Below are 115,343 nucleotides of genomic sequence, written 5' to 3' on the forward strand. Positions count from 1 at the left end.
CGCCAGAAAAACAATTAATTTTAGTTGTCCCTTTTCATGATGGGTTGACTGTTCAAAAAGCGATAGACGCCTCTGGGATTTTGAAACATTTTCCGGATATTAATTTGGACAACAATGCGGTGGGAGTTTTCAGTAAGCCTTGTAAACTAGATACGCTATTGAGAGTGGGAGACCGCGTTGAAATTTATCGTCCATTAATTGCGGACCCTAAAGAAGTTAGACGCCAACGTGCTGAAGCCGGAAAAGTTACCAAAAAAGGTGCGCGTTCAGCGAATGAATGATTTGCCTTGAAATACCAAGGAAATGGATTATATTAGTCACTATGATAGTCACAGATAATAATAAAACATTAAATGCCGCTTTTGGTGAAGTGTCTGTGCGCCTTTTTGTCATTGCAAAGTCTTTTCTTCTCAGCCTAGCTCGACTGCCGCAACGCGGCTAATGAATATACCTGGCGAGGTGAAACGCAATTAGCTAATTGTATAAGTAAAAATTTGTCATCAAGATGACATTTGGAGTTTAGAAATGAGTAAAGAGAAGTTAATAATTTTTGATACAACCTTACGTGATGGTGAGCAAAGCCCCGGTGCAGCAATGACTGCAGAAGAGAAGCTTCGTATCGCTAAAGCATTAGAGAAAATGAAGGTTGACATTATTGAGGCAGGTTTTCCTATCTCAAGTGAAGGCGATTTTGCCGCTGTTCAAGGAATTGCAAGAACCGTTAAAGACAGTGTGGTTTGTGGTTTGGCGCGGGCAAACAAAGCAGATATAGAACGTGCTGGTGAAGCACTTAAAGATGCAAATGCATCGCGGATCCATACCTTTATTGCGACCTCGCCACTTCATATGAGAGAGAAGTTGCTATTAACCCCCGATCAGGTTTTTGAACAGGCTGTTGATGCGGTGAAATTGGCAAGAAACTTCACAGATAACGTTGAGTTTTCGCCTGAAGACGCGGGGCGTTCAGACCTTGATTTCTTGTGTCGGATTATTGAGGCGGTTATTGACGCGGGTGCGACAACCATTAACATTCCAGATACTGTGGGTTATAACTTGCCAGACCAATACGGCAACACGATTCGACAGTTAATTGAAAATGTACCCAATTCAGATAAGGCCATCTTTTCAACACATTGCCATAATGACTTAGGCTTGGCAGTGGCGAACTCGTTAGCCGGTGTTATGAATGGTGCGCGCCAAGTTGAGTGTTCAATCAATGGTTTAGGTGAACGTGCAGGAAACGCAGCACTTGAAGAGGTTGTGATGGCGGTTCGAACACGGCAGGATTTATTTCCCTGTGATGTTGGCTTGGATACAACTCAGATTATGACCTGCTCTCGGTTGGTGTCGGGTATAACCGGTTTTCCTGTGCAGCCGAATAAAGCGATTGTGGGTGCTAATGCGTTTGCCCATGAGTCGGGTATTCATCAAGATGGGGTGTTGAAATCGCGCGAAACATACGAAATTATGTTGGCTGAAGATGTTGGTCTTAATTCTAATAAATTAGTATTAGGGAAATTATCTGGGCGGAGTGCATTTAAGGATCGTTTAGAAAAGCTAAACATAATGGTGGATAGCCAAGAAGAGTTAAATAATGCTTTTCGTCGCTTTAAAGATTTAGCCGATAAAAAATCTGAAATTTTTGATGAAGATATTCAAGCCCTAGTGTCGGACTTCAAAATGGAAGAAGCTTTTAGTGAAGCGATTAAGTTAGTGTCCGTTAAAGCGTGTTCGGAAACGGGGGAAATGCCTGAGTCTTGTATTACGTTAATGGTAGATGAGGTTGAGCAAACAGAAACCTCTCAAGGTGGTGGGCTTGTTGATGCTACATTTAAGGCCATTGAGAAAATCGTGGAAAGTGGTGCTACGCTTCAGCTTTATTCTGTCAGTAATGTTACTGAAGGGACGGACTCTCAAGGCGAAGTTGCCGTTAGGCTAGAAAAAGCAGGGCGTATTGTGAATGGCCACGGTTCGGATACAGATATTGTGATTGCCTCAGCAAAAGCCTATATCAATGCGCTCAATCGATTGTTTGGTGATAGTGTGCGGATTCACCCTCAAGCCTATGAAGGGGTTTGAATCGACTGCCCAATAAACTAGAGGCTTTGCTTGCAGAGTAGTACTAATATTTTAATGTGCTGGCAACGCTGCAACACACGCGAAAGGCGTTCTGTTATTTAAACAGAGCGCCTTTTTTTATTTTAAGATATTAAAGGTAATACGTCCTTTCTGATCTCGATCATTTTTTCATTTAAGGCTCAATGCGATACTCATCCGCGCCGGTGTTTTTAGCGCACCCAATAGATTGAGGAGAAGGTATGAGAAGTACTAGTATTGAGCCAGAATTAAAACATGAAGTCAGTCAATTGCTTGATGCTTACGTTCAATGTATCGATGATGATGATTTAGAACGTTGGCCAGATTTTTTTACTGAAAATTGCTTGTATAAGGTTATTCCAAGAGAAAACCATGAAATAGGTATGCCGACAGCTATTATGTGGTGTGATAGCCAAGGTATGTTGCAAGATAGAATTACGGCGTTAAGGCACGCTAATATTTATCAAGTTCAATGGTATCGCCATATCACAAGTAACCCTGTTATCAGTACAGAAGATGGTGACACTATTAAGGTGCAGTCTAATTACGCAGTTTTTAAAACCTGTAATGATGGTGAAAGTACCGTTTATAACGTAGGTCGCTATGTTGATCTCCTTGTTCGCGAAAATGGCGTTCTTAAATTTAAAGAACGTGTGGTCATTTATGACACGCATAGAATTACCACCTTGATGGTTATCCCTATTTAAGTCAGGAGAAAGATGATGAATGCAATAACTCCCCCACATTTAAAATGGCCAGCTGGCACAGACCATACGGCGGTTCCTTACTCAATATTTAATAGTCGTGAAGTTTACGATCTTGAGCAAAAAAAGATACATAACGGCCCGACATGGAATTATTTATCGACAGAAGCAGAGTTGCCTGAAAAAGGCAGTTTTAAGTCTACTTATATTGGTGACACTCCGGTGGTTGTTACCCGTGGTCAAGATAATGAAATTTACGCTTGGGTGAACCGCTGTGCTCACCGAGGTGCGGAAATTTGCCGAGAGCGCCATGGCAAATCAGAAGATGGTGCTTACACATGTGTCTACCATCAGTGGGCATTTGATGCTAAAGGTGATTTGCGTGGAGTCCCTTTTCAACGTGGCCTTGGCGGCAAGGGAGGGATGCCAAAAGACTTTGCTAAGGATCAACACAGCTTACGTAAAGTTCGTGTTGTTAATCACCTGGGCGTTATTTTTGGCACCTTTAGTGATGAAACGCCTGATATTGAAACTTATATGGGCGAAGATGTAGCGTATCATTTCAAGCGCATCTTAAAAGGGCCCATTGAAGTGATCGGCCATACTCGTCAATACATAGCTGGTAATTGGAAGTTTTATTCAGAAAATACTAAAGACCCTTATCATGCGAGTCTGTTACATTTATTTCACCCAACGTTTGGTATTTATCGTGCTTCATTAGGTGGTGGTACTATCGTAAATAATGATGTGCACTCCGTGTTGTGGGTGGAAAATAGTAAAGAAGATGAAAGTAAGTTATCTGATGTTAAGAGTGATAACACAAGAACCTATCAAGAAGGTACTTACCAGTTAGCTGACCCGTCTTTGTTAGCCGGGTCGAAAGAATTTGATGATGACACCACGACCGTCATTTTTTCGCTTTTTCCATCGTTGGTGGTACACCAAATTCAAAACACACTAGCTTTCCGGCAGATTCTGCCAAAGAATGAAAATGAGTTTGAGCTAGTTTGGACGTTTTTTGGTTATGCCGATGATACCGAAGAAATGCGTAACTTCCGCTTAAAACAATTGAATCTTGTCGGGCCTGCTGGGCTTATATCAATGGAAGATGGGGAATCAACAGAGTTGTGTCAAAAAGCTATTGTGCGAGATGGAAACTATACTAATGTACTTGAAATGGGTGGCGTTGGAACGGGTACAGATGATCACTTTGTGACAGAGGGAGCGATACGATCTTTGTGGAAAGGGTATAGGAAAATGATGGATGTATAGGCGTTAAACAGTAAATCGATACCTGTAAAGCCTTGCTATAGATAGCAAGGCTTTTTTATAGCATTAAAGAGGTCTATTTTCTGACAGTAAAAAGTGTCCGCGCGCTTGCGCAATAGGCTTATTGATATCTTCTTGCCAAGCAATAATATTACATAAAGCAACACGACTTCCTAAGCGAACAATATCGCACTTTGAGTAGGTGGTAGTGGTTTGCCCAGGGCGTAAATAATCTATAGAGACATCAATAATTTTAGGGATGTTAACGAGTTCTATTTCCCAGATTAAATGTAACAGGGCGGAATTTTCCATAAACCCAGCAATAACGCCGCCATGCAAAGCAGGGACCGCAGGGTTGCCAATATTGCTTTCCATAAAGCGCAAGCTGGATACGATGCTTTCGCCAACCATGCTGGTTTCTACACCGATTGTTTTGGCATACGGAATAAGTTCTACAATGGCCTCATAATCATGACGCAGTTTGATGTCATTTATTTTTTCTACTAAGGACATTTTATTGTACTGGGAATTGTTTGTTAGAACGCATAAAGCTACCGACGGCGGTTGCAATAGGGCTATTTATATCATCGGTATAGGCGCTGGCGCGAACAAAAGCAATGGTGTGAGTTAAATGGTAGCAATCGGCATATACGTTTATATCGGCACCGGAGGCAGCGGGGCGAATATGGTCTATTCTTAGATCCAGTGTTGCCATAGCACGTAAATTGTTTTGTGCCTGTAAAATAGCAGCGCCACAGGCTGTATCAATAGCAGTGGAAACAGCGCCACTATGAATGTAGTTGTTAACACAATCGCCAATAATCTGTTTGCTAAAAGGAAGCTTTAATGTGGTGGATGTTTCACCATGGCTCACCAAGGTAATGTTTAATTTTTTAGCGTGAGGGGTTTGGTTAATTGTTTTTAAATAAGATTGGATGCTCATGCTAGGGTTTTGCTTCTGGTTCGATGCCGATGAATTTAAGTATTTTTTCCATAATACCGACTTCCTTTTTTTCTCGTTTGGGGACATCAATCACCTTGGTATCGATGGTCATCGGCTTAAACTCATTGCTAGGTTTGAAATTACCTTTTAGGCTAGCAAGACTGCCTTCATTAAAAATAACGGTAATCCGTTCTCTTTTATGTGGTTTGCCTGCCTTTCTTATATCGTAGAAATAGTCCCAACGCTCCTGATGGAATGGATCCACCAATAAAGGGGTGCCCAAGATGAATTTTACCTGCCGCTTATCCATGCCCGGACGGAGTTGGTCAATCATTTTTTGAGTCACCACATTTCCTTGATGGACATCAATTTTATAAACACCGGGTAGGGTGTCAGCAACGTCAAGCATCTTGTCGTTTAGGGTTTCTGTCGTTGAACAAGCCACCAAGGTTGAGCTTGAAATGAATATCATTATTAGAATGAGACGCTTTCGCATTTAAGATCTTCTGTGTATGATTGCAATGGTGAGATGATACATCATCTCACTTTTATATCCACCCCAAATTAGAGGTCGAAATGGAGTCAAAAGATATAAGGGCTGCTGGTTTAAAGGTTACTTTACCTCGGTTAAAAATTCTTGATATGTTGGAAAGTACTGAGAATAAACATCTGTCAGCTGAGGACATGTATAGGGCTCTTTTAGACGATGGTGAAGAAATTGGGTTGGCTACGGTGTATCGTGTGTTAACGCAATTTGAAACGGCGGGTTTAGTCAATCGTCATCATTTTGAGGGTGGTAACTCAGTTTTTGAATTATGCCAAGATGAGCACCATGACCATATTTTATGTGTGAAATGTGGCCGGGTTGATGAGTTCTACGACGAGATGATTGAGCAGCGTCAAAAAGTGATCGCTAAAGAAAAAGGCTACAAAATAACAGACCATAGTTTATATATCTATGGGGTCTGCCCATCATGCGCTAAATAGCCTTTTCCACCATTTCTTTTGCGTGGGCGATGGTTTTATCTGATAAATCAATACCACCTAACATACGGGCTACTTCATTAATTCTCTGTGTTTGATTTAAGCTATCAATTTTCGTTGTGGTTTGTTGTTGGTTTTTTTGCTTGCTGACTAATAAATGCTGATGCCCTTGAGAGGCGACTTGTGGCAGGTGGGTGACACATAGGACCTGACGGTCGCAAGCTAACTCGCGTAGGCGTATTCCAACTGTTTCAGCAACACCACCACCAATACCTGCATCAACTTCATCAAACACCAAGGTAGGTGTCGTATTGCGGCGGCTAGTGACCACTTGTATGGCTAGGCTAATACGAGAAAGCTCGCCCCCTGATGCCACTTTTCCAATCGGCGAATCTGGCATGCCTGGGTTTGTTGATATAAGGAAGACGACATCATCTAGACCATTTTTTTGTGGCGGCTGCTTCGCCAAATGGTTAACGCTTATGTTTAGTTTTCCATCCGGAAGTCCAAGTGTTTTTAAAGTGTTGGTAATGTTACGGCTTAACTTTAAAGCATGTTGCTTGCGCTCATTATGGAGAAGCTCGGCCTGCTTGCGGTAAAGTGTTTCTGCCTCAGCGATGTCTAGTTGAAGCGCGCTTAATTTCTCGTTACGGTTTTCAAGCAAGTCAAGTCGTGCAGTGAGCTGATTATATTTGTCGGAAAGTTGCGAGGGCTCAACATGCAGTTTTCGAGCTAATTCATGAATGCTGCTTAATTGCTGGTCGAGCAAGCTGAGTTTTTCTGGGTCATCTTCTTGTTGATCAATTTGATGCCTCAAATCACGACTGGCTTCTTGAATTTGAATGCTGGCTTCTTTGATTTGTTCGCCCACGCTTGTAAATTCAGGCGCTAAGTCAGCCAGTAACTCTAATTCATGCGAGACATTATTAATTTGACTATATATAGAAGCGTTTTCGTTTTCATACAATATGTCTATTTGGTGTGCTGAGGTCTCAATGATTTTACGCATATTGGATGCTAACGCGTGTTCTTGCACCAACTCATCGTAGTCAATATGGATAATATTTGCTTGCTCTAATTCATTGATTTGATATTTAAGTAGTTGTTTTTCACTCTCATTGTCTTCATTGCCATCGGTTAGGTGGTGAAGCTCTTCGGTTAATCGTTTCCAATGTGAGTATTGTTTGCGACATTCAAGAAGCAAGGCCTGAGAGGGTAAGGATGAATCGACTAATTCACATTGCTTGCCGGGGTGTAATAAATCTAGGTGTGCATGCTGGCCGTGGATGTTAATAAGGTGTTTAGAAAGTTGTTGTAGGGCTTTTAAATTAACGACTTGACCGTTGATATAAGCTTTTGAACGGCCGTCAGCATTGATGGTTCTTCGAATGAAGCAATCTCCTTGATCATCAAGGTCGTTGTCTATAAGCCATTGCTGGGAGGCCGGTAGATCGGTAATGTCAAACTCTAAGCTAAGATCCGCCTTATTAGCCCCAGGTCTCAATAACGAAGCATCTGCTCGTTCGCCTAGGCACAGTTTCATTGCTGTCAGTAAAATGGATTTACCCGCACCTGTTTCACCGGTTAGCACGGTCATCCCTTGCTCAAGCTCGAGGTTTAATTGATCAACAACAGCTAAGCCTTTTATGTCGATGGATTTAAGCATACCTAAATTTTATGTTTGAGGAGCTTTGCTCCAGTCAAGTTTTACGCGCAGAATATTGAAAAAGTCATGATTCGTTGGGTGTAACAAATGAATTTTATTTTCATGGCGACTGATGTTTATAAGGTCATCTTCAAGGATACTTGGAAGAATGACGTTATCGCATGTTAGTTGCGCCTCGTGCTTATCTCGTTGGCTAAAGCGAATACCAATTTCGCTTTTTCCATCTACCACCAGTGGGCGGTTGCTCAAGGTGTGTGGGTTAATAGGAACCAGCACAATGGCATCCAGCGAGGGGTGCATTAGCGGCCCACCACCGGATAGTGCATAAGCTGTTGAGCCAGTTGGGGTGGCTATGATTAATCCATCAGAGCGCTGAGCATTCACAAAACGTTGATTAACATAGGTTTCAATGTCGATTAAACCAGGGGATTTTAATCGGTGAATGGCGACTTCATTGAACGCTGACTGTTCGTGAATAAGCGTATTGTTACGGATGATTTGAGTGTTGAGGATAATACGTTCTTCCTCATGGTAATGGCCTTCGAGGATTTGCCTTATTTGAACATTCATCTCTTCTGGTGATATATCAACCAAAAAACCAATGCGACCTAAGTTTATACCGACGAGAGGAACCTTTTTGTCAACCAAGGCGCGAGCAGCTGATAATAGTGTCCCGTCACCGCCAATAGACATGATGAGATCACATTGGTCGGCTAATTCACTGATGCTCATGATGTGCTCAGAGGGCAATGAGATATGGTGAGCCGTTTCTTCATCAACAACGATGTTAATATTGGCGTCAATTAACAGCGTATATAATGCTTGAACTGTTGCAGATATATCCGTGGCATTAGGCTTGGAAATCAGCCCAATTCGTTTAAATTTTGTATTCATTTTACTCCTCAGTTGAAGGTAAAAGTTTACACGAAATGTAGCGATTTACACCAGAATCTAAATCTAAATGACGGCTTATTTACTGAGTGTCGGCATTTTAAGGATCAATTTGAATTTTACGCGTGCTAAGCGTGTGTTAGATATCTAATTTTAATTGCTGGAGATCATTTCTATAGCTTTATTGATAAGGTATGCGTTGCTGAATGCCACTCGACTGTTTGGCCTCTATACAAAGTGCCGAAGGGTGGAGTAATCGGTGAACTTTATGGCAAATTGAGCTTATTGTTTGGTTTTGCTGTAAAAGTTTTGGCTGGAACCTTGAAATTTAGAAAACTATCACCATTTAACTAAAACAGTTTATGCGCTTGCCTTAATGGTAAGTCGCTATCAATCAAATTTAAGTGTAAAAAAGAGGAAAGGCTATGGGGTCTGAAGAACAGACAGATCAAGAGAATATTGAACAACCAGCGGTTGAAACGGAAGAAAGTATTGTTGGTGAAATAGTAGAGGATGCATTGAAAGATGAGGCGGAAGGGGAAACTGCTGCCTCAGAAGAGGTTGATTTGCAGGCGGCGCTAGATGCGGCGACCACTCGTGCTGATGAAAACTGGGAAAAATTGTTGCTGGCAAAGGCAGAGGTGGAAAATATTCGCCGTCGAACACAAAAAGATATTGAAAAGGCGCACCGTTTTTCTGTTGAGAAGTTTGCTAAAGAGATGTTGCCAGTAGTCGATAGTTTAGAGATGGGGCTGGCATCAGTGGATGCAGCAGAAGGTGATGTTGTAGCCATAAAAGAAGGGATGGAGTTGACACATAAGCAGTTGCTAGCTTCGCTTGAAAAGTCCGGCGTTAAACAAATTAACCCAGAAGGTGAAAGTTTTAACCCGGACTTACATCAGGCTATCTCTATGGTTCCAAGCCCTGATCATGAGCCTAATACGGTGATACAAGTCTTTCAAAAAGGTTATACGCTCAATGAGCGTTTATTACGTCCTGCAATGGTTATTGTGTCGCAACCTCAAGCACCTACAGAGACAAAGAAAATTGATGAGCAGGCTTGAAAATTAAATTTCACGCCCTTATATCGTAACTAACAGAATAGAATAAATTAAATTTCGGAGATATTTAAATGGCTAAAATTATTGGTATTGATTTAGGAACAACGAACTCGTGTGTTGCCGTATTAGATGGCGACAGCGCGAAAGTACTTGAAAATAGTGAAGGTGCAAGAACAACGCCTTCAATTGTAGCGTTTACAGCAGAAAGTGATGTGCTTGTAGGGCAGTCTGCAAAACGTCAAGCGGTAACAAACCCATCAAACACGGTATTTGCTACCAAGCGCTTAATTGGTCGTAAATTTACAGATGATGTTGTGCAAAAAGACGTCAGCATGGTGCCTTATAAAATTCTAGCTGCCGATAATGGCGATGCTTGGATTGAAGCGCAGGGTAAAAAAATGGCGCCGCCTGAAATAGCTGCGCGTATTTTAATGAAGCTTAAAAAAGATGCTGAAGCATATTTGGGTGAAGAGGTAACAGAAGCCGTTATTACTGTGCCTGCTTACTTTAACGATTCGCAACGTCAAGCAACGAAAGATGCAGGCAAGATTGCCGGTTTAGACGTTAAACGTATTATTAACGAGCCAACAGCGGCTGCGTTAGCTTATGGCATGGATAAGAAAAGTGGTGATCGTACGGTTGCTGTTTATGACTTGGGTGGAGGTACCTTCGACGTTTCAATTATTGAAATTGCTGAAATTGATGGCGAGCACCAATTTGAAGTGTTATCAACCAATGGTGATACATTCTTAGGTGGTGAAGATTTCGATTTACGTATTATCGACTTCCTTGCAGATGAGTTTAAAAAAGAAAACAGCGTAGATTTACACAACGACCCATTAGCACTTCAACGTTTAAAAGAAGCCGCTGAAAAAGCAAAAATCGAGCTATCATCTAATCAACAAACAGATGTTAACTTGCCTTACATTACGGCAGATGCGTCAGGGCCTAAACATTTGAATGTTAAATTGACACGTGCAAAACTTGAGTCTCTTGTTAATGATCTAGTTCAACGTACGGTCGCGCCTTGTGCAACAGCTGTTAAAGATGCTGGTTTATCAGCCTCTGAGATTGATGACGTGATCTTGGTTGGTGGTCAAACACGTATGCCAAAAGTTCAAGAAGTTGTTGCTGAATTCTTTGGTAAAGAGCCACGTAAAGATGTTAATCCAGATGAAGCCGTTGCCGTGGGCGCTGCAATTCAAGCAGGTGTTTTAGCTGGCGATGTTAAAGATGTGCTTTTATTAGATGTAACACCACTTTCATTGGGTATTGAGACAATGGGTGGCGTAATGACAAAGCTAATTGAGAAAAACACGACTATTCCTAGTAAGGCGAGTCAAACATTCTCAACAGCAGAAGATAACCAAACAGCGGTTACTATTCATGTTCTACAGGGTGAACGTGAAATGTCATCAGGCAATAAATCTTTAGGCCGTTTCGACCTTCAAGATATACCGCCTGCACGTCGTGGTACGCCGCAAATTGAAGTGTCTTTTGATATTGATGCAAACGGTATTCTAAATGTATCTGCTAAAGATAAGGCCACAGGTAAAGAACAATCTGTTGTTATTAAAGCATCAAGTGGTTTATCTGATGAGGAAGTCGAAGCAATGATTAACGATGCTGAAGCGCATGCTGAAGAAGATAGAAAATTGCATGAGCTTGTGACTGTTAGAAACCAAGCGGATGGCATGATTCACGCAACTGAACAATCCATTGAAGAAATGGGTGATAAGGTTGATGCCTCTGAAAAAGCAGATATTGAAGCGGCTATTGCGGATCTTCAAGAAGCTATTAAAGGTGACGACAAAGAAGCGATTGAGCAAAAAACTGAAGCCTTAACAACATTGTCTGCTAAGTTAGCTGAAAAAATGTACGCTGATGCAGGCGCTGAAGGGGCGGCTGAAGGCGCTTCTGCTGAAGCAAAGTCTGACTCTGATGCAAATGCTGATGATGTCGTTGATGCTGAATTTGAAGAAGTAAAAGAAGACGATAAAAAATAAGCCTTAAAACATTAGTTTTAAGTTACTTAACTATAGCCCGTGTTGGGCTACGACATGGCCGCCGATTTATCGGTGGCTTTGACGTATTAAAGGTTTGAGAGTCATGGAAAAAGCAGATTTTTACAAAACACTAGACGTTGCTCGAAATGCCAGTGAGCGCGAAATAAAAAAAGCATATCGACGTTTGGCGATGAAGTATCATCCGGATAGAAATACTGATAACCCAGATGCCGAGGCTAAATTTAAAGATATTCAAGAAGCATACGCTATTTTAAGTGATGAGCAAAAACGCGCCGCTTATGACCAATTCGGTCATGCGGGCGTGGATCCTTCTATGGGTGGCGGCAGAGGACACTCTGGTGGCGATTCATTTAGTGATGTATTTGGCGACGTTTTCGGCGATATATTTGGCGGTGGTGGAGGCGGTCATCGTAGCCAAGTGACTCGTGGTGCGGATTTACGCTATAACTTGGATTTGTCTTTAGAAGAGGCTGTTTTTGGTATGGAAACCAAAATAAAAATCCCTACTTCTGTTAGTTGTACGACTTGTAAGGGTACCGGTTCTAAAAGTGGTAAGTCAGGTGTTTGTTCATCATGTGCTGGTCATGGTCAAGTGCGTATGCAACAAGGGATGTTTTCTGTTCAACAAACTTGTCCAACGTGTCATGGGTCAGGATCGCAAATTACAGACCCTTGTGGTAAATGTCGGGGTACAGGGAAAACTAAAGAGCAAAAAACATTATCGGTAAAAATTCCTGCCGGTGTTGATACTGGCGATCGTATCCGCTTGGGTGGTGAAGGAGAAGCAGGAGATCATGGTGGGCCTGCTGGTGATTTATATGTTCAAGTTAATGTTCGTGAACATGCCATATTTACACGTGATGGTGCAAATTTGTATTGCGATATGCCCATTAGCTTTGCAACAGCAACACTTGGTGGCGAACTTGAGGTGCCTACCTTGTCTGGAAAAGTTAAATTAAAAGTTCCGCCCGAAACGCAAACAGGTAAGTTATTTAGGTTGCGCGGTAAAGGTGTTAAGCCTGTAAGAGGAGGGCCTGTCGGCGACTTAATGTGTCGCGTTAATGTTGAAACGCCAGTTAGTTTAACAGCTGAACAAAAGGCGTTGGTTGAACAGTTAGAAGCATCATTTAAAACGGGTGGCACTAAGCACAATCCACAAGAGCATTCGTGGTTAGGTGGTGTTAAAAGTTTTTTTGACAAAATGAAGTCTTAACAGGTTTAGAGTTTCTATAAAGTAAAATAAAGGCTTTAGTGATGTGTATAGCCTAGGTGATGTTGATAAGGGGAAAAGATGACAAAAATAGCGGTATCTGGCGCAAGTGGCCGAATGGGACTTAACTTAATTAAAGCGTGCCAACAAAATAAGTTGGCAACACTTGGTGTCGCTATTGAGCGTGATGGCTCTCCTGCAATCGGTAAAGATGCAGGTGAAATGGCAGGGTTAAGCCAGCAGCAAGTTCACGTTGTTTCAGATTTCTCAAACCAAGCGCCTAACTTTGATGTTTTAGTTGACTTTACTCGGCCTGAGGCTTGTTTGGATAAGGTGTCTTTTTGCCAGTCACAGAAAAAAGCAATCGTAATTGGCACGACCGGATTTAGCGAGGCGGATAAAGCGCAGATAGTGTCAGCGTCAAAAAATATCCCAATTGTGTTTGCGCCTAATATGGGTATTGGTGTCAATGTAACGTTAAAACTTTTAGAGTTGGCGGCAAAAGCAATCGGCCAATCTGTTGATGTTGAGGTGATTGAAGCACACCATAAGCATAAAGTGGATGCGCCATCCGGGACTGCTTTAAAAATGGGCGAAGTGGTTGCAAATGCAATGGGTAAGGCATTAGATGAGTGTGCAGTTTATGCGCGCGAAGGTATTACTGGTGAGCGTGAAGAGGGAACCATTGGTTTTTCTACCATCAGAGGTGGGGATATTGTAGGTGAGCACACTGTTATGTTTGCCGATGAAGGTGAGCGCATTGAAATCAGTCATAAAGCAACAAGTCGAATGACTTTTGCTACTGGTGCAATCAGGGCGGCTTGTTGGCTTGCCGATCAACCTCCTGGCTTATATGACATGCAAGACGTACTAGGTCTGAAAGATTAAATGCCGTCTTTTGTATTGATAGTTTTCTGTTAATATTTAAAGATAACGTAAGGGTTTATGTAAATACTGTTATAAGAATCAGTAATAAAGCAGGACATCAATACTGTTGGGAGCTGGTAATTAAAAGTATAAAGCCGGATGCCGACACATAGGAGAGAAAAGTAATGTCACAAGTTAAAACAGTTGAGCCGGCGCAGGCTTCATCGAATATTAAAAAGTACGTTCTGATTGGTGCTGGGCCAGCCTCTGTGAGGGCAGCAGAGACGCTGAGAAAAGCCGATGCAAATTGTTCAATCACGATGATTGGTCAAGAAAAAGAGTCACCATATTCCCGTATGGCGTTGCCATATTACTTAAGTGGCATGATACAAGATACGGGCACGCACCTTAGAAAAACAGCGGGCCATTTCGATGATTTGAATATTAACCATGTTATTGCAAGGGTTGAAAAGGTAGAGACTAAAAGCCATCAGGTTGTTATTGATAGTGGTGATGTCTTTGAGTATGACAAGTTGATGATTGCGACTGGTTCACGTCCTGCAAATTGCCCTTTCCCGGGATCGGAAACAGAAGGTGTGGTGAATTGTTGGACATTAGCGGATGGTCGACGAATACTTGATTCAATTAAACCAGGCTCTAAAGTAGCTTTATTAGGGGCTGGCTTTGTTGCCTCTATTATTATTGAGGCAATGCTAAAAAAAGGCGTTAATCTGACTGTTATGCTGGGGCGTACTGGCTTTATGGTTAGCCGGATGATGGATGAAACCGCAGGCAAAATGATTCAGTCTTGGTGTGAAGCAAAAGGGGTGGAGATGATCCTGCCCAGTAGTATTAAATCAATTGAGCCTGGCCCAGCTTTGAAGCGTGATGACGACAGCTTAACTGAATACGATTTGATTATTGTTGCAACAGGGGTTTATTCAAATATTGAGTTTTTAGAAGGCAGTGGTATTGAAACGGATAACGGTATTCTTGTCGATGCGGGGCTGCATACCAGTGTTGAAGATGTTTTTGCTGCTGGTGATGTTGCTCAGGGGCCAGACTTTTCAACAGGTGGAAATTCAGTGCACGCTATTCAGCCAACAGCCGTTGATCATGGGCGGATAGCTGCGGTTAATATGATGGGTGGTAACTCTACCTATAAAGGTAGTTTAAGCATGAATGTTCTTGATACATCTGGTTTAGTATCAACTTCATTTGGCAGTTGGGGCGGAGTAGAAGGTGGTGACAGTGCAGTTTTGCTAGATAAAGATAACTATAAATATATTCGTTTAAACTTTAAAGATGATTTGCTGGTGGGTGCTATCACAGTTGGTCGTACGGATTTTATTGGTGTTATGCGAGGATTGATTCAATCGGAAATACCTTTAGGGGAATGGAAAGAAAGGTTAAAAGAAGACCCCACGCTAATAATGAATGCGTATTTGTCGAAATCGCTGGATGTCGCAAAATAATTTGCTAAAAAATATGCTCGTGTTGGAATGGACAATGGGGCACTTAATCCAGTAAAATTCGCGGTCATACATATTAACAATCAAAACGGGTGGTGCCAGTAAAGGTTCTTCCCGTTTTGTATATCTAAAGGTGGTGTAATTTGTCTGACAAAGCGATACTGGTTCTCGAAGACGGTAGTGTGTTTCACGGCCAATCAATTGGCGTTCAAGGCCTGACAACAGGCGAAGTTGTTTTTAATACGTCGATGACGGGTTACCAAGAAATTCTCACTGACCCATCCTATTCACATCAAATTGTAACGCTAACGTACCCGCATATTGGTAATGTCGGCGCAAATGCTGAAGATGAAGAGTCTGCCGCAGTTCATGTGCAGGGTTTGGTTATTAGGGATTTACCGTTACTGCATAGTAATTGGCGTTCAGAAGAGTCCTTATCTGCATATTTAGCTAGAAATAATATCGTTGCAATTGCTGATATTGATACGCGTAGGTTGACAAGAATTCTACGTGAAAAAGGCGCGCAACGAGGCTGTATCATAGCCGGTGAGGAAGTTGATGAGGCGCATGCCTTAGCATCAGCAAAAGAGGTGACGCCACTTAAAGGGCTTGATCTTGCGCAGCTGGTGTCCTGCAAAAAACCTTATGACTGGACAAGCCCAGTTTGGCAGTTAGGGCAAACAAGCAAGCCTGCAACGAAGAAAGCAAACTACAAGGTTGTCGCGTATGACTTTGGCGTTAAGCGAAATATTCTTAGGTTGTTGGTGGAGTCGGGCTGCGAAGTCTGTGTTGTACCAGCGAAAACGCCAGCTTCAGAGGTGTTAGCAATGTCACCAGATGGTGTGTTTTTATCAAATGGCCCCGGCGATCCAGAGCCATGTGATTATGCCATTGAGGCCATCAAAACTATTTTAAAAGAGAAAGTCCCCGTATTTGGTATCTGTTTAGGCTATCAATTGTTGGCGTTAGCCAGTGGTGCCTCAACAGTAAAAATGAAATTTGGTCACCATGGCGCTAACCATCCGGTACAGGACTTAGTAACGCAACGGGTTATGATCACTAGTCAAAACCATGGCTTTGCTGTGAATGCGGATTCTTTGCCAGCTAATTTAAAGGCAACGCATACTTCATTATTTGATAAGAGCCTACAAGGGATAGAGCGAACGGATTGCCCCGCATTTGGATTCCAAGGGCACCCAGAAGCGAGCCCTGGTCCGCAAGATATTGTGTATCTGTTTGACCGGTTTACGACAATGATGGACTCATATAAAGCTTAATTAAGCGAGCGGTCAATGAAAACGTTGACACCCTTTTGTGTACACCTGGCAATTAGCCATAAAAATTTATAAAGAGAATTATGCCAAAAAGAACCGACATAAAATCCGTTTTACTATTAGGTGCAGGCCCTATTGTTATTGGTCAGGCTTGTGAGTTTGATTATTCAGGAACGCAGGCTTGTAAGGCGCTAAGAGAAGAAGGTTATCGCGTGATTTTGGTTAATTCAAATCCAGCGACAATCATGACGGACCCCGAAACAGCCGATGCAATTTATATCGAGCCGGTTGATTGGCAGACGGTTGAAAAAATTATTGAAAAAGAAAAGCCAGATGTGCTGTTACCAACGATGGGTGGGCAGACGGCACTTAATTGTGCGCTAGATTTGGATAGGCATGGCGTGCTTGCAAAACATAATGTTGAAATGATTGGCGCGTCAAAAGAAGCAATAGATAAAGCAGAAGATAGGGATCTGTTTAAAAAAGCGATGACTAAAATCGGTTTGTCGACGCCACGTTCATTTGTTGCACATAATATGGAGCAAGCATTTGAAGCCTTGGATGATATCGGTTTTCCAACAATTATTCGTCCATCTTTTACGATGGGTGGTAGTGGTGGCGGTATTTCATATAACCGAGAAGAGTTCGTAGAGATATGTGAGCGAGGTTTGGACTTATCACCCACTAATGAGTTGTTGATTGAAGAGTCCGTCTTAGGTTGGAAAGAATACGAGATGGAAGTGGTACGTGATCGTAAAGATAACTGTATTATTATTTGTTCCATTGAAAATTTTGACCCAATGGGAGTGCATACAGGGGATTCTATTACGGTTGCCCCCGCCCAGACATTAACCGATAAAGAATATCAAATTATGCGTAATGCATCGATCGATGTATTGCGTGAAATTGGTGTGGATACAGGCGGGTCTAATGTTCAATTTGCCATCAATCCAGAAAATGGTGCGATGATTGTGATTGAAATGAACCCACGAGTTTCCCGTTCATCAGCGTTAGCCTCAAAAGCAACGGGTTTTCCTATTGCTAAAGTGGCTGCAAAATTGGCGATCGGTTACACCTTGGATGAACTAAGTAATGAAATAACAGGGGGCGCAACACCCGCATCATTTGAGCCGTCTATTGATTATGTTGTTACGAAAATTCCTCGCTTTACCTTTGAAAAATTTCCAATGGCAGATGACCGTCTTACTACGCAGATGAAATCTGTCGGTGAGGTAATGTCTGTAGGGCGAACGTTTCAAGAGTCACTACAAAAAGCCTTACGCGGGCTTGAAACAGGTAAGAATGGATTAGACCCAATCGTTGATTTAAACGAAGAAGGGGTTGATGCTATTTTAAGGCGTGAAATACAACAACCAGGTGCTGATCGTATTTGGTATTTGGCAGATGCGTTTAGGAAAGGCTTTGGTTTAGAAAGTATTTTTGAGCAAACAAAAATTGATCGCTGGTTTTTGATTCAAATAGAAGATTTGTTAAATGAAGAAGCTGTTTTATCAAACAGTGAGCTTGCTTCAATTGATAATTTAACAATGTATCGATTGAAACGAAAAGGTTTCTCAGATGCGCGATTAGCTGCTTTACTGGGCGCTAAAGAAAGTGCCGTAAGGGCAGCCCGACACGAGATGAATATTCGCCCTGTTTATAAACGGATTGATTCTTGTGCAGGTGAGTTTTCGTCTTCTACAGCTTATATGTATTCTACTTATGAACAAGAGTGTGAATCACAGCCAAGTGACCGTGAGAAGATTATGGTATTGGGTGGCGGCCCAAACCGCATAGGACAGGGAATCGAGTTTGATTATTGTTGTGTCCATGCAGCGTTGGCAATGCGTGAAGACGGGTATGAAACCATTATGGTTAACTGTAACCCTGAAACGGTATCAACTGATTTTGATACCTCAGACCGTTTGTACTTTGAATCGTTAACACTGGAAGATGTGCTTGAAGTCGTGCACCTTGAAAAGCCAAAGGGCGTGATTGTTCAATACGGAGGTCAAACACCGCTAAAACTAGCGGAAGATTTAGAAGCTGCAGGCGTCCCAATTATTGGAACATCACCGGAAGCTATTGATCTGGCAGAAGATCGTGAGCGTTTCCAACAATTAGTTGAAAAGCTAGGGCTTTTACAGCCACCTAATAGAACCGCGCGAAATCCAGAACAAGCCGTACTTCATGCAGAAGAAATTGGTTATCCGCTAGTTGTAAGGCCATCATATGTATTGGGTGGTCGTGCGATGGAAATCGTTTATAACGAAGCAGAACTTCGTACATATATGCGAGAAGCAGTTAGTGTTTCAAATGATTCACCGGTGTTATTGGACCGTTTCTTAGATGATGCTGTTGAAGTCGATGTAGATGCTATTTTCGATGGTAAGGAGTTGTTAATCGGCGGCATTATGGAACATATCGAGCAGGCGGGTGTTCACTCGGGCGATTCGGCCTGCTCATTACCTCCATTTGATTTGAGTCAGCAGGTGCAAGATAGAATGCGTGTACAGGCTAAAGACCTTGCTCGTGAATTAGGCGTTGTCGGTTTGATGAATATTCAATTCGCTATTAAAGGGGATGATATTTATATCTTAGAAGTAAACCCCCGTGCATCACGCTCAGTTCCTTTTGTATCGAAAGTGACGGGGTACCCGTTAGCGAAAATTGCAGCTCGTTGTATGGCAGGGCAGTCATTAGCGGATCAGGGCACCACTCAAGAAATTATTCCTAAGTATTTCTCGGTTAAAGAGTCGGTTTTCCCATTTGTTAAATTTCCTAATGTAGATCCGTTATTAGGCCCTGAGATGAAATCAACAGGTGAAGTGATGGGTGTAGGGGATACATTTGGAGAGGCATTCGGTAAATCACAGCGTGCTGCTGGTATTGAATTATCAAATAAAGATAAAGTATTGTTTAGCGTTAGAGATGCTGACAAAGATAAAATGATTAATTTAGCCAAAGTATTGGTTTCACGCGGGAAGCAAATATTGGCTACAAAAGGGACGGCAGATGCCTTAAAGGCAGCTGGGGTTGAATGTGAGCTAGTCAACAAGGTTAACGAAGGCCGTCCTCATATTGTAGATGTGGTTAAAAATGAACCTATTCAGCTAATCGTTAATACCACAGAAGGTAAACAAGCGATTCTTGATTCATTTTCAATCCGTCGTGAATCGTTACAAAATAAGGTGACATATTGCACTACTATGGCGGGTGCTAAAGCGACAATTGATGCATTGGCAGATATTACTGTGAAAGAAGTCAGAGAGCTTCACGCATTGCAAGCACGTCATTAAGTTGTAAAAATTAAGGATTATTTATGAGTAAGGTACCATTAACTAAAAAAGGCGCAGAAAGCCTTAAAAAAGAATTGGACGAGCTAAAAAATGTAAAGCGTCCTAAAGTGACCGAAGCGATTGCTGATGCTCGCGCGCACGGTGATTTAAAAGAAAATGCTGAATATCATGCGGCCAGAGAAGAGCAGGGCTTAATAGAAGCACGGGTTCGTGATATTGAAAGCAAATTAGGAAATGCACAAATTATAGACGTTTCTACCATGGACGCTAACGGCAAAGTTATTTTTGGTTGTACCGTTGAGCTAGAAAATATCGAGACAGAAGAGTTAGTTGTCTATACGATTGTTGGCGAAGATGAAGCAGATATAAAGAAAAACTTAATTTCCTATGCATCCCCTTTTGCAAAAGCATTGATAGGAAAGGAAGAAGGGGATGTTGCTGAGGTAAGAGCGCCTGGTGGAGTCACAGAGTTTGAAATTTTGGATGTTCGTTACGAATAAGCTTTTTTATCTTGGTTTTCTCTGTAAAAAACAGCCATAAAACCAATGCTTTGAATGAGTTCTGAGGCGGTTTTATCAGCAATCTCTTGAATGATCGCTTTTTTGTCGTCTCGATCATCAGCAGACACTTTTACCTTAATCAGCTCGTGGTGCGTGATCGCAGACTCAATCTCGTCTAATACATTACTGGTTAGGCCAGACTGACCTAGACGAACAACAGGCTTTAAAGAGTGTGCGTGTGCCTTTAGTTTCTTTTTTTGCTGATTTGATAATGCCATAGTGTTTCATTAAATTCTGTTAAGTTAGGTCGCGCATTCTACACTTAAAAGATACAAGAAGGTGCGTCTGTTTTGTAGATGTACCTATGTTAACAGTGGGTAAACAAATAATAATGCAAAGGTATGACCAAGCATAAAAACAAACAAAAGTGGCTGGATGAGCATTTTAACGATGAGTATGTAAAAAAAGCTCAACAAATGGGGCTTCGTTCGCGCGCCGTATTTAAATTAGAAGAAATTGACAAAAAAGACCGGTTATTGAGGCCTGGACAAATTGTGGTGGACTTAGGTGCCGCGCCGGGTGGCTGGTCAGAATATGCCATAAAAAAAATCACAGGCGATGGGCGAGTCATCGCGTTAGATTTATTAGATATCGATCCTATTGATGGTGTTGACTTTATTAAAGGTGACTTTAGTGACGACGAGGTTTTTGAGCGCTTACAAAACTTAATCGGTCATCAAACAGTCGATATAGTGATGTCTGATATCGCGCCTAATATGAGTGGTAGTAAGGCGATTGATCAACCAAAATCCATGTATTTAGCAGAATTGGCATTAGATTTTGCAAAAAACAGTTTAAATAGCCGGGGCTCGTTTTTGATAAAGCTGTTTCAAGGTGAAGGGTTTGACCAGTATCTTCAAGAGGCTAAAAAAGTTTTCTCGACAGTACTGATTCGAAAACCCAAAGCTTCACGCGCACGTAGTCGAGAGGTTTACCTTTTGGCAAAGGGCTTGAAATTGTAGTAATCTAACCCCATAAATTACTGAATGAATTTTAAAAATAACAGTTTAATTGAGCACTGTCATAAACATCACGAGGGAGTAACACTTTGAACGAAATGGTTAAGAACATTATTATGTGGGTGGTAATCGCCGTCGTGCTGATGTCCGTATTCAATAATTTTGGTGGATCAAAACAATCATCAACTAGTAATTTAAGTTATTCGCAGTTTATCAGTGCTGTTAATGCAGGCCAGGTTAGTAAAGTGTCCATAGATGGGCCTAATATTAGTGGTCAAACTACGTTAGGTGAGCGTTTTACAACACGTAGTCCTGGTGATATCCACCTTGTTGATGACTTACTAAAAAATGGTGTTGAAATTATTGCCAAACCACCTGAAGAGCAATCGGTGCTTATGTCAATTTTAATATCATGGTTCCCGATGCTCTTGTTGATTGGTGTGTGGATATTCTTTATGCGCCAAATGCAAGGTGGCGGAGGCGGTGCTGGTGGTCGTGGAGCAATGTCCTTTGGTAAAAGCAAAGCGAAACTATTAAGTGAAGATGAAATAAAAGTAACGTTTGCTGATGTGGCGGGTGTTCAAGAAGCAAAAGAAGAGGTTGGAGAGGTTGTTGATTTTTTAACAGACCCTAGTAAGTTTCGAAAATTAGGTGGTTTAATCCCACGCGGAATTTTAATGTCGGGTTCGCCTGGTACAGGTAAAACCTTGTTAGCGAAGGCGATTGCTGGTGAAGCTAAAGTGCCTTTTTTCAGCATATCGGGTTCTGATTTTGTTGAAATGTTTGTTGGTGTAGGGGCTTCACGTGTTCGAGACATGTTTGAACAAGCCAAGAAAAACGCACCGTGTATTATTTTTATCGATGAGATTGATGCGGTTGGCCGTGCCCGTGGTATTGGTATTGGTGGTGGTAATGATGAGCGTGAGCAAACCTTGAATCAATTATTGGTTGAGATGGACGGGTTTTCTGGTAATGAAGGGGTGATTGTTATTGCCGCGACTAACCGTCCTGATGTTTTAGACCCGGCTTTATTACGCCCAGGTCGTTTTGATCGACAAGTGGTTGTTCCTTTACCAGATATTAGAGGGCGCGAGCAAATCTTAAAAGTGCACCTTAAAAAGGTGCCTCTCGGTGACAGTGTTAACCCTAATGTGATTGCACGAGGCACACCGGGCTTTTCAGGTGCAGATTTGGCTAACTTGGTAAACGAAGCGGCATTATTTGCGGCTAGAGCTGATAAGAAGTTAGTTGATATGAACGACATGGAGAACGCTAAAGATAAGGTGTTAATGGGCGCAGAACGTCGTTCTATGGTGATGAGTGAAGACGAAAAAAGGTGCACGGCATATCACGAATCAGGTCATGCAATTGTTGGTCGCTTAGTGCCTGAGCACGATCCTGTCTATAAGGTGACCATCATTCCACGTGGGCGAGCGTTAGGTGTCACAATGTTCTTACCTGAGCAAGATCAAATTAGTATCAGTAAACAGAAGTTAGAAAGTCAATTATCAAGCTTATATGGTGGTCGCTTAGCAGAGGAAATTATCTTTGGTGAAGAAGCGGTAACAACTGGTGCATCAAACGATATTGAAAGAGCGTCCGCTATTGCTAGAAATATGGTAACTCAATGGGGTTTTTCAGAAAAACTTGGCGCATTAAATTACGGAGAAGATGAAAATGCAATGGGGCATTCTGGTGGTCAAACTAAGATGATTTCGGATGAAACAGCCGAGCTTATTAATAAAGAAGTTCGAGTGTTTATTGATAGAAACTACGAGCGTGCTAAGAACTTATTGACTGAAAATATTGATATTTTACACTCTATGTCAGAAGCGTTAATGAAGTATGAAACACTTGATAGCGATCAATTAGACCAATTAATGGCTCGTCAGCCAGTGAGTGAACCTAAAGATTGGGAAAATGATGATCAATCTGGTTCAGGGAAAGCGACGATAGAAGATAAAGACGCTACAGATAAGGAGTCAAAGCCGACTATTGGAGGCCCTGCTGAACAACCTTAATGCTGTGAAGAGTCGTCTTGACCAAATATTTGATCTAAAGAGCCCCCAAATTATGGGGGTTCTTAATATTACGCCGGATTCTTTTTCTGACGGAGGTTCTTTTACACAGATAGAATCAGCGGTGCAACATGCCTTGAAGATGGCTGAGCAAGGCGCCACAATTATTGATATTGGCGGTGAATCTACACGGCCTAATGCATTACCTGTTTCTACACACGAGGAAATCCTAAGGGTGGTTCCTGTTATTGAAGGAATTCGACTTAAATCGGATATTGCCATTTCAATTGATACCAGCAAAGCTGATGTTATGAAGGCTGCCATAGAGGCCGGAGCGGACTTTATCAATGATGTGTATGCCTTACAGAGACCGGGTTCACTGGATATGGCGGCTTCTTTAGGAGTGCCTGTCTGTTTAATGCATATGCAAGCAGACCCTACCACGATGCAAGATCAACCATATTACCTTAATGTGGTTGAAGAGCTGAATGATTTTTTTGCTCAGCGTATAGCGGCCTGTGAGCAAGTCGGTATTGCTAAAGGGAAGATTATATTAGACCCAGGGTTTGGCTTTGGTAAAACCTTACAACATAACCTGACATTATTGGCGAAACTAAAAGAGTTTGAGAGCCATGGCTGCCCAATATTGGCTGGCCTATCAAGAAAATCAATGTTTGGTCAGTTATTAGATAAAAAAGTCGATGAGAGATTAATTGGCAGTGTTAGTGCCGCGTTGTTAGCAGTGGCTAATGGTGCGTCTATTGTTCGTGTGCATGATGTTGCTGAAACAGCTGATGCGTTAAAAGTCTATATGGCTGTTCAGGCTGCCAAATGAGGAAACTATGACAAGAAAATATTTTGGTACCGATGGTATTAGAGGCTTAGTTGGGGAAGGGGTCATTACTCCCGAATTTATTTTAAAGCTGGGTTGGGCGACCGGGAGAGTGTTCGAGCAACAAGGGCATTGTAAAATTGTAATTGGCAAAGATACTCGTATTTCCGGTTATATGTTTGAATCGGCATTAGAGGCTGGTTTAGTTGCAGCAGGCGCAAATGTTCAGTTATTAGGCCCTATGCCAACCCCAGGAATTGCATATTTAACGAGAACGCTCCGTGCCAATGCAGGAATAGTCATTAGTGCTTCACATAACCCTCATTATGATAATGGTATAAAGTTTTTTTCTAGTGAAGGTGAAAAGCTTGCCGATGAGATAGAGCAAGCGATAGAACAAAAAATGGACGAGCCACTCATCGTTGTGGAATCGTCTCGGTTAGGTAAAGCTAACCGTATTAATGATGCGGCGGGTCGATACATAGAGTTTTGTAAAAGCACGATTTCTTCAATGATCGACTTATCTTCTTTAAAAATGGTTGTCGATTGCGCACACGGCTCTACCTATCATATTGCTCCTTATGTGTTTAGTGAATTAGGTGCGGAGGTGATTAAAATAGGTGCTGAGCCAAACGGCATTAATATTAATGATGGTTGTGGAGCAACTAACCCTCAGGCGTTAACCGAGGCGGTTTTATCCAATAATGCTGACTTTGGTGTGGCATTAGATGGCGATGGCGATCGATTAATCATGGTTGACCACTTAGGCGAAGTGTTGGATGGTGATGATATTTTGTATATTTTAGCCAAAGGTCGTCAATCAAATGGTTATTCAGGTTCATCTGTTGTAGGAACATTGATGACTAATCTAGGCGTTGAACACGCACTCAACAGATTAGGTATTGACTTATTACGCTCAGCAGTTGGAGACCGGCATGTTATTCAGTTGATGAATGAATCAGAGTCAATCTTGGGTGGTGAAGGGTCTGGGCATATAATTTGTGCTGATAGAACGACAACAGGTGATGGAATTATTTCAGCTCTACAAGTGATTGAGATTATGATGCGCGAGAGCACCTCTTTGAATGAACTAAAAAGTGATATTCAAAAGTATCCTCAATGTATGATTAATGTGAAGCTAAGTGGTGCTAAAAAGTTTGCGATGACGGATGATATTAATAAAGCCGTTGCTTCTATCGAGAAGGTTTTAAAAGGCGCAGGAAGAGTATTGTTAAGGCCTTCTGGCACAGAACCATTAGTTAGGGTAATGGTTGAAGGCGAAGATGTGAAGTTAGTGGAAAAACTGGCGATGGACCTTAGTAAAACAGTTGAAAGCCTACTTGACGCTTAAGGGGTGAATTGGGCGTGAGTGCTCGCTTAATTAAGATTGATTTATTGCTGAATAGCCGCTAACCTTGCTCGTTTTTTAAGGTAAGAAGTTTGATGCGTCGATCACTGGTTATTGGAAACTGGAAGATGAATGGTTCACTTGACTCAACAAGTGAAATTTTACGTGCAATTGAAACGACAATTGATGATAAAATAACGTGTGATATAGGAGTCTGCGTGCCTTTCGTCTATATAACGGCTGCACAAGAAATAACTAAACCGACAGTGATAACCATAGGTGCTCAAACTGTTTCAGAGTATCAGTCTGGGGCATATACCGGTGAAGTGTCGGCGCATATGTTGGAAGATGTTGGCTGTAGCTGGGTACTAATAGGTCACTCAGAAAGGCGAACACTATTTAATGAAGCAAATGCGCAGCTGGTTAAGAAAGTGCTGGCAGCCCAAATGACTGGCGTTACTCCTGTTTATTGTGTTGGTGAAACACAGGAAGAATACAAGTCTGGTGCTACATTTGATGTAATTAAAGATCAGGTTGAGGCGTTATTAAATAATAGCGCTGTAGATTTGACGCAATTGGTTCTGGCTTATGAACCCGTTTGGGCCATTGGAACGGGGTTAACGGCCTCCCCTGACGAGGCTCAAAAGGTGCATGCTTTTATAAGAGCATTGGTTAGCGAGAGAGATATAAATGCAGCTAACATGCTTCGCATTTTATATGGCGGAAGTGTAAAACCAGATAATGCATTGTCATTGTTTGGACAAAAAGATATTGATGGTGGTTTGATAGGTGGCGCATCCTTGGATGCAAAAGCGTTTGTTTCAATTTGCCAAAAAGCGTAAAAATAAACTTGGTGGGTAAGTTCTGCCGTAATAAAACTCATACCGTTTAGGTATAGAAGGATAAGAGAATGAGTGTGTTTGGAATAGTTTTATCAGTGCATGTGGTTATTGCAGCATTGATGATAGGGTTGATTTTGATTCAGCATGGTAAAGGCGCTGATGCTGGCGCAGCATTTGGCAGTGGTGCATCCGGTACGGTATTTGGTGCTAAAGGTTCCGGCTCTTTTTTAAGTCGTTCGACAGCTATTTTGGCCGCATTGTTTTTTTCAACAAGTCTAGCGCTTGCTTATCTAGGAGGCAATAGAGCAGCACCTGAAGATATTATTGATGGCTTGACGGTTTCACAACCAGCAAAATCAACAGAAGCTACGCCTGCGGACTTAATCAACAACCTTGTGGAACCAACAGATGAGCTGGCTAAGCAAAACGGTATGAAGCCTGCTGATGACCTGCCCATTCCTGATTAACTGAATGGATTTGCCGAGGTGGTGGAATTGGTAGACACGCTATCTTGAGGGGGTAGTGTCCTATGGACGTGCGGGTTCAAATCCCGCTCTCGGCACCAATAATTATAAGCATTAAAATTCATTGATGAGTAATCAATTTACAATTGTTATCTTTCTGATTTTTTCGATTCTTATGGCTAATTTGCCATGGTTAAGCGATAAACTTTTTTGTATTAGACAAATCGCGCATAAATCAGGCTGGTTTCGCTGGTTTGAATGGCTATGTTGGTATGTGCTGACGTTCAGTGTTGGCTTTGCTTTGGAATACAAAATAATGGGAACGAATACTACGCAGAATTGGGAGTTCTACGTGGTTACAATATGTTTATTTGTTGTCTTTGCTTTGCCGAGCTTTATCTATCATTATGATTTAAAAAAAATTCTTAAATCTCGAGAAAAAGAATAGCTTAATATCGCCTAGCTAATAAGGAATGATGGTTTTTAAGTAAAAAAAGTCGAATATCAGCTATAATTCATCTTTTTTATTAAGGAGATTGTTAGAAATGAAAGCACCTGTTCATGTAGCCGTTACCGGCGCCGCTGGTCAAATTTCGTACTCATTATTATTTCGTATAGCATCTGGCGACTTTTTAGGCCCAGATCAGCCAATTTGTTTACACCTATTAGAAATCACACCTGCTTTAGGTGCGCTTGAGGGTGCGGTTATGGAATTGAACGATTGTGCATTTCCTTTATTACAAAGTGTTTCAATGTCTGATGATGCTGAAGTTGCCTTTAAAGATATCGATTTTGCATTCTTAGTAGGTGCTCGTCCACGTGGTCCTGGTATGGAACGTAAAGACTTGTTGGAAGCAAATGCGGCCATCTTTTCGGTACAAGGTAAAGCCTTAAATAAAGTTGCTAAACGTGATGTTCGTGTATTAGTGGTGGGTAACCCTGCAAATACAAATGCATTGATTGCGATGAATAATGCACCAGACCTTGACCCACGTAACTTCACAGCAATGACACGTTTAGACCATAATCGTGCGATGAGCTTATTGGCCGAAAAAACGGGTAATCATAATACGGACGTTACTAAGATGACAATCTGGGGCAACCACTCAGCAACACAATACCCAGACCTTCACAATTGCTTAATCAACGGTGAAGATGCGTTATCTAAGGTCGATGCAAGCTGGTATGCCGATGACTTTATTCCTGCTGTTCAACAACGTGGCGCTGCCATTATTAAAGCACGTGGCTTGTCAAGCGCAGCGTCTGCTGCCAGTTCTGCATTAGACCATATGCGTACTTGGGTGCAAGGAACAGCAGACGGCGATTGGGTGAGTATGGGAATTCCAAGTGATGGAAGCTATGGTATTGAAGAAGGTTTAATTTACTCATTCCCTGTGACTGTTAAAGACGGTGACTATTCAATCGTTCAAGGTCTTGAAATTAATGATTTTAGTCGTGAAAGAATGATCGCAACGGAAAATGAGCTTAAAGAAGAACGTGATGGTGTAAAGCACCTGCTTTAATTGTTCTATGCGTTTAAAAAGGCCATGCATTTGCATGGCTTTTTTTTTGCGTGTTATAAGGGGGTAATTCTAAAAGAGAAAACATAATGATCGAGATGACAGCGTCAAAAATTAAGGGTTCATCTTGTGTTTTTGCCGTCAACGAGAAGGGGCAGTCGATTGAAATTGAATTGGTTGAAGAACGTGCGCTAACCATCTATATCGATAAAAAAGAAATAGTAACCTTAATGACGATGGGGTCTTTTCCTGAATTGTTGGTGTTGGGTTACCTTAAAAATCAAACCTTCTTTGAGACTATCGGAGATATAAAGGTACTTCAAGTTGATTGGCAAACCAATGCTGCAGTGATTGTATCGAGTAAAAAGAACCCTAATATTGAGAAATTAAAAGCACGTCGAACAATTACTTCAGGGTGTGGACAAGGCACGATGTTTGGTAATGTTGTTGAGAGTTTAAAGGGGCAGGTGTTAGCCAAACGTAGTATTGAACAATCTGTATTGTATTATTTGCTTAATCATTTTGGGCAACGTAACCAAGTCTATAAAAAGGCGGGTGCTGTTCATGGTTGTGCGCTTTGTAAAGGTAAGGAGGTATTGTTCTTTGTTGAAGACGTAGGGCGTCATAATGCCGTTGATACTATTGCTGGACATATGTGGTTGAAGGGTATTAAAGGTGATGACTGTGTTTTCTACACAACAGGGCGTTTAACCTCTGAAATGGTTATCAAGGTCGCGCAAATGGGGGTGCCTATATTATTGTCTCGTTCTGGGGCCACTAAGATGGGGTTTGAGCTTGCCTGCGAGTTTGGTGTAACTTTAATTTCGCGAGCAAAAGGGCAACATTTTCAAGTTTTGAATGGGGCCGAGCGGATAGTGTTTGATGTAACAGCTTAAGTTTAGGCTGTATTTTCATTCGGCTTACGTAGCAACGCTTCGGCGTGCACTAAATCCTCATGACAATTAATGTTATAGAAAGGGTCAAGCAAGCTATCACTGAAGTCTGGGAGGGAGACTTTGTAGCGAGATGTCCATAAATCAATTTTGCGTATATTCTCCTTGCTTAGTGCAGCTTCCAGATCATCAAGTAGCCTTATTGGCCATAAGGCAATAACGGGGTGTGTGCGACCATTTGAAGTGGCGCAGGCAATATCGGCGGTGTTTTCAAGCATTGATTGATAAAGCGTGGAAACTAAATTTTGGGGTATAAAAGGCGTATCAACGGGCACAGAGGCAATCCATTGTACACCGGGTTGATGCTTTCTTACCCACTGCATGCAGGCTAAAAGCCCGGCTAAAGGTCCTAAGAACCCTTCTAATGAATCTTTAATAATAGGTAAATCATAAGAAGACAGTTGCTGGCTCTCCTTGTTGCTACTAATAATAATTGAGTCGCATTGAGGAGACAATCGCTCTAATACGTGTTCAAAAAGAGGCTTATGAGCGAGTTGAATGAAGCCCTTGTCTTGGTTGTTCATCCTTCTCGAGAGACCACCTGACAGGATGACGCCGATAATTTTATTTGAGTTGTTGGGCATTAAATTGGCTCTACATTGACAGCTGAGAACTTGTATTCAGGTATTTTTCCAAAAGGGTCCAGATCATGACTGGTCAATAAATTAGCCGCTGCTTCGACGTAAGCAAACGGGATGAATATGAGGCCAGTTTGTACTTTATGGTCAACACGAACCTTGATGTTAATAGATCCTCGGCGGCTTGAAACGCAAACCATGTCACCTGCTTGTACCTTAAGCGCTGAACAATCGGTGGGGCTCATTTGAACAAAAGCTTCTGGTTCGAGTGTGTTGAGTACTTCACTGCGTCGAGTTATTGCGCCAGTGTGCCAATGTTCTAGTAGTCTGCCTGTTGTCAGAATAAAGTCGTATTCGGTGTCTAATTTGTCATTAGCCGGCAAAAAGCTTGCAGGGATAAATTTTCCGCGTCCGTCTTCAGTGGGGAAACCATCGGCAAAAACGATATCGTGACCAGCTTCCTTAGGGGACGGGCAAGGGTAGGTGACAGAATGCTCTTGCTCAAGACGTTCCCAGCTGATGTTAGCTAATGAGGGCATGGCTAACAGCATTTCATGATAGATATCTTTTGGTGTTGAATAGGGCCACTCTAAACCTAAACGCTGAGCGATCTGATGTGTAATCCACCAGTCAGCTTTTGCATTGCCTGGTGGTTCAACAGCTTGTCGCCCCATTTGTACCTGTCTGTTTGAGTTTGTTACAGTACCATTTTTTTCCGGCCACGCGGTAGCAGGTAAAACAACGTCTGCAAACATAGCTGTTTCGGTTAGAAAAATATCTTGTACAACAAGGTGCTCTAATTTAGCCAGTGCTGCACGGGCATGGTTTAAATTAGGGTCTGACATGGCGGGATTTTCCCCCATGATGTACATGGACTTAATGCTGTTGCGATGTATCGCATGCATAATTTCAACGACTGTTAAGCCTTCTTTGGGGTTCAAGGGTGTGTCCCATAGGGATTCAAAAAAGGTTTGTGTTTCACAGTCACTTATTGGCTTGTAGTCGGGGTAAAACATTGGGATTAAAGCAGCATCCGAGGCGCCTTGAACATTATTCTGGCCGCGTAGAGGGTGGAGGCCTGTGCCGGGGCGTCCTATATGACCACACATTAAGGCTAATGAAATAAGGCAACGCGCATTGTCTGTTCCGTGTGTATGCTGTGAGATGCCCATACCCCAAAAAATAATGGCAGATTTGGCGGTTGCATATTTCCTTGCAACTGTTTTGATGGTGTCGGCAGTTACACCGCAAATACTCTGCATTTTTTCAGGCGCATAGTCTTTAAGGTGTGTAGCAAACAGCTTAAAACCAGAGGTGTGTTGATCAATATAATGTTGATTATAAAGTTTTTCATCAACAATCACGTGCATGATGGCGTTCAGTAAGGCAACATCTGTGCTCGGTGTAAACTGTAGCATATGCGTTGCTTGTTGTTTTAACGCTTGAGCCCTAGGATCCATCACAACCAATTCGGTACCGCGCTCGACAGCTTGTTTAAAAAAGGTTGCTGCAACGGGGTGGTTTTCACTTGGATTCGCGCCAATAATGATGATCAAATCGCTGTCTTCAGCTGCCATAAACGGTGCGGTAACGGCCCCTGAACCAATTGTTTCCATGAGTGCGGCAACGGAGGAAGCATGACATAAACGTGTGCAGTGATCGACGTTATTAGTGCCAAAGCCGGCTCGAATTAGTTTTTGGAAAATATAAGCTTCTTCATTAGAGCACTTTGCAGAGCCAAAGCCAGCCAGGGAATCAGCACCATGCTGTTGTTTAATGTCTGAAAAACCTTTCGCAGCAAGATTAAGTGCTTCTTCCCAAGAGGCTTTTCTAAAATGCGAGTAGGGGTTAGCTGGGTCGATATTAACGCCTTTTTCGATACCCTCTTTTCTGATTAGCGGCTCGGTAAGTCGCTGTTCAGATGTAATGTAATCAAAACCAAAGCGGCCTTTTACGCATAAACGGCCTTGGTTAGAGGGGCCATTAGCACCTTCGACAGAGCAGATTTTGTTATCGTTAACCTTTAAGTTAACTTGGCAACCTACACCGCAATAGGGGCAAACGGATTGTACTTGTTTGTCTGTCTTAGTGACTTTGGCTGAAGCAGGTGAGAGTGCATTAGTTGGGCAGGCTTGAACGCACTCACCACAAGCAACGCAGGTGGATTGCCCCATTGGGTCGTCAAAATCAAAAATTATTTTTTCATCATGACCTCGCTCAGCTAGACCAATCACACCATTAACTTGAATTTCTCGGCAGGCACGAACGCACAACGTACAATGAATACAGGCATCAAGCTTTACAGAGATGGCTGGGTGAGATAAGTCGGGGGTGTTAGTTACTTTTTTTGGAAATCGTGAAGGCCCAATCTCCATGGATTGCACCAAATTATCGAAAGTTGATCCCGCAATCGTCTGCTCATCTACATCGGTACTTAATAATTCGATGACAAGCCGACGAGCTGCTGTGGCACGTTTACTCTGTGTGTGAACGACCATATCATCGCTAGGGTGTCTGCAACACGAAGCGGCGAGTGTGCGTTCGCCGTCAATTTCAACCATGCAGGCCCGGCAGTTGCCATCGGAGCGATAACCGGGCTTATTGTTAAAACATAAATGCGGAATAGTGGTGCCGAGTCGTTTAGCGACTTGCCAAATTGATTCTTCAGGTTCAGCAGAAACCTTTTTGCCATCTATTACAAATGAAACTAAATTGCTCATTTAGACCTCATCGCCGAAATATTTAATGCTCGATAAAATTGGGTTTGGAGCGGCTTGGCCTAGTCCGCAGATTGATGCGTCAGCCATTGTTGTACATAACTCTTTTAATAGTGGTTTATTCCACTGCTGTTCGGATAACAAGGAGCTGGCCTTTTCACAGCCAACTCTACAGGGGCTGCATTGACCGCAACTTTCATCATTAAAAAATGCAAGTAGGTTTTGACTCGTTGCCTTGATGCTATCCTTGTCTGATAAAACAATAATGGCATGCGAACCTATAAAGCAGCCGTACTCTGTTAAGCTGCCAAAATCTAACGGAATATTGTCTAAGGATGAAGGCAAGATACCACCAGAGGCACCGCCCGGTAGGTAAGCTTTAAATGAATGCCCCTTAAGCATACCGCCTGCTAAATGAATTAATTCGCGAATATTGCTGCCAGCGGGGGCAACAATGACACCGGGTTTATTGATACGACCTGATACTGAAAATGTGCGCAAGCCACTGGCCCCATTTTTACCTTGTTGTGCAAAGTGCTCACCGCCATCAGTTAAAATTGTGGGAATCCAGTACAAGGTTTCAACGTTTTGTACTAAGGTCGGCCGACCAAATAAGCCTTGATGGGCAACATAAGGCGGGCGTTGGCGGGGAATGCCACGTTTACCTTCAATTGATTCAATCATTGCAGATTCTTCGCCGCAAATGTAGGCGCCAGCGCCGCGCCTAACCTCGATATAATCTTCTTTAATGATCTTATGGTTAATGAGGAGTTGAATTTCGTTGTGCAATAATTGATGGATGGCGGGGTATTCGTCGCGCAAATAAATAAAGATTTTATTAGCATCAATAATATATGCTGCGATGAGCAGGCCTTCTAAAAATTGATGTGGCGCGGTGGACAAGTAATGTCTGTCTTTAAATGTGCCGGGTTCGCCTTCATCGGCATTTACACAAAAATACTTAGGAGCGGGCTCGGCTTTTACAAGACGTAATTTACTGGCAGTAGGAAACCCCGCCCCACCTAAACCTTTTAAATTGCTTTTTTCAATTTCGTTAATAGCGTCAGTGACGCTGAGAGTTTGTTTGCTCAGCGATGCGAGTAATTGATACCCGTTTGCGTTTATGTATTGTTCATAACGTTGGTATGTAGGCACATTGGCCTGTGTCAGGTTGTTCTGTGCAGCGTACAGGAGCGAGCTGGAGGTTACCTGACCGAGATAATTTTTGCCAACAGCAGCAGCGGGTGCTTGGTTGCATAAACCCATGCATGGGGCGGATGTTATTCGAATGTTTTCTGGGTTTTGCTTGTTTAATTCTAGTATTAAATTATCAGCACCGGCCAGACAGCAGCTTAAGGACTGACAAACACGAATTGTGATAGGTGGTGGTGCGGCCTCATTTTCTTTGATGACATCAAAATGATGATAAAAAGTGGCAACTTCATAGACCGCCGCTTGAGGTAATTTTAGTATATCTGCCAAGGCCATTAAGTGCTGTTCGCTGATATAGGACCAAGTATCTTGTATAAGGTGTAAGTACTCAATAAGAAGGTCTTTTCGATGTGGTTTGTTAGCAAGTAATTGCTTTATCGCTTGTTGAGCGTTGGCATCGAGTTGACGTCCTTTCTCAGTAAACTTCCCTTTACGTTTTTTTTTATTACCAGGTCTGACGATATGGCTTGGATCATTGGGCATAAATAATGATGAGATCGGTGGTGACGTAGCTATCAAAGATACCACAAAAAAGGCCATGCATGAGCATGGCCTTTGAGGTTAACGTTTATGATTGACGTTATTATTTTAGTTGCGGCCCAGCAGCTACGAGAGATTTTCCTTCTTCGTTATCTGTGTACTTTTCGAAATTAAGTTCAAATAAGTGAGCAAGCTCATGGGCGCGTTTTTCCCAATCAGCTTCATTTTCATAGGTGTTTCGTGGGTCAAGAATGTCCGTGTTAACGCCTGGTAACGCGGTTGGTATTTCTAAATTGAAGTAGGGAATATGTGTTGTTTCTGCTTCTTCAATTGAACCATCAAGGATTGCATTAATGATAGCGCGGGTATCTTTAATCGAAATTCGTTTTCCCGTGCCGTTCCATCCAGTATTAACCAAGTAGGCTTCGGCATTAACAGCCTCCATACGTTTCACTAATTCCTGTGCGTATTTGGTGGGGTGTAATGATAAAAATGCTGCACCGAAGGCCGCTGAGAATGTTGGCGTTGGCGCTGTAATGCCTCGTTCAGTACCGGCTAACTTTGCAGTAAAGCCAGATAGGAAATAATATTTAGTTTGCGCGGCTGTTAATTTTGAGACCGGCGGTGTTACGCCAAACGCATCGGCGGTTAAAAAAATAACCTTTTTAGCATGGCCACCTTTTGAAACTGGCTTAACAATATTGTCAATATGATCAATTGGGTAAGAAACACGCGTGTTTTCGGTTTTAGAATTATCAGCAAATTGAATGACGTTATCTTCAGATAAAGTAACGTTTTCTAAAAGAGCATCGCGACGAATAGCACCATAAATTTCAGGTTCGTCTTCTTCGCTTAAATTGATAACTTTAGCATAGCAGCCACCTTCAAAATTAAACACGCCATCATCATCCCAGCCATGTTCATCATCACCAATCAATTGACGGTCTTTATCGGTGGATAGTGTTGTTTTGCCTGTTCCAGACAAACCGAAGAACACTGCAACATCGCCATCTTTACCAACATTGGCAGAGCAATGCATTGAGGCTATACCGCGCAGTGGAAGCAGGTAGTTCATCATGCTGAACATGCCCTTTTTCATTTCACCACCATACCAAGTGCCACCGATAAGCTGCATTTTTTCGGTTAGGTTGAAAGCAATGAAGTTTTCTGAGTTAAGGCCGTGCTCCTGCCAATCGGGGTTATTTGTTTTGGCACCATTTAAAACAACGAAGTCTGGTTCAAAATCAACCAATTCTTCTTCTGTTGGGCGAATAAACATATTTTTTACAAAATGTGCCTGCCAAGCGACTTCAACAATAAAGCGTACCGCCAAACGGGTATCTTTATTGGCACCACAGTAGGTGTCTACAACAAATAATCGTTGACCAGATAATTGTTTAGTGACAATGTTTTTAAGGTGTCCCCAGTTTTCTTCTGATAAGGGTTTATTATCATTTTTGCCTTGGGTAGACCACCAAACGGTATCACGTGATACGTCATCCATCACGATGTATTTATCTTTTGGTGAGCGTCCAGTGAAAATACCGGTATCGACTGCAACAGCACCTAAGTTAGTTACAGTTCCCTTTTCATAGCCTGTTAGATCGTCTCGAGTTTCTTCTTCAAATAAAAGGTCGAAAGAAGGGTTGTAGATAACTTCGCTAGGGTTGGTTATCCCGTATTGGGTGAGGTCTATGGTGTTAGACATTGTTGGAGCTCCGGTATTATTAAGTTAATTTGTTGTTTTCGATTACTGCGTAGGCAGAATGATTGTGTATGGATTCAAAGTTTTCAGCTTCTAGGGTATAAGCTAAAATTCGCTGGTCATCGTTAAGTGCACTAGCAATATCCCTTACGACATCTTCTACGAATTTAGGGTTGTCGTAGGCGAGCTCAGTAACGTATTTTTCATCAGGCCTTTTTAATAGGCTGAAAAGTTCACTCGATGCCTGCTTTTCAACCAGCTGGATAATGTCTTCAGCGCAAATATTGTCACCAATTTCTGCGGTAACGGTGATATGAGAACGCTGGTTATGCGCGCCATATTCAGAGATTTTCTTTGAACAAGGGCATAAGCTGGTAACGGGGATGACTACTGTAATTTTGATTTTGTGATCACTTTTTGACCAGTACCCGTCAAGCTTTATTTGATAGTCTAATAAGCTTTTAACGCCAGTAATAGGGGCAGACTTGTTAACAAAATATAGGAACTCTGTGGTTAGGTAACCTGTTTCCGCTTCAAGGGTGTGGGTCATTTTTTCTAATAATGCACTGAACCCCTTAATAGATAATTGCTGGCAATCTTCATTCAAAAGGGCCACAAAACGTGACATATGAGTGCCCTTTTGATGATGAGGTAAGTTGACAGACATGTTAAAGGTGCCAACAGTTGCTCGTTGGTGACCGTCCCTATCGACAAAAACAAATGGGTGGCGGATATCCTTTATGCCGACTTTATTAATGGGCATATTTCTAGAATCTGGGTGGTTTTGTACGTCTTCGATGGTCATATTTAGTAAGTAGGCTGTGTTGTATCAGGTGTTTGTTTTATTTAAGCTGCTGCTTATATAGTTTTTTATGCTTTGAGTGTCGAGACCTGCTTCTTGCAATAGTTCTTCTCTTGAACCGTGTTCAAGATTAAGGTCTGGCAAGCCAATGTTTAAGACCTTGGTATCGATTGAAGCTTGGTTAATAAACTCGTTAACACCGCTGCCTGCACCACCTTTGATAACATTTTCCTCCAGTGTCACCAACGTGTTGTGAGTGCTAGCAATATGTTTGATCATGTCTTCATCCAAGGGTTTTATAAAGCGCATGTTGATCACCGTTGCATTAAATTCCTCGGCTACTTCAAGTGCTTGTGTTACCGATGAGCCAAATGCTAATAAGGCGATATCTTTGCCTTCCCTTAGAGTAACGGCTTTGCCAATTGGAATGTTATCAAGTGTATTACTAATAGTGACCCCAGGACCTTTACCGCGTGGATAACGTACTGCAACTGGTCCTTTATGTTGAATCCCTGTTGTTAACATAAGTCGACATTCGTTTTCGTCAGCGGGCGCCATAATAACCATATTTGGGATGCAGCGCAGGTAGCTAAAGTCGTACGAACCAGCATGAGTGGGGCCATCAGGGCCAACTAAGCCTGCACGGTCAATAGCAAAAAGAACAGGGAGTTTTTGCAAGGCAACGTCGTGAATAAGTTGATCATATCCACGTTGTAAAAACGTTGAATAAATAGCAACAACAGGCTGTAAGCCTTCGCAAGCCATTCCCGCCGCTAAGGTAACAGCGTGTTGTTCAGCTATACCAACATCAAAAAAACGCTCTGGGTATTGCTGTTCAAATGTCACCATGCCAGAGCCTTCACGCATGGCAGGGGTAATGCCAACGAGTTTGTCATTTTCTTTAGCCATATCACAAAGCCATTGGCCAAAAACTTCACTATAAGTGGCTGAACTAGGTGCCTTTTCTGGTAACTTTTCTTTACTTGGGTCAAAGGTTGAAACGCCGTGGTATCCAATTGGGTCCGCTTCAGCAGGGGAGTAGCCCTTACCTTTTTGGGTCACAATGTGTAAGAATTGTGGGCCTTGTAAGTCTTTTAGGTTGGATAATGTTTTAACTAAAGTGGGGAGGTCGTGACCATCAATAGGTCCAATATAGTTGAAGCCCATCTCTTCAAATAATGTCCCCGGTATAACCATGCCTTTTACGTGTTCTTCAGTTCGTCTTGCCAATTCCCAAACACTGGGCATGTTAGCCATCACCTTTTTGCTACCTTCTTTTACGGTTGTGTAGAATTTTCCGGATAAGATTTTAGCTAAATAGTTTTTCATCGCCCCGACATTTGGCGAAATAGACATGTCGTTGTCGTTTAAAATAACCAGTAAATTTGCATCTAAGGCACCGGCGTGATTTAGTGCTTCAAAAGCCATACCACCGGTTATTCCACCATCACCAATAATAGCAACTGTACGTTTTTCATCGTTATTTATAGCGGCGGCAATGGCCATACCTAAAGCGGCACTGATTGATGTACTCGAGTGGCCAACGCCAAATGCGTCGTATTCACTTTCTGCACGTGTTACAAAAGGGGTAACGCCGTGTTTTTTACGAATTGTTGAAATCTTATCTTTACGCCCAGTTAAAATTTTGTGTGGGTAAGCCTGGTGGCCAACATCCCAAATTAATTTATCAGTAGGGGTATCGAAAACATAATGTAAGGCAATGGTTAGTTCAACGGTACCAAGCCCTGCTGACAAATGTCCCCCTGATTTACTGACGGAGGAAATTAGAAACTCACGTAGCTCATGTGACAAACCAATAAGCTCCTCTTCCGTAAGGTTACGAAGGTCGTTTGGTATATCAACTTTATCGAGAATAGGGTATTTTGCCAGTGGCGTCACGTAATGCTCATAATACGTTAGGTTAAGGTTGCGTATTATCGTTTGCAAGCAAAGACTATGCAAGTGAATACTGGTCTAAGGACCATGTACTTAAGATATCCGTGAGATAGTGAACTGTGCGATATCCCTAAGGTAATTAGCGCGGTGATCAAAATTTGAAAGACTTTGTATAGCCTCGTCATGCAAATCTTTGGTTAAGTGTTTCGAAGCCTTTAAGCCTAAAATAGAAGGGTAGGTGGACTTCTCAGCTTGCCGATCCTTACCTTGTGTTTTGCCGAGTGTTGAAGTGGATGAGGTTTCATCAAGAATATCATCTTGTACTTGAAACGCCAGTCCGATACATTCTGCATAATGTTTTAGGTGGCGATACTGGCTATCTGTTGTTTGAAACTTTAAACTTGCGACTAAAGTGATACAGCTACAGATCAAGGCCCCTGTTTTATGTAGGTGCATATTTTCAATTTCAGCAATGGAAATGGACTTTCCTTCATTAGTCAGATCAATGGCTTGGCCGCCGACCATGCCTCTTGAACCGGCAGCTTGTGATAACAGTTGAATACAGGTTATTTTTTGTTCATTGCTGCAATCCGCCTTTGCCAGCACGTTGAAGGCGAGTGTTAATAACGCGTCTCCGGTTAAAATAGCAGTTGCTTCGTCAAAGGCTTTATGACAACTCGGTTTGCCACGACGTAAATCGTCGTCGTCCATCGATGGAAGGTCGTCATGAATGAGTGAATAAGCGTGAATAAGCTCAATTGAGCTAGCTATGCTGTCTAATATGGGTTGTTGTATTTCAAGTAAGTCCCCAGTCGCATAGACGAGCATCGCACGAATACGTTTGCCACCATTAAGAGTTGAATAACGCATGGCTTCGTGCAATCGCTTGGGTTCAATATGACTCGCGGGAAGATAGCGCGCTAGCGCGGTTTCTATTTGTTGTGTTTTGGCGCTTTGGAAGTCTTTAAAAACAGTCATGGCTGTGGGTAAATTAAATATTTAATCGAAATCGACGGGTTTTGCCAAGGCGGAGCTGTTTAATAGAGTTTCAACTTTTTGTTCAGCGTCTGTAAGTGACTTTTGACAGGATTGAATTAACTTGATGCCTAATTCAAACTCTTTTAGTGATTCTTCGAGACTCAAGTCTCCATTTTCCATACGGTCAACAAGTTCTTCTAAGGATTGAAGTGATGATTCTAAATCGAGTTTTTTTGCTTTGGCCATTAGTTTTGTCGTTGATTTTGTAAAAGGAAATACGTTACCTTAACTAGACTGGATAGGGTCACTATTTTTTTAAAATGCTTGTCGTGTTAGTTAGCACGAAGCAATCATATTGACATCAAATAGATGGTAACGTATCTTGAGCTTACTATTAGACCCAGTCTAAAGGTAGAATTGATATCATTCAACTTATTAAGAGGAATTACTATGTCACTTAAAGGTTCTCAAACAGAACAGAATTTAAAAGATGCGTTTGCTGGTGAGTCACAAGCAAACCGTCGTTACCTATACTTCGCAAACAAAGCAGACATCGAAGGATACAACGATGTGTCTACTGTTTTCCGTTCAACTGCAGAAGGTGAAACAGGCCATGCACACGGTCACTTAGAATATTTAGAAGAAACAGGTGATCCAGCAACAGGTCTGCCAATTGGTGGAACTGAAGATAACTTAAAAGCAGCGATTGCCGGTGAGACGCATGAGTACACGGATATGTATCCGGGTATGGCAAAAACAGCACGTGACGAAGGTCACGATGAAATTGCTGATTGGTTTGAAACACTGGCAAAAGCGGAGCGTTCACACGCGAATCGTTTCCAAAAAGCGTTAGATAGCTTAAACGCTTAAGTGTTGATTTAGATCAAAAGGAGGGTACGCATGTGCTCTCCTTTTTTTTGGAGATAAATAAATGAGAGAAGGTAGCTTAGAGGCCCCCACAAGGCATCCAATAGATTGGAAAGGCGCTAGTTTTTACGATGAGGCTAATTTATTCAACGAATTAGATCGTGTGTTTGATATTTGTCATGGTTGTCGTCGTTGTTTTAATTTATGTAATGCGTTTCCATTATTGTTTGATGTCATTGATGAGTCAGAAACAATGGAACTCGATAGCGTCGATAAAAAAGTCTATTGGGATGTGGTCGATAATTGCTATCTATGTGACATGTGCTTTATGTCAAAATGCCCTTATGTGCCTCCTCATGAATGGGACTTGGATTTCCCACACTTAATGCTTCGTGCGAAGGCCGTTAAGTTTGAAAAAAATGAAGTCAAACAACGCGATAAATTAATTACATCCACCGATAGAATTGGTAAATTAGCGTCTATCCCCATCGTTGTTAATGTGGTGAATGCAGCGAACCAGAACAAGACAATTCGACGAGTTTTAGACAGCCAATTAGGGATTCATAACGAAGCGGTTATCCCAGCCTATCATACCGAAACAGCAAGGAAAAAATTTGCCCAGCAAAAACATGATGCTTCGGGTGTGCAAGCTTGCGGAGAAACAACCGGAAAAGTGGCTATTTTTACCACCTGTTATGGTAACTATAATCGACCAGATTTAGTAAATGATTTGGTTGATGTGCTAGAGCATAATAATGTTGCGGTAACGATGGCAAGTAAAGAGAACTGTTGTGGTATGCCTAAGCTTGAACTGGGTGATCTTAAAGAGGTAGAGCGTTTAAAAAACAATAACATTCCACAACTTGTTAAATTGATTGATGAGGGCTGGGATGTAATTGCCCCTGTGCCATCATGTGTTTTGATGTTTAAACAAGAGTTGCCGTTAATGTTTCCAGATGATGAAGAGGTAGCAAAAGTGCGTGATGCTATTTTCGACCCATTTGAGTATTTGATGCTTCGCCATAAATCGAACTTATTAAAAACAGAGTTTAAAGGTGAATTAGGGCAGGTCTCTTATCAAGTTGCTTGTCATTTACGGGTTCAAAATATTGGATTAAAGACGAAAGAGGTATTAGAGTTAATTCCAAATACATCAGTAAATGCGATAGAACGGTGTTCTGGGCATGATGGAACGTATGCGCTAAAAAGTGAGTTCCATGATATAGCTAAAAAAATTGCAAAGCCGGTTGTAAACCGAGTGAAAAAGGCTGAAGCCGATGTGTTTTCAAGCGATTGCCCTATGGCAGCTGATCACATTGCAAGTGGCTTGGAAGATGAGTCAAACGTAAAGAGCCCTATTAGTTTGCTAAAGCAAGCGTACGGCATTTGAACATTAGAGGTTGAAAATGAAAAAGCTAGTTAAAGAAGAACTGTATGGTCTTGAAGAGTATTCGAATAAACGTGATGAATATAGGCAAAAGGTTCGTGCTCATAAACTTAATCGAATAGTGCGAATCGGGGAGAATGTCAGCCTACATTTTGAAGACTATTTAACCATGCGCTACCAGGTTCAAGAAATGTTACGTGCCGAAAAAATCTTTGACTCGGCGGGCATTATCGAAGAAATTGAAACCTATAACCCATTGATTCCTGACGGGCAAAACTGGAAAGCAACAATGATGATTCAGTTTGATAATGCTGGTGATCGTAAAGTGGCGCTGGAAAAAATGATTGGTATTGAACGTGCGACGTGGATTCAAGTAGCGGGTTTTGATAAGGTTCACCCCATTGCTAATGAAGACTTAGAACGTGAAACGAATGAGAAAACATCTTCCGTTCATTTTTTACGCTTTGAGTTGACCCAACCGATGGTGGAAGCGGTGCAAAACGGTGCGATTATCAATGCAGGTGTTGATCACCCAGCATATAAACATGAGGTGACGGTGCCTGATAATATACGAAACTCGTTGGCGAGTGATTTGGATTAATAAGTAAACGCTACGTTTACTCTAGAGTGATTTGCATGGGGTGGGCTTCTAATATGGTGCGAAGAGGCTTTGGGGTATCAAGATAGAAGCCCTGTGCAAAATCAATCCCAATATCTTTCATTTTTTTGAGCGTTGCTTCGTTTTCAACAAACTCTCCTACAGTCTTTTTCCCCATGATGTGTGAAATTTCGTTAATAGATTTCACCATCGCAAGGTCCAAAGGATTGTAGAGCATATTTTGAATAAATTGACCATCAATTTTAAGAATGTCAGCGGGCAATCGCTTGAGGTACTCATACGATGATAGACCGGAGCCAAAGTCATCCAAGGCAATTAAGCAACCCAGTTGTTGTAATTTATTTAGGAAACTCACTCCAAACTCAGGGTTAGTAATAGCGGCTGTTTCAGTTATTTCGAAACAAATCTTATGGGGAGGGATGTTGGCGTCATCGATACACTTTTTGATGAGCTCAAAGCTACCTTGGTGGGCGATGGTCTGCCCTGATAGATTGATGCTAAACCAGTCGACTTGCTCTTGAATGGTTGCCATTGCCTGAATCGAGTTTTTTATAACCCAATGATCAATTTTATACATTAACTTATAGCGTTCTGCAGCAGGCAAAAACACATTGGGTGCGATAATACTGCCATCTGCATCGAGCATACGCACCAATACTTCATAATTTGAGAGCGTATTTTTGGTATTGGAGTCTTCGTTAGAAACAGTGCGTATTTTTTGTACATAACACTCGAAACGATTGGCCTTAAGTGCATCATTTATTTGACTGACTATATTATTTTGTTGTAATCGTAACGCAACTGCTTGATCTGCATTCGTGTGGATGTGAATTTGGTTACGCCCTGCCTCTTTAGCAAGGTAACACGATGTGTCAGCCAGTTTGAGAACATCTTCATATGAATTAAAGCTCTTATCAATGGTAACAATGCCAATACTGACGCCTAGGTTATATTCTTTATCGCCGGATATGAAAATAAAGTCTTCGATATCTTGTCTGATTTGTTCACCTAATGCATGAGCTGCATCGGGTGGGCAGTCTTTTAATAAAATGCAAAACTCATCACCACCTACTCTTGCGAGCAGGTCGGCCGAGCGGACTTGTTTTAAGAGTAATTGACTGACTTCAATAAGTGCCATATCTCCTGCTGCATGGCCACTACTATCATTGATTATTTTGAATTGGTCTAAATCAAGGTAGAGTAAAGCATGAACGGCATTACTGTCTTTTAAGGCATTAATAGAGCGACTAAGTTCTTCATCGAAACCACGACGATTAACGAGTTTTGTTAGGGGGTCATGTGTTGCTTCGAAGCCTAGCTTTTGTGTAAGGAGTGTGTTTTCTGTGATGTCTTTAAAGTACCAAACACGCCCTTTGATGGTCTTATCGTGAATTAAAGGGAAAGACGCTAAATCTAATATAGTGCCATTTTTTAAATAAATGAGTGTTGATGTCTTAACCTCTGAAGAAGGGCTTAAGGACAACACATTTTGCGCGATCTTTTCAGCGTCTTGCATTTTATCCATGCCAGCCTTTAACATTTCTAGTGTTTGGTTGTTCTTTTCTTTTAGTAAGCTGGGTGGAATATCAAAGGTATTAAAAAAAGTCTGGTTAATGGCGATAGCTTTTCTATCAGTATCTTCGACCAGCATACCGTCATCACTGGCTTCCATAATAGCGTGTTGGATATCACTGTATGATTGGAGTTGTTGCTGGTTTCTAATTTTTTCGGTCTGGTCATAGAGCGAAACATGATAGTGTCGGCTACCATTATAATTCAATAAGGAGCCGTGAAATTCGGTGTGAATAGTTTCACCATCCCCTGTGGTTTTTGTACTATTATTGTTTGCGTTACCGTATTTTAAAATATCGTCAAAAAGCTGATCGTACCTATCGTGCTCTTCTTCGGAGAAAAATTGTTTACCATGCTGGTGTAGCAAATCATTTAAATCGCGTTTATGCAATTGGCAATAGGCTTCATTAGCATAAGCAATTTCCCTATCCATGTTGTATAGCACTTGCGGCAATGAGGAATTGTCTATCGCCTCTGTTGCAGACTCAACAAGACTTAAGAGTGTTGGAATATCTACAAGCGTTGAAAGAATAGGGCGGATCATCTCGGCGACTGTATTTATTATATCTTTCGTTTCAGCGTCCCAAATCCGTGTTGAATTACATTGATGAAGTGAGAGACCCCACTTTTCACCATTAGCCTGTTCAATAAGCTTAACGATTTGTGCTTTTATAGAGAAGTCTTTATATACCTTTGATAATTGAGTTGACTCGATATTTTTAAGGTCAAAGGAGACCGGCTCGGTTGTATTTTCAACAGTTTGGCTAATATGCTTAAAAAGTGAGGTTGTTGAGAGGTCGGTTTTTAATTTATTGGCACCAGGGTAGTTGGCTGTGGTTACTTCAATAGGAATCATATGTGTTGAAGCATTGGCTGTACAAGGATAGAGTAATGAACAACGATCTACCTCCAAGTACTCTAGAACTAACTCGAGTGACTTTGTAAGTTGATGATATCCGGACAGAGGCAACTTCAGAGTGTCATGGATTTTATTAAAAAGTTCATCCCTATCCTTCAAAACAACTATCTCCCTAACGTTAATAATTTTTTTTATCAATGTATACTAGTTCAAAACCTTTATTATTCAAGTGAACATTTGAATCAATTAGAGGTGTGATCATTCGCGCCAGCAATTATGATTATAAGCCGGCATGTGAGCTTGTTAGAATTAGACTTAATGGTTAGAATCCGGCCTTCATTTATACTTTAACGAGTCATTAACCCAGTTTATGAATAGTCAATACGAAGCTTCTGACATTGAAGTCCTAACGGGGCTCGACCCAGTTAAAAAAAGACCGGGGATGTATACCGATACGGTGAGACCTAATCATTTAGTACAAGAGGTACTTGATAATAGTGTCGATGAAGCAATTGCGGGTTTTGCAAGTGAAATAGTCGTAACTTTATATAAAGATGGCTCGGTCAAAATTGACGATGATGGACGAGGGATGCCAGTGGATGTTCACCCAGAACATGGTGTTCCAGGTGTCGAATTAATTCTGTCCCGTTTGCACGCTGGCGGAAAGTTTTCAAATAAAAACTATCAATTTTCTGGTGGTTTGCACGGCGTCGGCATTTCTGTGGTTAATGCGTTGTCATCTCGGGTTGATGTGGAAGTTAAGCGTACTGGTAAGCGTTGGCACATGGCTTTTGAGAATGGTATCAAAGTAGCAGATTTGACAGAGCTTGGAACAGTAGGACAGCGAAACACCGGTACATCTGTTCATTTTAAGCCAGACCCTGTTTATTTTGACTCGGCTGTGATTTCGTTATCTAAGTTGAAACATGTACTTCGAGCCAAAGCCGTCCTTTGCCCTGGTTTGCATATTTATTTGAAGGATGAAATCAATGCTGAAAAATTAGAGTGGTTTTATCAAAATGGCCTAACCGATTATTTATTAGGTGAATTAAAACATTTAACTTTATTGCCGCCAGAAGGCTTTGTGTCGGGTGCGAGTAGCGAACGCGAATCGGTTGAGTGGGCAGTTGCTTGGTCAACAGATGCCGGTGAAGGGATTACTGAAAGTTATGTAAACTTGGTGCCTACATCACAAGGTGGTACGCATGTTAATGGTTTACGCACAGGATTGACCGAAGCGGTCAGAGAGTTCTGCGAATTCCAATCGTTACTCCCTCGCGGGGTTAAAATTACGCCAGATGATGTCTGGGAGCGCTGCCATTATGTGCTATCTATCAAGTTAGAAGACCCACAGTTTTCAGGCCAAACAAAAGAAAGGCTGACATCTAGAGAATGTGCAGCTTTTGTCTCGGGAACGGCTAAAGATAGTTTTAGTCTGTGGTTAAATCAACACCCCGCTATAGGTGAAGAAATTGCCCAGATTGCTATTCAACGTGCACAAAATAGGCAACGTGCGGGTAAAAAAGTTATTCGTAAAAAAGTGACCAGCGGCCCAGCTTTGCCAGGAAAATTAGCAGACTGTTCATCCCAAGACTCCGATCGTTCTGAACTATTTTTAGTTGAGGGGGACTCTGCAGGCGGCTCTGCTAAACAGGCGCGTGATCGTGAGTTTCAAGCTATTATGCCGTTACGAGGAAAGATTTTAAATACCTGGGAAGTAGACCCTGCTGATGTTTTAGCCTCGGAAGAAGTACACAATATTTCAATAGCAATCGGTGTGGAGCCCGGCTCCTTAGATTTAAAATCCTTACGTTACAATAAAATTTGCATTCTTGCCGATGCGGACTCTGATGGGCTACATATTGCCACTCTCTTATGTGCTTTATTTGTTCGGCATTTTTCGGCATTGGTCGAAGCAGGGCACATTTATGTGGCGATGCCGCCTTTATACCGAGTTGATGTGGGTAAGCAGGTGTTTTACGCCCTAGATGAAGCCGAGAAAGAAGGTGTGTTAGATCGTATTGCGGCTGAAAAATTAAAAGGCAAAATTAATGTACAGCGTTTCAAAGGCTTAGGTGAAATGAACCCTGCTCAACTTCGGGTGACTACACTTGACCCGGATACACGTCGCTTAGTGAGACTAGATATGACATCGGGTGATCAAACCCATGCCAAAATGGATATGTTACTTGCAAAAAAACGTGCTTCAGACCGTAAAGCATGGTTAGAAGAAAGTGGTAATTTGGCAGATATATAAGAGAACATTATGACGACAACATCTTTTGAAAACATTGAAACGCTGCCATTAAAAACATTTACTGAAAAAGCGTATTTGGACTATTCCATGTACGTTATTTTAGACCGTGCATTGCCACATATCGCAGATGGTCTTAAACCTGTTCAGCGCCGTATCGTCTATGCGATGTCTGAATTAGGCTTATCTAATAACGCAAAATTTAAAAAATCAGCGCGAACAGTGGGTGATGTACTGGGTAAATTCCATCCGCATGGTGATAGCGCTTGCTATGAAGCGATGGTGCACATGGCGCAACCGTTTGCTTACCGTTACCCATTGGTAGATGGGCAAGGAAACTGGGGCTCACCAGATGACCCAAAGTCTTTTGCGGCGATGCGTTATACAGAATCACGCTTAGCGCCTTATTCAAACAGTTTGTTGAGCGAGTTAGGGCACGGCACGGTTGAGTGGACCGATAATTTTGATGGCACTTTACAAGAGCCTAAGTTGTTACCCGCACGCTTACCCAATTTATTATTAAATGGTGTGACAGGGATTGCCGTAGGGATGTCCACAGATATACCGCCACATAATTTAAATGAAGTGGCGAGCGCTTGTATCCGCCTATTGGATGAACCAAAGGCAGATATCGATACGCTGATGGAACATATAAAAGGACCGGACTTTCCGACAGAGGCCGAAATAATCACGTCGCGTGATGAGATTCGTGCAATGTATGAAAAAGGCTCAGGTGGTCTACGTGCGAGAGCGCGTTATGAAATGGAGCAGGGTCAAATTATTGTGACTGCGCTGCCATATCAAGTATCTGGGGCGAAAGTGCTGGAACAAGTTGCGTCACAGATGCGTGCCAAAAAGCTACCTATAGTAGAAGATTTACGAGACGAATCAGACCATGAAAACCCAACACGATTAGTTATTGTGCCGCGCTCTAAACGAGTCGGTGTCGAACAATTAATGTCGCACCTTTTCGCAACAACCGATTTAGAGCGAACCTACCGTGTCAATTTCAATGTAATCGGCTTAAGTGGAAAACCGCAAGTTAAAAACTTGAAAGTATTATTAGCGGAGTGGTTAACTTATCGGCTTGAAACCGTTAGAAAACGTTTGGAGCATCGTTTAGATAAAGTAAATGATCGCTTACATATTTTAGATGGGTTATTGATTGTCTATTTAAATATTGATGAAGTCATTCGGGTTATTCGAGAAGAGGATCATCCTAAAGATGCATTAATGCAGCAATTTAATATTACTGATGTTCAGGCACATGCGATTCTTGAGATTAAATTGCGTCAGTTAGCAAAGTTAGAAGAGTTTAAAATTCGTGCAGAACAGGAAGAATTGACGAAGGAGCGTGATGAGTTAGAAAAAATTCTAGGCTCAAAACAACGTTTGCGGACATTGGTTAAAAAAGAAATTCAGGCAGACGCTCAATTGTATGGAGATGTTCGGCGCTCGCCGATTGTCAATCGGTCAGCAGCACAGGCGTTAGATGAGCGAGCGCTTATTCCCAATGAGCCTATGACGGTTGTTATTTCACAAAAAGGCTGGGTTCGTGCCGCTAAGGGCCATGATATTGACCCAAAGAGTTTAACGTTTAGGTCAGGTGACGAATACTTAGCATCGGCAAAAGGCCGCAGCAATCACTGGGTTTACTTTTTAGACTCAACAGGCAGGGTATATAACTTACCAGTTCATGGGTTGCCATCAGCGCGTGGGCAAGGCGAGCCGATCACCGGTAGTTTGAAACCACCTGTCGGTTCTATGTTTACGGATGTTATTGCAGGTGTAGATGAGCATATTATGCTGGCATCTGATGCTGGCTATGGTTTTGTTACAAATCTGAATGACTTACAAACTAAAAATAAAGCAGGTAAGGCTTTATTAACAATACCAGAAGGTGCAAAGCTACTATCACCAGCGTTATACGAGGCTGAAGAGGGCTGGGTTGCGATTGTCAGTAAACAAGGCCGGTTATTAATATTCCCTGTGAGTGAAGTGCCGGTATTAAGCCGCGGTAAAGGAAATAAGCTGATTCAAATCCCGACTAAAGATTTAAAATCAGGGGATGATAAAGTGATCGGTTTTTGTGTGGTCAATGAGCAGCAAGCTATTCGTATTAATGCGGGTAAACGACATATTAATTTGAAATTATCTGATTTAGATGCTTATAAAGGAAAACGGGCCCAGCGTGGTGTTAAATTACCACGTGGTTTTCAAAACCCAGGTTCCATTGAATTACTTAACAAGAATTAAGTGATAGAAAAAAGAGAAAACACAAAAAAGCCAAGCATAACGCTTGGCTTTTTTGTGTGTCGAACTTTTTATTCACTAACGACCGGAATACCAGCAATTTTCGACTGCCATAAAGCAGGGCCTGTTTTATGTACTGATTCACCGGTAGAGTCGACTGCTACGGTTACGGGCATGTCTTCAACATAAAACTCTCGGATAGCTTCCATTCCTAAGTCATCAAAAGCGATAACTTTAGCTTCTTTTATTGCTTTAGAGACAAGATAAGCAGCGCCTCCAACAGCCATTAAATAGGTGGCTTTATGTTTTTTAATGGCGGCAATACCATCAGGACCACGTTCAGCTTTTCCAATCATACCCAGTAAGCCGGTTTTATCGAGCATCATCTCGGTAAATTTATCCATACGGGTTGCTGTTGTTGGGCCTGCTGGACCAACAACTTCATCTTTCACAGGGTCAACTGGGCCAACGTAGTAAATAAAACGATTTTTGAAATCAACACCGTCTGGTAACTTTTCACCCTTGGCAAACATGTCAGCAATGCGCTTATGTGCAGCATCGCGGCCGGTTAACATGTGACCAGTTAACAGTAGACGGTCGCCAGGCTGCCAAGTATGCGTTTCTTCTTCAGTGACAGTATCCAGATTAACGTGTTTAGTTTTTGCATCGGGTGCCCAGGCAATTTCTGGCCAATCTTCAAGCTTGGGTGGTTCTATATAGGATGGGCCAGATCCGTCGAGAACAAAGTGTGCGTGACGAGTTGCCGCGCAATTTGGAATCATTGCGACAGGTAGAGACGCGGCATGTGTGGGCATATGGTTGATTTTTACGTCTAACACTGTTGTTAAACCACCAAGGCCTTGTGCACCTATACCGAGAGCATTAACTTTTTCGTATAGCTCTAGGCGAAGAGCTTCGGCACGATTGCTGGGGCCACGGTCTTTAAGCTCTTGAATGTCAACATGCTCCATTAACGATTCTTTGGCTAGTTTCATGGCCATTTCCGCAGTGCCACCAACACCAATACCTAAAATGCCAGGTGGGCACCAGCCAGCCCCCATGGTAGGTACCGTTTTAAGTACCCAATCTACTAGGCTGTCACTCGGGTTCAGCATGACAAATTTAGATTTATTCTCAGAGCCACCGCCTTTAGCGGCAACATGAATGCTGACGGTATCACCCGGCACTACTTTCATGTGAATAGCGGCGGGCGTGTTATCGCCTGTGTTTTTTCTTGCGCCTAATGGGTCAGAGACGATAGAGGCTCTTAATACATTGTCGGGGTGGAGGTAAGCTTGTCTTACTCCTTCATTACACATATCTTCGACGCTCATGCTGCTGTCCCATTGGACATTCATGCCGATTTCCAAAAATATATTTGCTATACCGGTATCCTGACAGATGGGCCGGTGGTCCATCGCACACATGCGTGAATTAAGAAGAATTTGTGCCATTGCATCCTTTGCAGCGGGTGACTCTTCTAACTCATACGCTTGGCCTAACGCTTGAATGTAGTCCTTTGGGTGATAATAAGAGATAAATTGAAAAGCAGCTGCGATACTTTCAATAAGGTCATTTTGTTTGATAATGGTCATTAAAACACCCTGTTTGGTTAAAAAACTTATTGTAACAAAGTGATCGGGTATACGTTATCTCTTACGTTGTTGAAAATAAGCTTTTCGAACTCTTCACTAGGCATTGGCTTGCCAAATAAATAGCCTTGTACGAAATCACAATTGAGGCTTTTTAGAAGCGTGCTTTGCTGCTCTGTTTCAACTCCCTCTGCAATGACATCGATACCCATACTGTGAGCCAAAATAATAATCGTCCGTATAATGTCAGAATCTATTGAGTTAAGCAGGCAGTTATTAACAAATGAGCGGTCAATTTTTAATAAATTAATTGGCAAACGTTTTAAATAACTTAAAGAAGAGTAGCCCGTTCCAAAGTCATCAATGGCAAGTTTGATACCTAACTCTTTTAATGTGTTTAGCTTTTCAATCATCAGTTGTTCGTTATTCATAACGGAACTTTCAGTTATTTCTAATTCAAGAAGCTTATGTGGAAGCTGAGTGGTCTCTAGAATAGACGATATTTTGTTTACGATGCCGTCATCTTCTAGCTGAAGTGTAGATAAATTAACGGCAACTCTAATTGGTTTTGCCCCTCGGTCAATCCAGTTTTTTAACGTTTTGCAGGCTGTTTCCATAACCCACTCGCCAATCATATGAATCTGCCCTGTTTCTTCAGCTAAACCGATAAAGTTATTCGGTGGAATTAGGCCTTTTTTAGGGTGTTGCCAGCGGACGAGGGCTTCCATACCGATAAGCTCGCCGTTTGTGGCGCTAAATTGTGGCTGATAAAAAACCTTTAATTCATCGCGTAAAATAACATTACGTAGTTCATTTTCTATGACTAAACGTTGGTTAATGCTCTCGGACATCGTATCGTCAAAGAAGACGTAAGGGCTTTTTGATTGCTTGGATAAATACATGGCAATATCGGCGTTCTTTATCAGGTTACTGACCGTCTTGCCGCTACTTGGATAGACACTGATGCCAAGACTGGCGCTAACGTGCATTTCTTTCTCTAAGAAAACAAAGGGCCTTGAGAGGTTGTTTTGTATTTTACGTGCTAGGGTTTCGATTATTTGATGTGATTTAACATCGGTTAAAGCGACAACAAATTCATCACCACCAAACCTTGAAATGATATCGACATCTCTAACACTTCTTGAGAGGCGCTCAGCAACAATTTTAAGCAGTAAATCGCCGGCTTCATGGCCATAGGAATCATTGACTAATTTGAAACGGTCTAAATCGAGGAAAATAACGGCCATTATTTTATGCTCGCGCTCGTGTTTGTTGATCAGCTCAGAAACTTTCTTAGTAAATAAAGACCTGTTCATTAGGCCTGTTAAATGATCTTTATGCGCTAAGTTAAATATTTGTTTTTCAGTTTGTTTGGTGGCTAATATTCGATTAATCCGATGAATAAAAAGAGACAAGTTTAATGGTGTTGAAAAATAATCGAGTGCTCCCATTTTAAATGCATTATTAATCGAGGTTTCACTCTCTAAGTTTGAGGTGATAGTGAAAGGAATACCGCTGCTATTAAAAACCTCACACGTTTTGACAAGCTCAATGTCATCATGAGATAAATCATGATTTAAAATAACGATATCAGGTTTATTTCGTTCGCAATAAAGCATCCCCTGATAATTGTTAATTACTTCATCTACATTGTGGCCACTATCTTCCAAGGCATTTTTGATTAAAAAGCGGTCTCTTTTGTCAGCGTTTATTAATAAAACCCTAGCAGGGTTAAGGTGTTGACTGACGACTGGGTTTTCAGTCTCACTGTTGTTTAGTCTTATAGAGACTTCTTTGATAACTAACTCAGCCTCAAATAGAATTATTTTATGTTGAAGGCCTAGAAATTTAGCTTCTCCATCATCACAAGCACTTTCTAATTTCTTGCAGGCTTGTGAAAGGCGTAGTGCAGCAATATCGAAAGCGCTATTTTTAACAGATTCTGCAAGACGTTTTATAGCAATCCTATCGAGCTTTGAGACACTATCTGTTAAGCGGGATAAGCTGAGAGGGGTTTGCTCAAGGAAAGACTGTAAAGTAGTTTTGAACTCAGCTCCAAGGTTTTGTTGCCGTTTTAAATATGTTTTTTCATCCAAGACTGTTTGTATGAGAGGTTTGTCTTCACTGTCCTCGATAGGGTTGGTTTGTGCAGCTTCTTGCGTAACCCATTTCTGTAAGGTGGTTTTTAATGTGGGCAGTGTTAATGGTTTTGACATGAAGTCATCCATTCCCGCCGCGATACATTGTTCTCGGTCAGCGTTTTGTTTGTTGGCTGTTAGTGCAACGATAGGTGTGTGTTTGTCGACAGTTTCAAGTTCACGTATTTGGAATGTTGCTTCATAACCATCCATCTCTGGCATTTGACAGTCCATCAAAATAAGGTCGAAGGACTGGCTGGAAAAAAGCTCTAATGCCTCAAGACCATCGTTAGCCAAGGTTACATTACAGTGGAAGCGTTCTAGCATGGCTTTAGCAACCAGTTGATTCGCTTTATTGTCTTCAACAACAAGAATTTTCTTAAATGAATAGTCTGGTAGGGGTTCTTTGAGTGCTTGCTGTTCAGGTAATAATGTTGGTTTTGATTCAACGGTTGAGCGTAAATGCAATAATAAATCAGATTGTTTAATTGGTTTAGTAATATGCCCAAATACGTTGAGCTCTTTTGTTGCATTAAGCTGACTTGACTGGTTAGCGATGAGGACAATTATCTTTGTGTTGGCTAAAGTATGGTCAGCGTTAATCATACGAATTAAGGCTGTTTGGCTAATGTTTGAACGAAGATTATCAATTAAAATATAATCGTAAGGCTTTGATAAAGTTTCGTGTTGACGTAGTTTCTTTATAGCTGTCATCCCATCAGTGACATGGTCGGCATGAAAAGGTGATGCTTGAAATTGTTGAACGATAAAACGGTGAGAAAAATCATCATCGCTAACCGTTAAAACATTAGGTTGAGTGGGTGATATTTCAGCGCTTGATAGTTCAAAGGCTTCGGCTTGCATGTCGACAGTAAAATTAGCAGTAAACCAAAAAGTGCTGCCTTTACCAACTTTGCTTTTTACGCCCATTTCACCGCCAAAAATAGTGACTAGCTGTCGGCTGATGGCAAGCCCTAAGCCTGTTCCACCATATTCTCGAGTAGTAGAGTTATCGGCTTGAGAGAAGGCAGTGAAAATTTTATTTTGAACTTCTTGAGGGATACCAACGCCGGTGTCTTTTACTTCAAATAATAAGGTTAGGTTGTTTTCATTCAATGCTGAGGTTGAGATAGAAATGCTCACCTCACCAGCCGGAGTGAATTTAATGGCGTTACCGAGTAAATTTTGTATGATTTGTTGGAGCCTCAACTCATCAGCAATTAGATGAAGAGGTACATCGGCATCTAAAAAATAGGCGATAGAAATGTTTTTGTGCTGAGTTTGAGCGCTGAGTAGGGTAATGGAGTTTTCCAACGTGTTACGTAAATTAAACGATTCTTCGTGTAAGTCGACATCTTGTTGGTTATATTTGGAAAAATCTAAAACATCATCGATAAGGCTTAGTAATGAATTTGCACTGCTAGAGGCAACCTTTAGGTATTCTTTCTGTTGGACGTTAAGGTCCATATCAGATAATAGTTCTAGCATGCCTGAAATACCATTTAAAGGCGTTCTCAGTTCATGACTGACATTGGCGGCAAACTCGCTTTTGACTTTAGCTGCCTCAATAGCGATGTCACGCGTAGTAATGAGTTCTTGTTCACGATTTTCCAAAATATGCATCATGTCTGTAAAGGCTTGTTCCATACGCATAATGTCTTCTGTGCTACCGATACCTTTGCGTTCAGTTCGCTTGCCTTGAGCAGCATTTAGCATATTTTTAGCTAAATTATCGATTGGTTTGCTAATACGTTTTGTGATGAATAAAAGAGCCCACAATAATAATAGGGCTAAGCTACCTATCACCATTAAGTTGTACTTATAAAAATCACTTTTAAGCGACCTGAGTACATTTTTTCCAACCGTTAGGCGCACGTAACCTAGAAGTTCTGGTTTAAATTCACTATCTGAATAAAGTAATGTTTCTTCATCGAGCGTACTATAAACAGGTGAGCTATAGCTCCACTCATGCTCATTTTCATAATCTAAAGACGTTGATTCTACTGGCAAGGTGTTAGGGCCTGCACTTAACAGGTCACTACTTTGGTAGATTACTTGCATTTTGTCATCATAGATCCCTGCTGCTTTAACATCCGGGAAGGAGAGGATTGATTCTACGACTAATTCAGCTTCATCCTGACTGAGATAGAGAAGGGCGATGCGACTGTTATTTCCTAATGACTCAACAAGCTGGAGTCCAGTTTGATTAAGGCTGTCATGAACACTTTTAGACGATAAATTGGAGGTGATTAAAGTGGCAATGGATATTAAAAGTATGATGCCAATAAAGTAGGTTGTCGTTAGGAGGTTTTTAAAACTACGTTGTGTTAAAAATTTGTAAAACGTTTTAATCATTTGCTGAGGCTCTTGGGTAGGTCAAAGCAAAATTGGTTTTTTGATCTAAACGAATGGTGTTTGGAAGATGTTTGGCTGTTCTAAGGTTCGCAACAACTAGGGATGACTGCATTGGCGTAACGGGTGATGCTTTTTGCCCACTTAATAGTCGAACTGTGGTGGTGGCTAGATCTCTTCCTATTTGTTGACTATCTGGAAGCAGTGATAATAAAGCCCCTCTTCGTACATGTGAGGGGTTAGTGGATATGACGACTTGTTGATATTTCCAAGCGTCCGATAAAATTCGTGGTAATAAGCTTTTACTATCAAAGGTGGGATCATGGTGTATAAGCCATAAAGCACTGTTAATATGGTCATTATTGCGAGCAATCTCTTTATAAATTAGGGCCGCTTGTTGCAAACTTGAGGCTTCGTATGGAATGACGGTTATTCCTGTGTTCGGGGTGTTTTCAATGGCTCTTTGAACTAACCAACCATTAGTTTTTGGATCAAAAACAACATGAATTTCCTTGACTGTTGGTTGTATTTTTTTTAATTCAGAAAAGAGAAGAGTGGGGTCTGGGGTCATAGAAATGCCATAACGGCCATTGTTGATATCATGGTCAGAAAGAAATAAGGCACCATAGGTTGTTTTATAAAGAGAGTTTATTTTTTCTTGTAGTGCTCGCCTGCCGCCACCTAATAAAATAACAGCGTCTGGGCTCTCTTGTCTAAGAGAATTTAGGATATCTGTCTCCAGCATTGAGTTATCCATTAATTGTGTTTGTACGTTTAGCTTAGGCTGTTCCTTAATGCCACTAATAATAGATTCAAAAAGTGTACTATAAGGTTTTCTAACATCAGGGTAAACAACAGTGATGTTGAAGGTAGCGCTAGCTTCTAATGTGTCATCAGCAAGTATTGTCGTTGTATAAAAAAGTATGGCAAGTAGAGCGGTACTATAAAATATCTTAAAATATATCATGTTGTTTAATCATCCCTGATTATTGTTTATTTGCCATTATCGACAGCTTTATCGATTTAATGAAAAGATTTTCTCAGTTCAACAAAAAAAGCTCTGCCAGCAAGAGGCAGGTCATCGGGGATGCTTCCAGGTGCTTCGGATGGCTCTTTGACTGTTTCATCGAGTAAATTTCTAGCCGATAAAGCAAGTTCTATGTCAGGGCTAAGTCCTTTTGCACGTAGAGTTAAATCAATGGTGGTGTAATTGCTTATGTCTGGGCGTAAATCGCTTGCAGCACGTTGCCTATCACGGACATGGTTTAGCTGTGAGTTAATTGACCAAACGGGCGATATGTCATAATTGGCTCTCAGATAAAGTTGTTGTTGAGGGGCATCTGCGGCATCGCTATTAGTGTCTTTATCCTCAGAAGACTGGTAGGCATAATTACCATAGATGGAAAGCTTGTTTGTTACATTCCAGTTTGCTTCCATTTCTAAGCCGTGCCCTGTTTGTTTGCCAGTATTGCTAGCCGTCGTAGGAGCAAATCGAATGATATCATCCATTACATAGTAGAACATATTCATGCTGAGTTTTAGGTTGTTGGATGCAACATAGTCAAAGGCTATTTCATAGGTGTCAATAATCCCGGGATCTAGATCTGGATTACCTAAAGCAATAGGGTTGTTAATATTGAACTGTTCAGCAAATGAAGGGGCACGAAAAGAGCGTCCGTATAAAAGCTTACTGGTTAAGCGGTAACTGGTTTGCCAGACTAAGGCTAGTCGTGGGTTAAGGGTGTCGCCAAAATCCGAGTAATGGTCGTAGCGTAGGCCGGCAGTTAAAGTCCAATCAGGAGCAAAGTCCCATGCGTCTTGTACAAAGCCATAATAAATTTTACGTGTTTTTTCTTGGTTGAAAGGGGCCGTATCGCTGACGTCAACTAGTCCGCCAAGAGGGATTAAGGCTGGGCCAAACGGTAAATAGTTTTTCTTTTCTTCAATTTTGTATTGGTCTTGATGGTGGAATCCAGCACCGAGACGAATATCATGTTTTTTTAAGCCAGTAAAAAAGCTAGATAAGTCAATTCGGTTATGGCGTTCGTATACATCCGGCTTACCCAGAACACCATTTGGAAAAGTATGGGCTGGAATACCTGTTGTATTAGCACCCGGTGGGAGTAATACTAAATCAGATCGGGTGATACTGTTAAAAAAGCTATATTGCGCTTTAAAGTCCCAGTTTTTAGAGAAATCTGTGTTTTTATACGTAACGTCCGCATTATAACGATCAGCATCTGCTTCACCAACGGGGTCAAGTGCTTGAAAAAGTCCAGCACCTGCCTGGCCGTCTCTTCTGGCTTGATACCCTAAACGTAATTGCCAATTGGCCTTAGAGAGATCAAGTCGGGTGTCTAATGCGCGGCGTCCTAAATTAATATTACCTGGCGCTAAAGAGGCAGAGGTTCCAGTAAGATTATCAAGTGTTGTTTGGAAATCTGAGTTTACGTTTTCGTGCTGGCCATGTGTATCTAAAACTTGAGCAGAGAACGCCATGTCCCAACCGGCTTTCGAACCGCCGTATTGTATCCAGCCTCGGTATTCATCAAAGCTCCCTGCGGACGCGCCTATTTCTAACCCATCTATTTCAGTGGGATTTTTAGTAATGATATTTATAGTTCCAGCAAACGCGTCAGCCCCATAAATAGCAGAACCTGGCCCCCTGATAACTTCGATACGAGAAATGTTCTCAACAGGCATCCCTCCCCAAGCCTGAGAACGGTCCCCAGTAAATATATTAGTAATAGGAATACCGTTGACTAGAAGTAAAGCTTGGGAGTTAAATTTTGATGTGATTCCTCGTATTTGGTATATAGGGTTATAGCCACCAGCAGTATAAGAGACATGCAAGCCAGGAACAGTTTCTAACACTTCATCAATATCACGGGCGCCTATTTGACGAATAGTTTTAGAAGTAATGATACTAGCAACAGCAGGTGCTTGTGACACTGTTTGCTTTCGCCCAGTGGCTATATAAATATAATCCTCATCACCATATATGTTTTCTAGGGTATCACCCCCCTCATCGTAGGCATATGAAGTGCTTCCAAAAATGAGAAATATTGTTAACAACAGCCAAGTAAGAGTTTTTTTCATGTCCGAGTCGATAAACTTTTATTAATTATAGTGAGCTTAGTTTATGTTTTGAAAATTACCAGTCTCTGCTATCTTTCCCGGTATAATTAACTCGTTGACAACTAAGAGGGAAAAAAGCCCCTTCTTTTTGATTAATGGAATCAATATAACAAGGAAGGATGCCAGCCGAAAAACCTAATATTGTTGCGTAATAATGATCCTGCCTAGTAAAGCCAATATCGGCCATTAGGGCTGCATCAATGCCAGCAGCATTTAAAGTAAGTCGGTATTTAGAGTTTGTTAAGATTTTTTCTATTTCAAAAGCTAATTTTAGATGAGGCCCATCTCCAAGGCCTAGTTTTTTAGCTTCTTTAAGTATTGGTGCAATTCGTTCATCAGCCTTAACAAGAGGGCGACCATAACCGCGAATTGATCGTTTTCTTTTAAGTTCTTCCAAGGTAAAGTCAATAAGGTTTTCATTGGTATCGACTGCTTTTTTCGCCCTTATTATGAAATCCATTGCGAGGTAACCTGCATTAGTTCCATAGATGTTTGCTTCTGAACAAGCTGTTGAGGCAGCTGTTGCAAGTGCGCCAGTAGATCTTGATGTTCCGGTAATGGCCGCAACTCTATTATTCCAGATTCTTGGGTCGGGGTAACTAATCGTTAGAGACCATATTTTTTCCATCAACTTAATTTCATTGTCTGAAAACATTTTATTTGTGATTCCAAAAATGAAATGTTTAAACCAAGATATATCATTAAGTTCTGTAAATAAGTCTTTGCCTCTATAAACGACACGTTCTCCTATAAATGCTGCGCCAATATCGGTTTGCCAGTTATCTTCAGCCTGCTTAAGTGTTATCGGACCTTTCATAGTTCGTCTTGGGATGTTTGGTTAGAGTTTGATGGGCCAGGGTCGTTGGTGAGGGTTAAGCCATTTCCAAAAAATGGGTATTTACGCCAGCCAAGCTTTTTTTGTTCAAGTGAGTGTGCTGCAGCGCCCGGAAGGCGAAGTAAAAGGTATAGCATTTCTGCTTGTTCATCCGTAAAACCTAAGTCGGTGAAGGCTGCGGCTATGACACCAGTCATGCCTAATGGCGCATCAGCAGCTTTTTCAAATATCTGTCGATTAGCTGATAAATAGCTGAGAGCTCCGTCAGAGTATATGGACGTTAAGTGATCCAATGTTTGTAAAACGGGGGTGGCACAACTTGCCCCATACGGGTCAAAGCCAGGGGTGTGTTCACTAGCTGGCCAAACTTCAATTTCTTCTTCATCTTGATAGTTGGATAAACTTTGCTTCCATTGAGTTAATTCAAATTCACACTGTTGCCATAAGCGCATCACTTGATAAACTTCCCTTGCCCCTCCATTTTTGCCAGCACTGGGTGCTAAGGCGGCCATTAAACAGGAAGCGGCGGTTGAACCGCCTACACCACCATTCATAGCAGCACGGACACCTAAATCACGAGGGCCCGGATTGGCAATAGCAATAGCGATAGCCTCTAATAGTTTAGACTCCCAGGGTAAGGGTTTTTCAAGTTTAAATAATAAAAAAATGTATTCGGACCAAGAGATTTTACCCAATAAGTCACCATAAACATTGTAACCAGAACAATAAGAAGCTTTGGCGGCAAATGGGTTGTCAGGTTCTTCTTCTTCAAACCAAATTTTAGTATTTATTTTTTCTTGTTCCATTGTTACTTCATCCCTTTTAAGCGCGTAGCAATAGGGGGAATTTCTTCTGCATCTATTCTAACGTCGAGTAGAGTGGGTCCTTTGCGTTCACAAATTTTATTAGTATCGAGCTGCAGTAAGTCATCGGCTGTTTCAATGGTATGACTCATGATGCCCATGGCTGATGCCATTAAAGCGTAACTAATATTCGGTAATGTGTTGGCTATATCGGCTGATTTATTTAATCGTTGACCATGTTTAACCATACCAAGATGTTGATCGTTCATCACAAGGAAAATAATATTTAACTTTTCTTGTAATGCGACTGTTATTTCGTTACCCGACATGAGGAAGCTGCCGTCACCAACAATACAAAGAACGGGATCATTTGGGTGCGCTAGTGCAGTACCGATGGCGCTTCCAACTGACCAACCCATTGAACAAAACTCAGTGTTAATTTGTAATAACCCGGCGCTAAATGCTCGTCTATCTTTTTGGTCTCTTTGTGAAGATCGGCGGCCACTAAAGCGCCTGTCATAGGGGTTTAAATAATGAACTGCCCAAGCCATATTATTGCCATTATCAGCTAAGTAACGGGTATTAGGTGGGAAAAGTTGAGTTAGCTGCGCCATTAAAAACTGTGGTTTTAATGGGCTAGACCGATCTTTGGTTTTTGTAGAGTCATCAAGCTCAAAATGGAGTTTTTTTTGATTATCTATACATATATCAGCGAATAATTGAGTTTTATCTATAACGGACTTAGTTGAGATTTTTTCTTTATGTTTAATTTGCGTTCTATTATTTTCTAAAATGGCTTCTAAGATAGTTGGAATATGACCGCCTACTTGGAGCTTCGCCATAGAAGATCTTGTTAGGTTATCTTCGTTATTATCAATATGTATTAGTTTGTTGTTCAATAAAGATAATTGGTCCCATGCATTACTGTTAAACTCACCTAAAGAAGAACCAATAAGGACAATAGAGTCAACGGCATCGGATTGAAGTGCTTTACTCGCACTCTTATGTCCGGCAAAACCAATAACACCTTTATAGGATGGGTGGTAAGGATTAATAAAACTTTTACCATCAGGTGTAGCAACAAATTCAATACCTAAATCATTAATGCAATCGGTTATTAATCGGCTACAACCTTTAGCGCCTGCACCGATTACGAAAATAGTCTTTTTTGAATGACGAAGTTCACTTATAAGAGCTTGTATAGCTTTTTCGTCTTTTAAGTAGGGGCGGCTTAATAAATTATTTATATTGACTGGATGTTGTTTAGGAGGGATATGGCTTTTTAATACATCAGTTGGAATGTTCAGGTGTGTTGGGCCTCCTGGCATACTAAAAGCAGACATGATAGCGGATACAAGTTTATGCTCAAATTGCCCCACATGCGTTATATAACTATTGTATTTGGTAAAAAACTGAAACATTCCAGGGATATTAACCCCTGTATCTCCAGATTCTTGGAGAGCCTTTTTACCTACTTTATCCTGAGATGCTTGAGGAGTGATAACAAGTAACGGGGTGTTATTTTCAAATGAGGAAGCAACACCGGTGATCATATTTGTTGCACCTGGGCCGGTAGTGGAACAGCAGACACCTAGTTTCCCGGTATTTCTTGCATAGGCGTCGGCCATAAAAACAGCCCCTGTTTCATGTCTAGCGGTGATAGCTTTTATGCCGCCACGTTTCTCACTTTTAGCTAAGGCATTGTAGAGTGGTTCGATAGCACCACCTGGAATGCCGAAAACATATTCAACACCAATTTTTTCTAAATAATCGAGGAGAAGCTCGCATGTGGCGATTTCATTTTGCGGGACTGCTTGTGTTAGGGTTAAACTCATCCGGTTCTCCATTGGATTTTTAAATACTTAACAATCAATAAGTTAGTAGATTAACTTAAATTATTATATTAAGTTAATAAAATTAATATAATTGTCCCTGTTTGTAAAGCCTTAATTTTGGGAGAAGAGAAAAACTTATGCTCTGAAAAATCATATTCTTAATGAGCCTAGCCAATGGGTAATAATTAAATAATGTGCTATTTGATTAGTGCTGGGGAGGGGGAGGTGTTGAAGTACGTCAACATCGTCTTGATGATGGTATTGACGTACTTCAATAAACAACCTTAACTATTACAACTTAACGATTAGGAATATGCAATGCTCTCTTATCAACAGCGAGGGCAGCTTCATGCAGTGCCTCAGAAAGTGTTGGATGGGCATGAATGGTTAATGCGAGATCTTCAGTGCTAGCAGAGTACTCTAGCGCCAATACTGCTTCAGCGATAAGCTCAGATGCTTGTGCGCCGATAATGTGCACACCTAGAATTTGATCTGTTTCTTCATCAGAGATGATTTTGACCATACCCGTGGTATCGCCTAGGGCTTGAGCACGACCACTCGCTGCAAAAGGGAACGTGCCTATTTTTACTTTTATACCTGCAGATTTAAGGTGTTGTTCGGTTTGCCCAACCCATGCAATTTCAGGACCAGTGTAGATAACATTTGGAATAACATCGTAGTTTATTTCAGGTTCTTCACCGTAAATGACTTCAGCGACGGCAACGCCTTCTTCAGAAGCTTTATGAGCAAGCATCGGCCCACGAATCAAATCACCAATCGCATAAACACAAGGTTGACTTGTTTGCCAGATCTCATCAACTTCAATAAAACCGCGTTCATCAAGTTCAATTGGAGACTCTGGAGCAAATAAATTATCTGTGTTGGGCCTGCGACCAACCGATACGATCAATTTGTCCAGTTCTATGGTATGTTCGCCTGAAGCATCTTCATAATTGACAGTTACTTTTTTAGCTTTTGTGGTCGCCTTGGTAACGCGGGCACCCATTTTGATATCAAGTCCTTGTTTCTTAAATTGCCGTTTGGCTTCTGCTGCTATTTTTGTATCTACTGCCGGTAAAAACTCATCTTGGGCTTCAAGTAACACAACATCCGACCCTAAGCGGTTCCATACGCTGCCTAATTCCAGGCCAATGACACCGGCCCCAATTACGCCTAATTTTTTAGGTGTTTTATCAAAATTCAGTGCGCCAGTGGAGTCGACAATATTTATGTTGTCGACAGGGGCAGAGGGGATATCGATAGGGCGTGAGCCGGTTGCTAAGATAATGCTGTCTGCTGAAATAACAGAAACATCATCAGTGTTGCTAGTGATTTCGACTTGCTTCCCAGCCAGTAATTTTCCGCGACCATGAAAGCTGGTGACTTTATTAGCCTTAAAGAGACCACTGATGCCACCGGTAAGACGACTTACGATATCGTCTTTGTTTTTGATCATTGTGGGCACGTCAATCTTCAGCCCAGTTACTTTGATACCATGCTCATCTAAGCCGTGGTTTAACTGTTCATAATGATGTGAGGACTCAAGTAGAGCTTTAGACGGTATGCAACCGACATTTAGGCAGGTGCCACCAAGGGATGCTTTATTGTTTTTATCAGTAAACTCATCAACGCAGGCTGTTTTTAGGCCAAGTTGAGCGCAACGAATTGCGGCGACATAACCACCCGGTCCACCGCCGATGACAACAACGTCAAATTTATTATCTAAACTCATGGGATGCTCCCTATTAAACGTTTAACAGTAATCTTGCGGGGTCTTCTAAGAAGTCTTTTATAGTGACTAAAAAGGACACTGCTTCTTTACCATCTATAATTCGATGATCATAAGATAAGGCTAGATACATCATAGGACGTATAACCATTTCACCGTTTTCTACCATCACTCGTTGGTTAATGGCATGCATACCCAAAATAGCACTTTGTGGTGGGTTCAAAATAGGAGTCGACATCATTGAGCCAAATACACCACCATTAGTGATTGTAAATGTACCGCCGGTTAGATCATCGATGCCTAATTTTCCATCACGGGCTTTGATACCAAATTCAGCAATACCGCTTTCAATGGCGGCAAAATTTTTCAGGTCTGCATCTCTCAGTACCGGCACTACTAAGCCGCGAGGTGATGAAACGGCAATGCCGATATCATAATAACCATGGTAAATAATATCTTGTTCATCAACAGAGGCGTTGACTGATGGGAAAAGCTTAAGTGACTCAACGGCTGCTTTAACAAAAAATGACATAAAGCCTAATTTTGTATCATGAACTTTCGAGAATTGATCTTTATATTTACTGCGAATGTCCATAATAGGCTGCATGTTTACTTCGTTAAACGTTGTTAACATAGCCGTGTTTTGCTGAGCTTGAATTAAGCGCTCTGCAATTTTTGCTCGAAGGCGTGTCATCGGCACGCGTTGTTCTGCACGCTCACTTGTTGGTAAGGTTGGCATTGGTGTTGCCTTAGCCGCTTTGCTCGGTGCCGAATTGCTCATGGTTGCTGAAGCTGTTGTGACGCCATTACTAGACTGTTGCTTGATATGGTTTAGCACATCGGTTTTGGTGATTCTGCCGCCTTTACCTGAGGCTGCAATTTGTTGGGGGTCTAATCCATGCTCAGCAACGAGTTTTCTAACAGCAGGACTAAGTGCTTCAGTTGAACCTGAATTTTTTTCAGCAGGTAAAGTCGTTGTTGCTGGTTCTGATTTTGCCGGTGTTGCTTTTGGGCTTGGGGTTTCTGGTTTGGCGCTACCAGCTTCTATGCGAGCCAGCAATTGGCCGCTTAATACAGTAGAACCTTCTGGCTCAATGATTTCTGCTAACACGCCATCTGACAGTGCAGGGACTTCTAAAACTACTTTATCTGTTTCGAGGTCAACTAGATTTTCATCTTTTAAAACGGTGTCACCGGCTTGTTTATGCCAAGTTACTAAAGTGGCATCGGCAACGGATTCTGGAAGGCTAGGTACTACGACTTCAATGCTCATGTTTGTTCCTTTTTTTTAAAGTCTATTTTTTAATAAAGTGCTGTATGGATTAATTTTTGTTGCTGTTCAACATGTAGGCTAAATTGACCAACGGCTGGTGATGCTGACATAGGCCGACCTGCATATTTAAGTTCTAGCTTCTCGCTGAGTAAATCAAAAAACCGATGTCTAATTTGGTACCAGGCACCTTGATTTTTGGGCTCTTCTTGACACCAAACGAGTTGTTTTAATTGAGGGTATTGCTCAAAAGACTCATGTAGCTCATCGATAGGGAATGGGTAAAGCTGTTCGGCTCTGAAAATAGCAACGTTTTCAAGGCCATCGCTTCTGCGCTGTTCGAGTAAATCATAATAGACTTTTCCAGAGCAGACGATCAGTCTTGTGACTTTATTAGGATCAATATCATCCACTTCTTGAATCAGTGGGTGAAACTTGCCTTCAGTGAGCTCTTCTAAGGTAGATGTTGCTAGTTTGTGTCGCAGTAAGCTCTTAGGGCTCATTATAATCAGTGGTTTACGGAAGTAACTCAATGTTTGGCGGCGTAATAAATGAAAGATCTGTGCTGGTGTCGATGGAACACAAACTTGCATATTATGTTCGGCGCATAATTGTAGGTAACGCTCTAAGCGGGCTGATGAATGTTCAGGGCCCTGGCCCTCGTAACCATGAGGTAATAACATAACAAGACCACAGATGCGCCCCCATTTTGTTTCACCTGAGCTTATAAATTGATCCATCAGCACTTGTGCACCATTGGCGAAATCACCAAATTGTGCTTCCCATATAACTAGATCATCGGGTTCTGTTGTGGAGTAGCCATACTCGAAACCTAGAACCGCTTCTTCAGATAGAAAAGAATCATAGAGAGAGAATCTACCTTGTTCTAGAAACATATGTCTTAGCGAGGTATAGGTCTCACCATTTTGCGTATTATGCAAAACGGCATGGCGGTGGAAAAATGTTCCGCGGCCTACGTCCTGCCCCGTCATTCTAATATTTCTACCTTTACTTAGTAATGTTCCATAGGCCATGTTTTCAGCATAACCCCAGTCGATAGGTAAGGCGCCAACAGACATTTTTTTTCTGCTTTCTAGTACTTTTTCCACTCGGTTTTGAAGTGAAAATTCCGGCGGTAAGGTAAGCATGAGGTCGGAGATCTCATGAAACTCTTTGGCAGGTACCGTGGTGTCGCACGGGTCATCCCACTTGCTTGATAAAAAGGCATTCCATTTGGCAACAAACGGGTTAACTTTATGTTCTAAAATTGGCCGTGAGACAATTTCACCTTTTTCTAGAGAAGAACGATACTCCGACTCTAAGTTTTTCGGCACGTCGGCAGATAATGAGCCTTCATTAACAACACGATCGGCGTAAATTTTACGCGTAGTCGGTAGCTCACGAATAGTTTTATACATCAATGGTTGAGTCACAGCCGGTTCATCCGCTTCATTGTGGCCACGTCGGCGATAACAAACCATGTCTAAAACAATGTCTTGTCTAAACTCATGACGGAAATCAACGGCTAGCTGAGCTGCAAACAAAACGGCTTCTGGGTCATCTGCATTAACATGCAGAATAGGAGTTTCCAGCATTTTAGCCACATCGGTAGCATACAATGTTGATCGTGTATCAGCAGGGTTACTGGTGGTAAAGCCGATTTGATTATTGATAACAATGTGAATCGTGCCGCCTGTGCCATAGGCACGGGTACGAGACATTTGCAACGTTTCCATGATCACGCCTTGACCAGAAAAAGCCGAATCACCATGTATTTGAATAGCAACAACTTCATCTTCGCCTGTTTCACCGCGTCGATCTTGTCTTGCACGTACTGAGCCTTCAATAACTGGGTTGATAATTTCTAGATGAGAAGGGTTGAAAGCCAAGGCAAGGTGCATTTCCCCTCCTGGCGTATTAATGTCCGAGGAGAAGCCCATGTGATACTTTACGTCGCCAGAGCCGTCTTTGGCTGGAGAGGCAGAACGCTTGCCTTCAAACTCTTCAAAAAGAATGGATGGCTTTTTACCGAAAATATTGACGAGAACATTCAACCGGCCACGGTGAGCCATGCCTATAACGGTTTCTTTGACGCCATGCTCACCTAGTCGTTGAAGCATTTCGTCAAGCATCGGAATTAAGCTTTCCCCACCTTCTAGTGAGAAACGTTTTTGCCCAACATAGGTTCTGTGCAGGTGGTTTTCAATGCCTTCAGCGGCGGTCAGTAGCTTTAGTAGCCATTTTTTCTGATCGGCCTCAAGGTTTAGGCGAGCGCGTGGGCCTTCCATACGGCGTCTTACCCAAGAGCGCATTTCAGTGTCGCTAATGTGCATGTATTCAACACCAATACTGTTGCAATAGGTTTCTTTGAGTATTGGCAGAATATCTTTCAGTGCTAATTGTTCAGGTGTGTTGTGTAAGGTACCTGTGTCAAACTGCGTATTAAGGTCAAGCTCACTTAACCCATGAAAAGCGATATCTAATTCAGCAATTAGTTGTGATTTTGGTGGTGTTAGTGGGTTTACATTAGCTTGTTTATGACCATTAATTCGATATGAATTCATCAGTCTTGAAACAGCAGCTTGTTTGGCTAATTGCTCTGAAGAAAGGCCGCCTTGAATGACACGAACTCCGGTGGGAGCCTTGGCGAGGTTAGAAAAGTGTTTTTTAATAGATGAATGGGGGATATCAACTGTTTCAGCATTCGATCGTATGGAATGAAACTTTTCTCGCCATTGCTCATCAACTGATTCTGGGTCATTGAGGTATTGCTCATATAGGTCTTCAACAAAGTTTGCATTAGCACCATTTAGGGCGGAAGTGCTTTTAAATAACTGCATTAAATTGTTCATTAAAATATTCCGTCTGTCTAAATTTATGTAGGGGTTTGTAAGTGTAATCGAGTTTTAAGAAAAGATAAGGGTTTAAATTACTCATTTTGTTAATGCTTAATATTTAGCACTATAGTGGTGCCCCGAGCAGGATTCGAACCTGCGACTTCACCCTTAGGAGGGGTGCGCTCTATCCAGCTGAGCTACCGAGGCCATATTAAAGAATTGTCAAATGTATTTTAAAAATGGAACCCTGATTAATTCGCGTCAAATAATATCACTATTGGGCTTTTTAGGGATAGCGCAAAACGCTTATTTTTATAGCTTTGTGAACTTGAGGGAGACTATTTTTTTGCGCGTTCGCGTTCACATGCTGTAATAAATTTATGGATCTCTCTTTTTTCTTGGCTGGCCAAGTTAAGGAATTCGCAGCCGACGCGTGTAAAGCCTTCTAACGGAGACTTTTTTACAGAGCAAACGGTTAAATCTAACTGAATAGTACTACCGTCTTTAAGGGTCATGCTGGCAGGCGTTAGAATAGAGCCTTTTTTCACATAAGAGTTTGAATAAACCGCAATGCAAATACCGCCGAAGCTAACATCGTAAACATAGCCTGAAATAAGGTTTTCAGAAAACTGAATGGCAGCGGTAAATTTATACTTTTCGATATTCTCAATGGGTACTCTGAAGAAGGATCTTTTTTGGGGGTGATATATTTTTTCGGGCATCGCCATCAGGTAGCTGCCATCGTGCAATGTGCCGGTAATAGTTGAGCTAAAATTAAAAGGAACGGCGTGATGCTTGGCGTTAACTTGTATAACCGTGCCGGGTAGCATTTTAAGATGAGCGGCTCGGTTATTTAATTGATCGAGTATTAATTCGTTTGTTGATACGTCAAGTAATCTACTGGTGCACTCTAATTGATTATCGAATACCAGCGAAACTTGTACATGCGATTCCATTAGAATTTGCAACATGTGTTTAATGCGAGAGGGCCGAACGATAAAATTTGGGTTAGGGTTGGGTGTTTGTTCCTCTTCTTCTGAGCGCAATAATGACTTTAGACTGGATATAAAGTTCACGTGTAATTAAGCAATGGAGATGTTTCTTGATACTTTACTGTTAGCGGCATGGCCGTCTGCCCCATATGTAGATGTGGTTGTGCTCGCTTGTCCACGTAAAACATCCAGTGAGCGTTGGGTGTGTCGACGATTAAGCTCAATAATGGAGCCGTTTATTTGATTCAGTTCTTTATTGTCTTCCGCTAAAGCTTGAATGTTGGACCAGGCTTTTTCTAGTAATGTCTTGATACCTCCAGGCGCTAAGCTGGAAAGGGCATCTGAAAAACCGTAAAGACCTTTGTTGATATTCATGTTTCTTAAAAAAATATGCGTGGTTTTGGTGTGGTTTTCTAGGTGGGTAACTAAGGCTTTTTTTTCGTCAGAAAGTTCCAATAATTGCTGACTGTCTTTCAGCTTCAAAACGGCTTGTTCTTTTTTTAAGGTGCTGTTTAATTGACCTGAGATGTGCTCAAGCTGTTGTATTAGTTCAATAAGTTGATCCGATGATTTTTTTGTCATGATGATTTCTTTTTAAGGTGAAGCGCTGTTTCACTTTTAATAATTCGATCAGCTATTTTTTCATTATCGATGTTGTACTGACCCTCTTCAATGGATTGGCTAATGGCCTCTACACGACCGGTATCAATAACAGGAATGTCTTGAAGAGACTGTTCAATTTGTTGGAGTTTGGATGCGTTTTCAGTTAAATCAATACTATCACTATCAGCTGTTTTAGTAGCGTTTTTGGCGCTACTTTTGGTGTTTTTCTTGGTGTTATTTGCTTTGTTAACAGGGCTCTGAGCTGATTTATGGCCGGTTTTTTTGATATTAATAGACATAATAATTCCTGTGGCTATGCATCACCTGTATCGGCGATTTGTAAGGAAACTTGATGGTTAATAGACGCTCTCATATGCTTACTCTAACAGTTTGCGAATCAGAAATAATTCCTTGGATGATTTTTTTGGTTTTAATGTTTTTCACTTTGATTTTGTCATTTTTGCCTCCGGCCATCAATGCAATGCCTTTCATGCTGATTTGGAAGCCTTTGTTTTTTGCAATGATTGTGATGTTGTCACCTTTTTTAATAAGGGTTGGGGTTGACAAAATATTGACACTGACAAGATCGCCTCGGCGAACTCGCCTTTTTAAGACATGATTTATCGCATGTTTAGACTCTGATAAGTAAGCGGATCGATGTCCTGTCAGTTCAATTTTTTTTAATGTAATGTCAGATTCTTTAAGAAGGTGCCCTTTGTTGAACGGCTGGTTAAAAACCAAAGCATGGCTGAAAAGTTGAACCTGTGCCGTCATAAATATTCGCCAAGGAGTCTGCGATATGCATTCAATTTTTAATGTATTTTTTCCTGGTTTTACAGGCGCTTGGGTGAGGCTTATGTCAATCTCTGAAGAACATTTTTTGAGTTTGAGCCGTGAGTCTATGTTTTGAACGGTAATATTGTGTTCTAAATGTTGCTTAGCCAGTCTGTCGGTTAAATAGGTATGTGCATTGTCCAGAATATTTTGATGATCTTCAAACGGTTGCTCTGTTGCAAAGAGCAGCGGAGAAAACAGCAGTAATAAAGTGATTAGTGTTAACAATGATTTCATAAACGTTATGTGCAATATCGTGACGATGTATAGGTTAGAAATATATATGCATTAAATATGCCGTAATAAAGACATTTGTAAATGGAATCGGAGATGATAATAACGAACCGTTTAGATAGTTCTATATAAGGTAATGCAGAGGAAGGGGTGCTTGGTACAAGCTTACCCCGTTATTAAAAGTATGTAATTTTGTCCCCAATGCTTTCCGCTTTGCCGCTTTTTTGCCGTTCTTGCCGCTATTTACCCACCCTTTTATTTTTATAACCTATTGATTTAATTAGATTAAAAAAATGGCATGGTTTCTGCTTTATTGTTTTCAACGAAACAGGAGTGACAGATGGCAACAACGATTGACTCATTATTTGGTGTACACGAACAAGCGCTTATTTATCGTTCTAAACGCGCTGAAGTATTAGCCTCTAATATGGCTAATGCCGATACGCCAGGCTATAAAGCAAGAGACTTTGATTTTAAGTCAGTTTTAAACAGGCTCAACACAGCGGCAGGTCATGTGACACAAACACATCATCAGCATATTGGGTTTGATAAAACACCAGCGACGGTTGCTCTTGCTTATCGTACACCGTTAAGCGCTTCGCTAGACGGTAACACGGTGGATGCACAGGTTGAGCAAGCAAAGTATGCGCAAAATGCAATGGACTATCAAACGTCTCTGCGTTTTGTGAACGGCAAAATTTCCAGTTACCTTTCAGCGCTAAGGGGTGAATAAGCATGTCTTTATATAATATTTTTGATGTGGCAGGTAGCGAAATGAGCGCACAAACAACCCGCTTAAATTTGGTGGCCAGCAATATGGCGAATGCTGAAACGGTAAGCAGCAGTACCGGTGAGACATATCGTGCGCGCCAGCCAATTTTTGCTGAAGTGCTAGACGGAGCAATGGCTAACCAACAATCGGCCGCAAAAAAAGTTCGCGTATTGGGCGTGGTCGAAAGCCAGTCGCCTCTTCGCAGCGAATATGCGCCGCAACACCCAATGGCGAATCAAGACGGATATATTTTTAAGCCAAACGTTAATGTGGTTGAAGAAATGGCCAACATGATGTCTGCAAGTCAAAGCTACAAAAATAATGTTGAAGTGCTAAATACGGCAAAGCAACTTTTACAACAAACATTAAAAATTGGTCAGTAACGGAGAATAACCATGTCAGAAGTCGATTTTAATACGCTACAAAGTTTAGGCCTTGCTCAACAAAGTACGGCGACAAATACCAGTAAATCAAACAGTGATCTAGGGCAGGGCGATTTCCTCAAACTGATGGTTACACAGCTAAATAACCAAGACCCCATGAAGCCAATGGAAAGTGGTGATTTCTTAGGTCAAATAGCACAATTTAGTACAGTCACTGGCATTGATGGATTGAATACCTCTTTCTCAGAATTTGCGTCATCTGTATCAAATGACCAAGCTCTACAGGCAGCTAATTTAGTGGGAAGAAGGGTTAATGTTCCGCTACAGGCAGGTGTCTTAACAGCGGGGGGCTCAATTGATGGAGAGCTGACGTTACCGACCAGTTCACCAGACGTTTCAATCAATATTACTGACCAAGCAGGGCAGATAGTGCAGACCATTCCACTAGGAACACAATCTGCAGGCCCTGTTGCTTTCTCATGGGATGGCAAACGTTCAGATGGAACGGTGGCGTCTCCGGGGCTTTATAACGTTGATGCTAAAGCGCGTATCGACGGTCAAAATTTTGAATTGGATACACAAATTTCGGCAGATGTTGACAGCGTTACCTTGGGCGGCCTAGGTAAACCATTGCAACTGAACCTGTCGGGTCTAGGCAGTGTGCCATTTAGCAATGTTTCAAGAATATTTTAAACACGTTTAGGAGAATACTATGTCATTTCGTACTTCATTAAGTGGGCTTGATGCCTCAGCAACTGATTTATCGGTGATTGGTAACAATATTGCCAATGCCTCTACAAATGGTTTTAAAGAGTCCCGTACAGAGTTTGCCGATGTGTTTGCTACCTCTTTTACAGGTGTGTCTGGTAATACACCGGGTAGTGGTGTTCGTGTTGCCAGTGTGTCGCAGCAGTTTGGCCAAGGTAATGTTGAATTTACCTCCAGTAGTTTAGATCTAGCGATCAACGGTGATGGGTTTTTTGTTCTAAGTGATAATGGAACTAATGTTTATACTCGGGCAGGGGCTTATTCAACCGATAAGGATGGTTTTGTTGTTGATAGTTCTGGGCGACAGTTACAAACATTCCCATCAAATGGGAATGGCACATTTAATACAGGTAACCTTGCCTCGCTGCAATTAAGTACCGGAGACTCTGCGCCGTCGGCAACAACCAGTGTTGAACCTACATTAAACCTGGATTCTCAACAAACTGTTCCATCAACGTATACGACTTTCCCGATTGATCCAACAGAATTTAGTGCAACAGATGCGGATAGTTACAACCATTCAACATCAACAACGGTTTTTGACTCATTAGGCAATGATTTTCCTGCCACGATGTATTACGTTGCAAGTGACCCCAGTAGTAATGAATGGCAAGTGCATACGTATGTAGATGGTAACCCATTAACATTAAATGCGGGAGCCGATGACTTTTTGACGATGACCTTTGATAGCCTTGGTTCATTTCAAAGTATTGCTGAGGCGGCAACGCCCAGTAGTGGCAATGTTGCCTTTGATGCATTGCCAATGAGTAATGGGGCTGCAAACTTAGCGTTAAACTTTGATTACTCGGATACTACCCAATATGGCGGCGATTTTGCTGTTAACTCACTGAGTCAAGATGGATTTGCATCTGGTCGTCTAAGCGGCATCAGTGTTGATGAGGCAGGTATTGTTTCTGCAACGTTCACCAATGGTCAATCCACAGAGTTAGGTCAGGTAGCGTTGGCAACCTTTCCCAATTCACATGGTTTGCGTCAACTAGGCGATACGTCTTGGGCCGATACATTTGCTGCTGGAGACCGAGTGATTGGTTCTGCTGGTACGGCAGGCTTTGGCTCACTTCAGTCTGGTGCGCTTGAAGCCTCTAATGTTGATATTGCAACGGAGTTGGTGAGTTTGATTACTGCTCAGCGTAACTTCCAAGCGAATGCTCAAGCGATTTCAACTGAGAATGAAATCCAAACAGCCATTATTAATATTCGATAATCACTGATTCAAGAAGAGAGAAATTAAATGGACAGTAGCCTTTATGTAGCAATGAGCGGTGCCAAGCAAGCAATGTTGGCGCAAGCGGTGAATTCACATAATTTATCGAATGCGAATACCACGGGCTTTAAAGCCGATTTGTCTCAATTTAGAAGCATGCCAGTATATGGCGCAGGGCTTCCGTCGAATGTTTATGCGATGGCTGAGCGCCCTGGAATAGACTTTGACCACGGCACCATACAGTCAACAGGCCGAGACTTAGATGTCTCTATTAATGGTGATGGCTGGTTAGCTGTTCAGGCAGAAGATGGCACCGAAGCCTATACCCGTGCGGGCGATTTGAGAATTACACCCAATGGGGTGCTAACAACCGGTACAGGCTTAGCAGTGATGGGTGGCGGTGGTCCTGTGGCGATACCAGAGGCTGACAAGGTGGAAATTGGTAGCGATGGCACGGTTAGTATTATTCCACTGGGTGATAGTGCGGCAACATTATCAACCATCGATAGAATTAAATTGGTGAACCCTGAGCTAGCAGATGTTGAAAAAGGTAAGGATGGTTTATTCCGATTAAAAAGCGGACTAGATGCTCAACCCAGTGCCGAAGTGCGTTTGGTATCAGGATCTGTAGAAGGTAGTAATGTGAGTGTTGTCAACGCGATGGTCAGCATGATTGAGCTGGCTCGAAATTTTGAGTTACAGGTCAAAATGATGAAAACAGTCAGTGAAAACGAAGCAGCAAGCGCTCAATTGATGCGCGTCAGTTAGGAGAGTTAAATGTCAACGCAAGCAATGTGGATTAGTAAAACGGGACTAGAAGCGCAACAAACGCGGATGTCGGTTATTTCAAACAACCTAGCCAACGTTAATACAACCGGTTACAAAAAGTCGAGAGCGGTGTTTGAAGACTTGTTGTATCAAAATGTACGACAAGTTGGAGCGCAATCGTCACAAGATAACATCTTGCCGACGGGGTTGCAGATTGGTACAGGGGTTCGTACGGTTGCTACTGAAAAAACGCATACCCAAGGGACTATTCAGCAAACAGGAAACTCGCTTGATATTGCGGTAAATGGCCGTGGTTTTTTCCAGATTTTAAGACCTGATGGCAGTATTACCTATACACGTGATGGCAGCTTTAAACTGGATGGCGATGGCCAAATGGTAACATCAGGCGGTTACCCATTAGAGCCCTCTATTTCCATTCCAGAAGATGCCTTAAGTGTTACTGTCGGTGTGGATGGCACGGTGTCAGTTTTACAAGCCGGTAATTCTACGCCAAGTCAGGTAGGCAATATTACACTGGCCGACTTTATTAACCCAACAGGTCTAGACCCCATTGGTGAAAATCAGTTTAGGGAGTCTTTGTCCAGTGGTAGCCCAACGGTAACGACACCGGGCGAAACAGGCGTGGGTCTGTTATCAGGTGGTTCATTAGAAACCTCTAACGTGAACGTTGTAGAAGAGTTGGTCAGCATGATCGAAACTCAACGTGCGTATGAAATGAACTCAAAGGCCATCTCAAATTCAGATCAAATGCTACAACGTTTAATGCAGGATTTATAAACAAGGAATCATGATAATGAAAACCCTTAAACTCTTTGTCTTAGTGTTCATGCTATCCGGTTGCGCGATGATGGATAATATGAGTAAACCTCGCCACGATCCGGAGTATGTGCCTGCTAAGCCGACCTCTTATCAAGTGCCACAAAGCAATAATGGTTCTATCTATCAAGCGGGTTATGAGGTGAGTTTATTTGAAGATATAAGAGCCAGAAGAATCGGTGATATTTTAACGATTAATTTGGTTGAAAAAACCAATGCAAAGAAACAAGCCGATACTGATATCAAAAAAGATAACAGTACTTCAATTTCTACGCCTACCATTTTGGGTATGAGTGACCCCTCTAAATTTGGTTTGAATCTTGATAGCAGTTTGGCTTCAGCGAGTGACTTTGCAGGTGAGACTGAAAGCACACAAAATAATAGCCTCAGCGGTAGCATTACCGTTAGCGTGATAGATGTCTTACCGAATGGCTATTTAAAAATTCGTGGTGAAAAGCGTGTTCGTTTAAATCAGGGTAATGAGTATATTCGCTTATCGGGCATTATTCGTCCAACCGATATTAACCCCGATAATAGTGTGGAATCTACAAGAATTGCCGATGCCACTATCATGTATACAGGTGAAGGTGCACTGGCAGATGCTAATAAAATTGGTTGGTTAGCACGTTTCTTTATCAGTGCGGTGTTCCCGTTTTAGGAGAAGGTGATGAGATATTTTAAAATAGTATTGGTTTTGTTAGCAATGAGCATCACAAACGCTAATGCCGAGCGAATTAAAGACCTAGCCTCTATTACAGGTGTTCGCTCAAACCAATTAGTGGGGTATGGTGTGGTGGTTGGTTTAAATGGAACCGGCGACAAGGTGAAATCGGGGGATTTTACTTCCCAGAGTTTGCGCAGTATGTTGAGTCAAATGGGCGTTAAAATCCCATCAAATGTGCAAATAAAATCTAAAAATGTTGCAGCCGTTATTATTCACGCTTCATTACCTGCTTTTGCAACACCAGGGCAAATGATTGACGTGACCGTTAATGCGATTGGCGAGGCAAAAAGTTTACGCGGCGGTAGCTTATTAATGTCTCCTTTAAAAGGTGCTGACGGCAAAGTATATGCGATAGCGCAAGGTAATCTAGTTGTGGGTGGTTTGAGTGCATCGGGTAATGATGGTTCTAAAATAAGTGTGAACATACCCACCGTAGGTAATATCCCTAATGGTGCATCAGTAGAGCGATCTGTTTATAGCCCCTTTAATGATGGTAATTCCTTAACGTTAAACCTGCATACCTTTGACTTTACAACCGCTAATCGCTTAGCAATGTCGATAAACCAAGCTATTGGTCCGCAAACATCACATTCAATAAACGGTGGCAGCGTTAAAGTGAATATGCCGCGTGACCCAGCTCAACGGGTTGCTTTTATGTCATTGCTTGAAAATTTAGAAGTGCAGCCGGCGCAATCAGCAGCGCGTATTATTATTAACTCAAGAACGGGTACGGTTGTCATAAACAATCAAGTCAAAGTACGTCCAGCGGCGGTCTCTCACGGTAATTTAACAGTGACCATTAACGAGAATTTAAATGTTAGCCAGCCAGGCGGGTTTTCGGATGGGCAAACAGTTGTCACGCCACAAACAGATATAACCGTTACCGAAGAAGATAAACGCATGTTTGTTTTTGATCCTGGTGTATCGCTAGATGAAATTGTGCGGGCTGTTAACCAAGTGGGTGCGGGTCCAAGTGACTTGGTGGCGATCTTAGAGGCGCTAAAAGGCGCAGGCGCATTAACTGCAGAGCTGATTGTTATCTAATGAATATAAGCGGCTCACAAGCAGATGTTTATGCAGACTTTAATGGCTTAGCGCAATTAAAAGCTAAGGCCACTGGCGGGCAGGGTGAAAAACAAGAAGCCCTAGAGCAAGTGGCGCGTCAATTTGAGACCGTGTTTTTAAAAATGATGCTTAAAAGCATGCGAGATACGGTGCCTGATTCCGAGTTAATTGATGGTGAAAAAACAAAGTTTTATGAATCGATGTATGACGATCAAATTTCTCTAGATTTATCCAAACGGGGGCATTTGGGGTTGGCGGAGATGATTGTTCAGCAAATGGGTGGCCAAGTAAAAAGCGAAAATACAGTGGCGGCACAGGGGTTGTCTGATTATCGAGAAGCCTCGGTACGAAGAATTCAAGGGGCCTTACAAGAAGTGAAAACGGCTGAGCCTTCAAGTAACGTAACAGCCATTAACTCACCAGAAGATTTTCTTCATAAAATGTGGCCGCAGGCACAACAAGCAGCGCAAGAGCTAGGTGTGGATGCCAAAGTATTATTAGCCCAATCTGCCCTAGAAACCGGCTGGGGTAAACACATTATGCGAAATAAAATAGGCCAAAGTAGTCATAATTTATTCGGTATAAAAGCCTCGCATGGCTGGGAAGGCAAAACTGTTTCAGTACAAACGGTTGAGTACGAAAATGGTATTGCAGAAAAACGTCAAGCAACTTTCCGAGCATACGATAGTTACCAAGAGAGCTTTAACGATTATGTGCAGTTCTTGCAACAAAACCCACGTTATCAGCAGGCATTAACTCAAGTAGATTCAAACGAAGGGTTTGTAAAAGGCCTACAAAAAGCAGGGTATGCAACCGATCCTGCGTATGCCCAAAAAATACTATCGATCCTTAATCGTGCGCAGCTTAGTGGTCTTACCGTTCCAGCTTCAGGTTTTGCCAGTTAGGCCGATACGTTAACAATGGAAGACATAATATGACATATCAACATTTAAAAAGAGCAGCCCTATGAGTGACTTATTACTCAATGGCTTGTCTGGTTTAACTGCCTTTAGAAGTGTGCTTGACACGACCAGTCATAATATTGCCAATGCTTCAACAGAAGGTTATAGTCGTCAACGGGTCGAGTTAGATGCTAATAATCCACAACTGGCTGGTGCTGGGTATATTGGTTCGGGTGTTAGTGCGACTAATGTTAGTAGGCTTTATGATGCTTTTTTAAGCACACAATATAGAAGCAGTAGTACTGCTGTGTCTGAATTAGAGACTTATTTAAACTTTGCTAACCAAATTGATGGTGTGTTGGCGGATGAAAATATTGGGTTAAGTACGGCCTTACAAGATTTTTTCAATGCGGTTCAAGCTGTTGCAGATGATCCAACATCTATTCCAGCACGCCAAGTGCTATTAACTGAAGGCGAGGTGTTGGAAAACCGTTTTGCTACATTAGACCGATTGTTTGATGGTGTTAGCACGCAAGTTAACGGTTCGTTACAGGGAAATATAGACGAGGTAAATAGCCTATCTGAAAATATTGCTCTGATTAATGACAGGATCGCCAGCGCATTAGGTGGTTCGGATGGTAACTTGCCGAATGATTTATTGGATCAACGAGATAAATTAATTGATGATTTGTCTCAGTTAGTGAATGTAAAAACCAATGAGCAAGAAAATGGTGCGGTCAATGTTTTTATTGGTAATGGGCAAACCTTAGTCTTAGGTAATACGAACAATACACTGGCTTTGCAGCCGTCTACATTAGACCCTACTAGAGTTGATGTTATTTTTCAGCAGGGCGGCGCTGATACAGCTATTACCCAGTTTATGACAGGGGGTGAAATAGGGGGAGCCTTACGTTTTAAAGATGAGGTGTTAGATGAAGCGGTTCATGCCTTAGGTGAAATAGCTATCGGTCTGTCATTCTCAGTAAATAATCAACATGCCAATGGTATCGACCTAGAGGGCGAACAGGGGCTAAACTTTTTTAGTACAGCAAATATTACCCATGTTAAGGCCGATGCCAACGCAGGCTCATTGGCTGTCAGTGTTTCCGATCCATCACAAATAATTAATAGCGATTATCGTGTTACAACGGATGGGACGGCGCTACCAAATACAGCCTATAACATTACACGGTTATCTGATAATACCTCTATCAGTGGTGTTATATCGTCTGGAGCATCGGTTGATTACGATGGGCTAACCTTCGATTTATCATCGGCAAATGTTAATAATGAGTATAGAGTGATCAGCCCAACACGTTATGCGGCTGAAAATTTCTCATTAGCGTTAACTGACCCTAAAGATATTGCTGTTGCGCTTCCGGTTGTCTCAGAGCAAACCGTCAGCAACTCTGGAACTGGCGGTTTAAGTAATGTGGCGGTGACTGGTTTATCAGCATCATCGTTACCGGCTGGTGTTGTTTTAACGTATGACAATACATTAAAACAATATACGGTTAGTAATGCTACGGGAGGGCCCTTGGCCTACGATGCAGCAACAAATAACGGCGATAGCTATACGGTTAATGTCGCTGGTTTTGGCGATATTAGCTTTACCCTAACCGGTCAGCCTGATGAGGGTGATACCTTCTCATTGGTTGATAATTCAGGTGGCACGGGTGATAACCGAAATGGGCATTTCCTTGCTGGGTTGCAAACGAATTTGAGTTTGTCCGGTGGTACCGCCTCATTTCAAGATGTTTACGGTCAAGTTATTGCCGATGTGGGTCGCCGGACACAGTCGGCTGAAGTTAATGCGGCTGCACAAAATGGTCTTTTGGCGCAAACCATCGCCTCCAAAGATGCTGTCAGTGGTGTTAATTTAGATGAGGAGGCGGCTAATTTAATTCGTTTTCAACAAGCGTATCAAGCCGCTAGTCAAGTTGTGTTAACGTCTCGTACAATTTTCGAAACGCTATTAGGAGCTTTCAGATAATGGTCGATAGAATTTCAACAAGCCTTGCTCAACAATTGGGTATTAATGCGATTATGTTTCAGCAGGCTCAAGTTAACCAAGCGCAGCAACAAATCTCATTAGGTAAACGGATACTTACACCATCTGATGACCCGTCGGGTGCAGCTCAGGTCCTCGACTTTAACCAATCCATCAGCCGAATCACGCAGTTTCAAACGAATATAAATTACGCAGAAAATCGTTTATCGTTGTCTGATACAACCTTGCAAAGTGTAACCAATAGTTTACACCGTGTCCGTGAATTAGCCGTGCAGGGGTACAACGATACAAATACGGCAGCTGACCGACAATCTATAGCAAACGAGATGTTTCAGCGTCTTGACGAAATGGTGGCGCTCGCCAATACCAAAGATGCTAATGGTGATTATCTGTATTCAGGTTTTAAAGGACAAACACAGGCGGTTACCGGTTCGGCTGCCACGGGTGTATTTAGTTTTCAAGGCGATCAAGGTCAGCGTTTGATACAGATTGGTGAAAACCGTACGGTGTCAGACAATAATTCAGGTGCAGAATTGTTTTTTAATCTGCAAGATAAAAATGGCAATGCAGAGGATGTGTTCACTACGTTATACAGTTTAGCGACGGATTTAGCGACCAATAGACCGGCGGTAGAAGAAACAGAGTTAACCTTTAATTCGGTGCCTTTAGATGCGCAGTCAATGACTATCAACGGTATTAATTATGAGTTTGATGATGGGACGGGGCCAGCGATTGCACCACCAAGCATAGCGGTGGATATTTCTGCTGCTGTAACGGGCGATGACGTAGCTGCTCTTTTAAATGCGGCAGTTGCCAGTAACGATTCAACAGTTGATCTCGATCAAACTAATAATACACTCCGTATCATTGCTAACACGCCAGGTGAAGGAGAGCTGGCAATTGATGTATCGCTTACAAGCGCTGCCAGTGCAACAAATGTTTCTATCCCTTTATATGATCACTTGGATCAGTTAGATACCGCGTTGAACCGTGTTTTAGATGTGCGTTCTCAAATTGGTGCAAGGCTAAATGCACTAGATAGCCAACAAGAAACCAATCAAGACTTCTTATTAAACCTTCAAAGCGCAAAGTCACAGGTTGAAGACCTTGATATGGCAGAAGCGATCAGTCGATTTAATCTTCAAATAGTGAGTTTGCAGGCAGCACAGCAGTCATTCGTTAAAGTGCAAAATTTATCATTATTTAATTTATTATAATTAAATAAACCCTAGGTCGACTCTATAAATGTGGTGTCAATATTTTTGACTCATAGAGTCGATGTTTGAGGCTTGGTGATGCCACTTAGTTGTAACCTACAAAAAACTTAAAATAAATCCTAAAGAATATTTTTATAGCGCCGATACCTTAAGCGGAGGCGGTGAATATCTAGTCATACTCAAAGATATATCCGTCATGTTTTAGAAAAAGTAAGCATTAGGCTTACATAGGAGCAATAAAATGCCTCAATTTATTAACAGTAATATTGCGTCTTTGACGGCGCAACGTAACTTAGATACATCACAAAGTTCGTTAAACACGTCGTTACAAAGACTTTCTTCCGGTTTACGTATTAACAGTGCTAAAGACGATGCGGCCGGCCTTGCCATTTCAGAGCGCTTTACCACACAAATTCGTGGTTTAAACCAAGCGTCTCGAAATGCAAACGATGCTATCTCTCTTTCTCAAACAGCTGAAGGCGCATTGGGTGAGATTGGTAACAACTTGCAACGTATTCGTGAGCTAGCGATTCAGTCTGCTAACTCAACAAACTCATCATCAGATAGAGCGGCGTTAAACTTAGAGGTGCAACAACGTTTAGCTGAGATTGATAGAGTCGCAGGACAAACATCATTTAACGGTCAAAAAATTCTTGATGGCACGTTTGGTAGCGCCCAGTTTCAAGTGGGTGCAAATGTAGGCGAAACGATCAGCTTAGACTTATCAACAAGTACACGTCTGGACTCTATTGGAGCGGTAGCAACAGCAACATCATCGACTAATCTAACTGATCTAATTGATGGTACTGCCGCAACCTTTACAACGGCTGCTGCTGGTCTTGTTGCCGATTACTCTACGGTACCGGCCACTGCGGGTTCAGATACAATCACATTTGCAAATGCTCCTGCGGCGGCAAATGATACGATCACTGTCGAAGGCGTAGTTTTTACATTCCAAGATGCAGGCTCTGGTAACGCTGATGTTTATACTGTTGTTGATGCTAATAATGTAACAATTGCTACTGATTTTGCAGCTGATTCGGTTGCAACAAATGCAGACTCCTTTGCCGCAGCGTTTGCTGCAGCAAAAGCAGATTCGTTAACTACATCTGCCCTATCTGGATTAACGACAGAGTCGGATAATACTGATACCGTTACATTGTCAGATGTAAATGAAGGTACAGCAGCAACAGTCGGACGTACTGTTAGCGCTTCATTTGCAACACCGGGCAACATTGCGATTGTGCAAGATGTAACTGGTTCAGATGCTGACACATCAGCAAATAGTAACTTTACTGTTACGGCACCAGGTGGAAGCTTGTTCACAGTAACACTGGATACAAACATAACGGATGCGGCTGATTTGTTGGCAGCCATAACTGGATCAACAGGTTATGCTAGCGCAGGTTTTACGGCAGAGAGTGATGGTACTAATATTACTTTTACCGATGAGGATGCTTCTACTGGTAACTTTGCATTGGCGGGTTCAGAGACGGTAACTGCAATCACAGACGGCGATGTAGCAGGGGTAGCTGGCACATCAGTGACAGTAGCAGGTGATTTTAGTATACAAATAGGTACTCAGACAGCTTTTACAGTTGCTGATAGTACATATACCACAGCACAAAGCCTAGTGGACGCTATTAATACAGCGTTAAATGGTGAGGGTTCTGCGGCGCTTAATACTGATGGTACCTTGAACGTTGTTTCTAACGAAAGCATCACCGTGACGGGAACTACTGGTCTGACAACATTGGGTCTAGCTTCATCAACAGATGTATCTGGAAGTTTATCGACAGCTGCTGTGGATACTGTGGCTAATTCAGAAACGACCATTCGTCAGGTTGATTCTGCATTAACGGCTGTGAGTTCTTTGCGTAGTACGTTTGGTGCGATTCAAAACCGTTTTGAATCTACTATTGCTAACCTAGCAACTACCTCAGAAAACTTAAGTGCAGCGCGCTCACGTATTCAAGATGCTGATTTTGCAGCAGAGACAGCAGCGTTGACTAGAGCGCAAATTCTGCAGCAAGCAGGTGTGTCAATTTTGTCTCAAGCTAACTCGTTACCACAAAACGTATTAGCCTTGTTGCAATAGGGCGTTAAGGGTAAATACTGGCTTTATGAAAATAGAGCCAGTATTAATCTAAACAGGAGGTAGTTATGGAAACATTAAATTTAGTTAGTTCGGCACCAAAGGCGGTAACGTCTAAGGCGTCTAATGTTACCGTATCAACTGATAGTGTTATTGCACAGAAGGTAAGTAATCAGTCAATGGGTGGTCAAGCTTTGCCGGAAGAGGTAAGCGGTAGCCAGTCATCAGCTGCACAAAAAATTGAAGAAACGGTGAGTGATTTGAATAGCTTTGTTCAAAACGTTCAACGATCTATACAATTTAGTGTGCATGATGATACTGGTCGTTCCGTTATAACGGTAACAGATAAGGAGTCGGGTGATGTTATCCGGACTTTTCCGTCTGAAGATGTGTTAGCAATGGCAGCGTATTTGGCTGAAAACAAGGCGCAATCAGAAGATGCGGCTCGTGGTTTGTTGGTAAACGAAAGTGCGTAGGAGGCAAGCTTTTTGCATAGTTATTTCAGTATTATGTAAATAAGGAAACCATTATGTCAATTTCATCAGCAGGTATCGGGTCTGGAATAGATGTTAATACATTGATCACTCAGTTGGTTGAAGCAGAGGGTGTCGATAAATCAAACAGGCTTGACTTTAATGAAGCTGAATATTTAGGTGATATTTCAGCGTTTGGTTCTTTGAAAAGTGCTTTATCTATTTTTCAAGGGGCTGTTCGAGACTTGCAAGATACAGCGGATTTTCAACTCAGGTCTGCTTTATCCAGTAATGATGAGGTTTTTACTGCGACGGCTGATGAAACAGCGGATGTCTCGCAATATGGCATTGAAGTTGTTCAGTTAGCACAAGCGCACAAGTTGATAACAACCAGTGGTTTTGCTGATACGGATACAATAGGAGACGGCACCCTAACATTTACCCAGGGTGCTGATTCTTTTTCTTTAACGATTGATGCAACAGATACCCTAACGGATATTAGAGATGCGATTAATGCTGCCAATGATAATACAGGTGTTTCAGCTTCTATTATTAATGTCGATTCGGGGCAACAATTAGTTTTTACAGCAACATCTAGTGGTTTAGATAATGCAATAACAATAACAGCAGTCGATAGTGATGGCGAAAATTCAGATGAATTTGGTTTGTCACGTTTAGTCAATACACAATTAAATACACCAAGCGCAGCTCAAGATGGCCAAATAAAAGTGGATGGTCAATTAATCAGCAGTAATAACAATACATTTTCGGATGTGCTGGATGGTATTACGATTAATGCTGTTTCAGTTGGTGCAGGTGAGCAGTTAACGGTTGCGCAAGACCGTGAGGCGATTACGTTTAAGATTGATACCTTTATTGCCAACTATAACGGCTTAGTTGATACCTTTAATACACTGGGTTCATACGATGCGGCGACAGAATCAGCAGGATTGCTATTGGGCGACTCTACTTTGCGCGGTATTAGCACATTAATAAGACAAGAAATTTCCTCTTCTGTGACTGGGCTTACAGGTCCTTTTAGCACGTTAGCAGAGCTAGGTATTACAACAGATGAAGAGGGTAAGCTATCCTTAAATAGCGAGACGTTAAACGCTGCTTTGGACAGTAATTTTGATCAAGTTGGACAATTATTTGCTGCGAGTAATGGCATCGCCAATACGTTAGATATGGCTATTGAGGGTTATATTGGCTCAAATGGAATCATTGATTCTAGAACAGCCGGTATACAAGTCAGCGTGGATGATATTGCCGATCAGCGAGAAGCACTAGATAGACGGTTAGTGTCCTTAGAAAGTAGGCTATTAAGTCAATTTACCGCCATGGATATACTGGTAAGTTCTTTACAAAATCAGAGTAATTTTTTAACACAGCAGCTGGCTAATTTACCAGGTGCTTATAATTCAAATAGTAATAATTAAAGTACATTTATAATTGGAGAATCCTATGAATGGCGCAACTGCATTAAAACAGTATCAACAAACATCCGTACATGGTGGTGTAATGGACGCATCACCACATAAGTTAATCCAAATGCTATTGGATGGGGCCTTATCGCGAATATTGTCTGCAAAAAGCGCTTTAAAGCAACAGAACGTTGCTAAGAAAGGTGAGCAAATTGGAAGTGCTATTTCAATTATTGAAGGACTTAGAGCGAGTTTAGATTTCAAACAAGGTGGTGAAATATCAAAGAATTTAGATGCACTTTATGAATATATTAATCACGTTTTATTACAGGCGAATATTAAGAATGATGCTGCCTTGCTTGATGAAGCGGGTAAGCTTTTGAGTCAGATCAAAATGGGGTGGGATGCAATAAGCCCTGATGCCGCGCAACGTTAATTTTTATGCCAAGTGATTTACAACGCCTTGACTCTATTCTTGCGGATACTGAAAAACTAATTCAGCTAGCTCAAGAGGGTGAATGGGATACAGTGGTAAAGCTTGAAAAAGCACGTGATACAGACATACAGCATCTGTTTGAAACACCGCCAGATATCGAAGCTGTAGTATTGGCGGAAGCTATTCAATTGGTGCTAGATAAAAATAAAATCCTAACTCAATTTTTATTGAGTCAGCGTGATAGTCTTCGTATGGAAATGTCGCAAGCAGGGCATGCACATAAAGCTATTAATGCCTATTTAACAACAGGTTAATAGTTAGAAATAAGCTATTTAATGGTTGTGTCAGTCTTTTTTACATCGCCGGTATTATCATTCCACCGTAACGATAAAATATCGCCTTTTTTACCCTCTTTAAATGAGAAAGCCAGATAAGGGTTTTGAGATATTGATGTGCCAAATTGTGCTAGAAAAACTTCTTTACCGTTGTGTTCGCAGCTAAGTTTTTGAATATATTTCGCAGAGATCCTTTCGCCTGAGTCTTTATCAATACGTTCACCTGTTTCCATGGGGTGTATAGCTAATACCCTAACATGAGTGATGTTATTTATTATTTTTGCTCTCACTTTCATTTATATCTCCAAATAAGATGAGATTAATAACGAATTATTAAGTTGCTAACGAGTACACCCACTTGATGAGACTTTTACTTCTTGGCTTCTACTATATAGCTTGTCTCCTGCTTTGATAACAGCGATGACGGTGCTAGTTTTAACTAAACGAATTCGGGTCGACACAGATGCTAATGTATCTGGTGGGATTTGAAAGGTCGCCGTTAAAGGTTGAGGGTTGTCTTGTACAAAAATACTAATTGAGTCGACACCTTTTAGCTTGGTTTTGATCGAAATAGGAACAGCATCGCTATTTTCTGCTGTTTTAGGCGCCTTTAGCTTTACCTCGTTACTGTTAATGAGGGTCGATGAGCCAAATAAATGTTGGTATGCCTTATTAAGAGTGTCGGCATTAAAGGCATTGTTAGCCCATGCCGCCCAACTAGTGAGGGGAGATATCAAGGTTAAACAAGTGCTGGTACCCACAGCTAATAATTTTAGAAATTCTCTACGTGAAATAATCATCTCTTTTATAGTTTCTTTATGATTAAAACCTATAAAGGAAAACCGTCTGTAATGGAGCCTTCGTTTGTGCAGTCGCTAGTCTTAGTCATTATTAAACGTATTTTCAAGTAGGGTTCTTTATGACAATCAAGCAGCAGACTCTTTGCAAATGAGCAAGGTGCCTTTATTAAAGGGTCGGTTTTGTTTGTCTACGTACGTTCGTATTGAGCATTTTATAGCATAAAAGGGAGGTGCAGCTTTTATGCTTACGATCGCATTAAAGGTGGTTTTTTACAAACTATCGAGCATCTTTTGTGCTTTTTCTTTGTCGGAATCGTTACCGTTCTCCAATATTTCTTCTAATGTTTGACGAGCCGACTCTGTGTCTTCCATTTCGAGAGAAGCTTGTGCTAATGAAAACATGGTTTCAATACTCTCACTGGTAGGGTTGCTCTGATCCTGTGGTGTATCTTGATTTTTGATTAGGTCAAAATCAAATTCAAACTCACTCTTTGGTTCTTCGTCGTGGTTAGCTTCTTCAGGCTCAATGTCTTGTTGTATTTCTAAATCAAGGTCAAGGTCATCAGTTTGAATTGGTGCTGCTTGAATTTCAATGTTTTCTTCTGCTGGTGCTAGAAATAGTGGTGAGTCAGGGCAGATGTCCATGCCCATATCAACAATGCTATTCCATGCGTCAGGGTCTGAATCTTTTAGGTCTGATAATGAACTGGCCTGTTCTTCAAAAGCTTCAGCGTTATTGGATGAAAAGTAAACATCAAGCAATTTTAATTTAAGAGCTAGGTTTTCTGGCTCTGATTCTATCGCGCTTTTGATAAGATCTTCTGCTTGTTGGAATCGACCATAAGCAATATAGACATCACACTCTGTTAGAGGATCCGCTTCTTGGGTATGTTCACTGCTGTCGAATTCGCTGGGTATGAATTCGCTTAAAAGAGGCTCTTCTTCGAGTATAGTAGATGAGGTATCAGTATTGCCTGTATCAATAGTTGGTACAACAGCTGGTGTATCAGAAAATAAGTCCTCAGGCTGTGTTTCCTTACGTTGCTTTTTTCGACGTGCTAAAAATAGCCCAAGTAGAACAAGGAACGCGCCGCCGCCATAAAGGGCAAGGGTGTTATTGTTATCCTTGCTATCATTTTTTTCGACAGGTGTGTCAATAGGGGATGGATTTATAGTTGTTGCTGTTGATTCAGCAACGACAGGTTTTGCTGCTTGTAATTGTGCTAGCTGCTCATCTTTTAAAGCTAATAAACGTTGTAGTTTGTCTACTTGTTTTTCTAAATCATTGAGACGTGATTTAACCTCTTTGTTTTCTTCTTCAAGGGTTGTAGCCATCTCAATGGCAATGTTTGCTTGCTCTGTAGAGCTTGTTGAACCTATTGGGGTATCAGTGGTGTTGCCTTCTATAGGTATATTTTTTTCAGTATCTTGTTTCGGTGTTAATAAGGTTAGTTTTGCCTCATCTAGGTTATTTTCAAGTTTTTTTTTAACGTCGGATGTCGCTGCAAGGGCTTGGTCTTTCTGGTCTAGTTTTGCAACGGCCGCTGGCGTACTGGAGACGGTAGTTGATGAAGACCAGAGTGTATTGTGTTTAATATATTCATTGCTGGCTTGTGTAGGGCTGAGGCTTTCTGCCTGTTCAGTGCTTGGAAGTTTAAGCACCGCTCCTTTTTTTAAAGCATTGATATTTTCTTTGTAGAAGGCTTCTGGGTTATTGTCATAAAGGGCCAGCATCATTTGTTGATGAGTGACAGTACGATTATTAGTAATGAGTTTTTTAGCAATACCCCAGATAGTATCGCGACTTTTTGTTGGGCCATATTCACTGGCAGGTGCAGTTTGCACAGTAGTGGTAGGAGGTGTATATGTTGTTACCGATGCATCGTTTACGGGTGTTACTGGTGTAATGCTGGGTGTTTGAGGTAGTTCTAGTGGGTTGGTTCTAACATCAGACATTGTGATGGGGGGATCTAAAAGAATAGTAAATTCTTTTAATGTACGCCCCTGGGGCCATTCAACTTCGAGAATAAAGTTTACGAAAGGTTCTTTTATGGTTGCAGTCGAACGAACATCAACGGTAATTTCACCGTTTTTACCTAGCACAGGGGTGAACTTTAATTGGGTTAGATAGTGTGGCCTATCAATTCCTGCTTTATCAAAAGTCTCTCTTGAAGCAATGCCTATTTTTATATTGCTGGGGTCTTCTTGTTTGGAGCCAACAAGCGGAATCTGCGCTTTTAACAACTGATTTAAGGCAGAATACGTTGTAATTTCCCCGACACCTAATGCGTGGGCACTTGCAGAATTTAACAGGCAAAGTGCGGCAATAGTTTTTGTAGGCTTGTTCATTTTGTTGCTCCTAAACTAACGATAGTCGTCTATCCATAAATTAGTGAAATATATTATTAATATCAACTATAGACTAAAGATAATTTTTTACTAGTACTTCGGCAATTTGTACGCTGTTTAATGCAGCGCCTTTACGAACATTATCTGCAACGACCCAGAGGTTAAGTCCTCTAGGATGAGAGATATCTTCTCTGATGCGACTGACATAAACATCATCATGACCTGCTGATTCGGTAACTGCTGTTGCATAACCACCGTCAATGCGTTCATCAAGAAGTGTAATTCCGTCAAATGAGGACATTAGCTCACGGACTTTTTCGACGCTGATTTTCTCTTTAGTTTCTATGTGCAATGCCTCAGAGTGGCCATAAAAAACAGGTATCCTGACAGCAGTTGGGTTAACTTTGATTGAATCATCGTTAAAAATTTTGTTGGTTTCCCAAACCATTTTCATTTCTTCTTTGGTGTAGCCGTTGTCTTGGAAGACATCAATTTGGGGTAATGCATTAAAGGCTATTTGTTTTGGGTATACTTTGGCCTCAGCATTTTTGCCATTTAATAATTTTGCTGTTTGCCCAGCTAGTTCTTCAATGGCGCTTTTTCCAGTGCCTGAAACGGCTTGGTAAGTGGCAACATTTATACGCTCAATGCCGACCGCATCATAGATGGGTTTTAAAGCAACCAACATTTGAATGGTTGAGCAGTTTGGGTTTGCAATAATGCCTTTATTGGTATGTTGCGCGATGGCCTCTGGGTTTACTTCGGGCACCACGAGTGGAATGTCATCGTCATAGCGGAAATGTGATGTGTTATCAATAACAACACAACCGGCAGCGGCAGCTTTAGGCGCATACTCTGCAGAAACAGAACCGCCTGCTGAAAACAAACCAATTTGAACTTGACTAAAATCAAAGTCGGCGAGGTTGCCGATTTTTACGTTTTTGCCATTAAATTGAACAGTGCCACCAGCAGAGCGACTGCTTGCTAAAGGGTAAATATTTCCAACAGGGAACTTTCTTTCCTCAAGGATAGATAGCATCGTTTCACCAACGGCGCCTGTAGCGCCAACAACAGCAATATCATATGTTTTCATTTAGGTTATTCCTTGCAAAATCATTAAGTTTTAAGTGAAATTATCAGCTTAATCAAAAGTTAAGCTAATGCTTTATTGTTGTATCGCCGAGAATTTGCTCGGCAAACACCTAGTCGTCGAGCACTGCGAATATTTTTGCAGTAATGTCTAGCACACCACCAACACCCTCAATGGTGCTGAATTTAACTGCAGATGTTTCAGCAGCCTTTGAATAGAAGTCAACAAGTGGCGCTGTTTGGGAGTGGTAAGTTGTTAAGCGATCGCGAACAATGTCTTCATGATCGTCGGCACGTTGAATTAATGGCTCACCAGTAATGTCATCAAGTCCCTCTTGTTTAGGCGGGTTATAAGTAAGGTGGTATGTTCTGCCAGAGTCCAAGTGCACGCGCCTTCCAGCCATTCTTCGGACGATTTCTTCGTCATCGACAGCAATTTGTATGACGTGATCAACCTCTATGCCCATGTTTGCAAGGCCAATGGCTTGTGGGATTGTGCGTGGGAAACCATCTAACAAGAAACCTTTTGAACAATCATCTTCTGTTAATCGTTCTTTGATTAAGCCTAAAATAATTTCATCAGAGACAAGGCCGCCGACATCCATAACCTTTTTTGCTTCAATACCTAATGGTGTGCGAGCTTTAACGGCAGCTCGTAACATATCTCCCGTGGAGATTTGAGGAATACCGTACTTCTCAGTGATAAATTGCGATTGTGTCCCCTTACCGGAACCAGGGCCACCCAATAAAATTATGCGCATTAATTGTCCTCAAAACCATTGTTATTTTAATCGCGCAAAATAACATAATACGAGGTTTTAATCCAGTTGTTAGCGCTGTTATAGACGTTAGGTGTGGTGATTTTTAAGCTTCTCAATGGGCAGGTATACCATCATTGATCAGCTCGGTTTTTGATGGGAGAGCGGGAAGGCGGGTATATTTTTTATTTAAATAAAGTAGGTCTATCTGATGTGAGAGGATGAGCAGTACGCGTTTTATAAGGTGAACTGGTCACGTCTTAATTGATGAGGTGCGGATAAACGTAGAAAGGTGGGGGCAGCATAGAGGCCCTTGATAAATAGCCTCTATGCTGTTGTGTTTAGGGCTATTGAGGTTTTTGTGGTGTGATTTCGATTTTTGCTTTTTTTCTTAAATCATTAATGTGTTTTTGAATATGTTCTTGTTCGAGACTAGCCGTAATGCTCGGTTTGACTTGTTCAAACGTTGGCGGCGTCCCATCACGTTTCCCAGTGCGTAAAATGATATGCCAACCAAATTGAGTTTGTACAGCCTGTTTAGTGTATTCATTATCTTTCAAAGAAAGCACGGCTTTCGAGAACTCAGGTACCATTCGTTGCGGAGCAAACCAACCTAAATCCCCACCTTTTGGGCCGCTTGGTCCTGTTGAGTATTCCTTGGCAAGTGTAGCGAATGGAGTACCTTTGTTGAGTTTCTCAATAACTTCTTTCGCCTGCGCTTCTTCTGATACTAAGATATGGCTAGCTTTAAGTTCTGTGACATCCATTTCGTTAATGTTAGCATCATATTCTTCTTTTAGACGCTCTTCAGGAATAGGGTTGTTGTCAAGAAAGTCAATCATAGCGACTTGAGAAAGCATGCTTAAATTAATAAACTTCATGCGTGCCTTAAAGTCAGAAGATTTGTCTAACTTATTCTTATGAGCTTCTTCTTTTAGGAGTTGCATGTTAACGATATCATCAACCAGTTGGTTCATTGGGACATTGTTTTTTGAATCGATTTGACGCCTTTCTAGGGCGTAAAACTGTAAGGTTGATTGTTTGAGTTCTTGTCCATTAACAATAGCGATGGTTGGGTCTTCGTTTGCGAATGCCTGTGGGGCGATAGATGCTAGTAAAATTGAACCAATGATGACTAATTTACCCTTCATTTAAATCTCCTGTTGTCGGTTTTTCTTCTGGTGTAAAGGCTTTAATGCTAAGTGCATGAATGTCGCTTTTCATCATGTCACCTAATGCTCGATAAATAAGCTGGTGACGTTGAATTCTTGATTTATTTTCAAATTTATTAGAAACAATGGTCAGGTAAAAATGCCCACCACCTGATTTAGCACCTTCATGCCCTGCATGAGATTGGCTATCATCTAATACTTGAATGAACTCGGGCTGAATAGCCTTATTTAAAGTGTCTTTTATTATATCTGTACGGTTTGTCATTTTATCTGTAGAAAAATTCCTAGTTATGGTTATCTGGTTGGTTTATAGGGTCTTCGATGTGCTTGGTAAGGTAAATGCCTTGAGCCACAATAAACATTATTGTTAACCCAAGCATTCCAAACAATTTGAAATCTACCCAAGTATCTGTGTCGAAATTGTACATAACATACAGGTTTAAAAGCCCTTGTACTACAAAGAAAAGAGCCCAAATGCCATTTAGTTTTGTCCAAATTTTGTCAGAAAGTGTTAATCCACCGCTCATCATGCGTTTAACAAGAGGGGTGTTACCAATAAAGTGCGTGGAAATGCAAGCAAAGGCAAAAAGCCAATTGATCACTGTGGGTTTCCATTTAATGAAGGTTTCATTTTGTAGGTAGAGTGTTGCGCCACCAAAAAGAAGCATAAGGCAGAAAGTCATTATATGTGTTGAATCGACTCGTTTATTTTTAAGCCAAAATGAAGCAACCTGAAGGCCAGACGCAATAATTGCGACAACTGTTGCAGCGTATATGCCTTGCCATTTGTAGACAATAAAAAATAGTAATATTGGAAAAAAATCAGTCAGAAGTTTCATGGTATAGGAGGTGTATATTTAAACAGAAAAGTCTACGCCTAATTGACTGTGGAGTTCATCGCGTAGAGTTTGGCTTTCTAGAGCCTGATGATCAAGGTATGACTGGATTGATTTTTGGTTTTTGTAGTCTAGGTTGTCAATATGAATATTGGCTTTTTGACTGTCATTTAGCGTTTCAATTTTTTGGATTATTTCAGCGCGTTCAATGTTTTTAGTTGTTAACGGGTTGTTTTTCTCCTGACTTGCTATGTGCTTTTCATTTAAATCTTCCTGTGTGCCAGTCGGTTTGTTGGCAGCCTTTTTAGGATTGGGTATTAGGCTAACACCGGTTAAATTTGCTTGAATGTTCATGAGGGATAATTGCTACAATATACTTAATTTAAGTTGCTGGCTTGGTAACGACTTGAATATCTTCAAATTAACAATTTAACACAATTATTGATATTTCACTATGAGCCCTTTAGAACGCTATGAACTTGATCTGGCGCAAAAAAGTTTTATTAAAGATGATGCACAGAAAGTCATTATTCAGTGTTTAAATGATTTGTATAAAGAGCTGCTCAATACACCCTCCCAGCTAACTGAAAAGAAAGGTTTTTTTTCTATATTTAAGGCCAAATCAGAACCTCTTTTATTGGCGCCCAAAGGGCTCTACTTATGGGGAGGTGTAGGGCAGGGCAAAACCTATCTTATGGATATCTTTTACGATTCTTTACCATTTAAAGAAAAACAGCGAACACATTTTCATCGGTTTATGCAAAAAGTTCATCAACAACTCGGTGAGATAAAAAATGTTGAAGATCCACTACAAAAGGTGGCCGATGGAATATCACAACGTTGTCGGGTGTTGTGTTTTGATGAGTTTTTTGTTTCCGATATTACCGACGCAATGCTGTTAGGCCGCTTGTTTGAGGCTTTATTTAAGCGTGGTATCTGTTTAGTTGCAACGTCTAATATCGAGCCGGATGGTTTATATAAGGATGGACTACAACGGGCAAGGTTTTTACCCGCTATCGAGGCATTGAAGGCCAACTGTAAGGTTAGAAAATTAGACAGTGGAACAGATTACCGATTGCGAGAATTAGAACAGGCGGAAATCTATCATTCTCCCTTGGATGATCAAACAGACAAGGTATTAAATGAGTTGTTTGAACACTTAACCGTTGCAGATGTTGAACCTGAGTCAGCACTTGAAATAGAGGGGCGGATTATTGATGTAAAGCATTGCTCAGAAGGGGTTGTATGGTTTGATTATCAAGTCATTTGTGATATTCCACGTGGTTCAGCTGACTACATTGAAATTTCGCGCTGTTTTCACACCGTATTGATATCAGACGTTGTGGTAATGAATGATATGAGTAATGACCATGCGAACCGTTTTGTTAATTTAGTCGATGAGTTATATGCCCATAATGTTAAATTAATTATGTCAGCACAAGTGTCTGCTGAGAAGTTGTATCAAGGTAAAAAGCTGGCTTTTCAATTTGAACGTACAGTCAGTCGTTTGCTTGAAATGCAATCACATGAATATTTAGAAAGGCCCCACTTACCCTAAAAAGGAGAATAATGATGGATAAACAAACACAATTAGAAATTGAAGCCGCCACTTTTAGGCGTATTCTTAAACACTTTCAAACGAAGACAGATGTGCAAAATATTGATTTGATGAATTTGGCAGACTTTTGCCGAAATTGTTTTTCTAAATGGTATATGGCTGAAGCGAAAGAACGAGATGTTGATATTGATTATGAAGCGGCTAGAGAGGTTGTGTATGGCATGACGTTTGCCGAATGGAAAGAGAAATATCAATTACCAGCAACACCTGAACAATTAGCGGAATTTGAAGCCGGTGAGGCAAGACGTAAAGGAGGTTAGAGCTAACCTCCTTTCATGCTGCCCCGGTGTCACCTAGGTTAGTGTTTTTTGGGTGACAAAACCGTTGATGACTAAGAGCCTATTGATATTAAAAGCTAGGTCATCGTCACTAATTCTTCCGCATTTGTTGGGTGAATGGCAACGGTATCGTCAAAGTCCTTTTTGGTTGCGCCCATTTTGATAGCAACAGCAAAACCTTGAAGAATTTCATCAGAGCTTTCACCGAACAGGTGACAACCGACCACTTTTTCTTCTTTTCCTGTGGTTACCAGTTTCATAGTGGTGGGCTGTTTATCAACTGATAGCGCCTGTGTCATAGGGTTAAAGGTGGAGGTGTAGGTTTTTACGTTATCGCCAAATTGCTCGATGGCTTGCTCTTGTGTGAGGCCAATTGTTCCGATCGGCGGGTGTGAAAAGATGACGCTAGGAATCAGGTTGTAATCTAATTTACGCTCGTGCTGACCGTTAAATAATCGGTCGCAAAGGCGGCGTGCTGCTGCAATAGCGACGGGTGTTAAGGCAGCTCGCCCAGTCACATCGCCGACGGCAAAAATATGCTCTTGAGATGTTTTTTGCCACTCATCGGTGGTGATAAAGCCACGTTTATCAAGTTCAATACCTGCCTTTTCAATAGATAATGAATCGGTGTTTGGTTCACGTCCAATTGCCCAAATAACTTCATCGTATTCGCCGTCAACGACGCCAGTAGTGGTGTTGATGGTTAATTTTCCTTCTGGGCTTTTATCAATAGACGTTTGTGTGGTTTGAGTTTCAACTTGAATACCTTGGTGTTGCATGGCTTTCATTAACTCAGTACCTAACATACTATCGAATGATCGAAGAGCGTGGTCACCCCGTATAATAAGTGTTACTTGAGTGCCTAAGGCTTGGAAGACACCTGCGAGTTCAACGGCAATAAACCCTGCACCAATGATGGCCACTTTGCTAGGCTGTTTTTCAAGTTCAAAAAAACCATCCGATGTAATACCGTATTGCGCACCAGGAATATTGGGGACAGCCGGTTTACCCCCGGTGGCGATGAGGAAACGTTTAGCCGTATATTGTTTGTCACCAACCTGAATAGTGTGACTATCAATAAACGATGCGGTTCCTTCAATATGTTCGACGTTATTGTTATGTAAATTATTGCCATAAATTCCATTGAGGCGTTTGATGTAGGCGTCTCGATTTTGCTTTAGCAAGTGCCAGTTAAAGGAATTGAGTGAAGCGTCAAAACCATAATCGCTAGCCGAGTGAATAATGTCTGCTGTCGAGGCGGCAAACCACATTACCTTTTTAGGAACGCAGCCAACATTAACGCAGGTTCCACCGAGCCTAGCTTGCTCAACAACTGCACATTTAGCACCGTAAGAAGCTGCTCGATTCGCACCAGCGATACCACCGCTACCACCACCAATAGATATTAAATCAAAGTCATAGTTCATATAAATCAGCCAGTTATGTTTTGTAGTTAAAGTAAAATATTTTCTAGTATTTTAGAGTAGGTCAGTGATAATGTGTCTAAATCGTCAATACGGACGCATTCATTAACCTTATGGATTGTTTCGTTAATGGGGCCTAGCTCAATGAGCTGGGCACCACTTGGGGCAATAAAGCGACCATCAGATGTGCCGCCGCCAGTCGATAAAACAGGTGTGCTGCCGGTTAGTTCATAAATGGCTTGTTCAACAGCGTTGGTTAATGTTCCCTTCTCGGTCAGAAATGGTAAACCCGACACCTGCCAACTAAGCTCATAATTATCTGAATTTTGGTCCACTATGTAAGTGATACGCCGTTTAATGTCTTCGGGTGTTAATTCGCTCGAGAAACGTAGATTGAACACTAAATTAAGTTGCCCAGGAACAACATTTTCAACACCGGTTCCAGCATTAATATTGGAGATTTGAAAGCTAGTCGGGGGGAAATATTCATTACCCTCATCCCATTTTTCTGCCGTTATTGTTGACAAAATAGGGGCTAGGGCATGGATAGGGTTATCAACTAATTCGGGGTAGGCAACATGGCCTTGTTTACCAAATAAGGTTAAATAACCATTGATCGAACCGCGTCGACCAACGCGTACCATATCACCAAAACGTTTATGGCTCGACGGTTCACCAACGATACAAAAATCGATTTTTTCTTTGCGCTGGTTCAGTGTGTCAATGACTTTAACAGTACCATCATGGGCGGGGCCTTCTTCATCGCTAGTGATTAAGAACGAAATAGAGCCGTTGTGAGTGCTATGTTCGGTAATAAAACGATCACAAGCAGTCATCATTGCCGCTAAACTGCCTTTCATGTCAGCGGCACCACGGGCATAGACCAAGCCATCTTTGATGGTAGGTTCAAAAGGTGGAGTGCTCCATTCTTCTAGTGGACCCGTGGGTACCACATCGGTATGACCTGCAAAACAAAATAACGGCGCTTCGCTGCCTTTTCTTGCCCACATATTGCGTGTTTCGCCGAAGTTCATCCACTCTATTTTGAAGCCACGTTCTTGCAGGTACTCTGCCATCAAGTCCATGCAGCCTGCATCGTTAGGCGTAAGTGATTGCTTTTTAAGTAAGGCAAGGGTGAGGTTTAATGTATCACTCATGTAGACAATAGTTGTTGGTATTGATCAGCGGAAAAGCCAAGTTCTAGGGTTTTGCCGGTATCTAAGATAGGACGTTTAATGATCGCGGGGTTTTCTAACATGATGCTAATGGCCTTTTCCCTATCGATTGATGATTTTACCTCATCATCAAGTTTGCGCCATGTTGTACCTCGTTTGTTAATCATCGCTTGCCAACCAAGGCGGCCTTCGAGAGCGCTTAAAAGAGCTTCGTTTAGGCCATCTTGCCGGTAATCGTGAAACGTAAACTCGATCCCATTATCAGTCAGCCATTTTTTGGCTTTTTTAATGGTGTCACAGTTTTTAATACCATACATAACGATGGGCATATTAATCCCTTAATAAATCGTTTAAACCAGTTTTACTGCGAGTTTTTTCATCCACCGTTTTGATAATAATGGCCGCATATAAGCTATGTGTACCGTCTTTTGATGGTAAATTGCCCGGTACAACCACAGAGTAAGGAGGAATACGGCCATACATAATTTCGCCTGTTTCACGGTTGTAAATTTTTGTACTTTGGCCGATGTAAACACCCATTGAAATCACGGAACCTTCGCCAACAATAACGCCTTCAACAATCTCAGAGCGTGCGCCAATGAAACAATTATCTTCAATGATGGTAGGGCCTGCTTGTAATGGTTCTAGAACACCACCAATACCAACACCGCCCGATAAATGAACATTTTTACCGATTTGTGCACATGAGCCAACTGTTGCCCAGCCATCAACCATCGAACCGCTATCTACATAGGCGCCAATATTAACGAAAGAGGGCATGAGGACAACATTAGGTGCAATGTATGAACCTGCACGAACCACTGAACCTGGTACAGCACGCATACCGCCATTTTTAAAATCTTCTTCAGTGTAGTTAGCAAATTTAGTCTCTACTTTATCGTAGAAGCGGTTTTCATCACGGTCCATGACGCGGTTGTCGTTGATCTTGAACGATAATAAAACAGCTTTTTTTAACCACTGATTGACCACCCAGTCGCCGTCTTTTTTTTCTGCAACACGACCTTCGCCACTGTCTAGCATAGCAAGTGCTTGTTCAACGGCACTGCGAATTTCTGAGGAGACTGATTTTGAATCAAAGTCAGCGCGGTTTTCAAAAGCTTCATTGATAATGTTTTCAAGGTTTTGCATGTGTTAATCCTATAATTTAATGATAGTTTAAAGAGTTTGTATAAATTGTTTAATTCGGTATGCGGCGTCTAAACATTCGCCCACTGGTGCTACCAGCGCCATACGAATATGATTTAAACCAGGATTGCCGTCGTTTGTATTGCGGGCTAGAAACTGCCCAGGTAACACGGTGATATGTTGTTTTTCGAACAGTTGCTGTGCAAAGTCGATATCAGAAATAGGTGTTTTTGCCCATAAATAAAAGCCCGCGTCGGGTGCTTTTACATCCAAGCTATCGTCAATTATAGACAGCACATCTTTGAATTTTTGAGCATAAAGAATGCGGTTTTCATTAACATGTTCTTCGTGTCCCCAAGCGGCAATACTGGCATGTTGGGTCGGCGTTGGCATGGTGCAGCCGTGATAAGTACGGTAATTAAAATAGCTTTTTAGAACCTTAGCATCGCCAGCAATAAACCCTGATCGCAAACCCGGCGCGTTTGAGCGCTTGGACAGGCTATGAAAAACAACACAACGTGAAAAATCTGTGTTGCCCATGTTCTGGCTGACCTCTAATAAACCTAATGGTTTATTGTGTTCAGTGGTGTATATCTCTGAATAACATTCATCCGCCGCAATGATGAAGTCATAACGGTGTGCTAGTTCAATAAGTTGTCTTAGTTGTGCCTCGGTATGGTTTGCACCACTGGGGTTGCCAGGGTTACATATATAAAGTAGTTGGCAGTTTTTCCATGTTTTTGTGCTTACTTTGTCGTAATCGGGCAGGTAATTGTTTTCTTGATCACAATTGATGAAGAATGGTTTTGCACCGGCTAATAAAGTTGCCCCTTCGTATATTTGATAAAAGGGGTTTGGCATGGCAACGATGGCCTCATCACTTCGTTGGACAACGCATTGTGCGAATGAGAAGAGGGCTTCTCGTGTGCCACTAACCGGTAAAATATGTGTGTTTGGGTCAAGCGCGTTAGGGTTTATATCAAAACGTTGAGAAAGCCATGCGGCAATGCTTTGACGTAATTCGTCTAGCCCTTTTGTGGTTGGGTATTGGCCAAGGGTATGTAAGTGTTTTAGCAACGCATCGGTAATTATTTGAGGCGTAGGGTGCTTGGGTTCGCCGACAGATAAAGCGATATGCTCTAACTGATTGGGTGGTGTAATACCGTGCTTGAGTTTAGCGAGTTTCTCAAATGGGTACGGTTGAAGAGAAGCTAAATCTGGGTTCATAACGAAAGGATATTTTTTGTAGCGTGGTAGTATAGGTGATTAGCGTTTAGGATAAAACGCTCCAAGCTAACAATAATAGCAAATCTGATGGCTGATACAGTACTGCAAATTTTTGCGAAGGCACCTATAGACGGTTTTGTAAAAACGCGCTTGATACCCGAACTAGGTGTGAAGGCAGCAACTGATGTATATATAATGTTATTAAGCAGTGTTGTTGAGTTAGCTGCTAGCAGTAATTACAGCGTCCAACTATGGTGTGCGCCTGATTTACAACATGACTTTTTTCAGCAGGTTGCTAAGAAATATAAATTTGCCCTACGCAAACAACGCGGCGCTAATCTGGGTGATAAGATGAAGTATGCTCTTGAGCAAGGGCTTCACGAGGCAAATAGGGTTGTGTTGATTGGTGCCGATTGCCCAGTTTTTACTCTCAATTATTTAATGGAAGCCTTTCAGTTGCTGACAGACTCGAAGGTGGTTTTGGGGCCGGCAGAAGATGGTGGTTTTGTATTAATTGGTTGCACCAAGGTGCGCGACAATATGTTTAGTCAGGTTGATTGGGGTGAAGCAACGGTACTAAGCCAGACCTTGAAGGCATTGACAGGTGCAAAACTAACATATAGCTTGTTGCCGATGCTTTGGGATGTTGATACGTTAAGCGATTTAAAGCGATGGCAGGCTAGTTAATGGGGCTGTTGAAGGTCTTCTATGAAAGCTTTTAAGAAGCGCGTGGCTTCACCACCTGTAACGACCCTATGATCAACGGTGATGGCCAGTGGTAAGATATTTCTAATCAGCATTTTTCCCTCTATTACAACAACTTCTTCGCGAGCTTTACCTGAGCCAACAATCGCAACGGTGGGCGGCAATACAACGGGCATTGCGTAGCGCCCTGCAATACTGCCGTAATTTGACAAGGTGATGGTGTAGCCTCGTAATTCATCAGCTGAAAAACTTCGTTGTTCAATTTTACTTTTTAAAGTTGCCAGTTTTTGTTTAATACCGTCTAGATTTTCTTTTTCAATATCGCGTAAAACAGCAACGAATAAACCCTGTGGTGCATCAACTGCTAAACCGAGATGAATGGAGCTTAATAGGCGTCTACCAAGAGCATGTGAGTCAAACCAAGCATTTAAAGCTGGTTCTGTCTGGCAAGCTGCAACAAGGGCACGAATTAACCTGGGGGTGATATCGGCGGTGTTTTTGATCAGGCTGATATCGGCATCATCAACTACCGTAGCAGGCGCTACTTCAGCATGTGATTGGCTCATGTTCCTAGCCATTGCTTTACGTACGCCTCGTAAAGGTTCCATTGGGCCGACAGCAGATAGAATTCTTGCAACACGCCGAACGTCATCCGATTGTATCAAGCCGTCGTGGCCACTTGGCGTGACCATCGATAGATCAACTCCCAAGCGGTGAGCAAGTGCTCTAACAGCAGGCGTGGCTTTGGCATTAAAGCGTATGCTTTTGTTGCTGCTCGATTTATCGTCTATTAAAACATCGCTGGTTTCCATTTCGCCGACAACTGTTCCGCTATCGTGCTCTGTATCACCTTCAAATTCTACAAGTGGGTCACCCGTTTTTATCACCTCATTAATATCACCATATAAATGGCTAACAGTACCTGAGACAGGTGACGGTATATCAATAATAGCCTTAGCGGTTTCAACAGAGACTAGTGGAGCGTTTATGGAGATGCTATCGCCAACTTTAACATGCCATTCTACGATTTCTGCATCTGGAAGGCCCTCGCCTAAGTCGGGTAAATGAAATATATTCATCGGTACTCCATTATCTGTATTGCTGAGTTTATGATGCGTTGAGCACTGGGCATATAATAATGCTCATTTTTGAGCATCGGCATAACGGTGTCGTAACCAGTGACCCGCTGAACGGGAGCGAGTAAAGAAGTAATGCTTTTTTCAGCTAATTGGGCGGCTATTTCAGCACCAACACCGCCTGTTTTAGCGGCTTCGTGAATAATAATGCAGCGGCCTGTTTTATTAACAGAATCGATTATGCTACTAATATCGAGCGGTTTAATGGTCGCAACATCGATAACTTCTGCATCGATACCCTGTTGTGTTAATTGCTCTGCCGCAGCAAGGGTTTCTTTAAGCATGGCGCCCCAACTGATAAGTGTAAGGTCAATACCTTCACGGAGCACAAAACAAGTGTCTAAAGGTAAGGGTTGGCCGTTATCTTTAATAGCTTGCTTTCCATCACGATAAATACGCTTTGGTTCTAAAAATAAAACGGGGTCGGGGTCTTGTATGGCAGCAATTAATAGGCCGTATGCACGGGCTGGCGAGGAGGGAATAACCACACGTAAGCCTGGAATATGGGCGAAAAGAGCTTCGGTGCTTTCACAATGGTGTTCAGGTGCGTGTATGCCGCCGCCAAAGGGTGCTCGAATAACCATCGGGCAACTTAAGCGGCCTCTCGTTCTGTTACGTAGGCGAGCAGCGTGGTTAAGAATTTGATCAATGGCGGAATAGATAAACCCCATGAACTGAATTTCAACAATTGGAATTAAGCCTTGGCTGGCCATACCAATAGACATGCCAACGATGGCTGACTCGGCTAGGGGTGTATCAAAAACGCGTTTGCTCCCAAATTCTTTTTGCAGCTTATCTGTGGCGCGAAAAACACCGCCATTGGCTCCAATATCCTCACCTAATACAACAATGTTGTCATTAACTCGCATTTGATTAGCCATTGCGCGGTTGACCGCATCAATCATCGTCCACTCATTCATGATGATTAAGCGCCAAGAGAAAGCGTTGTTTTTGTTCGGCCAGATCGGCAGGAATTTTTTCGTACATATGATCAAAAAACTCCCCGGCGGGTTGAGCAGGGAGCTGTTTGTAATTAGCGACTGCTATGTTGATCTGCTTTTGTGCTGCGGCATATAATTGTTGGTCTTCATCTGTTGTCCATGAATGCTGCTCAGTTAGGTAGTTTTTAAAACGAATTAGGGGTTCTTTGTGTTGAGCTTCTTCGAATAATGCAGGGTTTATATAACGTGTCGCGTCATCTGCCGTTGTATGATCGCAAATTCGATACGTGATGGCTTCAATGAAAAAAGGTCGCTGATTAGTTCGTATTTTTTCCAGCGCGTTTTCGATGCTAATTAACATGCCGAGCACGTCATTACCATCAACACGTATTGCATCAATTCCAACTGCAAGTGCTTTATGAGCTAGCGTTTTTGAAGCGGTTTGTTGAGCTAAGGGCACGGAGATGGCCCATTGGTTGTTATTAACAATAAATAGTGTTGGAAGCGACATGGCGCCAGCGATGTTTAATGACTCATAAAAATCACCTTTAGAAGTGGCGCCATCTCCGCAAGTTACAACCGCCACCTTTGAAGTGGATTTGTACTTTAGGGCAAAGGCAATCCCTATTGCATGACAAAGTTGAGTGGCGATTGGTACACAGAGGGGGAAGTCGTGAGCTTGATGTTTGAAATGGCTGCCCCTTTCGTCGCCGCCCCAATATTGCAAAATTTCTTCAAGCTGTACACCTCGTTGAATTTGTGCGCAGATATCACGGTAATAGGGGATAAAGACATCATCCTTAAGCATCGCTTTGCCAATAGCGGTTCCTATTGCTTCTTGCCCTCTATTCGAGGCATAGGTGCCGATGATTCCAACCCGCTGTAGATTGATGATCGTTTCATCAAAAAGTCTTGATGTAACGAGTGTGCGGTAGAGCTGAGTTAGCGTTTCGCGGTTTTGAAGTGGCGTTGGAAGAGGTTGTAATAACGCTCCGTGTTCATCAAGATAGCTTAGGTATTCAATGTTGGTTCCATTGTTTTCACTCATCTAAAATGTATCCCTACAATGATGTAGATAAAAGGTTAGTCTATATTTAATGATAAAAGTTCAGTCTTTATGAGCATCAGGCACCCAGAATAATAACTGTTTTTTATAGCCAGCCAGTTATAATATCTAGCCAATAAAAAGTTTATCGTTATTAATAATGAATGCTGTCAATTCTGCATCGCACATCGTACAGATTAAAAAAATCTCCAAGTTTTATAATAATAAACAGGTGGTTAATGAACTAGATTTAAATATTGAAGCGGGTTGTTTTTGTGGAATATTGGGTCCAAATGGCGCAGGTAAAACGACGACGTTAAGGATGTTGGTTGGTCACTGTCCGATAGATACCGGAGAACTCTCAATTTTAGGGTTGCCGATGCCTGCAAACGCATCGCTTATCAGGGAATCTGTCGGTGTTGTACCTCAAATGGATAATTTGGACCCTGATTTTACCGTTGAAGAAAATTTATACGTTTATGGACGTTTTTTTGGTATCGACGAAAAAACATTAAAAGAACGAACAAAAGAGCTTCTTGCATTTGCATCGTTAGAAGATAAAGCGGCCTGTAAAATATCAGCTTTATCTGGAGGCATGAGACGGCGTCTATCATTGGCAAGGGCTTTGATTAATAAGCCTAAATTATTGATTCTGGATGAACCAACGACTGGGCTAGACCCACAAGCACGCCAAGCTATTTGGCAAAAGCTTCGCGAGTTAAAAAAACAGGGGCTTACTCTAATTTTAACGACGCACTATATGGAAGAGGCTGAGCGCTTATGTGATCGGGTTATTGTGATGGACTACGGCGAGGTGATGGCCGATTCGCCACCTAAGGAGTTGATTAAGGATGAAATTGAATCACATGTTCTTGAAGTTCATGCAGCTTCGGACGATTTAATATCGGTGCTAAAGCAGGATAAAACGCTCGCTCGGTTTGAGAAATCAGGGGATATTTGCTTTTTTTATGGCGAGAAAATGAACCATGCTTTGGCTGTGTTAGAGCAAGGGACGCATGATGATTATCTGTTTCGTCCCGCGAATTTAGAAGATGTTTTTATCAAGTTAACTGGGCGAGATTTGCGTGAATAAACTAGCTAAACTGAAACTATTTTTATCCAGAAGTCGGTCAATTTGGTCGCGAAATATTCGCGTTTGGGGGAAGCTTGCTGGGCCTTCATTGCTGGGTAACTTTGGTGAGCCTTTGTTATATTTAATCGTATTGGGTTATGGCTTGGGCCGATTTGTGGGCGAGGTTGAGGGAATGCCCTATATGGCTTTTTTGGCCTCAGGGGTTGTCTGCACTAGCGCGTTGAATTCGGCAAGTTTTGAAGGCATGTATTCCGCCTATACTCGAATGGAAGTGCAGCAAACATGGTTAGGCATGCTGACGACACCGGTGAATGTCGGCGAGGTAGTTTTTGGTGAAATACTCTGGGGGGCGACTAAAAGTTTTATCAGTGTCAGTGCTATATTAATTGTCGCTGCCTTCTTGGGGTTGGTGGAAAATGGCTGGGCGTTATTAGTGTTGCCCGTTGCTTTTCTAACGGGGCTGTGTTTTTCATCATTGGCGTTGTTAATGACATCAAGCGCCAAAAGTTATGATTTTTTTCTTTATTACACGACGCTATTTATTACCCCAATGGTTTTAGTTAGTGGCGTCTTTTTCCCTATAGATACCTTGCCGCAAATGGTTCAGTGGATTGCTACCGTGTTACCTTTGTATCACGCTATTTCCTTGGTGCGCCCGTTAATGACAGGTGGAGAAGTGTCATTGGTGCTGCTGCATGTATTGGTCTTGTTGGTATTTAGTATAACGGCGGGTAGTATAGCCGCCTATAGGGTAAAGAAAAGGCTCATTAAATGAGCCTTTGTGATTGAAGGTAAGAATTAATCGTTATAATTATGCGGCTATAACAACCTTATTTCGGCCTGCTTCTTTTGCTTGGTACAGTGCTTTATCGGCGCGATCAATTAACAGTTCAACACTATCGGTTGCTTTAACTGTTGCGATACCTGCGGAGATTGTTACCTCTCCAATGGCTTCACCACTTTCTTTTCGTTGCAGCTTACTGTTACTCATTGCAATACGTATTTTTTCCGTCAGCTGCTTCGCGTTGTCAATATCCAGGCCGGTTAAAATAACTGCAAATTCTTCACCACCATACCTAGCAATATGGTGCTCTGAGCCAACAATCTGGGTTAAAAGTGCGGAAACGTAACGAATAACTCGATCGCCGACAAGGTGGCCAAAATTATCGTTTACACGCTTAAAGTGATCAATATCAAGTAGAACCAGGGTTGCACTTAAATTGGTTTCACTATGAACAACGTTATCTATCGCTTTATCAAACGCGCCTCTGTTTTTAAGGCCTGTTAACGCATCTTTTTCAGAGCTTGCTTTTACTGCCTCTAATTCGGCTTTCATTTTAAGAATTTCAGCATTTGTTTCTTGCATCCTTGCTTGGGTGGCCTGATTGTTCTTAACCATCTCTCGTGTATCCTGCATGACTTGTTTGAGCACCAGTGCAGCAGCTTGTGGGTCAGTTGTATAGGATAAAGTTTCTGCATGTTTGTTTATCGTGCTGTCAAACTCTCCGGCACCACTGCTGACCTGTTGGACTTCTTCAGATGCTGAAGACATGGCTTTTTCTAAGGAGTGCTGTATTTTTTCTTGTTGTTCTAGGGTTGCTCCACCATTGATGTATTTTTCATAAAGTTCCAGCATGATAGCTAATGTAAAAGGTTTTTTTTCACTAATAATGCTATCGATGACGTCATTAAGGGTCTGGGAATTACCAGATAAATAACTGTAAAAAATAGAGTAGTTGATGGGGGTGGGAGGTAAGTTATGTTGTGACAACATTGGGATCGCTTGCCTTAAATATTCGGCGGCTTGTTTGGGTTCGTCTTGTTGTAACATTTAATTCCTCTATTTGACGGTTTGTATTTATATTAGTACAAAATTTGAAGCCAGATGTAAACAGCTGGGGTTTGGTGAGTTTATCTGCTTTATTTAGTCATTATATGATTAAATTTGTGAGGGAGGTCTCATTTTATTTGCCTGTTTAGTAACTGTCAGTAAAGGTTTATTCGAGGCAGTTGGGTAAGAAGCTGTGTTATAAAGAGCTTTTGAATCTCCTTGGCTTTTTGAGAAAATATATGGGTTGTGTTAATCATTTTATTTTGCTTATTTTGTTGCTGGTTGCTATACCAGTAACACAGGCCGACCTGTACAAAAAAGTCGATAAAAACGGCCATGTTTATTTTACAGATAACCCCGTCGGGGGTGGTTTTAAGCTTATTATGCGGACGCCTAAAAAAGGCACGATTGAGTATAAAAACTTTCAGCGTAATCGTCGTCAATTGACACCGCTGATTAAACAGCAAGCTAGGCAATATAAGGTCGACCCTGCGTTGGTGATGGCTATTATTCATGCTGAATCAGCTTATGATAGAAAGGCTGTCTCAAGAGCTGGAGCCGTAGGCTTGATGCAATTAATGCCTGGAACGGCAAAACGATATGGAGTCAGTAACCGTACTGATGCAGTGCAAAACATTCGTGGCGGGGTTCAGTATTTAAGGTATTTATTAGAACTGTTTAAATTTAATATTAAACTAACCCTAGCTGCTTATAATGCAGGTGAATCAGCTGTTTTGAAATATGGAAATAAGGTGCCACCTTATCCGGAAACAGAACAGTATGTAAAAAAAGTGGTGACTTATTACCAAGATTATTTAAATGGTCATAAGGTGCTTTAACTATTAAGACTTTCTAAAGGAGAAATATGCGTTTATTACATACGATGCTTCGTGTCGCAGATTTAGACCGTTCTATTGAATTTTATACAGAGGTGTTAGGGATGACGCTATTGAGGCGCAAGGAGTTTCCTGAGGGCCGTTTTACCTTAGCGTTTGTCGGGTATCAGCCTGAAAGTGCCGGTACAGTTATAGAGCTAACGCATAACTGGGATAAAGGTGCCTATGACCTAGGGGATGCGTTTGGGCATATTGCCATACAAGTTGCTGATGTCTATGAAGCATGTGAGCTAATTCGTCAAAAAGGCGGGGCGGTAACACGCGAAGCAGGGCCGATGAAGGGCACAGACAGTATTTTAGCGTTTGTTAAAGACCCTGATGGCTATTCGATAGAGTTGCTGGCCTGACTATTAAAGTATTTTAACGCCCATTGCTGTTAACATATTAGTCAGCTTGATTAAAGGCAGCCCGATAAGTGCATTGGGGTCCTCACCTTCAATGCGATCAAATAAAGCGATGCCTAGGCCTTCTGATTTAAAAGCAGCCGCGCAGCCATATGGTTTGTCTCTGAGTACATAGTTTTCTATTTCCCCAAGAGATAGGGTTTTCATATGCACTCTACAGATGTCTGTTTCGGTGATGCTCTCGTGAGTTTTAGAGTTTAGAAGCGTTAAGCTGGTATAAAAGACAATGGTTTTCCCTGATGAGCGTGTTAGCTGTTGTACGGCCTTGTTAAATTCGCCGGGCTTAGTAAGTTGCTGATCCCCAAGCATGGCGACTTGGTCAGAGCCAATAATGAGGTGGTTAGGAAAGTCTGGCGTCAACGCGGTCGCTTTTTCAAACGCGAGACGTTTTGAAAGTTGAATAGGGCTTTCGTTGGCTTTAAACGATTCATCAATATTCGGTGAGGCGGTTTCAAAGTTAGGATAAATTTTTTTTAGCAGCGTTTTACGAAAAGGTGAGCTAGAAGCTAATACTAATGTCGGATGATTTTTCATATAATATAGTTAATTTGAATTAAGATCATTTTACCTAATATGACCAAGACATTGCAGATAGAAGTTGACCCATCGTTGTGCGCCAGTCAAGAACGAAACATTACAGGCGAACTGCCTTACGATGAATTACAGCAAATACAGGCTGATATTGATCCGTCTAGTTCTTCAATAAGGGCAGATTTAACATTTTCAAAAGCCGGAAAATTTGTTGTTTTAACAGGTCGGATTTCAGCAGATCTCGTGTTACAATGCGCCGCTTGTTTAGAATTGACTGATTTTCCGGTCAATATAGATGTGAAATTGGCGATTATCAATGATGAGGCTAGAGCATCATTAATACCAGATGATTGTGAGCCTTACTTGTATGATGGTGAGCGCTTGCTGATCAGCGATGTCGTTGAGGCAGAAGTGGTGTTAGTGCTTCCATCCATAGCAAGGCACGAAGTGTGTCCGGTTGAGTTGCCTAAAAGTAGCGCAAGCAAAGATTATGGGCTTGAAACGGAAAAAAAGAAGAATCCGTTTGAGGTTTTAGAAAAGTTAAAGTTGAATTAGACAGAAGGTTTAGCGTCTACTCAAGAAATAATGTCCAATGGGCAAAAACTAATGTCAGCAAAACAAATGTGTTTTGTTGTGGAAAGACTTATGGCTTAAAAGCGATAAGGGTTATTAATTCTCTGGAGAATTTGAGATGGCAGTACAAAAAAGTAAAAAATCACGTTCAAGACGTGGTATGCGTCGTTCACACGATGCGTTGACAGCGAAAACATTATCAACTGAGCCTACAACTGGTGAAGTTCATTTGCGTCATCATGTGAGTGCGGATGGTTTTTACCGCGGCGAACAAGTTGTCGCTGATAAAGATTAATAAGGTTTTTGTTTTAACGTATCTTCGGGCCGTTCAGCTTCGTGTTGTTAGGTAAGGCATTAGTTTATGTTTAATGCGAAAATAACCGGTACAGGTAGTTATTTGCCTGAAAAAGTTGTTACTAATAAAGATTTTGAATCAACATTAGAGACGACTGACGAGTGGATTTATTCCAGAACGGGAATAAAGCAAAGACACGTTATCGATGAAAAAGAGTCTGTCTCCAGTATGGCTGAGATTGCGTCTAATAACGCACTTGAAGCAGCGGGGTTAGATGCCTCTGAAATCGATCTTATTATTGTTGCTACCAGTTCATCTGATAGGGTTTTTCCTAGTACGGCGTGTATTTTACAAAATAGGCTGGGCGCAAACGGTGGGGCAGCTTTTGACGTTCAGGCGGCTTGTTCAGGGTTTATTTATGCCTTGGGCATTGCAACCCAATTTATAAAAGCTGGGGGCGCAAAAAAAGCACTGGTTGTCGGTTCAGAAGCGAATTCAAGGATTCTTGACTATTCAGATAGAAGCTCGTGTGTGATCTTCGGTGATGGTGCGGGCGCAGTTGTGGTAGAAGCATCAGAAGAGCCCGGTATTTTATCAACGCATATGAACGCCGACGGTCAATATCAAGATCTGCTGTATGTGAACAATCCAATCAAAGACCAAAAACAAGAAGGTGATCAGGCTTTCATGACGATGCACGGCAATGATGTGTATAAAGTTGCGGTTAAAACATTAAGCCGTGTTGTGGATGAAACACTTGAAGCCAACAACATGGATAAATCAGATGTTGACTGGTTAATACCGCACCAAGCTAATATAAGAATCATTTCCTCGGTTGCAAAAAAGCTGAATATGCCGATGGAAAAGGTTGTTCTCACGATAGAAAATCAAGCCAACACGTCTGCTGCTTCAGTGCCTCTTGCATTAGATCAAGCAGTTAGAGATGGGCGAATTAAAAAAGGTGAAATAGTCTTGATGGAAGCCTTTGGTGGTGGTTTTGTCTGGGGTTCTGCTCTTGTAAAAATGTAAGTCTTCAGTAAATTCAAATCATTTAATACATTATGTCATCAAACAAAATAGCCATTGTTTTTCCAGGTCAGGGGTCCCAAGCTGTCGGTATGCTAGGTGATCTGTCTGCTCACTATAATCAAATCAAAGAAACCTTCGATGAGGCATCACAAGCATTAGGCCGTGATTTATGGGCGTTAGCCCAAAATGGGCCTGTTGAAGAGTTGAACCAAACACAAAATACACAACCTTTGATACTAACAGCAAGTGTTGCCATGTGGCGCGTGCTCCAATCTACAGCGGAAGTTACTCCCTCGTTTATGGCTGGCCATAGCTTGGGTGAATATACAGCGCTTGTTTGTGCGGGAAGTTTGGACTTTGTTGATGCAGTTAAATTGGTTGAGCAACGTGCGATGTTTATGCAGCAAGCCGTCCCTGAAGGTGAGGGAGCGATGGCTGCAATATTAGGTCTTGAAGTAGCTGACTTAGTAAATATTTGTAATCAAGCGGCTGAGGGAGAAACTGTTTCGGCTGTTAATTTTAATGCACCAGGTCAGGTTGTTATTGCAGGTAATACGAACGCAGTTAATAGAGCAATAGAGTTGGCGAAAGAACAGGGCGCAAAAAGAGCGTTGCCGTTACCAGTCAGTGTACCTTCACATTGTGCGTTGATGGCTCCAGCTGCTGAAAAGTTAATGGCTGTATTGGGCGGAGTTAGGTTTTCAATACCAACCATTTCAGTCATACACAATACGGATGTAGCGCAACATAACGATGCATCTGATATTAAGCAGGCTCTGATGAAACAATTACACACGCCGGTACGCTGGGTTGAGACAGTTGAGATGTTAACTGATGCCGGAATAGATACCATTATTGAGTGTGGTCCAGGTAAAGTGCTAAGTGGATTAAATAAAAGAATTAATAAATCATTAGCACTTTACTCGTTAGGTGATGAGCGCTCATTTAATAAAACGATAGAGGCATTATGATGAATAATAAACCAATTGCATTGGTTACTGGAGCAAGTCGTGGGATAGGTAAAGCCATTGCGCAACAGCTGGTCGCTGATGGTTTTTATGTTGTTGGAACGGCCACTTCTGATAACGGCGCGGCGGCTATATCAGATTATCTATCTGATTCAGGTAAAGGAATGACGTTAGATGTTACCGACACAGATTCAATTCAGTCGGTCTTGAAAGACATTACATCTACTGTGGGTGCGCCTACAGTGTTGGTGAATAATGCTGGGATTACCAGAGATAATCTTATGCTCAGAATGAAAGATGATGAGTGGGATGATATTATTTCAACCAATCTAAGTTCAATATTCCGCGTTAGTAAAGGTTGTTTGCGCGGTATGATGAAAAATAAAAAAGGGCGGATTGTTAGTATTGCCTCAGTTATTGGTGTAACCGGTAATGCTGGGCAAGCAAATTATGCAGCTGCTAAGGCAGGGATTATCGGGTTTAGTAAATCGTTAGCGAGAGAAGTTGGCTCAAGAAATATCACAGTCAATACGGTGGCTCCAGGCTTTATTGACACAGATATGACAAAAGCCTTACCAGATGAGCAAAAAGCTTCATTATTGGAAGGGGTTCCTCTTGGGCGTCTTGGTGATGCAAAAGAGATAGCAAATGCTGTTTCCTTCTTATGTTCTGATAAAGCGGCTTACATTACAGGGGAAACTTTACATGTTAATGGTGGCATGTATATGGGGTAATGAATAATTGATCGTAAGTTTTTAGTAGTAGTCCTTGGTTTGATATATAGAATTGTTTAAACTTTTTTAATTTAGCAATATAATAAGAAGACCACAAATTTAGCAATATAATATGAACACCACAAATTAAATTTGTGGTTCCAAAAATACAGAGGGAATAGAAAAATGAGTAATATTGAAGAGCGCGTCAAAAAAATCGTTGCAGAACAACTTGGTGTGAAGGAAGAAGAAGTAACAAACGAAGCATCATTCATCGATGACTTAGGTGCAGATTCATTGGATACGGTTGAGTTAGTGATGGCTCTTGAAGAAGAGTTTGATTGTGAGATTCCTGATGAACAAGCTGAAGGTATCACAACTGTTCAACAAGCAATTGACTACGTTAATAATAACGCAGAATAAATCAATTTCTTTTTATCAAGCACGGCTTACTTTATCGTAAGCCGTGCTTGTTTTATGTTAGAGAGTTCATATTGTGTCTAAACGTCGAGTAGTAGTTACAGGGTTGGGTTTGTTGTCACCAGTTGGTGGTAATGTTGCAGATTCTTGGGAAAATATTTTAAATGGTCAAAGTGGTATTGCCCCGATAACTCGGTTTGATACAACTGATTTTCCATCAAATTTTGGTGGAGCCGTTAAAGATTTCGATGTAAATGACTATCTTTCTCGTAAGGATTCAAAAAAAATGGATCCATTTATTCATTACGGTGTTGCGGCTGGAATCCAAGCTTTAGATGATTCTGGTCTTGAGGTGACGGATGAAAATGCTGAAAGAATCGGCGTAGCCATTGGTGCAGGTATTGGTGGTATTTCAGGCATTGAAGCTGGTTTTGAAGGCTTTCAAAAAGGTGGGCCAAGAAAGATTTCACCGTTTTTTGTGCCATCAAACATCATCAATATGATCTCAGGAAACCTTTCAATTTTACGTGGATTGAAAGGGCCAAATTTCGCCATTGTAACGGCATGCACAACAGGTGCGCATAATATTGGCGATGCAATGCGCATTATTCAATACGGTGATGCTGATGTGATGGTGGCTGGTGGGGCAGAAATGGCCACGTCAGTGACGTCTTATGGTGGGTTTTCTTCTGCGCGTGCCTTGTCACGTAGGAATGATTCACCCGAAACGGCGAGTCGTCCTTGGGACAAAGACCGTGATGGCTTTGTTTTAAGTGATGGTGCCGGTGTTTTGGTGCTTGAAGAATATGAGCATGCTAAAAAACGCGGTGCAAAAATTTATGCAGAATTAGCCGGCTATGGAATGAGCTCCGATGCATTTCATATGACCATGCCATCAAAGAATGGTGATGGCGCATACCGTTGCATGCGAAATGCTTTAAAAGACGCTTCGTTAGATGCAGAACAAGTCAGTTATATCAATGCCCACGGTACCTCGACACCTGCTGGGGATGTTGCTGAAACGCACGCAGCTAAAACTTTATTAGGTGATAATGCTTATAAAGTACCGATGAGTTCAACCAAGTCCATGACTGGTCATATGCTAGGAGCAGCCGGTGGCGCAGAGGCAGTATTTTCTGTTTTAGCGTTGCGTGATCAAGTGGCGCCACCGACCATTAATCAATTTACGCCTGATCCTGATTGTGATTTAGATTATGTGCCAAATGAAGCACGTCAAATGGAAATGAATGTTGTTGTGTCAAATTCATTTGGGTTTGGTGGTACTAACGGCACGCTCGTCTTTAAACGACTTTAGCTTATACCCTGCCAGGTGACACTGGATATAAAAGACTGTGGCGATTACTTTAAAATCGAAATTGCTTCAGATTTTGACCTATTAGATTGCCATGCGGCGAATTCTAAGCGCTATCCATTTTTATTAGAAAGTAATGATGCGAGTCATTCAGCCAATGCTTTCGATATATTGTTCGGTTTTCCTGGCGAAAAAATTGAATCATCAAACATAAAAAATAATCAATTTTTCGCTAAGTTTGATCATGCTTTTGAACGAGAGAAAGTAGCAAGCAAGGCTGACAACCTTCCTTTTACGGGGGGCTGGTTTGTCTTTTTAAGTTATGAACTTATTGGTGTTATTGAAGAAAAACTTTCCGATCTGCAAGTAGATAAAAGCTTACCGGTGGTGAGTGCTGTAAGAATCCCTTTAGCCATCATAAGAAGCCATCAGGATAACCGTTGCTGGATTGTGTGCGAAAAGGGACATGATGCTTTAATTAAACAAGTATTGGTTGATCTAGAGAGCCTGGAAAAGAGTGAGTTTAACTATCCAACAGTCAAGTTAAAAGAAGACCCGTCGCACGCCTTTTTAGCGGGTGTAAAAAAGATTAAGTCATATCTAATTGAAGGAGATACCTTACAGGTTAATCTTTCTAGGCAATGGGCCGGTGAGTTTGCTGGTCAGAGTGATTATTTAGATGTTTATCGTTCACTAAGGGTACATAACCCTTCACCTTTTGCTGGGTTGGCTTGTTTCGGCGAGACGGTTATTTGCTCATCATCTCCGGAGCGTTTAATTAGTTGTGTTGACGATGTTGTGCAAATGCGACCTATCGCAGGCACAAGGCCCAGAGATAAAGATGAACTGTTAGATAATAGTTTTGCGCAAGAGTTACTTTTTAATGCAAAAGAAAGCGCAGAACATATTATGTTGATTGACCTCATTCGTAATGATCTTGGGCGAATTTGTACAACCGGTACGGTAAAGGTTGATGAGAAAATGAGCTTGGAATCTTATGCAGAAGTGCATCATATAGTCTCAAACGTCACTGGTAAATTGGTCTCGGGCATGTCGCCCTCAAACGTGATTAAAGCAGTTTTCCCTGGCGGTACAATAACGGGTTGTCCTAAAGTTCGTTGTATGGAGATCATTAATGAACTAGAAAAAACGCCAAGGGGTGCCTATACCGGGTCGATGGGCTACATTAATCGTAATGGCAACCTAGACCTAAACATATTAATAAGAACCTTTACCATTAATGATAGGCAGTTAACATTGAGGACAGGGGCAGGAATCGTGGCGGATTCAATTGCAGAAAAAGAACTTGAAGAAACACGACATAAAGCCAAAGCTTTATTACAAGCGTTGAATATTAATAATGGATAAGACCCTAATTAATGGTCAATATGGTGACTCAATTAATGCTTCAGACAGGGGCTTACAATATGGTGACGGCCTGTTTGAAACCATTCTAGTGGAGTTTGGTTGCCCTTGTTATCTTGAAGAACACTTGCAGCGCTTACAAAAAGGT

106 protein-coding genes, 2 tRNA genes and 1 pseudogene (2 of these 109 running past the window's edge) are annotated in these 115,343 nt (G+C 41.7%); 60 read left to right on the forward strand and 49 right to left on the reverse strand.

Going from position 1 to position 115,343, the window contains the following annotated elements; translation table 11 throughout:
* The 4 genes from CPC19_RS05450 to CPC19_RS05465 all read left to right on the forward strand — a co-directional run.
* A protein-coding gene (locus CPC19_RS05450; RefSeq protein WP_015006279.1) for an RnfH family protein crosses the window boundary here: on the forward strand, positions 1-281 show its 3' portion. It extends 28 nt beyond the left edge of the window; the window shows 281 of its 309 coding nt (coding positions 29-309); its start codon lies off the left edge, out of view; its stop codon occupies positions 279-281.
* A gap of 244 nt (positions 282-525) precedes the next feature.
* Positions 526-2,079 (forward strand): 2-isopropylmalate synthase, encoded by a 1,554-nt coding sequence (locus CPC19_RS05455; RefSeq protein ID WP_016390048.1) that lies wholly within the window; start codon positions 526-528, stop codon positions 2,077-2,079.
* 239 nt (positions 2,080-2,318) lie between these two features.
* Positions 2,319-2,804, forward strand: a complete 486-nt coding sequence (locus CPC19_RS05460) for an aromatic-ring-hydroxylating dioxygenase subunit beta (protein ID WP_015006276.1) — start codon at positions 2,319-2,321, stop codon at positions 2,802-2,804.
* Between the two features lie 15 nt (positions 2,805-2,819).
* Complete coding sequence (locus tag CPC19_RS05465) at positions 2,820-4,073, forward strand: aromatic ring-hydroxylating dioxygenase subunit alpha (protein WP_016390049.1); 1,254 nt, start codon at positions 2,820-2,822, stop codon at positions 4,071-4,073.
* A gap of 63 nt (positions 4,074-4,136) precedes the next feature.
* On the opposite strand, the gene CPC19_RS05470 is transcribed toward CPC19_RS05465, so the two are convergent.
* Genes CPC19_RS05470 through CPC19_RS05480 form a run of 3 tightly spaced genes read right to left on the reverse strand, consistent with a single transcriptional unit; the run spans position 4,137 to position 5,509 of the window.
* Positions 4,137-4,583, reverse strand: coding sequence for a PaaI family thioesterase (locus CPC19_RS05470; RefSeq protein ID WP_015006274.1), 447 nt, complete (start codon positions 4,581-4,583; stop codon positions 4,137-4,139).
* 1 nt (position 4,584) lies between these two features.
* Entirely contained in the window at positions 4,585-5,013 is a 429-nt protein-coding gene (locus CPC19_RS05475) for a PaaI family thioesterase (RefSeq protein ID WP_015006273.1), read from the reverse strand.
* Between the two features lies 1 nt (position 5,014).
* Positions 5,015-5,509, reverse strand: coding sequence for an outer membrane protein assembly factor BamE (locus CPC19_RS05480; protein WP_016390050.1), 495 nt, complete (start codon positions 5,507-5,509; stop codon positions 5,015-5,017).
* 80 nt (positions 5,510-5,589) lie between these two features.
* Between CPC19_RS05480 and fur the strand changes: the two genes are divergently transcribed.
* Positions 5,590-6,000: a ferric iron uptake transcriptional regulator gene (gene fur / locus CPC19_RS05485; protein WP_015006271.1), complete on the forward strand. Its 411-nt coding sequence runs from the start codon at positions 5,590-5,592 to the stop codon at positions 5,998-6,000.
* Here fur and recN read toward each other — a convergent pair.
* Together recN and CPC19_RS05495 are read right to left on the reverse strand one after the other, a co-directional pair.
* Entirely contained in the window at positions 5,993-7,663 is a 1,671-nt protein-coding gene (gene recN, locus CPC19_RS05490; protein ID WP_015006270.1) for a DNA repair protein RecN, read from the reverse strand. The genes fur and recN overlap by 8 nt on opposite strands.
* A 9-nt stretch (positions 7,664-7,672) precedes the next feature.
* Positions 7,673-8,557: an NAD(+) kinase gene (locus CPC19_RS05495; RefSeq protein ID WP_015006269.1), complete on the reverse strand. Its 885-nt coding sequence runs from the start codon at positions 8,555-8,557 to the stop codon at positions 7,673-7,675.
* A gap of 422 nt (positions 8,558-8,979) precedes the next feature.
* On the opposite strand from CPC19_RS05495, the gene grpE reads away from it, so the two are divergent.
* From grpE to greA, 8 genes are all read left to right on the forward strand, one after another.
* Positions 8,980-9,618 carry a nucleotide exchange factor GrpE gene (gene grpE, locus CPC19_RS05500; RefSeq protein ID WP_015006267.1) on the forward strand — a complete coding sequence of 213 codons (639 nt, stop codon included), beginning with the start codon at positions 8,980-8,982 and terminating at the stop codon, positions 9,616-9,618.
* A gap of 68 nt (positions 9,619-9,686) precedes the next feature.
* Complete coding sequence (dnaK, locus tag CPC19_RS05505) at positions 9,687-11,621, forward strand: molecular chaperone DnaK (RefSeq protein WP_015006266.1); 1,935 nt, start codon at positions 9,687-9,689, stop codon at positions 11,619-11,621.
* A gap of 103 nt (positions 11,622-11,724) precedes the next feature.
* A complete protein-coding gene (gene dnaJ / locus CPC19_RS05510) occupies positions 11,725-12,855 on the forward strand; it encodes a molecular chaperone DnaJ (protein WP_015006265.1) in 1,131 nt (376 codons plus the stop codon).
* A gap of 78 nt (positions 12,856-12,933) precedes the next feature.
* A complete protein-coding gene (gene dapB, locus CPC19_RS05515; RefSeq protein WP_016390051.1) occupies positions 12,934-13,740 on the forward strand; it encodes a 4-hydroxy-tetrahydrodipicolinate reductase in 807 nt (268 codons plus the stop codon).
* A 164-nt stretch (positions 13,741-13,904) separates the two neighbouring features.
* On the forward strand, positions 13,905-15,194 hold the full coding sequence (locus tag CPC19_RS05520; RefSeq protein ID WP_016390052.1) for an NAD(P)/FAD-dependent oxidoreductase: 1,290 nt from the start codon (positions 13,905-13,907) through the stop codon (positions 15,192-15,194).
* Between the two features lie 140 nt (positions 15,195-15,334).
* Positions 15,335-16,468 carry a glutamine-hydrolyzing carbamoyl-phosphate synthase small subunit gene (gene carA / locus CPC19_RS05525; protein ID WP_016390053.1) on the forward strand — a complete coding sequence of 378 codons (1,134 nt, stop codon included), beginning with the start codon at positions 15,335-15,337 and terminating at the stop codon, positions 16,466-16,468.
* Between the two features lie 80 nt (positions 16,469-16,548).
* The gene (carB, locus tag CPC19_RS05530) at positions 16,549-19,764 is read left to right on the forward strand and encodes a carbamoyl-phosphate synthase large subunit (protein ID WP_016390054.1); all 3,216 of its coding nucleotides are present in this window, start codon (positions 16,549-16,551) and stop codon (positions 19,762-19,764) included.
* 23 nt (positions 19,765-19,787) lie between these two features.
* Complete coding sequence (gene greA / locus CPC19_RS05535; protein WP_015006260.1) at positions 19,788-20,264, forward strand: transcription elongation factor GreA; 477 nt, start codon at positions 19,788-19,790, stop codon at positions 20,262-20,264.
* On the opposite strand, the gene yhbY is transcribed toward greA, so the two are convergent.
* Positions 20,255-20,542, reverse strand: a complete 288-nt coding sequence (yhbY, locus tag CPC19_RS05540) for a ribosome assembly RNA-binding protein YhbY (RefSeq protein WP_015006259.1) — start codon at positions 20,540-20,542, stop codon at positions 20,255-20,257. The two genes, greA and yhbY, sit on opposite strands and share 10 nt — an antisense overlap.
* Before the next feature lie 123 nt (positions 20,543-20,665).
* On the opposite strand from yhbY, the gene rlmE reads away from it, so the two are divergent.
* The 10 genes and pseudogenes from rlmE (at position 20,666) to CPC19_RS05590 (ending at position 29,203) form a co-directional block, all read left to right on the forward strand.
* Positions 20,666-21,286 (forward strand): 23S rRNA (uridine(2552)-2'-O)-methyltransferase RlmE, encoded by a 621-nt coding sequence (rlmE, locus tag CPC19_RS05545; protein ID WP_016390055.1) that lies wholly within the window; start codon positions 20,666-20,668, stop codon positions 21,284-21,286.
* Between the two features lie 95 nt (positions 21,287-21,381).
* A complete protein-coding gene (gene ftsH, locus CPC19_RS05550; RefSeq protein ID WP_201765919.1) occupies positions 21,382-23,304 on the forward strand; it encodes an ATP-dependent zinc metalloprotease FtsH in 1,923 nt (640 codons plus the stop codon).
* Positions 23,305-23,356: 52 nt separating this feature from the next.
* Entirely contained in the window at positions 23,357-24,136 is a 780-nt protein-coding gene (gene folP / locus CPC19_RS05555) for a dihydropteroate synthase (RefSeq protein ID WP_016390057.1), read from the forward strand.
* Positions 24,137-24,143: 7 nt separating this feature from the next.
* Positions 24,144-25,484: a phosphoglucosamine mutase gene (glmM, locus tag CPC19_RS05560; RefSeq protein WP_016390058.1), complete on the forward strand. Its 1,341-nt coding sequence runs from the start codon at positions 24,144-24,146 to the stop codon at positions 25,482-25,484.
* Positions 25,485-25,576: 92 nt separating this feature from the next.
* On the forward strand, positions 25,577-26,323 hold the full coding sequence (gene tpiA / locus CPC19_RS05565) for a triose-phosphate isomerase (protein WP_035850512.1): 747 nt from the start codon (positions 25,577-25,579) through the stop codon (positions 26,321-26,323).
* Positions 26,324-26,391: 68 nt separating this feature from the next.
* Positions 26,392-26,611 (forward strand): annotated as a pseudogene (gene secG / locus CPC19_RS12080) (preprotein translocase subunit SecG); the annotation flags it as partial.
* Positions 26,612-26,802: 191 nt separating this feature from the next.
* Positions 26,803-26,888, forward strand: a tRNA-Leu gene (locus CPC19_RS05575).
* A gap of 74 nt (positions 26,889-26,962) precedes the next feature.
* Complete coding sequence (locus CPC19_RS05580; RefSeq protein WP_236610522.1) at positions 26,963-27,235, forward strand: DUF2818 family protein; 273 nt, start codon at positions 26,963-26,965, stop codon at positions 27,233-27,235.
* A 97-nt stretch (positions 27,236-27,332) separates the two neighbouring features.
* Positions 27,333-28,310 (forward strand): malate dehydrogenase, encoded by a 978-nt coding sequence (locus CPC19_RS05585; RefSeq protein WP_015006251.1) that lies wholly within the window; start codon positions 27,333-27,335, stop codon positions 28,308-28,310.
* 86 nt (positions 28,311-28,396) lie between these two features.
* A complete protein-coding gene (locus tag CPC19_RS05590) occupies positions 28,397-29,203 on the forward strand; it encodes a formate dehydrogenase accessory sulfurtransferase FdhD (protein ID WP_016390062.1) in 807 nt (268 codons plus the stop codon).
* Between the two features lie 2 nt (positions 29,204-29,205).
* Here CPC19_RS05590 and mobA read toward each other — a convergent pair whose 3' ends face one another.
* From mobA to CPC19_RS05630, 8 genes are all read right to left on the reverse strand, one after another.
* Positions 29,206-29,844: a molybdenum cofactor guanylyltransferase MobA gene (gene mobA / locus CPC19_RS05595; RefSeq protein ID WP_020162372.1), complete on the reverse strand. Its 639-nt coding sequence runs from the start codon at positions 29,842-29,844 to the stop codon at positions 29,206-29,208.
* Positions 29,844-32,558, reverse strand: a complete 2,715-nt coding sequence (fdhF, locus tag CPC19_RS05600; protein WP_016390064.1) for a formate dehydrogenase subunit alpha — start codon at positions 32,556-32,558, stop codon at positions 29,844-29,846. The genes mobA and fdhF overlap by 1 nt, the downstream gene beginning before the upstream one ends.
* Positions 32,559-34,250, reverse strand: a complete 1,692-nt coding sequence (locus tag CPC19_RS05605) for an NAD(P)H-dependent oxidoreductase subunit E (RefSeq protein WP_051176839.1) — start codon at positions 34,248-34,250, stop codon at positions 32,559-32,561.
* 100 nt (positions 34,251-34,350) lie between these two features.
* Positions 34,351-35,955: a phosphoenolpyruvate carboxykinase (ATP) gene (gene pckA / locus CPC19_RS05610; RefSeq protein WP_015006246.1), complete on the reverse strand. Its 1,605-nt coding sequence runs from the start codon at positions 35,953-35,955 to the stop codon at positions 34,351-34,353.
* 19 nt (positions 35,956-35,974) lie between these two features.
* Positions 35,975-36,757, reverse strand: coding sequence for a GTP cyclohydrolase FolE2 (folE2, locus tag CPC19_RS05615; protein WP_016390066.1), 783 nt, complete (start codon positions 36,755-36,757; stop codon positions 35,975-35,977).
* Positions 36,758-36,781: 24 nt separating this feature from the next.
* Positions 36,782-38,653, reverse strand: a complete 1,872-nt coding sequence (gene dxs, locus CPC19_RS05620) for a 1-deoxy-D-xylulose-5-phosphate synthase (RefSeq protein WP_016390067.1) — start codon at positions 38,651-38,653, stop codon at positions 36,782-36,784.
* Between the two features lie 90 nt (positions 38,654-38,743).
* Entirely contained in the window at positions 38,744-39,628 is an 885-nt protein-coding gene (locus CPC19_RS05625; RefSeq protein WP_016390068.1) for a polyprenyl synthetase family protein, read from the reverse strand.
* Positions 39,629-39,649: 21 nt separating this feature from the next.
* Positions 39,650-39,874 carry an exodeoxyribonuclease VII small subunit gene (locus tag CPC19_RS05630; RefSeq protein WP_015006242.1) on the reverse strand — a complete coding sequence of 75 codons (225 nt, stop codon included), beginning with the start codon at positions 39,872-39,874 and terminating at the stop codon, positions 39,650-39,652.
* A 204-nt stretch (positions 39,875-40,078) separates the two neighbouring features.
* On the opposite strand from CPC19_RS05630, the gene CPC19_RS05635 reads away from it, so the two are divergent.
* From CPC19_RS05635 to CPC19_RS05645, 3 genes are all read left to right on the forward strand, one after another.
* Entirely contained in the window at positions 40,079-40,498 is a 420-nt protein-coding gene (locus CPC19_RS05635) for a rubrerythrin family protein (RefSeq protein ID WP_015006241.1), read from the forward strand.
* Positions 40,499-40,559: 61 nt separating this feature from the next.
* Complete coding sequence (locus tag CPC19_RS05640) at positions 40,560-41,885, forward strand: heterodisulfide reductase-related iron-sulfur binding cluster (RefSeq protein WP_016390069.1); 1,326 nt, start codon at positions 40,560-40,562, stop codon at positions 41,883-41,885.
* Positions 41,886-41,901: 16 nt separating this feature from the next.
* Positions 41,902-42,483, forward strand: a complete 582-nt coding sequence (locus CPC19_RS05645) for a DUF3501 family protein (RefSeq protein ID WP_016390070.1) — start codon at positions 41,902-41,904, stop codon at positions 42,481-42,483.
* Between the two features lie 16 nt (positions 42,484-42,499).
* Here the strand turns inward: CPC19_RS05645 and CPC19_RS05650 are convergent, their stop codons facing one another.
* Positions 42,500-44,929, reverse strand: coding sequence for a bifunctional diguanylate cyclase/phosphodiesterase (locus CPC19_RS05650; protein ID WP_016390071.1), 2,430 nt, complete (start codon positions 44,927-44,929; stop codon positions 42,500-42,502).
* 373 nt (positions 44,930-45,302) lie between these two features.
* Between CPC19_RS05650 and parE the strand changes: the two genes are divergently transcribed.
* On the forward strand, positions 45,303-47,189 hold the full coding sequence (parE, locus tag CPC19_RS05655; protein WP_015006237.1) for a DNA topoisomerase IV subunit B: 1,887 nt from the start codon (positions 45,303-45,305) through the stop codon (positions 47,187-47,189).
* Between the two features lie 9 nt (positions 47,190-47,198).
* A complete protein-coding gene (parC, locus tag CPC19_RS05660; protein WP_016390072.1) occupies positions 47,199-49,442 on the forward strand; it encodes a DNA topoisomerase IV subunit A in 2,244 nt (747 codons plus the stop codon).
* A gap of 68 nt (positions 49,443-49,510) precedes the next feature.
* Here parC and CPC19_RS05665 read toward each other — a convergent pair whose 3' ends face one another.
* The 15 genes from CPC19_RS05665 to flgA form a co-directional block, all read right to left on the reverse strand.
* On the reverse strand, positions 49,511-51,034 hold the full coding sequence (locus CPC19_RS05665) for a fumarate hydratase (RefSeq protein WP_016390073.1): 1,524 nt from the start codon (positions 51,032-51,034) through the stop codon (positions 49,511-49,513).
* A gap of 26 nt (positions 51,035-51,060) precedes the next feature.
* Positions 51,061-55,524 carry an EAL domain-containing protein gene (locus CPC19_RS05670; protein WP_016390074.1) on the reverse strand — a complete coding sequence of 1,488 codons (4,464 nt, stop codon included), beginning with the start codon at positions 55,522-55,524 and terminating at the stop codon, positions 51,061-51,063.
* Positions 55,517-56,488, reverse strand: a complete 972-nt coding sequence (locus tag CPC19_RS05675) for an ABC transporter substrate binding protein (protein WP_016390075.1) — start codon at positions 56,486-56,488, stop codon at positions 55,517-55,519. Before CPC19_RS05675 ends, CPC19_RS05670 begins: the two co-directional genes overlap by 8 nt.
* A gap of 56 nt (positions 56,489-56,544) precedes the next feature.
* Positions 56,545-58,620, reverse strand: a complete 2,076-nt coding sequence (locus tag CPC19_RS05680) for a TonB-dependent siderophore receptor (RefSeq protein WP_016390076.1) — start codon at positions 58,618-58,620, stop codon at positions 56,545-56,547.
* A 55-nt stretch (positions 58,621-58,675) separates the two neighbouring features.
* Positions 58,676-59,476, reverse strand: coding sequence for a hypothetical protein (locus CPC19_RS05685; RefSeq protein WP_016390077.1), 801 nt, complete (start codon positions 59,474-59,476; stop codon positions 58,676-58,678).
* Entirely contained in the window at positions 59,473-60,300 is an 828-nt protein-coding gene (locus CPC19_RS05690) for a citryl-CoA lyase (RefSeq protein ID WP_016390078.1), read from the reverse strand. Before CPC19_RS05690 ends, CPC19_RS05685 begins: the two co-directional genes overlap by 4 nt.
* Positions 60,301-60,302: 2 nt before the next feature.
* Positions 60,303-62,132, reverse strand: coding sequence for a thiamine pyrophosphate-binding protein (locus tag CPC19_RS05695; RefSeq protein WP_016390079.1), 1,830 nt, complete (start codon positions 62,130-62,132; stop codon positions 60,303-60,305).
* Positions 62,133-62,430: 298 nt separating this feature from the next.
* Complete coding sequence (lpdA, locus tag CPC19_RS05700) at positions 62,431-63,864, reverse strand: dihydrolipoyl dehydrogenase (protein WP_015006228.1); 1,434 nt, start codon at positions 63,862-63,864, stop codon at positions 62,431-62,433.
* Between the two features lie 13 nt (positions 63,865-63,877).
* Positions 63,878-65,134 (reverse strand): 2-oxoglutarate dehydrogenase complex dihydrolipoyllysine-residue succinyltransferase, encoded by a 1,257-nt coding sequence (gene odhB, locus CPC19_RS05705; protein ID WP_015006227.1) that lies wholly within the window; start codon positions 65,132-65,134, stop codon positions 63,878-63,880.
* A 29-nt stretch (positions 65,135-65,163) separates the two neighbouring features.
* Positions 65,164-67,983, reverse strand: coding sequence for a 2-oxoglutarate dehydrogenase E1 component (locus CPC19_RS05710; RefSeq protein WP_016390080.1), 2,820 nt, complete (start codon positions 67,981-67,983; stop codon positions 65,164-65,166).
* A 115-nt stretch (positions 67,984-68,098) separates the two neighbouring features.
* Positions 68,099-68,175: transfer RNA gene (locus CPC19_RS05715), tRNA-Arg, on the reverse strand.
* Positions 68,176-68,306: 131 nt separating this feature from the next.
* Positions 68,307-69,044, reverse strand: coding sequence for a flagellar brake protein (locus CPC19_RS05720; RefSeq protein ID WP_015006225.1), 738 nt, complete (start codon positions 69,042-69,044; stop codon positions 68,307-68,309).
* Between the two features lie 6 nt (positions 69,045-69,050).
* Positions 69,051-69,542, reverse strand: coding sequence for a flagella synthesis protein FlgN (locus tag CPC19_RS05725; RefSeq protein WP_015006224.1), 492 nt, complete (start codon positions 69,540-69,542; stop codon positions 69,051-69,053).
* Positions 69,539-69,862, reverse strand: coding sequence for a flagellar biosynthesis anti-sigma factor FlgM (gene flgM, locus CPC19_RS05730; protein ID WP_016390082.1), 324 nt, complete (start codon positions 69,860-69,862; stop codon positions 69,539-69,541). The genes CPC19_RS05725 and flgM overlap by 4 nt, the downstream gene beginning before the upstream one ends.
* A gap of 70 nt (positions 69,863-69,932) precedes the next feature.
* Positions 69,933-70,634 carry a flagellar basal body P-ring formation chaperone FlgA gene (gene flgA, locus CPC19_RS05735; RefSeq protein WP_015006222.1) on the reverse strand — a complete coding sequence of 234 codons (702 nt, stop codon included), beginning with the start codon at positions 70,632-70,634 and terminating at the stop codon, positions 69,933-69,935.
* A gap of 337 nt (positions 70,635-70,971) precedes the next feature.
* Between flgA and flgB the strand changes: the two genes are divergently transcribed.
* From flgB to CPC19_RS05815, 16 genes are all read left to right on the forward strand, one after another.
* The gene (gene flgB, locus CPC19_RS05740) at positions 70,972-71,364 is read left to right on the forward strand and encodes a flagellar basal body rod protein FlgB (RefSeq protein WP_016390083.1); all 393 of its coding nucleotides are present in this window, start codon (positions 70,972-70,974) and stop codon (positions 71,362-71,364) included.
* Positions 71,365-71,366: 2 nt separating this feature from the next.
* Positions 71,367-71,786 carry a flagellar basal body rod protein FlgC gene (gene flgC, locus CPC19_RS05745; RefSeq protein WP_016390084.1) on the forward strand — a complete coding sequence of 140 codons (420 nt, stop codon included), beginning with the start codon at positions 71,367-71,369 and terminating at the stop codon, positions 71,784-71,786.
* A 12-nt stretch (positions 71,787-71,798) separates the two neighbouring features.
* Complete coding sequence (locus tag CPC19_RS05750) at positions 71,799-72,479, forward strand: flagellar hook assembly protein FlgD (protein ID WP_015006219.1); 681 nt, start codon at positions 71,799-71,801, stop codon at positions 72,477-72,479.
* Between the two features lie 19 nt (positions 72,480-72,498).
* The gene (gene flgE / locus CPC19_RS05755) at positions 72,499-73,779 is read left to right on the forward strand and encodes a flagellar hook protein FlgE (RefSeq protein WP_015006218.1); all 1,281 of its coding nucleotides are present in this window, start codon (positions 72,499-72,501) and stop codon (positions 73,777-73,779) included.
* A gap of 27 nt (positions 73,780-73,806) precedes the next feature.
* A complete protein-coding gene (gene flgF / locus CPC19_RS05760; RefSeq protein ID WP_015006217.1) occupies positions 73,807-74,547 on the forward strand; it encodes a flagellar basal-body rod protein FlgF in 741 nt (246 codons plus the stop codon).
* A 9-nt stretch (positions 74,548-74,556) separates the two neighbouring features.
* On the forward strand, positions 74,557-75,345 hold the full coding sequence (gene flgG, locus CPC19_RS05765) for a flagellar basal-body rod protein FlgG (RefSeq protein WP_015006216.1): 789 nt from the start codon (positions 74,557-74,559) through the stop codon (positions 75,343-75,345).
* A 16-nt stretch (positions 75,346-75,361) separates the two neighbouring features.
* Positions 75,362-76,042, forward strand: coding sequence for a flagellar basal body L-ring protein FlgH (gene flgH / locus CPC19_RS05770; protein ID WP_015006215.1), 681 nt, complete (start codon positions 75,362-75,364; stop codon positions 76,040-76,042).
* A 9-nt stretch (positions 76,043-76,051) separates the two neighbouring features.
* Positions 76,052-77,152: a flagellar basal body P-ring protein FlgI gene (locus CPC19_RS05775; protein ID WP_015006214.1), complete on the forward strand. Its 1,101-nt coding sequence runs from the start codon at positions 76,052-76,054 to the stop codon at positions 77,150-77,152.
* A complete protein-coding gene (gene flgJ, locus CPC19_RS05780) occupies positions 77,152-78,078 on the forward strand; it encodes a flagellar assembly peptidoglycan hydrolase FlgJ (RefSeq protein ID WP_015006213.1) in 927 nt (308 codons plus the stop codon). The genes CPC19_RS05775 and flgJ overlap by 1 nt, the downstream gene beginning before the upstream one ends.
* 61 nt (positions 78,079-78,139) lie before the next feature.
* Positions 78,140-80,068, forward strand: a complete 1,929-nt coding sequence (gene flgK, locus CPC19_RS05785; protein WP_015006212.1) for a flagellar hook-associated protein FlgK — start codon at positions 78,140-78,142, stop codon at positions 80,066-80,068.
* A complete protein-coding gene (gene flgL, locus CPC19_RS05790) occupies positions 80,068-81,303 on the forward strand; it encodes a flagellar hook-associated protein FlgL (protein ID WP_015006211.1) in 1,236 nt (411 codons plus the stop codon). Before flgK ends, flgL begins: the two co-directional genes overlap by 1 nt.
* 241 nt (positions 81,304-81,544) lie before the next feature.
* Positions 81,545-83,401 (forward strand): flagellin, encoded by a 1,857-nt coding sequence (locus CPC19_RS05795; protein WP_015006210.1) that lies wholly within the window; start codon positions 81,545-81,547, stop codon positions 83,399-83,401.
* A 65-nt stretch (positions 83,402-83,466) separates the two neighbouring features.
* A complete protein-coding gene (locus CPC19_RS05800; protein ID WP_015006209.1) occupies positions 83,467-83,874 on the forward strand; it encodes a flagellar protein FlaG in 408 nt (135 codons plus the stop codon).
* A gap of 53 nt (positions 83,875-83,927) precedes the next feature.
* On the forward strand, positions 83,928-85,310 hold the full coding sequence (gene fliD / locus CPC19_RS05805; RefSeq protein ID WP_015006208.1) for a flagellar filament capping protein FliD: 1,383 nt from the start codon (positions 83,928-83,930) through the stop codon (positions 85,308-85,310).
* 25 nt (positions 85,311-85,335) lie between these two features.
* Positions 85,336-85,731, forward strand: a complete 396-nt coding sequence (gene fliS / locus CPC19_RS05810) for a flagellar export chaperone FliS (RefSeq protein ID WP_015006207.1) — start codon at positions 85,336-85,338, stop codon at positions 85,729-85,731.
* 5 nt (positions 85,732-85,736) lie between these two features.
* Entirely contained in the window at positions 85,737-86,045 is a 309-nt protein-coding gene (locus CPC19_RS05815) for a flagellar protein FliT (RefSeq protein WP_016390085.1), read from the forward strand.
* 14 nt (positions 86,046-86,059) lie between these two features.
* Here CPC19_RS05815 and soxZ read toward each other — a convergent pair whose 3' ends face one another.
* The 9 genes from soxZ to CPC19_RS05860 form a co-directional block, all read right to left on the reverse strand.
* The gene (gene soxZ, locus CPC19_RS05820; protein WP_016390086.1) at positions 86,060-86,362 is read right to left on the reverse strand and encodes a thiosulfate oxidation carrier complex protein SoxZ; all 303 of its coding nucleotides are present in this window, start codon (positions 86,360-86,362) and stop codon (positions 86,060-86,062) included.
* A gap of 45 nt (positions 86,363-86,407) precedes the next feature.
* Complete coding sequence (gene soxY / locus CPC19_RS05825; RefSeq protein ID WP_015006204.1) at positions 86,408-86,866, reverse strand: thiosulfate oxidation carrier protein SoxY; 459 nt, start codon at positions 86,864-86,866, stop codon at positions 86,408-86,410.
* Positions 86,867-87,136: 270 nt separating this feature from the next.
* Positions 87,137-89,215 carry a FimV family protein gene (locus CPC19_RS05830; protein ID WP_016390087.1) on the reverse strand — a complete coding sequence of 693 codons (2,079 nt, stop codon included), beginning with the start codon at positions 89,213-89,215 and terminating at the stop codon, positions 87,137-87,139.
* A gap of 73 nt (positions 89,216-89,288) precedes the next feature.
* The gene (locus CPC19_RS05835; RefSeq protein ID WP_015006202.1) at positions 89,289-90,308 is read right to left on the reverse strand and encodes an aspartate-semialdehyde dehydrogenase; all 1,020 of its coding nucleotides are present in this window, start codon (positions 90,306-90,308) and stop codon (positions 89,289-89,291) included.
* Positions 90,309-90,417: 109 nt separating this feature from the next.
* On the reverse strand, positions 90,418-91,065 hold the full coding sequence (gene adk, locus CPC19_RS05840) for an adenylate kinase (RefSeq protein ID WP_016390088.1): 648 nt from the start codon (positions 91,063-91,065) through the stop codon (positions 90,418-90,420).
* Between the two features lie 344 nt (positions 91,066-91,409).
* On the reverse strand, positions 91,410-92,213 hold the full coding sequence (locus CPC19_RS05845; protein ID WP_015006200.1) for a peptidylprolyl isomerase: 804 nt from the start codon (positions 92,211-92,213) through the stop codon (positions 91,410-91,412).
* Positions 92,203-92,499, reverse strand: a complete 297-nt coding sequence (locus tag CPC19_RS05850) for a BolA family transcriptional regulator (protein WP_015006199.1) — start codon at positions 92,497-92,499, stop codon at positions 92,203-92,205. The genes CPC19_RS05845 and CPC19_RS05850 overlap by 11 nt, the downstream gene beginning before the upstream one ends.
* Before the next feature lie 19 nt (positions 92,500-92,518).
* The gene (locus tag CPC19_RS05855; protein WP_015006198.1) at positions 92,519-93,073 is read right to left on the reverse strand and encodes a septation protein A; all 555 of its coding nucleotides are present in this window, start codon (positions 93,071-93,073) and stop codon (positions 92,519-92,521) included.
* 18 nt (positions 93,074-93,091) lie between these two features.
* On the reverse strand, positions 93,092-93,424 hold the full coding sequence (locus CPC19_RS05860; RefSeq protein WP_016390089.1) for a hypothetical protein: 333 nt from the start codon (positions 93,422-93,424) through the stop codon (positions 93,092-93,094).
* A gap of 100 nt (positions 93,425-93,524) precedes the next feature.
* On the opposite strand from CPC19_RS05860, the gene zapE reads away from it, so the two are divergent.
* Together zapE and CPC19_RS05870 are read left to right on the forward strand one after the other, a co-directional pair.
* The gene (gene zapE / locus CPC19_RS05865) at positions 93,525-94,628 is read left to right on the forward strand and encodes a cell division protein ZapE (protein ID WP_016390090.1); all 1,104 of its coding nucleotides are present in this window, start codon (positions 93,525-93,527) and stop codon (positions 94,626-94,628) included.
* Between the two features lie 11 nt (positions 94,629-94,639).
* Positions 94,640-94,948, forward strand: a complete 309-nt coding sequence (locus CPC19_RS05870; RefSeq protein ID WP_015006195.1) for a DUF1244 domain-containing protein — start codon at positions 94,640-94,642, stop codon at positions 94,946-94,948.
* A gap of 95 nt (positions 94,949-95,043) precedes the next feature.
* Here CPC19_RS05870 and gorA read toward each other — a convergent pair whose 3' ends face one another.
* From gorA to dapC, 5 genes are read right to left on the reverse strand one after another with little or no spacing between them, the layout of a single operon-like run.
* On the reverse strand, positions 95,044-96,393 hold the full coding sequence (gorA, locus tag CPC19_RS05875; protein ID WP_016390092.1) for a glutathione-disulfide reductase: 1,350 nt from the start codon (positions 96,391-96,393) through the stop codon (positions 95,044-95,046).
* A 26-nt stretch (positions 96,394-96,419) separates the two neighbouring features.
* Positions 96,420-97,547, reverse strand: a complete 1,128-nt coding sequence (dapE, locus tag CPC19_RS05880; protein ID WP_016390093.1) for a succinyl-diaminopimelate desuccinylase — start codon at positions 97,545-97,547, stop codon at positions 96,420-96,422.
* A complete protein-coding gene (locus tag CPC19_RS05885; RefSeq protein ID WP_016390094.1) occupies positions 97,544-97,894 on the reverse strand; it encodes an ArsC family reductase in 351 nt (116 codons plus the stop codon). Before CPC19_RS05885 ends, dapE begins: the two co-directional genes overlap by 4 nt.
* A gap of 1 nt (position 97,895) precedes the next feature.
* A complete protein-coding gene (gene dapD / locus CPC19_RS05890) occupies positions 97,896-98,714 on the reverse strand; it encodes a 2,3,4,5-tetrahydropyridine-2,6-dicarboxylate N-succinyltransferase (RefSeq protein ID WP_016390095.1) in 819 nt (272 codons plus the stop codon).
* 27 nt (positions 98,715-98,741) lie between these two features.
* Positions 98,742-99,938 carry a succinyldiaminopimelate transaminase gene (gene dapC, locus CPC19_RS05895; RefSeq protein ID WP_016390096.1) on the reverse strand — a complete coding sequence of 399 codons (1,197 nt, stop codon included), beginning with the start codon at positions 99,936-99,938 and terminating at the stop codon, positions 98,742-98,744.
* Between the two features lie 87 nt (positions 99,939-100,025).
* On the opposite strand from dapC, the gene CPC19_RS05900 reads away from it, so the two are divergent.
* Positions 100,026-100,625, forward strand: coding sequence for a TIGR04282 family arsenosugar biosynthesis glycosyltransferase (locus CPC19_RS05900; RefSeq protein WP_016390097.1), 600 nt, complete (start codon positions 100,026-100,028; stop codon positions 100,623-100,625).
* Here CPC19_RS05900 and CPC19_RS05905 read toward each other — a convergent pair.
* From CPC19_RS05905 to pdhA, 3 genes are read right to left on the reverse strand one after another with little or no spacing between them, the layout of a single operon-like run.
* Positions 100,622-101,722, reverse strand: coding sequence for a dihydrolipoamide acetyltransferase family protein (locus CPC19_RS05905; RefSeq protein ID WP_016390098.1), 1,101 nt, complete (start codon positions 101,720-101,722; stop codon positions 100,622-100,624). The genes CPC19_RS05900 and CPC19_RS05905 overlap by 4 nt on opposite strands.
* Entirely contained in the window at positions 101,719-102,699 is a 981-nt protein-coding gene (locus tag CPC19_RS05910) for an alpha-ketoacid dehydrogenase subunit beta (RefSeq protein ID WP_016390099.1), read from the reverse strand. Before CPC19_RS05910 ends, CPC19_RS05905 begins: the two co-directional genes overlap by 4 nt.
* Positions 102,692-103,768, reverse strand: a complete 1,077-nt coding sequence (gene pdhA, locus CPC19_RS05915) for a pyruvate dehydrogenase (acetyl-transferring) E1 component subunit alpha (RefSeq protein WP_016390100.1) — start codon at positions 103,766-103,768, stop codon at positions 102,692-102,694. The genes CPC19_RS05910 and pdhA overlap by 8 nt, the downstream gene beginning before the upstream one ends.
* 157 nt (positions 103,769-103,925) lie before the next feature.
* Between pdhA and CPC19_RS05920 the strand changes: the two genes are divergently transcribed.
* Both CPC19_RS05920 and CPC19_RS05925 read left to right on the forward strand, forming a co-directional pair.
* Complete coding sequence (locus CPC19_RS05920) at positions 103,926-104,858, forward strand: ATP-binding cassette domain-containing protein (protein ID WP_015006187.1); 933 nt, start codon at positions 103,926-103,928, stop codon at positions 104,856-104,858.
* Positions 104,851-105,633, forward strand: coding sequence for an ABC transporter permease (locus tag CPC19_RS05925; RefSeq protein ID WP_016390101.1), 783 nt, complete (start codon positions 104,851-104,853; stop codon positions 105,631-105,633). Before CPC19_RS05920 ends, CPC19_RS05925 begins: the two co-directional genes overlap by 8 nt.
* Positions 105,634-105,669: 36 nt before the next feature.
* On the opposite strand, the gene CPC19_RS05930 is transcribed toward CPC19_RS05925, so the two are convergent.
* On the reverse strand, positions 105,670-106,689 hold the full coding sequence (locus CPC19_RS05930; protein WP_016390102.1) for a GGDEF domain-containing protein: 1,020 nt from the start codon (positions 106,687-106,689) through the stop codon (positions 105,670-105,672).
* A 239-nt stretch (positions 106,690-106,928) separates the two neighbouring features.
* Here CPC19_RS05930 and CPC19_RS05935 point away from each other — a divergent pair, with 239 nt between their 5' ends.
* Both CPC19_RS05935 and gloA read left to right on the forward strand, forming a co-directional pair.
* Positions 106,929-107,528, forward strand: a complete 600-nt coding sequence (locus CPC19_RS05935; protein WP_016390103.1) for a transglycosylase SLT domain-containing protein — start codon at positions 106,929-106,931, stop codon at positions 107,526-107,528.
* Between the two features lie 26 nt (positions 107,529-107,554).
* Positions 107,555-107,932 carry a lactoylglutathione lyase gene (gene gloA / locus CPC19_RS05940; protein WP_016390104.1) on the forward strand — a complete coding sequence of 126 codons (378 nt, stop codon included), beginning with the start codon at positions 107,555-107,557 and terminating at the stop codon, positions 107,930-107,932.
* A gap of 3 nt (positions 107,933-107,935) precedes the next feature.
* Here the strand turns inward: gloA and CPC19_RS05945 are convergent, their stop codons facing one another.
* Entirely contained in the window at positions 107,936-108,523 is a 588-nt protein-coding gene (locus CPC19_RS05945) for a nucleoside triphosphate pyrophosphatase (protein ID WP_016390105.1), read from the reverse strand.
* Positions 108,524-108,562: 39 nt separating this feature from the next.
* Between CPC19_RS05945 and CPC19_RS05950 the strand changes: the two genes are divergently transcribed.
* The 9 genes from CPC19_RS05950 to pabC form a co-directional block, all read left to right on the forward strand.
* The gene (locus CPC19_RS05950; protein ID WP_016390106.1) at positions 108,563-109,075 is read left to right on the forward strand and encodes a DUF177 domain-containing protein; all 513 of its coding nucleotides are present in this window, start codon (positions 108,563-108,565) and stop codon (positions 109,073-109,075) included.
* Between the two features lie 136 nt (positions 109,076-109,211).
* Positions 109,212-109,388 carry a 50S ribosomal protein L32 gene (gene rpmF, locus CPC19_RS05955; protein WP_015006180.1) on the forward strand — a complete coding sequence of 59 codons (177 nt, stop codon included), beginning with the start codon at positions 109,212-109,214 and terminating at the stop codon, positions 109,386-109,388.
* 66 nt (positions 109,389-109,454) lie between these two features.
* Positions 109,455-110,417 (forward strand): beta-ketoacyl-ACP synthase III, encoded by a 963-nt coding sequence (locus CPC19_RS05960; RefSeq protein ID WP_016390107.1) that lies wholly within the window; start codon positions 109,455-109,457, stop codon positions 110,415-110,417.
* A gap of 32 nt (positions 110,418-110,449) precedes the next feature.
* The gene (gene fabD / locus CPC19_RS05965) at positions 110,450-111,388 is read left to right on the forward strand and encodes an ACP S-malonyltransferase (RefSeq protein WP_016390108.1); all 939 of its coding nucleotides are present in this window, start codon (positions 110,450-110,452) and stop codon (positions 111,386-111,388) included.
* Complete coding sequence (gene fabG, locus CPC19_RS05970; protein WP_015006177.1) at positions 111,388-112,119, forward strand: 3-oxoacyl-ACP reductase FabG; 732 nt, start codon at positions 111,388-111,390, stop codon at positions 112,117-112,119. Before fabD ends, fabG begins: the two co-directional genes overlap by 1 nt.
* Before the next feature lie 165 nt (positions 112,120-112,284).
* Positions 112,285-112,521 carry an acyl carrier protein gene (gene acpP / locus CPC19_RS05975; protein ID WP_015006176.1) on the forward strand — a complete coding sequence of 79 codons (237 nt, stop codon included), beginning with the start codon at positions 112,285-112,287 and terminating at the stop codon, positions 112,519-112,521.
* 73 nt (positions 112,522-112,594) lie between these two features.
* Positions 112,595-113,833: a beta-ketoacyl-ACP synthase II gene (gene fabF, locus CPC19_RS05980; protein ID WP_016390109.1), complete on the forward strand. Its 1,239-nt coding sequence runs from the start codon at positions 112,595-112,597 to the stop codon at positions 113,831-113,833.
* 15 nt (positions 113,834-113,848) lie between these two features.
* The gene (locus CPC19_RS05985) at positions 113,849-115,198 is read left to right on the forward strand and encodes an aminodeoxychorismate synthase component I (protein WP_016390110.1); all 1,350 of its coding nucleotides are present in this window, start codon (positions 113,849-113,851) and stop codon (positions 115,196-115,198) included.
* Positions 115,191-115,343 carry the beginning of an aminodeoxychorismate lyase gene (gene pabC / locus CPC19_RS05990; RefSeq protein ID WP_016390111.1) on the forward strand. It continues 705 nt past the right edge of the window, so only the first 153 of its 858 coding nucleotides appear in the window; it begins with the start codon at positions 115,191-115,193; the stop codon falls past the right edge of the window. Before CPC19_RS05985 ends, pabC begins: the two co-directional genes overlap by 8 nt.

The sequence above is a fragment of the Cycloclasticus sp. PY97N genome (assembly GCF_002443175.1).
GTDB classification, from domain to species: Bacteria; Pseudomonadota; Gammaproteobacteria; order Methylococcales; family Cycloclasticaceae; genus Cycloclasticus; species Cycloclasticus pugetii.

What these genes read in the sequence shown, in the direction of transcription:
- CPC19_RS05455 (WP_016390048.1), top strand. Translation starts at nt 526, where the DNA reads ATGAGTAAAGAGAAGTTAATAATTTTTGATACAACCTTACGTGATGGT.
- CPC19_RS05460 (WP_015006276.1), top strand. Translation starts at nt 2,319, where the DNA reads ATGAGAAGTACTAGTATTGAGCCAGAATTAAAACATGAAGTCAGTCAA.
- CPC19_RS05465 (WP_016390049.1), top strand. Translation starts at nt 2,820, where the DNA reads ATGAATGCAATAACTCCCCCACATTTAAAATGGCCAGCTGGCACAGAC.
- CPC19_RS05470 (WP_015006274.1), bottom strand. Translation starts at nt 4,583, where the DNA reads ATGTCCTTAGTAGAAAAAATAAATGACATCAAACTGCGTCATGATTAT.
- CPC19_RS05475 (WP_015006273.1), bottom strand. Translation starts at nt 5,013, where the DNA reads ATGAGCATCCAATCTTATTTAAAAACAATTAACCAAACCCCTCACGCT.
- CPC19_RS05480 (WP_016390050.1), bottom strand. Translation starts at nt 5,509, where the DNA reads ATGCGAAAGCGTCTCATTCTAATAATGATATTCATTTCAAGCTCAACC.
- fur (WP_015006271.1), top strand. Translation starts at nt 5,590, where the DNA reads ATGGAGTCAAAAGATATAAGGGCTGCTGGTTTAAAGGTTACTTTACCT.
- recN (WP_015006270.1), bottom strand. Translation starts at nt 7,663, where the DNA reads ATGCTTAAATCCATCGACATAAAAGGCTTAGCTGTTGTTGATCAATTA.
- CPC19_RS05495 (WP_015006269.1), bottom strand. Translation starts at nt 8,557, where the DNA reads ATGAATACAAAATTTAAACGAATTGGGCTGATTTCCAAGCCTAATGCC.
- grpE (WP_015006267.1), top strand. Translation starts at nt 8,980, where the DNA reads ATGGGGTCTGAAGAACAGACAGATCAAGAGAATATTGAACAACCAGCG.
- dnaK (WP_015006266.1), top strand. Translation starts at nt 9,687, where the DNA reads ATGGCTAAAATTATTGGTATTGATTTAGGAACAACGAACTCGTGTGTT.
- dnaJ (WP_015006265.1), top strand. Translation starts at nt 11,725, where the DNA reads ATGGAAAAAGCAGATTTTTACAAAACACTAGACGTTGCTCGAAATGCC.
- dapB (WP_016390051.1), top strand. Translation starts at nt 12,934, where the DNA reads ATGACAAAAATAGCGGTATCTGGCGCAAGTGGCCGAATGGGACTTAAC.
- CPC19_RS05520 (WP_016390052.1), top strand. Translation starts at nt 13,905, where the DNA reads ATGTCACAAGTTAAAACAGTTGAGCCGGCGCAGGCTTCATCGAATATT.
- carB (WP_016390054.1), top strand. Translation starts at nt 16,549, where the DNA reads ATGCCAAAAAGAACCGACATAAAATCCGTTTTACTATTAGGTGCAGGC.
- greA (WP_015006260.1), top strand. Translation starts at nt 19,788, where the DNA reads ATGAGTAAGGTACCATTAACTAAAAAAGGCGCAGAAAGCCTTAAAAAA.
- yhbY (WP_015006259.1), bottom strand. Translation starts at nt 20,542, where the DNA reads ATGGCATTATCAAATCAGCAAAAAAAGAAACTAAAGGCACACGCACAC.
- rlmE (WP_016390055.1), top strand. Translation starts at nt 20,666, where the DNA reads ATGACCAAGCATAAAAACAAACAAAAGTGGCTGGATGAGCATTTTAAC.
- ftsH (WP_201765919.1), top strand. Translation starts at nt 21,382, where the DNA reads ATGGTTAAGAACATTATTATGTGGGTGGTAATCGCCGTCGTGCTGATG.
- folP (WP_016390057.1), top strand. Translation starts at nt 23,357, where the DNA reads ATGGGGGTTCTTAATATTACGCCGGATTCTTTTTCTGACGGAGGTTCT.
- glmM (WP_016390058.1), top strand. Translation starts at nt 24,144, where the DNA reads ATGACAAGAAAATATTTTGGTACCGATGGTATTAGAGGCTTAGTTGGG.
- tpiA (WP_035850512.1), top strand. Translation starts at nt 25,577, where the DNA reads ATGCGTCGATCACTGGTTATTGGAAACTGGAAGATGAATGGTTCACTT.
- CPC19_RS05580 (WP_236610522.1), top strand. Translation starts at nt 26,963, where the DNA reads ATGGCTAATTTGCCATGGTTAAGCGATAAACTTTTTTGTATTAGACAA.
- CPC19_RS05585 (WP_015006251.1), top strand. Translation starts at nt 27,333, where the DNA reads ATGAAAGCACCTGTTCATGTAGCCGTTACCGGCGCCGCTGGTCAAATT.
- CPC19_RS05590 (WP_016390062.1), top strand. Translation starts at nt 28,397, where the DNA reads ATGATCGAGATGACAGCGTCAAAAATTAAGGGTTCATCTTGTGTTTTT.
- mobA (WP_020162372.1), bottom strand. Translation starts at nt 29,844, where the DNA reads ATGCCCAACAACTCAAATAAAATTATCGGCGTCATCCTGTCAGGTGGT.
- fdhF (WP_016390064.1), bottom strand. Translation starts at nt 32,558, where the DNA reads ATGAGCAATTTAGTTTCATTTGTAATAGATGGCAAAAAGGTTTCTGCT.
- CPC19_RS05605 (WP_051176839.1), bottom strand. Translation starts at nt 34,250, where the DNA reads ATGCCCAATGATCCAAGCCATATCGTCAGACCTGGTAATAAAAAAAAA.
- pckA (WP_015006246.1), bottom strand. Translation starts at nt 35,955, where the DNA reads ATGTCTAACACCATAGACCTCACCCAATACGGGATAACCAACCCTAGC.
- folE2 (WP_016390066.1), bottom strand. Translation starts at nt 36,757, where the DNA reads ATGACCATCGAAGACGTACAAAACCACCCAGATTCTAGAAATATGCCC.
- CPC19_RS05625 (WP_016390068.1), bottom strand. Translation starts at nt 39,628, where the DNA reads ATGACTGTTTTTAAAGACTTCCAAAGCGCCAAAACACAACAAATAGAA.
- CPC19_RS05630 (WP_015006242.1), bottom strand. Translation starts at nt 39,874, where the DNA reads ATGGCCAAAGCAAAAAAACTCGATTTAGAATCATCACTTCAATCCTTA.
- CPC19_RS05635 (WP_015006241.1), top strand. Translation starts at nt 40,079, where the DNA reads ATGTCACTTAAAGGTTCTCAAACAGAACAGAATTTAAAAGATGCGTTT.
- CPC19_RS05640 (WP_016390069.1), top strand. Translation starts at nt 40,560, where the DNA reads ATGAGAGAAGGTAGCTTAGAGGCCCCCACAAGGCATCCAATAGATTGG.
- CPC19_RS05645 (WP_016390070.1), top strand. Translation starts at nt 41,902, where the DNA reads ATGAAAAAGCTAGTTAAAGAAGAACTGTATGGTCTTGAAGAGTATTCG.
- CPC19_RS05650 (WP_016390071.1), bottom strand. Translation starts at nt 44,929, where the DNA reads ATGATTCCTATTGAAGTAACCACAGCCAACTACCCTGGTGCCAATAAA.
- parE (WP_015006237.1), top strand. Translation starts at nt 45,303, where the DNA reads ATGAATAGTCAATACGAAGCTTCTGACATTGAAGTCCTAACGGGGCTC.
- parC (WP_016390072.1), top strand. Translation starts at nt 47,199, where the DNA reads ATGACGACAACATCTTTTGAAAACATTGAAACGCTGCCATTAAAAACA.
- CPC19_RS05665 (WP_016390073.1), bottom strand. Translation starts at nt 51,034, where the DNA reads ATGACCATTATCAAACAAAATGACCTTATTGAAAGTATCGCAGCTGCT.
- CPC19_RS05670 (WP_016390074.1), bottom strand. Translation starts at nt 55,524, where the DNA reads ATGATTAAAACGTTTTACAAATTTTTAACACAACGTAGTTTTAAAAAC.
- CPC19_RS05675 (WP_016390075.1), bottom strand. Translation starts at nt 56,488, where the DNA reads ATGATATATTTTAAGATATTTTATAGTACCGCTCTACTTGCCATACTT.
- CPC19_RS05680 (WP_016390076.1), bottom strand. Translation starts at nt 58,620, where the DNA reads ATGAAAAAAACTCTTACTTGGCTGTTGTTAACAATATTTCTCATTTTT.
- CPC19_RS05685 (WP_016390077.1), bottom strand. Translation starts at nt 59,476, where the DNA reads ATGAAAGGTCCGATAACACTTAAGCAGGCTGAAGATAACTGGCAAACC.
- CPC19_RS05690 (WP_016390078.1), bottom strand. Translation starts at nt 60,300, where the DNA reads ATGGAACAAGAAAAAATAAATACTAAAATTTGGTTTGAAGAAGAAGAA.
- CPC19_RS05695 (WP_016390079.1), bottom strand. Translation starts at nt 62,132, where the DNA reads ATGAGTTTAACCCTAACACAAGCAGTCCCGCAAAATGAAATCGCCACA.
- lpdA (WP_015006228.1), bottom strand. Translation starts at nt 63,864, where the DNA reads ATGAGTTTAGATAATAAATTTGACGTTGTTGTCATCGGCGGTGGACCG.
- odhB (WP_015006227.1), bottom strand. Translation starts at nt 65,134, where the DNA reads ATGAGCATTGAAGTCGTAGTACCTAGCCTTCCAGAATCCGTTGCCGAT.
- CPC19_RS05710 (WP_016390080.1), bottom strand. Translation starts at nt 67,983, where the DNA reads ATGAACAATTTAATGCAGTTATTTAAAAGCACTTCCGCCCTAAATGGT.
- CPC19_RS05725 (WP_015006224.1), bottom strand. Translation starts at nt 69,542, where the DNA reads ATGACAAAAAAATCATCGGATCAACTTATTGAACTAATACAACAGCTT.
- flgM (WP_016390082.1), bottom strand. Translation starts at nt 69,862, where the DNA reads ATGTCTATTAATATCAAAAAAACCGGCCATAAATCAGCTCAGAGCCCT.
- flgA (WP_015006222.1), bottom strand. Translation starts at nt 70,634, where the DNA reads ATGAAATCATTGTTAACACTAATCACTTTATTACTGCTGTTTTCTCCG.
- flgB (WP_016390083.1), top strand. Translation starts at nt 70,972, where the DNA reads ATGGCAACAACGATTGACTCATTATTTGGTGTACACGAACAAGCGCTT.
- flgC (WP_016390084.1), top strand. Translation starts at nt 71,367, where the DNA reads ATGTCTTTATATAATATTTTTGATGTGGCAGGTAGCGAAATGAGCGCA.
- CPC19_RS05750 (WP_015006219.1), top strand. Translation starts at nt 71,799, where the DNA reads ATGTCAGAAGTCGATTTTAATACGCTACAAAGTTTAGGCCTTGCTCAA.
- flgE (WP_015006218.1), top strand. Translation starts at nt 72,499, where the DNA reads ATGTCATTTCGTACTTCATTAAGTGGGCTTGATGCCTCAGCAACTGAT.
- flgF (WP_015006217.1), top strand. Translation starts at nt 73,807, where the DNA reads ATGGACAGTAGCCTTTATGTAGCAATGAGCGGTGCCAAGCAAGCAATG.
- flgG (WP_015006216.1), top strand. Translation starts at nt 74,557, where the DNA reads ATGTCAACGCAAGCAATGTGGATTAGTAAAACGGGACTAGAAGCGCAA.
- flgH (WP_015006215.1), top strand. Translation starts at nt 75,362, where the DNA reads ATGAAAACCCTTAAACTCTTTGTCTTAGTGTTCATGCTATCCGGTTGC.
- CPC19_RS05775 (WP_015006214.1), top strand. Translation starts at nt 76,052, where the DNA reads ATGAGATATTTTAAAATAGTATTGGTTTTGTTAGCAATGAGCATCACA.
- flgJ (WP_015006213.1), top strand. Translation starts at nt 77,152, where the DNA reads ATGAATATAAGCGGCTCACAAGCAGATGTTTATGCAGACTTTAATGGC.
- flgK (WP_015006212.1), top strand. Translation starts at nt 78,140, where the DNA reads ATGAGTGACTTATTACTCAATGGCTTGTCTGGTTTAACTGCCTTTAGA.
- flgL (WP_015006211.1), top strand. Translation starts at nt 80,068, where the DNA reads ATGGTCGATAGAATTTCAACAAGCCTTGCTCAACAATTGGGTATTAAT.
- CPC19_RS05795 (WP_015006210.1), top strand. Translation starts at nt 81,545, where the DNA reads ATGCCTCAATTTATTAACAGTAATATTGCGTCTTTGACGGCGCAACGT.
- CPC19_RS05800 (WP_015006209.1), top strand. Translation starts at nt 83,467, where the DNA reads ATGGAAACATTAAATTTAGTTAGTTCGGCACCAAAGGCGGTAACGTCT.
- fliD (WP_015006208.1), top strand. Translation starts at nt 83,928, where the DNA reads ATGTCAATTTCATCAGCAGGTATCGGGTCTGGAATAGATGTTAATACA.
- fliS (WP_015006207.1), top strand. Translation starts at nt 85,336, where the DNA reads ATGAATGGCGCAACTGCATTAAAACAGTATCAACAAACATCCGTACAT.
- CPC19_RS05815 (WP_016390085.1), top strand. Translation starts at nt 85,737, where the DNA reads ATGCCAAGTGATTTACAACGCCTTGACTCTATTCTTGCGGATACTGAA.
- soxZ (WP_016390086.1), bottom strand. Translation starts at nt 86,362, where the DNA reads ATGAAAGTGAGAGCAAAAATAATAAATAACATCACTCATGTTAGGGTA.
- soxY (WP_015006204.1), bottom strand. Translation starts at nt 86,866, where the DNA reads ATGATTATTTCACGTAGAGAATTTCTAAAATTATTAGCTGTGGGTACC.
- CPC19_RS05830 (WP_016390087.1), bottom strand. Translation starts at nt 89,215, where the DNA reads ATGAACAAGCCTACAAAAACTATTGCCGCACTTTGCCTGTTAAATTCT.
- CPC19_RS05835 (WP_015006202.1), bottom strand. Translation starts at nt 90,308, where the DNA reads ATGAAAACATATGATATTGCTGTTGTTGGCGCTACAGGCGCCGTTGGT.
- adk (WP_016390088.1), bottom strand. Translation starts at nt 91,065, where the DNA reads ATGCGCATAATTTTATTGGGTGGCCCTGGTTCCGGTAAGGGGACACAA.
- CPC19_RS05845 (WP_015006200.1), bottom strand. Translation starts at nt 92,213, where the DNA reads ATGAAGGGTAAATTAGTCATCATTGGTTCAATTTTACTAGCATCTATC.
- CPC19_RS05850 (WP_015006199.1), bottom strand. Translation starts at nt 92,499, where the DNA reads ATGACAAACCGTACAGATATAATAAAAGACACTTTAAATAAGGCTATT.
- CPC19_RS05855 (WP_015006198.1), bottom strand. Translation starts at nt 93,073, where the DNA reads ATGAAACTTCTGACTGATTTTTTTCCAATATTACTATTTTTTATTGTC.
- CPC19_RS05860 (WP_016390089.1), bottom strand. Translation starts at nt 93,424, where the DNA reads ATGAACATTCAAGCAAATTTAACCGGTGTTAGCCTAATACCCAATCCT.
- zapE (WP_016390090.1), top strand. Translation starts at nt 93,525, where the DNA reads ATGAGCCCTTTAGAACGCTATGAACTTGATCTGGCGCAAAAAAGTTTT.
- CPC19_RS05870 (WP_015006195.1), top strand. Translation starts at nt 94,640, where the DNA reads ATGATGGATAAACAAACACAATTAGAAATTGAAGCCGCCACTTTTAGG.
- gorA (WP_016390092.1), bottom strand. Translation starts at nt 96,393, where the DNA reads ATGAACTATGACTTTGATTTAATATCTATTGGTGGTGGTAGCGGTGGT.
- dapE (WP_016390093.1), bottom strand. Translation starts at nt 97,547, where the DNA reads ATGAGTGATACATTAAACCTCACCCTTGCCTTACTTAAAAAGCAATCA.
- CPC19_RS05885 (WP_016390094.1), bottom strand. Translation starts at nt 97,894, where the DNA reads ATGCCCATCGTTATGTATGGTATTAAAAACTGTGACACCATTAAAAAA.
- dapD (WP_016390095.1), bottom strand. Translation starts at nt 98,714, where the DNA reads ATGCAAAACCTTGAAAACATTATCAATGAAGCTTTTGAAAACCGCGCT.
- dapC (WP_016390096.1), bottom strand. Translation starts at nt 99,938, where the DNA reads ATGAACCCAGATTTAGCTTCTCTTCAACCGTACCCATTTGAGAAACTC.
- CPC19_RS05900 (WP_016390097.1), top strand. Translation starts at nt 100,026, where the DNA reads ATGGCTGATACAGTACTGCAAATTTTTGCGAAGGCACCTATAGACGGT.
- CPC19_RS05905 (WP_016390098.1), bottom strand. Translation starts at nt 101,722, where the DNA reads ATGAATATATTTCATTTACCCGACTTAGGCGAGGGCCTTCCAGATGCA.
- CPC19_RS05910 (WP_016390099.1), bottom strand. Translation starts at nt 102,699, where the DNA reads ATGAATGAGTGGACGATGATTGATGCGGTCAACCGCGCAATGGCTAAT.
- pdhA (WP_016390100.1), bottom strand. Translation starts at nt 103,768, where the DNA reads ATGAGTGAAAACAATGGAACCAACATTGAATACCTAAGCTATCTTGAT.
- CPC19_RS05920 (WP_015006187.1), top strand. Translation starts at nt 103,926, where the DNA reads ATGAATGCTGTCAATTCTGCATCGCACATCGTACAGATTAAAAAAATC.
- CPC19_RS05930 (WP_016390102.1), bottom strand. Translation starts at nt 106,689, where the DNA reads ATGTTACAACAAGACGAACCCAAACAAGCCGCCGAATATTTAAGGCAA.
- CPC19_RS05935 (WP_016390103.1), top strand. Translation starts at nt 106,929, where the DNA reads ATGGGTTGTGTTAATCATTTTATTTTGCTTATTTTGTTGCTGGTTGCT.
- gloA (WP_016390104.1), top strand. Translation starts at nt 107,555, where the DNA reads ATGCGTTTATTACATACGATGCTTCGTGTCGCAGATTTAGACCGTTCT.
- CPC19_RS05945 (WP_016390105.1), bottom strand. Translation starts at nt 108,523, where the DNA reads ATGAAAAATCATCCGACATTAGTATTAGCTTCTAGCTCACCTTTTCGT.
- CPC19_RS05950 (WP_016390106.1), top strand. Translation starts at nt 108,563, where the DNA reads ATGACCAAGACATTGCAGATAGAAGTTGACCCATCGTTGTGCGCCAGT.
- rpmF (WP_015006180.1), top strand. Translation starts at nt 109,212, where the DNA reads ATGGCAGTACAAAAAAGTAAAAAATCACGTTCAAGACGTGGTATGCGT.
- CPC19_RS05960 (WP_016390107.1), top strand. Translation starts at nt 109,455, where the DNA reads ATGTTTAATGCGAAAATAACCGGTACAGGTAGTTATTTGCCTGAAAAA.
- fabD (WP_016390108.1), top strand. Translation starts at nt 110,450, where the DNA reads ATGTCATCAAACAAAATAGCCATTGTTTTTCCAGGTCAGGGGTCCCAA.
- fabG (WP_015006177.1), top strand. Translation starts at nt 111,388, where the DNA reads ATGAATAATAAACCAATTGCATTGGTTACTGGAGCAAGTCGTGGGATA.
- acpP (WP_015006176.1), top strand. Translation starts at nt 112,285, where the DNA reads ATGAGTAATATTGAAGAGCGCGTCAAAAAAATCGTTGCAGAACAACTT.